Source organism: Bradyrhizobium sp. 186 (assembly GCF_023101685.1).
GTDB lineage: Bacteria > Pseudomonadota > Alphaproteobacteria > Rhizobiales > Xanthobacteraceae > Bradyrhizobium.
In genome coordinates this window covers 7,097,144-7,212,486 of the sequence record NZ_CP082164.1, presented here as the reverse complement: position 1 = coordinate 7,212,486, position 115,343 = coordinate 7,097,144, and the positions used below count along the sequence as shown (strand labels likewise).

96 protein-coding genes (2 of these 96 running past the window's edge) are annotated in these 115,343 nt (G+C 64.2%); 49 read left to right on the top strand and 47 right to left on the bottom strand.

Translation table 11 applies throughout. The features are described from left to right. The 6 genes from IVB18_RS34860 to hpaH form a co-directional block, all read right to left on the bottom strand. On the bottom strand, positions 1-385 hold the 5' end (the start) of the coding sequence (locus tag IVB18_RS34860; protein ID WP_247984830.1) for a thiamine pyrophosphate-dependent enzyme. Its footprint begins 1,241 nt before the window's first position; the window shows 385 of its 1,626 coding nt (coding positions 1-385); it begins with the start codon at positions 383-385; its stop codon lies beyond the left edge, outside the window. Positions 386-410: 25 nt separating this feature from the next. Then, positions 411-1,280: a fumarylacetoacetate hydrolase family protein gene (locus tag IVB18_RS34855; RefSeq protein WP_247984829.1), complete on the bottom strand. Its 870-nt coding sequence runs from the start codon at positions 1,278-1,280 to the stop codon at positions 411-413. Positions 1,281-1,446: 166 nt separating this feature from the next. Beyond that, positions 1,447-2,430: a 3,4-dihydroxyphenylacetate 2,3-dioxygenase gene (hpaD, locus tag IVB18_RS34850; protein ID WP_247984828.1), complete on the bottom strand. Its 984-nt coding sequence runs from the start codon at positions 2,428-2,430 to the stop codon at positions 1,447-1,449. Between the two features lie 118 nt (positions 2,431-2,548). Next, on the bottom strand, positions 2,549-4,087 hold the full coding sequence (gene hpaE, locus IVB18_RS34845) for a 5-carboxymethyl-2-hydroxymuconate semialdehyde dehydrogenase (protein ID WP_247984827.1): 1,539 nt from the start codon (positions 4,085-4,087) through the stop codon (positions 2,549-2,551). Next, positions 4,080-4,478, bottom strand: a complete 399-nt coding sequence (locus tag IVB18_RS34840; RefSeq protein WP_247984826.1) for a 5-carboxymethyl-2-hydroxymuconate Delta-isomerase — start codon at positions 4,476-4,478, stop codon at positions 4,080-4,082. Before IVB18_RS34840 ends, hpaE begins: the two co-directional genes overlap by 8 nt. Positions 4,479-4,535: 57 nt before the next feature. After that, complete coding sequence (hpaH, locus tag IVB18_RS34835; protein WP_247984825.1) at positions 4,536-5,342, bottom strand: 2-oxo-hept-4-ene-1,7-dioate hydratase; 807 nt, start codon at positions 5,340-5,342, stop codon at positions 4,536-4,538. 115 nt (positions 5,343-5,457) lie between these two features. Here hpaH and hpaR point away from each other — a divergent pair, with 115 nt between their 5' ends. From hpaR to IVB18_RS34745, 18 genes are all read left to right on the top strand, one after another. Further along, positions 5,458-5,976 (top strand): homoprotocatechuate degradation operon regulator HpaR, encoded by a 519-nt coding sequence (gene hpaR, locus IVB18_RS34830; protein WP_247984824.1) that lies wholly within the window; start codon positions 5,458-5,460, stop codon positions 5,974-5,976. Between the two features lie 162 nt (positions 5,977-6,138). Continuing rightward, positions 6,139-7,224, top strand: a complete 1,086-nt coding sequence (locus IVB18_RS34825) for a malate/lactate/ureidoglycolate dehydrogenase (protein WP_247984823.1) — start codon at positions 6,139-6,141, stop codon at positions 7,222-7,224. Positions 7,225-7,338: 114 nt separating this feature from the next. Then, positions 7,339-8,115, top strand: a complete 777-nt coding sequence (locus IVB18_RS34820) for an aldolase/citrate lyase family protein (RefSeq protein ID WP_247984822.1) — start codon at positions 7,339-7,341, stop codon at positions 8,113-8,115. Positions 8,116-8,211: 96 nt separating this feature from the next. Beyond that, a complete protein-coding gene (locus tag IVB18_RS34815; RefSeq protein WP_247984821.1) occupies positions 8,212-9,735 on the top strand; it encodes an altronate dehydratase family protein in 1,524 nt (507 codons plus the stop codon). A 104-nt stretch (positions 9,736-9,839) separates the two neighbouring features. Continuing rightward, positions 9,840-13,115, top strand: coding sequence for a transglutaminase family protein (locus tag IVB18_RS34810; protein ID WP_247984820.1), 3,276 nt, complete (start codon positions 9,840-9,842; stop codon positions 13,113-13,115). Positions 13,116-13,142: 27 nt separating this feature from the next. Next, positions 13,143-15,662, top strand: a complete 2,520-nt coding sequence (locus IVB18_RS34805; RefSeq protein ID WP_247984819.1) for a circularly permuted type 2 ATP-grasp protein — start codon at positions 13,143-13,145, stop codon at positions 15,660-15,662. Next, positions 15,659-16,537, top strand: coding sequence for a transglutaminase family protein (locus IVB18_RS34800; RefSeq protein WP_247984818.1), 879 nt, complete (start codon positions 15,659-15,661; stop codon positions 16,535-16,537). Before IVB18_RS34805 ends, IVB18_RS34800 begins: the two co-directional genes overlap by 4 nt. Positions 16,538-16,747: 210 nt before the next feature. Next, positions 16,748-17,575, top strand: coding sequence for an HD domain-containing protein (locus IVB18_RS34795; protein ID WP_247991800.1), 828 nt, complete (start codon positions 16,748-16,750; stop codon positions 17,573-17,575). A 122-nt stretch (positions 17,576-17,697) separates the two neighbouring features. Further along, positions 17,698-18,588 (top strand): alpha/beta hydrolase, encoded by an 891-nt coding sequence (locus IVB18_RS34790; RefSeq protein WP_247984817.1) that lies wholly within the window; start codon positions 17,698-17,700, stop codon positions 18,586-18,588. A gap of 85 nt (positions 18,589-18,673) precedes the next feature. Further along, positions 18,674-20,197, top strand: coding sequence for an FAD-dependent oxidoreductase (locus IVB18_RS34785; protein WP_247984816.1), 1,524 nt, complete (start codon positions 18,674-18,676; stop codon positions 20,195-20,197). A 260-nt stretch (positions 20,198-20,457) separates the two neighbouring features. Further along, positions 20,458-23,049 (top strand): ATP-binding protein, encoded by a 2,592-nt coding sequence (locus IVB18_RS34780; RefSeq protein WP_247984815.1) that lies wholly within the window; start codon positions 20,458-20,460, stop codon positions 23,047-23,049. 3 nt (positions 23,050-23,052) lie between these two features. Continuing rightward, the gene (locus tag IVB18_RS34775; protein WP_247984814.1) at positions 23,053-24,171 is read left to right on the top strand and encodes a response regulator; all 1,119 of its coding nucleotides are present in this window, start codon (positions 23,053-23,055) and stop codon (positions 24,169-24,171) included. Positions 24,172-24,311: 140 nt separating this feature from the next. Continuing rightward, a complete protein-coding gene (locus IVB18_RS34770) occupies positions 24,312-24,887 on the top strand; it encodes an HdeD family acid-resistance protein (protein WP_247984813.1) in 576 nt (191 codons plus the stop codon). A 119-nt stretch (positions 24,888-25,006) separates the two neighbouring features. Then, the gene (locus IVB18_RS34765; RefSeq protein ID WP_247984812.1) at positions 25,007-26,218 is read left to right on the top strand and encodes an ABC transporter substrate-binding protein; all 1,212 of its coding nucleotides are present in this window, start codon (positions 25,007-25,009) and stop codon (positions 26,216-26,218) included. Between the two features lie 28 nt (positions 26,219-26,246). Beyond that, a complete protein-coding gene (locus tag IVB18_RS34760; protein WP_247984811.1) occupies positions 26,247-27,479 on the top strand; it encodes an acyl-CoA dehydrogenase family protein in 1,233 nt (410 codons plus the stop codon). A 257-nt stretch (positions 27,480-27,736) separates the two neighbouring features. After that, a complete protein-coding gene (locus IVB18_RS34755) occupies positions 27,737-28,135 on the top strand; it encodes a hypothetical protein (RefSeq protein WP_247984810.1) in 399 nt (132 codons plus the stop codon). A gap of 14 nt (positions 28,136-28,149) precedes the next feature. Then, a complete protein-coding gene (locus IVB18_RS34750) occupies positions 28,150-29,385 on the top strand; it encodes an IS701 family transposase (protein WP_247984809.1) in 1,236 nt (411 codons plus the stop codon). Between the two features lie 69 nt (positions 29,386-29,454). Further along, positions 29,455-30,630: a hypothetical protein gene (locus tag IVB18_RS34745; RefSeq protein WP_247984808.1), complete on the top strand. Its 1,176-nt coding sequence runs from the start codon at positions 29,455-29,457 to the stop codon at positions 30,628-30,630. 231 nt (positions 30,631-30,861) lie between these two features. Here IVB18_RS34745 and IVB18_RS34740 read toward each other — a convergent pair whose 3' ends face one another. Then, entirely contained in the window at positions 30,862-32,592 is a 1,731-nt protein-coding gene (locus IVB18_RS34740) for a methyl-accepting chemotaxis protein (protein ID WP_247984807.1), read from the bottom strand. A 309-nt stretch (positions 32,593-32,901) separates the two neighbouring features. On the opposite strand from IVB18_RS34740, the gene IVB18_RS34735 reads away from it, so the two are divergent. From IVB18_RS34735 to IVB18_RS34720, 4 genes are all read left to right on the top strand, one after another. After that, positions 32,902-34,284, top strand: a complete 1,383-nt coding sequence (locus tag IVB18_RS34735) for an ethanolamine ammonia-lyase subunit EutB (protein WP_247984806.1) — start codon at positions 32,902-32,904, stop codon at positions 34,282-34,284. A 173-nt stretch (positions 34,285-34,457) separates the two neighbouring features. Next, positions 34,458-36,044 (top strand): B12-binding domain-containing radical SAM protein, encoded by a 1,587-nt coding sequence (locus IVB18_RS34730; RefSeq protein WP_247984805.1) that lies wholly within the window; start codon positions 34,458-34,460, stop codon positions 36,042-36,044. Next, on the top strand, positions 36,041-36,826 hold the full coding sequence (gene eutC, locus IVB18_RS34725) for an ethanolamine ammonia-lyase subunit EutC (protein WP_247984804.1): 786 nt from the start codon (positions 36,041-36,043) through the stop codon (positions 36,824-36,826). The genes IVB18_RS34730 and eutC overlap by 4 nt, the downstream gene beginning before the upstream one ends. 208 nt (positions 36,827-37,034) lie before the next feature. Further along, the gene (locus IVB18_RS34720) at positions 37,035-39,401 is read left to right on the top strand and encodes an MMPL family transporter (RefSeq protein ID WP_247984803.1); all 2,367 of its coding nucleotides are present in this window, start codon (positions 37,035-37,037) and stop codon (positions 39,399-39,401) included. A gap of 100 nt (positions 39,402-39,501) precedes the next feature. Here IVB18_RS34720 and IVB18_RS34715 read toward each other — a convergent pair whose 3' ends face one another. Next, positions 39,502-39,999: a hypothetical protein gene (locus IVB18_RS34715; protein ID WP_247984802.1), complete on the bottom strand. Its 498-nt coding sequence runs from the start codon at positions 39,997-39,999 to the stop codon at positions 39,502-39,504. Between the two features lie 456 nt (positions 40,000-40,455). On the opposite strand from IVB18_RS34715, the gene IVB18_RS34710 reads away from it, so the two are divergent. The 6 genes from IVB18_RS34710 (at position 40,456) to IVB18_RS34685 (ending at position 46,601) form a co-directional block, all read left to right on the top strand. Further along, positions 40,456-40,689 (top strand): hypothetical protein, encoded by a 234-nt coding sequence (locus IVB18_RS34710; protein ID WP_247496571.1) that lies wholly within the window; start codon positions 40,456-40,458, stop codon positions 40,687-40,689. 192 nt (positions 40,690-40,881) lie between these two features. Continuing rightward, a complete protein-coding gene (gene hpnC / locus IVB18_RS34705; RefSeq protein WP_247984801.1) occupies positions 40,882-41,766 on the top strand; it encodes a squalene synthase HpnC in 885 nt (294 codons plus the stop codon). Further along, positions 41,756-42,595 carry a presqualene diphosphate synthase HpnD gene (hpnD, locus tag IVB18_RS34700; protein WP_247984800.1) on the top strand — a complete coding sequence of 280 codons (840 nt, stop codon included), beginning with the start codon at positions 41,756-41,758 and terminating at the stop codon, positions 42,593-42,595. The genes hpnC and hpnD overlap by 11 nt, the downstream gene beginning before the upstream one ends. Beyond that, complete coding sequence (gene hpnE / locus IVB18_RS34695) at positions 42,595-43,851, top strand: hydroxysqualene dehydroxylase HpnE (protein ID WP_247984799.1); 1,257 nt, start codon at positions 42,595-42,597, stop codon at positions 43,849-43,851. Before hpnD ends, hpnE begins: the two co-directional genes overlap by 1 nt. Before the next feature lie 51 nt (positions 43,852-43,902). Next, the gene (gene shc / locus IVB18_RS34690; protein ID WP_247984798.1) at positions 43,903-45,855 is read left to right on the top strand and encodes a squalene--hopene cyclase; all 1,953 of its coding nucleotides are present in this window, start codon (positions 43,903-43,905) and stop codon (positions 45,853-45,855) included. After that, on the top strand, positions 45,852-46,601 hold the full coding sequence (locus tag IVB18_RS34685) for a phosphorylase (protein ID WP_247984797.1): 750 nt from the start codon (positions 45,852-45,854) through the stop codon (positions 46,599-46,601). The genes shc and IVB18_RS34685 overlap by 4 nt, the downstream gene beginning before the upstream one ends. Positions 46,602-46,772: 171 nt before the next feature. Here IVB18_RS34685 and hpnH read toward each other — a convergent pair whose 3' ends face one another. Beyond that, entirely contained in the window at positions 46,773-47,933 is a 1,161-nt protein-coding gene (gene hpnH, locus IVB18_RS34680; protein WP_247984796.1) for an adenosyl-hopene transferase HpnH, read from the bottom strand. Positions 47,934-47,969: 36 nt separating this feature from the next. Further along, entirely contained in the window at positions 47,970-48,896 is a 927-nt protein-coding gene (gene ispH / locus IVB18_RS34675) for a 4-hydroxy-3-methylbut-2-enyl diphosphate reductase (protein WP_247984795.1), read from the bottom strand. Positions 48,897-49,349: 453 nt separating this feature from the next. Here ispH and IVB18_RS34670 point away from each other — a divergent pair, with 453 nt between their 5' ends. After that, entirely contained in the window at positions 49,350-51,938 is a 2,589-nt protein-coding gene (locus tag IVB18_RS34670) for an MMPL family transporter (protein ID WP_247984794.1), read from the top strand. Here IVB18_RS34670 and IVB18_RS34665 read toward each other — a convergent pair. Next, entirely contained in the window at positions 51,906-52,538 is a 633-nt protein-coding gene (locus IVB18_RS34665) for a DUF2147 domain-containing protein (protein WP_247984793.1), read from the bottom strand. The two genes, IVB18_RS34670 and IVB18_RS34665, sit on opposite strands and share 33 nt — an antisense overlap. Positions 52,539-52,679: 141 nt before the next feature. Between IVB18_RS34665 and hpnO the strand changes: the two genes are divergently transcribed. Then, positions 52,680-54,071: an aspartate aminotransferase family protein gene (gene hpnO / locus IVB18_RS34660; protein ID WP_247984792.1), complete on the top strand. Its 1,392-nt coding sequence runs from the start codon at positions 52,680-52,682 to the stop codon at positions 54,069-54,071. A gap of 9 nt (positions 54,072-54,080) precedes the next feature. On the opposite strand, the gene IVB18_RS34655 is transcribed toward hpnO, so the two are convergent. The 7 genes from IVB18_RS34655 to IVB18_RS34625 all read right to left on the bottom strand — a co-directional run bounded on the left by IVB18_RS34655 (position 54,081) and on the right by IVB18_RS34625 (position 59,198). Next, positions 54,081-54,386, bottom strand: a complete 306-nt coding sequence (locus IVB18_RS34655; protein ID WP_247984791.1) for a HigA family addiction module antitoxin — start codon at positions 54,384-54,386, stop codon at positions 54,081-54,083. Positions 54,387-54,397: 11 nt separating this feature from the next. Next, the gene (locus IVB18_RS34650) at positions 54,398-54,679 is read right to left on the bottom strand and encodes a type II toxin-antitoxin system RelE/ParE family toxin (protein ID WP_247984790.1); all 282 of its coding nucleotides are present in this window, start codon (positions 54,677-54,679) and stop codon (positions 54,398-54,400) included. 70 nt (positions 54,680-54,749) lie between these two features. After that, the gene (locus tag IVB18_RS34645) at positions 54,750-55,514 is read right to left on the bottom strand and encodes an anti-sigma factor (protein WP_247984789.1); all 765 of its coding nucleotides are present in this window, start codon (positions 55,512-55,514) and stop codon (positions 54,750-54,752) included. Further along, on the bottom strand, positions 55,511-56,059 hold the full coding sequence (locus IVB18_RS34640) for a sigma-70 family RNA polymerase sigma factor (protein WP_247984788.1): 549 nt from the start codon (positions 56,057-56,059) through the stop codon (positions 55,511-55,513). Before IVB18_RS34640 ends, IVB18_RS34645 begins: the two co-directional genes overlap by 4 nt. A 115-nt stretch (positions 56,060-56,174) precedes the next feature. Further along, on the bottom strand, positions 56,175-56,498 hold the full coding sequence (locus tag IVB18_RS34635; protein WP_247984787.1) for a cupredoxin family copper-binding protein: 324 nt from the start codon (positions 56,496-56,498) through the stop codon (positions 56,175-56,177). 35 nt (positions 56,499-56,533) lie between these two features. Beyond that, positions 56,534-57,472, bottom strand: coding sequence for a metallophosphoesterase (locus tag IVB18_RS34630; RefSeq protein WP_247984786.1), 939 nt, complete (start codon positions 57,470-57,472; stop codon positions 56,534-56,536). Between the two features lie 103 nt (positions 57,473-57,575). Further along, positions 57,576-59,198, bottom strand: a complete 1,623-nt coding sequence (locus IVB18_RS34625; RefSeq protein WP_247984785.1) for a GMC family oxidoreductase N-terminal domain-containing protein — start codon at positions 59,196-59,198, stop codon at positions 57,576-57,578. Positions 59,199-59,373: 175 nt separating this feature from the next. On the opposite strand from IVB18_RS34625, the gene IVB18_RS34620 reads away from it, so the two are divergent. Then, positions 59,374-60,546 (top strand): M20 aminoacylase family protein, encoded by a 1,173-nt coding sequence (locus IVB18_RS34620; protein ID WP_247984784.1) that lies wholly within the window; start codon positions 59,374-59,376, stop codon positions 60,544-60,546. 172 nt (positions 60,547-60,718) lie between these two features. On the opposite strand, the gene IVB18_RS34615 is transcribed toward IVB18_RS34620, so the two are convergent. Further along, positions 60,719-62,347: an inorganic phosphate transporter gene (locus IVB18_RS34615; protein ID WP_247984783.1), complete on the bottom strand. Its 1,629-nt coding sequence runs from the start codon at positions 62,345-62,347 to the stop codon at positions 60,719-60,721. Positions 62,348-62,445: 98 nt separating this feature from the next. Next, positions 62,446-63,846 carry a UdgX family uracil-DNA binding protein gene (locus tag IVB18_RS34610; RefSeq protein ID WP_247984782.1) on the bottom strand — a complete coding sequence of 467 codons (1,401 nt, stop codon included), beginning with the start codon at positions 63,844-63,846 and terminating at the stop codon, positions 62,446-62,448. A gap of 163 nt (positions 63,847-64,009) precedes the next feature. On the opposite strand from IVB18_RS34610, the gene IVB18_RS34605 reads away from it, so the two are divergent. Genes IVB18_RS34605 through IVB18_RS34595 form a run of 3 tightly spaced genes read left to right on the top strand, consistent with a single transcriptional unit; the run spans position 64,010 to position 69,868 of the window. Next, complete coding sequence (locus IVB18_RS34605; RefSeq protein WP_247984781.1) at positions 64,010-64,798, top strand: DNA repair protein; 789 nt, start codon at positions 64,010-64,012, stop codon at positions 64,796-64,798. Further along, complete coding sequence (locus tag IVB18_RS34600; protein ID WP_247984780.1) at positions 64,695-66,347, top strand: DNA polymerase Y family protein; 1,653 nt, start codon at positions 64,695-64,697, stop codon at positions 66,345-66,347. The genes IVB18_RS34605 and IVB18_RS34600 overlap by 104 nt, the downstream gene beginning before the upstream one ends. Beyond that, complete coding sequence (locus IVB18_RS34595) at positions 66,344-69,868, top strand: error-prone DNA polymerase (RefSeq protein ID WP_247984779.1); 3,525 nt, start codon at positions 66,344-66,346, stop codon at positions 69,866-69,868. Before IVB18_RS34600 ends, IVB18_RS34595 begins: the two co-directional genes overlap by 4 nt. Positions 69,869-70,027: 159 nt before the next feature. Here the strand turns inward: IVB18_RS34595 and IVB18_RS34590 are convergent, their stop codons facing one another. Beyond that, complete coding sequence (locus tag IVB18_RS34590; RefSeq protein ID WP_027533918.1) at positions 70,028-70,315, bottom strand: hypothetical protein; 288 nt, start codon at positions 70,313-70,315, stop codon at positions 70,028-70,030. 54 nt (positions 70,316-70,369) lie between these two features. On the opposite strand from IVB18_RS34590, the gene IVB18_RS34585 reads away from it, so the two are divergent. The 3 genes from IVB18_RS34585 to IVB18_RS34575 all read left to right on the top strand — a co-directional run bounded on the left by IVB18_RS34585 (position 70,370) and on the right by IVB18_RS34575 (position 76,317). Further along, positions 70,370-71,782: a CoA transferase gene (locus tag IVB18_RS34585; RefSeq protein ID WP_247984778.1), complete on the top strand. Its 1,413-nt coding sequence runs from the start codon at positions 70,370-70,372 to the stop codon at positions 71,780-71,782. A 145-nt stretch (positions 71,783-71,927) separates the two neighbouring features. After that, a complete protein-coding gene (locus IVB18_RS34580) occupies positions 71,928-73,172 on the top strand; it encodes an efflux RND transporter periplasmic adaptor subunit (RefSeq protein WP_247984777.1) in 1,245 nt (414 codons plus the stop codon). Positions 73,173-73,200: 28 nt separating this feature from the next. After that, positions 73,201-76,317, top strand: a complete 3,117-nt coding sequence (locus IVB18_RS34575; protein ID WP_247984776.1) for a CusA/CzcA family heavy metal efflux RND transporter — start codon at positions 73,201-73,203, stop codon at positions 76,315-76,317. Between the two features lie 10 nt (positions 76,318-76,327). Here IVB18_RS34575 and IVB18_RS34570 read toward each other — a convergent pair whose 3' ends face one another. Next, positions 76,328-76,954, bottom strand: coding sequence for a LysE family transporter (locus tag IVB18_RS34570; protein WP_247984775.1), 627 nt, complete (start codon positions 76,952-76,954; stop codon positions 76,328-76,330). 177 nt (positions 76,955-77,131) lie between these two features. Further along, the gene (locus tag IVB18_RS34565) at positions 77,132-78,094 is read right to left on the bottom strand and encodes an amidohydrolase family protein (RefSeq protein ID WP_247984774.1); all 963 of its coding nucleotides are present in this window, start codon (positions 78,092-78,094) and stop codon (positions 77,132-77,134) included. 207 nt (positions 78,095-78,301) lie between these two features. Between IVB18_RS34565 and IVB18_RS34560 the strand changes: the two genes are divergently transcribed. Next, complete coding sequence (locus IVB18_RS34560) at positions 78,302-79,900, top strand: FAD-binding oxidoreductase (protein WP_247984773.1); 1,599 nt, start codon at positions 78,302-78,304, stop codon at positions 79,898-79,900. 10 nt (positions 79,901-79,910) lie between these two features. Here the strand turns inward: IVB18_RS34560 and IVB18_RS34555 are convergent, their stop codons facing one another. From IVB18_RS34555 to IVB18_RS34525, 7 genes are all read right to left on the bottom strand, one after another. Next, complete coding sequence (locus IVB18_RS34555) at positions 79,911-80,249, bottom strand: hypothetical protein (RefSeq protein ID WP_247984772.1); 339 nt, start codon at positions 80,247-80,249, stop codon at positions 79,911-79,913. Continuing rightward, positions 80,227-81,327: a hypothetical protein gene (locus IVB18_RS34550; RefSeq protein WP_247984771.1), complete on the bottom strand. Its 1,101-nt coding sequence runs from the start codon at positions 81,325-81,327 to the stop codon at positions 80,227-80,229. The genes IVB18_RS34555 and IVB18_RS34550 overlap by 23 nt, the downstream gene beginning before the upstream one ends. Further along, positions 81,320-81,739: a hypothetical protein gene (locus IVB18_RS34545; protein WP_247984770.1), complete on the bottom strand. Its 420-nt coding sequence runs from the start codon at positions 81,737-81,739 to the stop codon at positions 81,320-81,322. The genes IVB18_RS34550 and IVB18_RS34545 overlap by 8 nt, the downstream gene beginning before the upstream one ends. 34 nt (positions 81,740-81,773) lie before the next feature. Further along, a complete protein-coding gene (locus tag IVB18_RS34540; protein WP_247984769.1) occupies positions 81,774-82,742 on the bottom strand; it encodes an alpha/beta hydrolase in 969 nt (322 codons plus the stop codon). 127 nt (positions 82,743-82,869) lie between these two features. Beyond that, positions 82,870-83,220, bottom strand: a complete 351-nt coding sequence (locus IVB18_RS34535) for an addiction module antidote protein (protein WP_247984768.1) — start codon at positions 83,218-83,220, stop codon at positions 82,870-82,872. Then, a complete protein-coding gene (locus IVB18_RS34530; RefSeq protein ID WP_247984767.1) occupies positions 83,220-83,510 on the bottom strand; it encodes a type II toxin-antitoxin system RelE/ParE family toxin in 291 nt (96 codons plus the stop codon). Before IVB18_RS34530 ends, IVB18_RS34535 begins: the two co-directional genes overlap by 1 nt. Positions 83,511-83,613: 103 nt before the next feature. After that, the gene (locus IVB18_RS34525) at positions 83,614-85,011 is read right to left on the bottom strand and encodes a TolC family outer membrane protein (protein ID WP_247984766.1); all 1,398 of its coding nucleotides are present in this window, start codon (positions 85,009-85,011) and stop codon (positions 83,614-83,616) included. 266 nt (positions 85,012-85,277) lie between these two features. Between IVB18_RS34525 and IVB18_RS34520 the strand changes: the two genes are divergently transcribed. Further along, positions 85,278-87,152, top strand: coding sequence for an acetyl-CoA hydrolase/transferase C-terminal domain-containing protein (locus tag IVB18_RS34520; RefSeq protein ID WP_247991799.1), 1,875 nt, complete (start codon positions 85,278-85,280; stop codon positions 87,150-87,152). A gap of 4 nt (positions 87,153-87,156) precedes the next feature. Here the strand turns inward: IVB18_RS34520 and IVB18_RS34515 are convergent, their stop codons facing one another. After that, entirely contained in the window at positions 87,157-87,936 is a 780-nt protein-coding gene (locus tag IVB18_RS34515) for an enoyl-CoA hydratase (RefSeq protein ID WP_247984765.1), read from the bottom strand. A 113-nt stretch (positions 87,937-88,049) separates the two neighbouring features. Further along, positions 88,050-88,706 (bottom strand): hypothetical protein, encoded by a 657-nt coding sequence (locus IVB18_RS34510; protein WP_247984764.1) that lies wholly within the window; start codon positions 88,704-88,706, stop codon positions 88,050-88,052. A gap of 287 nt (positions 88,707-88,993) precedes the next feature. Between IVB18_RS34510 and IVB18_RS34505 the strand changes: the two genes are divergently transcribed. The 5 genes from IVB18_RS34505 (at position 88,994) to paoC (ending at position 94,249) form a co-directional block, all read left to right on the top strand. Further along, positions 88,994-89,539 carry a sigma-70 family RNA polymerase sigma factor gene (locus tag IVB18_RS34505; RefSeq protein WP_247984763.1) on the top strand — a complete coding sequence of 182 codons (546 nt, stop codon included), beginning with the start codon at positions 88,994-88,996 and terminating at the stop codon, positions 89,537-89,539. Positions 89,540-89,541: 2 nt separating this feature from the next. Then, entirely contained in the window at positions 89,542-90,180 is a 639-nt protein-coding gene (locus tag IVB18_RS34500; protein WP_247984762.1) for a DUF1109 domain-containing protein, read from the top strand. Between the two features lie 251 nt (positions 90,181-90,431). Then, complete coding sequence (gene paoA, locus IVB18_RS34495) at positions 90,432-91,094, top strand: aldehyde dehydrogenase iron-sulfur subunit PaoA (RefSeq protein ID WP_247984761.1); 663 nt, start codon at positions 90,432-90,434, stop codon at positions 91,092-91,094. Beyond that, positions 91,091-92,041 carry a xanthine dehydrogenase family protein subunit M gene (locus tag IVB18_RS34490; RefSeq protein ID WP_247984760.1) on the top strand — a complete coding sequence of 317 codons (951 nt, stop codon included), beginning with the start codon at positions 91,091-91,093 and terminating at the stop codon, positions 92,039-92,041. Before paoA ends, IVB18_RS34490 begins: the two co-directional genes overlap by 4 nt. Positions 92,042-92,044: 3 nt before the next feature. Next, on the top strand, positions 92,045-94,249 hold the full coding sequence (gene paoC / locus IVB18_RS34485) for an aldehyde oxidoreductase molybdenum-binding subunit PaoC (RefSeq protein WP_247984759.1): 2,205 nt from the start codon (positions 92,045-92,047) through the stop codon (positions 94,247-94,249). Positions 94,250-94,268: 19 nt separating this feature from the next. Here paoC and IVB18_RS34480 read toward each other — a convergent pair whose 3' ends face one another. Next, positions 94,269-95,372 (bottom strand): DUF2336 domain-containing protein, encoded by a 1,104-nt coding sequence (locus IVB18_RS34480; protein WP_247984758.1) that lies wholly within the window; start codon positions 95,370-95,372, stop codon positions 94,269-94,271. Positions 95,373-95,435: 63 nt separating this feature from the next. Continuing rightward, positions 95,436-96,593 carry a GGDEF domain-containing protein gene (locus IVB18_RS34475; protein ID WP_247984757.1) on the bottom strand — a complete coding sequence of 386 codons (1,158 nt, stop codon included), beginning with the start codon at positions 96,591-96,593 and terminating at the stop codon, positions 95,436-95,438. A 429-nt stretch (positions 96,594-97,022) separates the two neighbouring features. Here IVB18_RS34475 and IVB18_RS34470 point away from each other — a divergent pair, with 429 nt between their 5' ends. From IVB18_RS34470 to IVB18_RS34455, 4 genes are all read left to right on the top strand, one after another. Beyond that, complete coding sequence (locus IVB18_RS34470) at positions 97,023-97,592, top strand: sigma-70 family RNA polymerase sigma factor (RefSeq protein WP_247984756.1); 570 nt, start codon at positions 97,023-97,025, stop codon at positions 97,590-97,592. Further along, entirely contained in the window at positions 97,589-98,284 is a 696-nt protein-coding gene (locus IVB18_RS34465) for a hypothetical protein (RefSeq protein WP_247984755.1), read from the top strand. Before IVB18_RS34470 ends, IVB18_RS34465 begins: the two co-directional genes overlap by 4 nt. A gap of 15 nt (positions 98,285-98,299) precedes the next feature. Beyond that, complete coding sequence (locus IVB18_RS34460) at positions 98,300-100,006, top strand: S8 family serine peptidase (protein WP_247984754.1); 1,707 nt, start codon at positions 98,300-98,302, stop codon at positions 100,004-100,006. A gap of 516 nt (positions 100,007-100,522) precedes the next feature. Continuing rightward, positions 100,523-101,050 carry a TIGR03809 family protein gene (locus tag IVB18_RS34455; RefSeq protein WP_247991798.1) on the top strand — a complete coding sequence of 176 codons (528 nt, stop codon included), beginning with the start codon at positions 100,523-100,525 and terminating at the stop codon, positions 101,048-101,050. 229 nt (positions 101,051-101,279) lie between these two features. On the opposite strand, the gene IVB18_RS34450 is transcribed toward IVB18_RS34455, so the two are convergent. The 3 genes from IVB18_RS34450 to IVB18_RS34440 form a co-directional block, all read right to left on the bottom strand. After that, entirely contained in the window at positions 101,280-102,650 is a 1,371-nt protein-coding gene (locus IVB18_RS34450; protein WP_247984753.1) for a TIGR03808 family TAT-translocated repetitive protein, read from the bottom strand. Positions 102,651-102,785: 135 nt separating this feature from the next. Further along, complete coding sequence (locus tag IVB18_RS34445) at positions 102,786-103,433, bottom strand: pyroglutamyl-peptidase I (RefSeq protein WP_247984752.1); 648 nt, start codon at positions 103,431-103,433, stop codon at positions 102,786-102,788. Between the two features lie 162 nt (positions 103,434-103,595). Next, positions 103,596-104,201, bottom strand: coding sequence for a CGNR zinc finger domain-containing protein (locus tag IVB18_RS34440; RefSeq protein ID WP_247984751.1), 606 nt, complete (start codon positions 104,199-104,201; stop codon positions 103,596-103,598). Positions 104,202-104,290: 89 nt separating this feature from the next. Here IVB18_RS34440 and IVB18_RS34435 point away from each other — a divergent pair, with 89 nt between their 5' ends. Beyond that, complete coding sequence (locus tag IVB18_RS34435) at positions 104,291-105,193, top strand: haloalkane dehalogenase (protein ID WP_247984750.1); 903 nt, start codon at positions 104,291-104,293, stop codon at positions 105,191-105,193. A 47-nt stretch (positions 105,194-105,240) separates the two neighbouring features. Here the strand turns inward: IVB18_RS34435 and meaB are convergent, their stop codons facing one another. The 10 genes from meaB to folP form a co-directional block, all read right to left on the bottom strand. Next, complete coding sequence (gene meaB, locus IVB18_RS34430; RefSeq protein WP_247984749.1) at positions 105,241-106,230, bottom strand: methylmalonyl Co-A mutase-associated GTPase MeaB; 990 nt, start codon at positions 106,228-106,230, stop codon at positions 105,241-105,243. Between the two features lie 92 nt (positions 106,231-106,322). Further along, the gene (locus IVB18_RS34425) at positions 106,323-107,309 is read right to left on the bottom strand and encodes a tripartite tricarboxylate transporter substrate binding protein (RefSeq protein WP_247984748.1); all 987 of its coding nucleotides are present in this window, start codon (positions 107,307-107,309) and stop codon (positions 106,323-106,325) included. 130 nt (positions 107,310-107,439) lie between these two features. After that, positions 107,440-108,198 carry an RsiV family protein gene (locus tag IVB18_RS34420; protein WP_247984747.1) on the bottom strand — a complete coding sequence of 253 codons (759 nt, stop codon included), beginning with the start codon at positions 108,196-108,198 and terminating at the stop codon, positions 107,440-107,442. Between the two features lie 72 nt (positions 108,199-108,270). Further along, complete coding sequence (locus IVB18_RS34415) at positions 108,271-108,600, bottom strand: hypothetical protein (protein ID WP_247984746.1); 330 nt, start codon at positions 108,598-108,600, stop codon at positions 108,271-108,273. Between the two features lie 606 nt (positions 108,601-109,206). Then, the gene (gene scpA / locus IVB18_RS34410; protein ID WP_247984745.1) at positions 109,207-111,363 is read right to left on the bottom strand and encodes a methylmalonyl-CoA mutase; all 2,157 of its coding nucleotides are present in this window, start codon (positions 111,361-111,363) and stop codon (positions 109,207-109,209) included. Positions 111,364-111,399: 36 nt separating this feature from the next. Next, positions 111,400-111,864: a GFA family protein gene (locus IVB18_RS34405; RefSeq protein ID WP_247984744.1), complete on the bottom strand. Its 465-nt coding sequence runs from the start codon at positions 111,862-111,864 to the stop codon at positions 111,400-111,402. Beyond that, the gene (locus IVB18_RS34400) at positions 111,861-113,732 is read right to left on the bottom strand and encodes a methylmalonyl-CoA mutase subunit beta (protein WP_247984743.1); all 1,872 of its coding nucleotides are present in this window, start codon (positions 113,730-113,732) and stop codon (positions 111,861-111,863) included. The genes IVB18_RS34405 and IVB18_RS34400 overlap by 4 nt, the downstream gene beginning before the upstream one ends. An 81-nt stretch (positions 113,733-113,813) precedes the next feature. After that, a complete protein-coding gene (folK, locus tag IVB18_RS34395; protein ID WP_247984742.1) occupies positions 113,814-114,305 on the bottom strand; it encodes a 2-amino-4-hydroxy-6-hydroxymethyldihydropteridine diphosphokinase in 492 nt (163 codons plus the stop codon). A gap of 1 nt (position 114,306) precedes the next feature. Beyond that, positions 114,307-114,675: a dihydroneopterin aldolase gene (gene folB, locus IVB18_RS34390; protein WP_247984741.1), complete on the bottom strand. Its 369-nt coding sequence runs from the start codon at positions 114,673-114,675 to the stop codon at positions 114,307-114,309. Then, positions 114,672-115,343, bottom strand: the 3' portion of a protein-coding gene (gene folP, locus IVB18_RS34385; RefSeq protein WP_247984740.1) for a dihydropteroate synthase. 189 nt of this gene lie beyond the right edge of the window; 672 of the gene's 861 nt are visible here — the last part of the coding sequence; its start codon lies off the right edge, out of view; its stop codon occupies positions 114,672-114,674. The genes folB and folP overlap by 4 nt, the downstream gene beginning before the upstream one ends.

Genomic DNA, 115,343 nt, shown 5'->3' with positions numbered 1-115,343 from the left:
TCACGTAAGTGCGCAGAGTCGCAAGCTGGTCCGGCATCTCGTGCAGATGGCCGCGGCCCTTGCCCAAAAACTGGGTCGGGACCTGGCCGGTGACGCACAGCACCGGCTCGTTGCAGCCGTACGCGGTGAGCAGTGCCGCGCTGGCGTTGAGCACGCCGGGACCGGGCACCACGCTGAACACGCCGGGCCTGCCGCTCGAGCGCGCATAGCCGAACGCCATGTAGCCGCAGGCCTGCTCGTGCCGGGCGCCGATCACCTTGAGCTGCGATTGGTGGAAGGCGTCGAACAGGCCGTAGACCTGCGCGCCGGGCAGGCCGAACACGGTGTCGACGCCATGGGCGACAAGGCCGCTTACGATCGCTTCGCCGCCGGTGAGGGTGGTCATGCTACTATTCCACTTCAATTGCTGTTCAGGCTTCGTCGACGACGCCGTTGCGTAGCATGCCGATGCCCTCGGCTTCGACCTCGACGACATCGCCGGGCTTTAAGTACCGCGGCGGATCGAACCGCGCACCGGCGCCGGTCGGCGTGCCCGTGACGATGATGTCGCCGGGAACGAGCGTCGCGAAGGTCGAGATATAGTTGATGAGGTAGCGGAACGGGAACATCAGCCGGCTGGTGCGGTCGTCCTGCCGCAGTTCGCCGTTGACGTGCGTGGTCAGGCGGATGTCGGCGATCTGCGATTCCTGCGTGTAGGGCACGAGCCACGGACCGAGGCTTCCGCTGGAATCACAATTCTTGCCTTGCGTGACGTTGAACTTGGCGTGGCGCAGCCAATCGCGCACCGAGCCTTCGTTGCAGAGCGTGAGCGCCGCAACGTGATCGAGCGCCGCGCTTTCCGGAATGTGCCGGCCGGCCTTGCCGATCACCAGCACAATTTCGCCTTCATAGTCGAGTTGCGCGGACGCGCGCGGACGTACCAACGGCATCTCATGGCCGACGAAGGAGCGTGGGCTCCGCATGAACATGCTCGGATATTTCGGCGCGTCCTGGCCGTCCTTGTACTCGGCGTTGCGGTCGGGATAGTTGACGCCGATACAGATGATCTTTTCCGGTGCCGGCACCGGCGGCAGCCAGGTGATGTCACTGAGCGCATGATCCGGCGCGCGACCTGCGGCTTCTTCGGCAAGGCTCGTGACCTTTCCGGCCGCGATCACCTCGCGCAGCGTCGGATAGTCCTTTGCGTGGCGCGCGGAGAGATCGACGATGCCGCCGTCAACGACGGCGCCGTAGTGGGTTGCACCTTTGATGGAATAGGTGGCGAGGCGAGGAAGAGTCATTGGCAGCACATTATTCCTTGTCGTCCCGGCGAAGGCCGGGACCCATACCCCCAACTGTCAATTTGAGGCATGTGGGTCGACGATCTCTTCAACAACCAAGGCCGGTGGTTATGGGTCCCAGCCTTCGCCGGGACGACGGGGAGAGAGTTTTTAATCGTCACTGACATCAATCCGCCACCAGCACATCGGCTACGAATCTCGGCTCGCGCACGGTCTGCCCCGCGAACGGCGAGCCCTGCTCGAACCACGAGCGCGGGGCCGGCGCGCCCCACAATGTCTGGCGGCGCGGATCGCGCAACGACCAGCGCAGCGGCTCGTGGTCGTGATCGCCGGTAAAATAGTCACTGGTGTAGAGCTCGAGGCGGTGGCCGTCGGGATCCCTGACATAGAGGAAGAACGCATTCGAGATGCCGTGGCGCCCGGGGCCGCGCTCGATGTTCTTGACGAAGCCTTGCGATGCCATCACGTCGCAGAGATGGATGATGTTCATCGCGGTCGGCGTCCAGTAGGCGAAGTGATGCAGCCGCGGGCCCTTGCCGTTGGTGATGGCGAAGTCGTGGACGTTGCCCTTGCGATGCATCCAGGCCGCGGCGATGCGCCCGTTCGGCCCGTCTTCCTCGGCGTATTCGGTGAGGCGGAAGCCGAGCCGGGCATAGAAATCGACGGTGTCCTGCACTTCCGCGGCAAAGACGTTGAAATGATCGAGCCGTTGCGGGTGACAGCCCTTGTAGAGGTCGAAACGACGCAAGAGATGCGGCCGCCGGTCCATCGTCGCATAGAGCTCGATCTGGAAGCCAAAGGGATCGGTGAATTGCAGCGTGCGGCCCTGGAAGGGTTGATCGACGAAGGCGTATCCAAGGCCGTTCTCGGAGAGAAAGGCGGCGGCCTTGTCGAGATCCTTGTCGTTGCCGACCTTGAAGCCGAGCCGGTTGCAGGCGGGCACGGCCGCCTTGCGCAGCACCAGCGAGTGATGCTGGTGCTCTTCCGAACCACGCAGATACACGACATTGTCGTCGGCATCCTCGACATGCAGGCCGACGATGGACTCATAAAACTCGCGGCTGAGCTTCAGGTCGGTCACGTCGAGCACGGCGTGGCTCGAGCGGATGATGTTGAACGGCGGCTCGAAGACGTGTTGCGGTACGGGCATTGCGGCTCTCTCCAGGCTCGTCATCCCGGGATGTCCCGAAGGGACAGGCCCGGGATCCATAATCCCGATTGGTGGTTATGGATTCCGGGCTCGCGCTCCGCGCGCCCCGGAATGACAATTACACTCCCAGTTTCTGAATCTTGTGCGTGCCTCGCGCCAGCGAGACGTGCTTGGTTTCCATGTAGAAGTCGAACGAATAGTCGCCGCCGTCGCGGCCGATGCCTGAGGCCTTCATGCCGCCGAACGGCGTCGGCAAATGGCGGACGTTTTCCGAATTCAGCCAGATCATGCCGGCTTCGAGCGCGTCGGCAACGCGCAACGCGCGGCCCATGTCGTTGGTCCAGACATAGCCGGTGAGGCCATAGCGGATGTCGTTGGCGATCTCGACTGCATCCGCCTCATCGCGGAAGGGCAGTACTGTGAGGAAGGGGCCGAACACCTCTTCCTGTGCCACCCGCATCTTGCCGTTCGCGCCGGTCACCAGCGTCGGCTCGACGTAATGTCCGCCGCCGGGACCGTCATGGGCCTTGCCGCCGACGGCGATCGTCGCACCATCCTGGCGCGCGACGTCGAAATAGGAGCAGACCTTTGCCAGATGCCGCTCGTGGATCAACGGCCCGATCTCGGTTGCGGGATCGAGGGGATGGCCGACCTTGAGCGCCTTTACGCGCGCGGTCAGCTTCTCCACGAATTTTTCCGCAATGCTCGCCTGGATCAGCAGGCGGCTGGAGGAGGTGCAACGCTCGCCGTTCAGCGAGTAGATCATGAACACCACGGCATCGAGCGCACGGTCCAGGTCGGCGTCGTCGAACACGATCACCGGGTTCTTGCCGCCGAGTTCGAAATGCACGCGCTTCAGGGTGGGGGCGCCCTGCTTCATGATCGCGGATCCCGTCGCGCTCTCGCCGACGAAGCCGATCGCCTTGATCGCGGGGTGTTCGGTCAGCGCCTTGCCGGCCTCTTCGCCGAAGCCGTGCACGGTGTTCAGCACGCCGTCGGGAACGCCGGCTTCCTTGACGAGCTTTGTCAAAATATCGGCTGTGACCGGCGACCACTCGGCCGGCTTATGCACAACGGTGCAGCCTGCCGCGAGAGCAGGGGCGATCTTCCAGGTCGAGAGCATGAACGGCGTATTCCACGGCGTGATGACGCCGACCGGGCCGATCGGCACGCGCGTCGAGACATTCCAATGCTCATCGCTCGGCGTGTTCTGGCCGTCGCGGGCTTCGCCGCATCTGTCGGCGAAGAAGCGGAAGTTTTCGGCAGCGCGGATCGCGGCCTTGGCCATGAAGCGATAGGCTTGGCCGGTGTCGATGCATTCGAGGACCGCGATGTCTTCGGAATTGTCCTCGATGGCATCAGCCACCCGATGCAGCAGCTTCTTCCGCATCGCAGGTCCCATGTCGCGCCAGGACTTGAAGGCGAGGGAGGCCGCAGTCGCCGCGCGGTCAATATCTTCGGCATTGCCGCGGGCGACGCTTGCGAGCGTCGCGCCATCGATCGGCGACTTCGTCTCAAAGGTCTCGCTGGTGATCGAGGGGACGATCTTGCCGTCGATCATGTGGCCGATGCCATCGGCGCGGAGTTGCTTCAGCAGCGGCGCGACGCGGTCGCGATTGGCCTGGAATACATCGGATTTCGGCGCGGGCTTATCCATGGGCGGCCTCCACTTTCAGGGCGTCGTGGATGTTGTTGCGCTTCCAGCTCGTGTCCTTGTCGTTGATTTGCATGTCGAACGACAAAGCGAATTTGCTGGCGGCAAAGACGGGATCGAGGTGACGGGAGAGCGCCTGGAAAACGTGCTCGCCGGCTTTCTGGCGGGTCGGAAGATCGCGGCCCTCGCCGATGCGCAGGACCATGTCGAGAAAGCCGTAATCCTGCCGGGCGTCGGCAATCGCATAATGCTCGCACCGGATGGCGCGGACGCGGATGCCGCCGAGCGGGAAGATGCCGGTCTCGACCGCCGCCTTGCGCACGACCTCGCACATCGCGCCGATGTCGAGGCGGCCATCGAGATTGGCCGAATATTCGATCGTGAAATGCGGCACGGCGGTTTCACTCCCTGTGTATTCTTGCAGTGTATTCTTGCAGTGTATTCTTGTTGGTCAGGCGAAGTGGCCGCTCACCGAGCCATAGGCGCCATAGTCGGCCTGAATTGTGTCGCCCTTGCGGGTCTCGATCGGACGGATGAATGAGCCTGCAAGCACCACCTGGCCCGGCTCCAGCGCAAGACCCAGCGGCGCGATTTTGTTCGCAAGCCAGGCGACCGCGGTCGCGGGATGATTGAGCACGCCCGCGGCAAGCCCGGTTTCCTCGAGCTGGCCGTTCTTGAAGCACAACGCGCCGATCCAGCGCAGGTCGGCTTCGAGCGGGCGGATCGGCCGCCCGCCGAGCACGATCCCGGCATTGGCGGCATTGTCGGCGATGGTGTCGAAGATCTTTCGCGTCGCCTTGGTCCTGGGGTCGACGCGTTCGATCCGCGTATCCAGAATCTCCAGCGCCGGCACTACGAAGTCGGTGGCGTTGAGCACATCGAACATCGTGCAGTTGGGCCCGGTGAGGCGTTTGCTCATGATGAAGGCGAGCTCGGCCTCCACCCGCGTGGCGATAAAGCGCTCGGTCGGGACCAGTCCGCCGTCGGCAAAGAACATGTCGTCGAGCAGCACGCCGGAATCCGGCTCGTCGATGTTGAGCGCGCTCTGCATCGCCTTCGAGGTCAGGCCGATCTTGTGGCCTTTGACGACACGCCCCTCGGCGATCTTGAATTCGACCCACGCCTTCTGAATCGCGTAGGCATCGGCGATGCTGATGTCGGGGAAGTCCTGCGAGAGCTGTCGGATCTGCGTGCGGGTCTTCTCCGCCTGGTGCAGACGGTTCGCGCAAGCTTGGATATCGTCGTTTGAAAGCGCCATTTGTGATCTATAAATCGTGGTGCCGGGAGATACTTAACATGTTAAGTGAATGCGTCAAACACAATTTGGGCTTGCTGCACTGCAAACATTTCGCAGTTTGAAGGGGCGGGGGAATATGGCGAAGAGACCGGCTGATCCAGCGAACGCAAGCGCGCCTGCCGCTCGCCAAGTGCCGATGCGCGATTTCTCGCGCTCGCTGCCGATGTCGCTGTTGCGGGCGCGCGAGGCGGTGATGCGGCAATTTCGTCCCTCGCTGCGCGAGCACGGCTTGACTGAGCAGCAATGGCGCATTTTGCGCGCGCTTGCGGCCATCGAGGCTGTCGAGGTCACGGAACTCGCCCGCACGGCGTTTCTGCTCGGGCCGAGCCTGTCGCGCATCCTGCGCGATCTCGAGGCGCGCAACCTGATCGAGCGCAAGACCGCGAAGGCGGACCAACGCCGCAGCATGGTCTCGATCTCGGAGAAAGGCGTGAAGCTGATGGCCTCCGTCGCGCCGTCCTCGGAAGTGATCTATGCCGAGATCACGCGACGCTATGGCGCAGGCAAGCTCGCCGAGTTGCAGGAGATGCTCGGCGAACTCGAACAAAGTCTCGCCGAACGTGGCGTCGCCGATGAGGCAATAGCCGAGGAGTGAAAGCAGATATGCCCGTGCGCACGGCGAGAGCCATGGACATGGCCGCATTTTTTCGCTCAAAGTGCCGCCCAAGCCGATCCGCTCAAAATCGGCGCCGGGACGGATGACGCCGCGCTGCGCGCGGTCTCCGCCGGGACCAAGGTGGAGGCAAACAGACCCGTCATGGTCACCATTCAGGTTCAGAGGCTGATCGACTTCGTCACCGATGTCTTCACCCATGCCGAGTCGATGCCAGAGGAAGCCAGGCGCATCGCGAGCTATTTGACCACGGCCAATCTCACCGGCCATGACAGTCACGGCGTGATCCGCGTGCCGGTCTACATCCGCTGGAAGAAGACCGGTTTTGTGGTCCCGAACCAGACCGCTGAAATCGTCGTCGACACGCCCTCGCTTGCGGTCGTCGGCGGCAAGTTCGGCTATGGCCAGACCGTGACGCCGCAAGCGGTCAAAATCGGCATAGACAAGTGCAAGAAGGCGGGGCTTGCCGCAGTTGCGCTGCGCAATGCCGGCCATATCGGCCGCGTCGGCGACTGGGCCGAGATGGCGGCCGCGGAAGGGCTGGTCTCGGTGCATTTCGTCAATGCCGCGGGCTCGCTGTTGGTCGCGCCGTTCGGCGGTGTCGAGAAGCGGTTGTCGACCGCGCCCTATTGCGTCGGGATTCCGCGCGAGGGCCAGGATCCGATCGTGCTGGACTTTGCGACCTCGATCGTCGCCGAGGGCAAGGTGCTGGTTGCAAGCCGCGGCGGCAAGAAGCTGCCCAAGGGCGCGCTGGTCGATTCCGACGGCACGCTCAGCGAGGAGCCGAGCGTGCTCTACGGACCCTACACGCCCGATGGGCCGCGCGACCGCACCAAGGGAACGGGCGCGATCCGCGCCTTCGGCGACCACAAGGGATCGGGACTTGCCTTCATCTGCGAGCTGCTTGGCGGCGCGCTGACCGGAACCGGTGCCACGTCGGGCGGTCGGCGCTTTGCCAACGGCATGCTGGCGTTCTATGTCGATCCGAAGGTGGTCGATACCTCTCACGTCTTCGATGCCGAGGTGTCGCGCTATACGGATTTCATCCGCGCCACCAAGCCCGTGTCAGGGATCGATCAGGTGCTGATTCCCGGCGATCCGGAGCGGAAAACGCGGACTGAGCGCACCCAGAACGGCATCCCCTTGCCGGATGGCACCTGGGCGGCGATAGTGAACACCGCCCGTGAGGTCGGCGTCAGCGAAGTCAGCATCCAGAGGGCGACCGCATAGCTCTTGCGTCATTGCGACCATAGCGCAGCGATCCGGTTGGCAGTAATAGCGGGATCGCGCTGTCGCGGCATCGTCGTGGTGACGAAGGTCCAAACAACAAAGAAGGAAGGCAACGTGGCGAACAAGGTCAAAGAAATCTGGAAGTCGGGCAAGGCCGTGGTCAACGCGTGGCTCGCGATTCCCTCCGGCTTCTCGGCCGAGATGGTTGCGCAATGCGGTTTCGACAGCGTCACCGTCGACATGCAGCATGGCGTGCAGGATTACCTGTCGATGGTGCAGTGCTTCCAGGCGATGGACAAGCATCCGATCACGCCGATGGTGCGCGTGCCCTGGAACGAGCCCGGCATCATCGGCAAGGTGCTCGATGGCGGCGCCTATGGCGTGATCTGTCCGATGGTCAACACGCCGCAGGAAGCCAGGAACCTCGTCTCCTATTCCAAATATCCGCCGAAGGGCGTGCGCTCCAACGGTCCGATCCGCGCCGGCATGTACGGCACCGCGGGTTCTTACCAGAAGACGGCGAACGACGACATCGTGCTGCTGCCGATGATGGAGACCAGGACCGCGGTCGAGAACATGGAAGCGATCCTCGACGTCGAAGGTCTCGATGGCGTCTATATCGGTCCGTCCGACCTCGGGTTCTCCTACGGCCTCGAGCCGAAGCTCGACCGCACCGAGCCGGAGATCCTCGCGATCTACGACAAGATCATCAAGGAGTGCGGCAAGCGCGGCCTCAACCCGGGCATTCATTGCAGCGGCGCCGAAGGTGCGGCGCGCGCGATCAACATGGGATTCAAGCTGGTCACGCTGTCGAACGAGGTCGGCCTGATGACGACCTACGCGAAAATGCAGGTCAACCAGACCCGGAAGGATTCCGCCGGTAAAGCTTAAGACGTCGCGAATGGCGAATGGGGAGTGGCGAATAGGGCTGCTCCCTTTTCCATTCGCCACTCACTATTCGCTACTCGCCTCCGAAGGAGAATTCCCATGACCATCAGCCCCGTCATCCGCCTCCATCCCGATGATGGCGTGCTGATCGCGCGCGCGAGCCTGCCGCCCGGAACATTGGTGGCCGACGGCGTGACGACGGTCGATCGCATTCCCTCCGGCCACAAGGTCGCGATCAAGCCGATCGCAATGGGCGAACCGGTCAGGCGCTACGGCCAGATCATCGGCTTCGCCACTGTGCCGATCGCGCCGGGCCAGCACGTGCACACGCAGAACTGCGGCATGGGCGACTTCGCCAAGGACTATGCCTATTGCGCCGACGTCAAGCCGACGCCGAACTTCGACCTGCCGGCGACCTTCGAAGGCATTCGCCGCCCGGACGGCCGCGTTGCCACCCGCAACTATATCGGCATCCTCACTTCGGTGAATTGCAGCGCGCATGTCGCTAGCCTCGTCGCCGACGTCTTCAAGAAGAATCCCTTCACGGGCGACAATCCGCTGGCCGATTTCCCCAACGTCGACGGCGTGGTCGCGCTGACCCACAAGACCGGCTGCGGCATGACGCAGAACGAGCCGCTCGCACTGCTCCGCCGCACGCTCGGCGGCTATGCGCGGCACGTCAATTTCTCCCACGTCATCGTGCTCGGCCTCGGCTGCGAAGTGAATCAGATCGGGGGCCTGATGGAAGAGCAGAAGCTCGCCGGCCGCCTGCGGGCGATGGACATCCAGGAGGTCGGCGGCACCCGCAAGACGGTTGAAGCCGGCATTGCCTTCGTCCGCGAAGCTCTCGCGGATTCCAACAAGGTCAAGCGCGAGTCCGTGCCGGTGAGCGAATTGACCGTGGCGCTGCAATGCGGCGGCTCGGACGGCTATTCCGGCGTGTCCGCCAACCCGGCGCTTGGCGCGGCGAGCGATCTCATCGTGCGTCATGGCGGCACCGTGATCCTGTCGGAGACACCGGAGACCTATGGCGCCGAACATCTGCTCACGCGCCGCGCCGTCAGCCGCGAGGTCGGCGAGAAGCTTGTCGATCTCATGCGCTGGTGGGACGCGTACACCGAGCGCGAAGGCGCCGAGATGAACGCCAATCCGAGTCCCGGCAACAAGGCGGGTGGCCTCACCACCATCCTCGAAAAGTCGCTCGGCGCGATGGCGAAAGCCGGCACCACCAATCTTGTCGACGTGCTGCGCTACGCCGAGCCGGTGACGAAGAAGGGTTTTGTGTTCATGGACACGCCCGGCTACGACCCGGTCGCTGCGACCGGGCAGGTCGCGGGCGGCGCCAATCTGGTCTGCTTCACCACCGGCCGCGGCAGCGTGTTCGGCTGCAAGCCGGCACCCTCGATCAAGCTCGCGACCAACTCGCCCATGTACAAGCGCATGGAAGACGACATGGACGTCAATTGCGGCACCATCCTCGAAGGCGAGGAGACGGTCCAGCAATGCGGCCAGCGCATCTTCGATCTCGTCCTGAAGACCGCCTCCGGTCAGCCGACCAAGAGCGAAAGCTTCGATTTCGGCGGCGCCGAGTTCGCGCCCTGGGTGCTCGGCGCGACGATGTAGCAAACGTGCAGCCCGTGCCGTAGGCACGTGCTGCCCGTTGTTAGTGCTTGATCGCGATCACTAGCGGTGTTCTGCTCAAAAAAGCTGCTGGAGCACCGCAACCCGTGTCGATCTACGTCGCATTACACCACGTCACGCACTACAAATACGACCGTCCGATCGATCTTGGCCCGCAGACCATCCGTCTGCGGCCGGCGCCGCACACGCGCACGCCGATCCTGAGCTATTCGCTCAAGGTCACGCCATCAAATCACTTCGTGAACTGGCAGCAGGATCCGCAAGGCAACTGGCTCGCGCGCTATGTCTTCCCGGAGAAGACCACCGAGCTGAAGATCGAGGTCGATTTCACGGCGCAGATGACCGTGGTCAATCCGTTCGACTTCTTCGTCGAGCCCTATGCCGACAGCTTTCCGTTCGAGTATCCGAAGGACCTGAAGACGGAGCTCGCGCCTTATCTTGAGACCATCAAGCCCGATCGCCTGTTCGCGAAATATCTCGACACAATCCCGCACGAAGCCCCGAACACCGTCAACTTCCTGGTCGATCTCAACAGGGAGTTGCAGCAAAGGATCGGCTACGTCATCCGCATGGAAGCGGGCGTGCAGACGCCCGAGGAGACGCTGTCGTCCTGCGCCGGCTCCTGCCGCGACTCCGCCTGGCTCCTGATCCAGACCTTCCGTCATCTCGGTCTCGCCGCCCGTTTCGTCTCCGGCTATCTCATCCAGGTCCGTCCCGACATCGATCCGATCGAGGGACCGCCGGAGGTCGAGAACGATTTCACCGATCTGCACGCCTGGGCCGAGGTCTATCTGCCGGGTGCAGGCTGGATCGGATTCGACGCGACGTCCGGCATGCTCGCGGGCGAGGGGCATATCCCGGTCGCCGCGACGCCGCATTACCGCTCGGCGGCGCCGATCTCCGGCGGCGCCAGCTTTGCCGAGGTCGAGTTCGACTTCGACATGAGCGTCAGGCGCATCCGCGAGGCGCCGCGCATCACGAAGCCGTTCTCCGACGACGCCTGGACGCGGCTCAACGATCTCGGGGAGCAGGTCGACGGCGATCTCGCCGCGCAGGATGTACGGCTCACCATGGGCGGCGAGCCGACCTTCGTCTCCGTCGATGACCTGGAAGCGGGGGAATGGAACACCGAGGCCGTCGGTCCGACCAAGCGCGCGCTGGCCGACGATCTGATCCGCCGCCTGCGCACGCGTTTTGCGCCCGGCGGCCTGCTGCATTACGGCCAGGGCAAATGGTATCCCGGAGAGAGCCTGCCGCGCTGGGCCTTTGGTCTCTACTGGCGCAAGGACGGCGTGCCGATCTGGAAGAATGCCGACCTCATCGCCAAGATCGAAAATCCGCGCCGCGCCGAGGTGAAGGATGCTGAGACCTTCATGGAGGGCACGGCGGCACGGCTCGGCCTCGATCCCGGCTACATTATGCCGGCCTATGAGGATCCCGCCTACTGGTTGCAGAAGGAGGGGGAGCTTCCCGCCAATGTCGATCCCTCAGACTCCAAGCTGTCCGATCCGGAAGAGCGCGCGCGTATGGCGCGGGTGTTCGACGAGGGGCTCAATACGCCAAAGGGCTTCGTGCTGCCGGTACAGCGCTGGAACGCGGAAGCGCCGCGCTGGCGCACCGAGCGCTGGAACCTGCGTCGCAACCATCTGTTCCTGATGCCCGGCGATTCCCCGCTCGGCCTGCGATTGCCGCTCAATGCGCTCGAATATGTTCCGCCCGAGCGCTATCCCTATATCGTCGAACAGGACCCGATGGAGGCGCGGACCAAGCTGCCGGTGTTCGGCCGCATGCAGCGCCCGCAATCTCCGCCGCCGCAGCCCGCGCCGGAAAGTCCCGAGGCATCGGAGCCGGTCCGCACCGCCATGTCGATCGAAGTCCGCGACGGCGTGCTCTGCGCCTTCATGCCGCCGGTCGAGCGCATCGAGGACTATCTCGAGCTGATCGCAGCGCTTGAGGCCACCGCCGAGGAGATGCAGCTCCAGGTCCATGTCGAAGGCTATCCGCCACCGTTTGACCCGCGCGTCGACGTCATCAAGGTGACGCCTGACCCGGGCGTGATCGAGGTCAACGTCCAGCCGGCAAAGAATTGGCGCGAGGCGGTCGACATCACCGTCGGGCTCTACGAGGATGCCGCCAGGATCCGTCTCGGCGCCAACCGCTTTCTCGTCGATGGCCGCCATACCGGCACCGGCGGCGGCAATCACGTCGTGGTCGGCGGCTCCAGCCCGCAGGATTCGCCGTTCCTGCGCCGGCCCGATCTGTTGAAGAGCCTGGTGCTGTACTGGCAGCGGCATCCGTCGCTGTCCTATTTCTTTTCGGGCCTGTTCATCGGCCCGACCAGCCAGGCGCCCCGCATCGACGAAGCGCGCCACGACAGCATTTATGAGCTCGAGGTCGCGCTGTCGCACGTGCCGCCGCCGGGTTACCAGGCGCCGCTATGGCTGGTCGACCGCCTGTTCCGGCATCTGCTCGTCGACATCACCGGCAACACCCACCGCGCCGAAATCTGCATCGACAAGCTCTATTCGCCCGACAGTCCCACGGGGCGGCTCGGCCTGGTCGAATTCCGCGCGCTCGAAATGCCGCCCGATCCGCGCATGTCGCTGGCGCAGCAGCTCCTGATCCGCGCGCTGATCGCAAAGCTCTGGCGTGAGCCGCAACAGGGCAAGTTCGTACGCTGGGGCACGGCGCTGCATGACCGCTTCATGCTGCCGCATTTCATCTGGGAAGACTTTCTGGACGTGCTCTCCGAGCTGAAGCATTCCGGCTATCCGTTCGAGCCGGAATGGTATCTGGCCCAGCTCGAATTCCGCTTCCCCGCTTTCGGCCGCGTCCATCATGGCGGCGTGACGCTCGAATTGCGCCAGGCGTTGGAGCCCTGGCATGTGCTCGGCGAGGAGGGTTCGGCCGGCGGCACCGTGCGTTATGTCGATAGCTCCGTCGAACGGCTCCAGGTCAAGGCGGAAGGGTTCGTCGAGGGTCGCCATATCGTCACCTGCAACGGCCGCCGCCTGCCGATGACTTCCACCGGCCGCTCGGCGGAAGCCGTGGCCGGCGTCCGCTTCAAGGCTTGGCAGCCGGCCTCCGGCCTGCACCCGACCATTCCGGTCCATGCGCCGCTGACCTTCGACCTGATCGACACCTGGAACGGGCGCTCGCTCGGCGGCTGCGTCTATCACGTCGCCCATCCCGGCGGCCGCAGCTACGACACCAAGCCCGTCAACACCTACGAGGCCGAGGCGCGGCGGCTGGCACGCTTCCAGGACCACGGCCATACGCCGGGCTCGATCCGGCCCCCGCCCGAGGAACGCACAAATGAGTTTCCGCTGACACTCGACTTGCGAACGCCACTCCTGCAATGAGTATGAGGGTGGGGCAGGGAGAGGCGCATGGGCGAGGGCGCAGCAGAGGGGACTAGCGAGGCGGGCAGGGCGCCCGGCCAGCGCCGCGTCGCGCAGTGGATCCGCGACTATAGCCGTCTGCCCGGCATTCCCGACGAGTTCCTCGGTCCGGACGGCGCCCCGCGCGCGGTCTGGACCCGCTTCTTCGATGCCTTCGGCGCGCTCGCGCCCGACGAGATCGAGCGGCGCTTTGCCATGGCCGACCGCCACCTCCGCGAGGCCGGCGTCACCTACCGCGCGCCCGGCGACAGCGCCGACCGGCTCTGGCCGCTCAGCCATCTGCCGCTCCTGATCGACGAGGCCGACTGGCGCCAGCTCACCGCCGGCATCAAGCAGCGCGCCGAGCTGCTCGAGCTCGTGCTGCGCGACATTTATGGCGAAGGCCGCCTTGTCGCCGAGGGTGCGCTTCCGGCCGCCGCGATCGCCGGCAGTGCTGAATATCTCCGCCCGGTCTGCGGCGTGCCTCCGCCCGGCGGGCGCTATCTTTCGATCTACGCCGCCGATGTCGGCCGCGGGCCCGATGGCCGCTGGTGGGTGCTCGGCGACCGCACGCAGGCGCCATCGGGCGCGGGCTATGCGCTGGAGAACCGCCTGGTGCTCTCGCGCGCCTTCGCGGATCTTTACAAGTCGATGAACGTGCCGCGTGTCGCGCCGTTCTTCGAAGCGTTTCGGGACAGCCTTCGCGCCAGCGCCGACCGCGACGAGCCGCGCATCGGCGTGCTCTCGCCCGGCAGCTTCAGCGAGACCTATTTCGAGCACGCGACGCTCGCGCGCTATCTCGGTTTCCTGCTGGTCGAGGGCGACGATCTCGCTGTCAGCGACAACCGCATCCACATCCGTACGGTGGCGGGCTTGAAGCGTCTCGACGTGCTGCTCCGCCGGGTCGATTCCAACTCGCTCGATCCGCTCGAGCTCGATGCGGCCTCGCGGTTAGGTGTGCCCGGGCTGATCGACGCGCTGCGCAAGGACGGCGTTGTCGTCGCCAACATGCCGGGCTCCGGCGTGCTTGAGGCCCGCGCGCTGCTCGGCTTCCTGCCGGCCTTGAGCCGCCGCCTGCTCGGCGAAGAGCTGAAGATGCCGCACATCGCGACCTGGTGGTGCGGCCAGCGTTCGGCGCGCGACGAGGTGCTGTCGCGGCTCGACGAGGTCGCGATCGGAGGCGCCTATCGGCGTGGCGTTCCCGGCTTCGACAGCAACGGCCCGGTGCTTGCGAGCGAGCTCGACGCGAACGGGCGCCAGCGCTTGATCGATTCCATCAACACGCGCGGCATGGACTATGTCGGCCAGGAGGTGGTGCGGCTCTCGACCATGCCGGTTTGGGAGCAAGGGCAGATCACGCCGCGCCCCTTCGTGCTGCGCGTGTTCGCGGCTGCGACAGCCGACGGCTGGACCATCATGCCCGGCGGTTTCTGCCGGATCGCCGAGCAGGCGGATGCACGCGCGGTGTCGATGGGCGACGGCGCGCGCGCGGCCGACGTCTGGGTCGTCTCCGGAAAGCAGGTCTCGACCGCGACGCTGCTGCCCGCGACCGACAAGGTGCGGATCCGCCGCATCGCCGGCGTGCTGCCGAGCCGCGCCGCCGACAATCTGTTCTGGCTCGGCCGCTATCTCGAACGTGCCGAAGCGACGCTGCGGCTGGTGCGCGCCCTGAGCTCGCCGATGCGCGGGCCGAACAAGGGCGGCGCTGCGGCCTCGATGCAATCGGCCGAGCGCATCCAGCGCCTGCTGGTCGCCTGGGGCGCGATCTCGCAGTCTTCGCGCGCGGCGCACGGGCGAATCGCCGCTGAGGCCTTGCAGAATGCGGATCGCATCGGCTCGGCCCTGTCACTGGTGCGCGCGGCGCAGCGGACCGCCACCTCTCTGCGCGAGCGTTTGTCGCCGGATGCGTGGCAGGTGATCACCGAGATGACCGAGCGTCTCGCCTATGGGGTCGAGGACGACGACGGCGTCATCAGCGCGGCCGAACTGACCTTGCAGGAGCTATCGAGTTTTGCGGGTCTTGCGCAGGAGAACATGAATCGCGCCGCCGGCTGGCGCTTTCTCGACATCGGCCGCCGCACCGAGCGCGCCATCAACACCACGCGATTTGCGCGGCAGTTCGCCTATGACGAGGCGGGCGACGAGGACCTCGACGTGCTGCTGACGCTGGTGGATTGCCAGATCACCTACCGCTCGCGCTATCTGCTGGCGCCGATCCTGGCTCCCGTGCGCGACCTCGCGGTGCTCGACGGCTACAACCCGCGCTCGGTCGCGTTCCAGGTGGCGACGCTGAACGAGCACATCGCAGCACTGCCGAGCCTGAAGGAACATGGCCTGATCGAGCGGCCGCAGCGGCTCGCGGTCGCGGTGCAGGCGATGCTCGCCACGGCCGAAGCCGAGAAGCTCGAGGTCAAGACGCTGTTCGCGCTGGAGCAGGATCTGCTCAGTCTCTCCGAGGCGATCGGGCTGCACTATTTCCCGCATGGTCCCAACGCGAGCCGGCCGGAAAAGCTCACGGGGCTGGCGTGATCTACGATATCCGTCACGTCACCACCTACGAGTACGAGAGCGCGGTCAGCTTCGCCCGCTGCACGCTGCGGCTGGAGCCGAAGAACGGCAACGGCCAGGAACTGGTCTCGCACAGTGTCGAGATCCGGCCGCGCCCTGCCGAGCGCAATGTCCGCCGCGATTTCTTCGGCACGCTGACCGAGAGCGTGGTGATCGAGGCCGCGCATCGAACCTTGCGGATCGACTCCCGCTCGCGCGTCTCGGTCTCGCGCGAGCCGCCGGCGCGCGATGCGGTGAGCCCGTCGTGGGAGAACATCCGCGACATTGCCTTCGAGGCGACGAGCCTCGGGCCGTCCTCGCCGGTCGGTTATGTCTTTGCGAGCCCCCTAGTGCCGGTATTGCGTCCCGTCAGCGCCTATGCGGCGGAGTGCTTTGCACCCAGTGCAAGGATCCTCGCCGGCGCCGTCGATCTCATGCATCGCATCCGCACGGAGTTTCGCTATGACCCCAAGGCGACGGTGATATCGACGCCGCTCAACGAGGTCTTCGACAAGCGCCACGGCGTCTGTCAGGATTTTGCCCATGTGATGATCGCGGGCCTTCGCGGGCTCGGTCTGCCCGCGGCCTATGTCAGCGGTTACTTGCGCACCATTCCGGCGCCGGGCCGACCGCGCCTGCAGGGCGCGGACGCCACCCACGCCTGGGTCTCGCTGTGGTGCGGAGCGGAGCTTGGCTGGGTCGATTTCGATCCGACCAACGATTTGCTGGTCGCCAACGATCACATCGTGCTCGCGGTCGGCCGCGATTTCTCCGACGTCTCTCCGGTCGACGGCATCATCATCGGCTCACCGAAGCAGAAGCTCGGCGTCGCCGTCGACGTGGTGCTGGTGGGGTGAGCGTGGTTCACCGTCCAGGCCACGACCCCAGGGTGTTTCTAACTGTGACCGCAACCGTGATGTTGCGAAGCGGGACTGCAACATATTTCCGTATTTTCGTCCCGGGATTTGGTCAGTCCCCCAAGATGGGCTATGCTGGCCTTTGCGTCGAGGACGCGAATGAGACGTCGGGAGTTGGCGTGGGACACCACCGACAACGGGGCTGCATCCATGATGACGTTACCGAGACTGGCGGCCGAATCCCTGGAGAAGTTGCTGGGCTCGTTCATGCGTCGCAGGTTCGACGAATCCTATGCCAGGGTGCTGGAGGCCTCGACGCGCACCGCGATGGAATGCATCGGCAACAGCGACGCGCTTTACCATAACATCGAGCATACGATGCTGGTGACGCTGGCCGCCCATGCGATCCTGCTTGGCCGCAATCTTCACACCCACCTTTCGGGAGAGGACTACAACCATATCCTGATCGCCTGTCTTGCGCACGACATCGGCTATGTGCGCGGACTGTTCGAGGAGGATGACGAAGACGGTTTTGTGATCGACGAGATCGGGACCAAGGTGTCACTGCTGCGTGGTGCATCCGATGCAAGTCTCATGATGTATCACGTTGACCGCTCAAAACTTTTTGTGAGGCGGCGGTTGCCGCCGATCCGCGGCCTCGACAGCGAGCGGGTCGCCCGCGCCATCGAGGGGACGCGCTTCCCGGCCCAGGAAGGGCAGGAGTACGACGACGAAGCTTCGATCCTGCGCGCCGCCGATTTCATCGGACAGCTCGGTGATCCCAACTATCTGCGCAAGGCCAACGCGCTGTACTACGAGTTCGAGGAGGTGGGCATGAACCGCCAGCTCGGCTACGACTCGCCCGCCGACATCGTGAACCGCTATCCGCAATTCTATTGGAACAGCGTCGCACCGCACATCCAGACCGAGATCGGCTATCTCAACAAGACCGAGATCGGCCGGCAGTGGATCGCCAACCTCTATAGCAACGTGTTCCGCGCCGAGCGCGACATCTCGCTGTCCGGGCCGCAGAAGTAGGTCGGGCCGTTGTAGGGCCGTAGCCCGGATGAGCGAAGCGATATCCGGGGCCAGCGGTACCCAATCCCGGATGTCGCTTCGCTCATCCGGGCTACGACGTCGAGTAAATCCGTGAGTACGTCATGCAACAAAAAGAAGTCACGACCGCCGTCCTCGATATCGCCTATCTCGACTATGGCGCGCCCGACGGCTGGCCCTGCATCATGGGCCACGGCTTTCCCTATGACGTCAATGCGTACGCCGAGACCGCGCCGATCATCGCGCAAGCGGGCGCGCGGGTGCTGGTGCCCTGGCTGCGCGGCTACGGGCCGACCCGGTTTCGCTCCGCGCAGACGCCGCGGTCCGGCGAGCAGGCGGCGCTGGGCGCCGATCTGCTCGCTTTCATGGATGCGCTGAAGATTTCGCGCGCTGTCGTCGGCGGCTATGACTGGGGCGGGCGCGCGGCCTGTGTGGTCTCGGCGCTGCATCCCGAGCGCGTGATCGGGCTCGTCTCCGGCAATTCCTACAATATCCAGAACATCGCCCGCGCCATGGAGCCGGCTTCGCCGCCGGAGGAGACGGCGCTCTGGTATCAATATCTCTTTCACAACGAGCGCGGCCGCCGCGCGCTGGAGCGTAACCGGCGTGGCTTTGCGCGCCAGCTCTGGGCGATGTGGTCGCCGAAATGGGCCTTCGACGACGCGACGTTCGAGCGGAGTGCCGTATCCTTCGACAATCCTGATTTCGTCGACGTCGTGATCCATTCCTACCGCCACCGCTACGCGCTGGTTGAGGGCGATCCCGCCTATGCCGGGATCGAAGCGAAGCTCGCAGGCCAGCCACCGATCCGTGTCCCCACGATCGCGATCGATGGCGACAGCGATGGCGTCAATCCCGGCACGGCGCATCATGCGCGCAGGTTCGAGGGCTTTTTCGAGCGGCGCGTGTTCACTGGGGCTGGCCACAATCTGCCGCAGGAACGGCCCGCCGAATGGGCGCAGGCGGTGCTTGATGTGCGCCAGGCGGCGGGGTGACCCGATTTTTTGGCGTCGCGAGGAACCTTTCGCAGGCGGCGCCGTCCAAATCCCGAGTTGAGCGTCAGCCGTGAGGGAGATGACCATGAGCGAGGAGAGCAAGCCTGGTGGACCCGACCTGACCAAGGGCGTCTCGCTCGCCGATCTCAAGGACGGCAAGCTGCTCGGCCATGTCGGTGAGGAGGATGTCCTGCTGGTGCAGGCGGGCAATGAGGTTTTTGCGATCGAGCCCGCTTGCAGCCACTACCACGGGCCACTCGCCGAAGGGCTGGTGGTCGACGACACTATCCGCTGCCCCTGGCATCACGCCTGCTTCTCCTTGCGCACCGGCGAGGCCACGCGGCCGCCGGCGCTGAATGCGTTGGCAGTCTGGGAAGTGACGCGGGATCGGGACAGGATTTTGGTTCAGCGCAAGCGTGAGGCGCCGAAGCCTTCGGCGCCCCACCGCATCGCGCCGATACCCGAAAAATTCGTCATCGTCGGCGGCGGCGCGGCCGGATTCGCGGCGGCCGAGACGCTCCGGCGCGAGGGATTTGCCGGTGCCATCACCATGCTCAGCAATGACGGCGCGATGCCGGTCGACCGGCCGAACCTGTCCAAGGACTATCTCGCCGGCAACGCGCCGGAGGACTGGCTGCCGTTGCGGCCGGAGGACTACTATCCGGACGCGGGCATCGACCTCAGGCTCAACACGAATGTTTCCGCGATTGATCCCAAGGCGCGCAGCGTGACGTTGGGTAATGGTGACAAGCTGCCGTTCGACCGGCTGCTGCTTGCGACCGGCGCCGAGCCGGTCAAATTGCAGATCCCCGGCGCCGACCAGCCCCATGTCCACACCTTGCGATCCGTCGCCGACAGCCGTGCCATCATCAAGGCGGCGGGCAGTGCGAAGCGCGCGCTGGTGATTGGTGCCAGCTTCATCGGCCTCGAAGTCGCGGCCTCCCTGCGAGCACGCAAGCTTGAAGTGCACGTGGTCGCCCCGGATGAGCGGCCGATGCAACGCGTGCTCGGACCCGAGATGGGCGATTTCGTTCGCGCGCTGCATGAAGACAACGGCGTCAACTTCCACCTTAAGGACACCGTGGAGAAGCTCGATGGAATGCGCGCGACGCTGAAGAGCGGAGGCGTCATCGAGGCCGATCTCGTCGTGGTCGGTATCGGCGTGAGGCCTCGCCTTGCGCTCGCCGAGCAGGCAGGGCTTGCGATCGATCGCGGCGTGAGTGTGAATGAACGTCTCGAAACCAGCGCCTCCGGCATTTTCGCGGCCGGCGACATCGCGCGCTGGCCCGATCCGCATTCCGGCCAAAACATCCGCGTCGAGCACTGGGTGCTGGCCGAGCGCCAGGGCCAGACCGCGGCGCGCAACATGCTGGACCGGCGCGAACGCTTCGACGCCGTGCCGTTCTTCTGGAGCCAGCATTACGACGTGCCGATCAACTATGTCGGCCATGCCGAGAGCTTTGATGACATCGCGATCGATGGCAGCATCTCTGGAAGGGATTGCATGCTGAAGTACCGCAAGGGCGGACGCGTGCTCGCGGTCGCCTCAATTTATCGCGATCTCGATAGTCTCAGGGCCGAGCTCGACATGGAGCGGAAGGGTTCGTAAGCCCGGCGGGCAGCCCGGCGGCGCCCCCGGCGAGCCAATTCACCTGCCGGATTGCGCGCAGCCGAGGAGCCGGGATGGCTGGTGCACCTTCCCTCGCGCCTGTCGCACGTATGGATTGCATACGTTGTAAAAAAAGGGGAAAGATCGCTGACGTTCGATTCGGGCCGTCCTTTTCTCAAAAAGACGTTTCCTTTGGTAACGATATGGGCACCGCGGCCAGGACTGCAAATCACAAGCCTGCAAGCCAATCGCTCAGTGTCGTGGGCGTCTTGATCGCCTTCGGTATTGGCAGCGCGTTGTTGCTTGGCGCCGGACGACAGAACTATCCGGAACTCCACACCATTCTCGACACCAGCATGACCCTCATCACGGGCCTGCTGGCATTGCTGCTCTGGGATATGGGCGCCCGTATCGAACAGCCGCTTCCCAAGTGGCTCGCGATCGCCTTCGGCGCCACCTTCATCCTTGAGTTCCTCCATGTCCTCGTGATCGTGGAATGGTCGGGGCCGCTCGCGCTCGTCGCACCCTTGCGGCAATTTCTCCGGCCAGCGACATGGCCGCCGGCGGCGCATATATTGGCGATCGGAATCCTCGCCGCGATCTGGTCGTCGCGGCGCGATCGGGTCGGGACGCCGGCCTTCGCGCTGTTTATGGCGGTTGTCGGCGTGCTGCTGGTTGTGATCTTCCAGCATCTTCCGCCATATCGTCCCCCGGGTCTGCTTGAGATCACCCGTCCGGTGTTGATCCTGGCGCCGCCATTGTGGGCGATCACCAGCGTCCTGTGCTGGCGATTGCGAATGGCGGACCGCATTTTCGGCCCGCTGGCGCTGATGGGCGCTGTTGTTCTGCTCGGCCACGTCGCGATGTTGTACTCGCAGGCTCCGCACGACACCGAGGCGATGGTCGCTCACCTCGGCAAGGTCGCGGGACGCCTCGTCCTGCTGCTCTCGATGATGCAGATGGCTTCATTGGACATGCTGGAGCGGATACGGGCGGAAGCCGAGCTCGCGCGCTTGAACGAGGAGCTGGAAGTGCGTGTCGAGGAGCGGACCGCACAACTTGCAGCGTCCAACGATGCCCTGGAATCCGAGATTCTCGTGCGCAGGCACGCGGAGCAGAAAGCCCAGGCGCAGCTCGCCCGATTGAGCCTGTTACACCAGATCACCCGCGCGATCGGCGAACGGCAGGATCTCAACAGCATTTTCCAGGTGGTGGTCCGCAGTCTCGAAGACCAGTTGCCGGTGGAGTTCGGCTGCCTGTGCTTTCACGATCCGGTCGATCATGTGCTGACGGTGGAATGCGTCGGGGTCAAGAGCGGCGCGCTGGCGATGGAGCTCGCGATGCCGGAGCGTTCGCGGATCGACATCGACGAGAACGGCCTTTCGCGTTGCGTGATGGGTCAACTCGTCTACGAGCCGGACATCGCGCAGTCTTCCTTTCCGTTCCCGGCCCGGCTCGCCCGGGGCGGGCTGCGCGCGATGGTGCTGGCTCCGCTCCAGGTGGAGAGCCGGGTGTTCGGAGTCCTCGTCGCGGGGCGAAGGGAGCGGGACAGCTTCAGCAGCGGCGAATGCGAGTTCCTGCGGCAATTGAGCGAGCATGTCGCGCTCGCCGCCCATCAGGCGCAACTCCATGGCGCCCTGCAACAGGCTTACGAGGATCTGCGGCAGACCCAGCAGGTCGTGATGCAGCAGGAGCGGCTGCGCGCCCTTGGGCAGATGGCGAGCGGCATTGCGCATGACATCAACAATGCGCTCTCGCCGGTGTCGCTTTATACCCAATCGCTTCTGGAAAGGGAGCCGAACCTGAGCGCGCGCACGCGCGATTATCTGGAGACGATTCAGCGGGCGGTCGAAGACGTGGCCCATACCGTGGCGCGCATGCGCGAGTTCTACCGGCAGCGCGAGCCGCAGTTGACGCTGATGCCGGTCCACCTCAACCTGCTCGTGCAGCAGGTCGTCGACCTCACGCGGGCGCGGTGGAGCGACATGCCGCAGCTCCGCGGAACCGTGATCGCGCTGCGTACCGAGCTGGCGGAGCCATTGCCGGCGATCTCCGGCATCGAGAGCGAAATCCGCGAAGCGTTGATCAATCTCATCTTCAATGCCGTCGATGCGGTGCCTGGCGGCGGGACGCTGACGCTGCGCACGAAGCTCGTGACCGGCGCGGAGGGGCACGGCCAGGTGCGGATCGAGGTGGGTGACGACGGCCTGGGCATGGACGAGGAGACCCGCCGGCGCTGCCTCGAACCGTTCTTCACGACGAAAGGGGAGCGCGGAACGGGATTGGGCCTGGCGATGGTCTACGGCGTCGCCCGGCGGCACAACGGCGACATCGACATCGACAGCGCCGTCGGTCGCGGCACCACCGTGTCTTTGAACTTTCCGGTACCGTCGACGGTGCCGGCCGCGCCGTCGCAGGACCGGCTCGAATCCGCCAGGCCGTCCCGGCTGCGCCTGTTGCTGGTCGACGACGATCCGCTCCTGCTCAAATCGTTGTGCAATACGCTGGAGGCGGACGGGCATATCGTCGTTACGGCCAATGACGGCGTTGCGGGCATCGCGGCGTTCCGGGCCGCTTCCGCGCGCGGTGAGACCTTCGCGGCCGTGATCACCGATCTTGGCATGCCGAATGTCGACGGACGCAAGGTGGCGAGCTCGATCAAGACTGACTCGCCCGCCACGCCCGTGATCATGCTGACCGGCTGGGGCAAGCGCCTGATGTCGGAGGATGAAATTCCGCCCCATGTCGACCACCTCCTGAGCAAGCCGCCGAAGCTTCGCGAATTGAGGGAAACGCTGGCGCGATGCTGCGGGCCCGGCCGCGCACAAGGTGCGATAGAGGTGAGCGAGTAGGAAATGCCGACCGCAAATTCAAAGGCCCGCATCCTGGTGGTTGACGATGAGGCGGCGCAGATGAAGGCGCTGTGCGATACGTTGCCGGGTGAGGATTACCAGCCGGTCGGCTTCACCGACGCGCAATCCGCGCTGGCGGAGCTGCGGCGCGCGAAATGCGACCTCCTGCTGGCCGATCTGATGATGCCGGGCATGAACGGCATCGAGCTGCTGCGGGCCGCGCAGGAGATCGATCCGGATCTCGTCGCCATCATCATGACCGGCGACGGAACCATCGCGACAGCGGTCGAGGCCATGAAGGCGGGCGCGCTCGATTACATTCTCAAGCCGTTCAAGCTCAGCATCGTCATTCCTGTGCTGGAGCGCGCGCTTGCGGTACGGCATCTGCGCCTCGAGAACGCGGAGCTGGCGCTGCGGGTCCGCGAGCGGACCCTCGAGCTCGAGGCGGCGAACCGGGAACTCGAGGCATTCTCCTATTCCGTCGCGCACGATCTGCGCGGTCCACTCTCGGTCATCGTCGGCTACGCCGAGACGCTGATCGAGGATCATTCCGCGCAATGGCCTGACAAGCCGCGGGATCTGGTCGGCGCCATCATGGCAGGCGGCGAGCACATGCAGCGCCTGATCGACGGGCTGTTGCGTCTGTCGCAGCTCGGCCGCCAGCCGCTATCGAAGGGGCCGGTCGATGTCGGGGCGCTCGTTCGCGAAGTCGTGGACGAGCTACGCCGGCAACATGGCGGCCGCGAGATAGTCGTCATCCATGTCAGCGACATTCCCGCTTGCATTGGCGATCGGGCCCTGCTGCGGCAGGTGCTGGTCAATCTGCTCGCCAATGCCTTCAAGTTCACCCGCGACCGGGAAAAGCCGCTCATCACGGTGATCGGCTGGACTGAGGCCGGAGAAAAATTCTATTGCGTGCGAGACAACGGAGCCGGCTTCGACATGCAGCAGGCCGACAAGCTGTTCGCCGCGTTTCAGCGATTTCACGACGCCGGCCAGTACGAGGGCACGGGGATTGGCCTTTCGATCGCATCGCGCATCGTGCAACGCCATGGCGGGCGCATTTGGGCCAACGCGGAGGTCGGCAAGGGAGCGGCGTTCTTTTTCAGCATTCCGGACTGAGGTGCGCGCGAACCGCCGTATTCGATCTTGATTTGCGCCAATGTTGGTGCGGGCCAAGGCTGCTCTGCTGGCTGTTGCCCCGGTGCGGCCCGTGCTATTTTGACGTGTGCCTCCGGGCTTCGCATGCAGGAGTAGCCGTCATGACAAGTGCTTCGGATACCTCTCAACATTCAAGCCTGGGATCGGGCATCGCAGCGCTACACGCCAAATGGGGCTGGATCGTCGCTCTCGGCGTGGTCTATCTCGTTGCCGGCTTCGTCGCGCTCGGCAGCATGGTGATGGCGACGGTGGCGAGCGTGATCGTGGTCGGCGCGATGATGATCGTCGCCGGCGTTACGGAAGTCATCGGCGCCTTCCAGATGAAGAGCTGGGGCAAATTCGTGATCTGGGCGTTGCTCGGCGTGCTCTACATCATCGCGGGCTTCCTGACCTTCGAGAATCCGCTGTTTGCTGCAGCGCTATTGACCCTGTTCCTGGGAGCGTCCCTGCTTGCCTCCGGCGCCGTCCGGCTGTTTCTCGCCTTCAGCATGAAGCGCGAGAGCCCGTGGGTCTGGGTGGCGCTCTCAGCCGTCATCACGCTGCTGCTCGGGCTGCTGATCCTGGCGCGCTGGCCGGTGAACAGCGTCTATATCCTTGGCCTGTTCCTCGGCATCGACCTGATCATGGCAGGTGCGGGTTGGGTCAGCCTGGGCTTCAGTCTGCGGCGGCGCCACTAACCAACAGCAACTCGACGCAAGACGGCCTTGTGGAACTCCGCTGATCTGACGCGCTGACAAGAAGCAGCACGCCGCGCATTCGCTTCGCCGCGTCGACGATAAATCACCGGGGAGAAACCATGAAAGCCGCTTTGGTCCTGGCCGCAGCGCTGGCTGCCGCCTGTTTGTCCGCGCCCGTCTCCGCGCAAAAATCCTACGGTCCCGGCGTCAGCGACACCGAGATCAAGATCGGCAACACCATGCCCTATAGCGGGCCGGCTTCGCCGCTCAGCATCACCGGCAGGGTGATCGCGGGCTATTTCGACGAGATCAACGACAAGGGCGGCATCAACGGCCGCAAGCTCAATTTGATTTCGCTCGACGATGCATTCTCGCCGCCCAAGACCATGGAGGCGGTGCGCCGGCTGGTCGAGGGCGACGGTGTCGCCTTCATCTTCGCGACCATGGGCACCGCGCCGAGTTCGGCGATCGCAAAATATCTCAACAGCAACAAGGTGCCGCAGCTCTTCCTGATCAGCTCGGCATCGAAGTGGAACGATCCGGCCAACATGCCCTGGTCGATGGCGTTGCCCTGGGCGCCGAACTACACCAGCGAGGCCGCGATCGACGTCGCCTATGCCCGCGCCAAGAACCCGAACGCGCGCTTTGCGGTGCTCTATCAGAACGACGACGCCGGCAAGGAATATCTCCGCGGCGTCAAGGAGGCGCTTGGAGCCGATGCCGACAAGGCGATTGCGATGGCGTCGAGCTTCGAGGTCACCGATCCCACCGTCGATTCCCAGGTGCTGACACTCGCCAACACCAAGGCCGACGTCTTCATGATCTATTCGGTGACGCCGCGCGCCTGCGCGCAGGCGATCCGAAAAGCCCATGAAGTCGGCTGGCAGGCGACGCGTTTCCTCGCCAGCGGCTGCGCCAACAAAGCGACCGTGATGGTGCCTGCGGGCCTCGATGCCGGCAAGGGCGTGCTGTCGCTCGGTTCGCTCAAGCCTTTCGTCGAGGCACCGAAGGACGATCCGGCAATGACGGCCTATATCGACTTCATGAAGAAGCGTCTGCCCAGCGCCGACGTCAACAACGTCGCGGGCCTCTACGGCTACACCGTCGCCGAGGCGCTGGTGGTTCTGCTGAAGCAGTGCAAGGACAAGCTGACGCGCGAGAACATCATGGCGCAGGCGGCAAACATGAAGGGCGTGCCGCTGTCGCTGCTGATGCCCGGCATCACGCTGAACACCACGCCGCAGGATTTCCGCCCCATCAAGGACGGCTATATCCTCCAGTTCGACGGCAACGATTGGGTCGTGGCGAGCGAGCTGTTGCGCGGCACCTGACGTGCTGGCCGGCGAACCGGAGGATACGATGGATTTTCAACACTCCGCACGTTCGCTGGAGCTCCAGGAGCGCGTCCGCCAGTTCATGCGGACGCATGTCGAGCCGGTCGAGGAGCTTTATTACGAGCAGGTGAAGCCGGAAGCTGCGCGCTACAGAACGCCGGCTGTTTTGCAGGACCTGAAACGCCTGGCGCGCGAGCAGGGGCTCTGGAACCTGTTCCTGTCCGGCGAGCACGGTCCAGATCTTACCAACCCAAGGCTGACGAACCTCGAATATGCCCCCGTGAAGGAGATCATGGGCCGCATCCTCTGGGCGCCCGAGGTGTTCAACTGCTCGGCGCCAGATGTCGGCAACATGGAGGTGCTTAGCCATTACGGAACGCCAGCGCAGCAGGAGCGCTGGCTTAAGCCGCTATTGGAGGGACGCATCCGCTCCGGCTTCTCGATGACGGAGCCGCAGGTTGCCTCCAGCGATGCCACCAACATCCAGTGCGAGATCAGGCGTGACGGCGGCGACTACGTCATCAACGGCCGCAAATGGTTCACGTCGGGCGCGATGAACGAGGATTGCGAGATCCTGATCGTGATGGGCAAGACCGCGCCCGACCATCCCGACAGGCATCGCCAGCAATCCATGATTTTGGTGCCGAAGACTACGCCGGGCGTGCGCATCGTGCGCGACATGCTGACGTACGGCTATGACGACGCGCCGGTCGGCCATCCCGAGATAGTGTATGAGAACGTTCGCGTCCCGGCCGAGAACATCCTGCTCGGCAAGGGCCGCGGCTTCGAGATCGCGCAGGGGCGGCTCGGTCCCGGCCGCATCCACCATTGCATGCGGCTGATCGGCTGCGCCCAGCGCGCGCTGGAATTGATGTGCCAGCGCGCGGTCTCCCGCACAGCCTTCGGCAAGCCGCTCGCCGAGCAGGGCTCGGTGCGCGAGGACATCGCGCACTCCTTCTGCGAGATCGCGCAGGCGCGGCTGTTGACGCTGCAAGCCGCCGACAGGATGGACCGCGAGGGCAACAAGGCCGCGCGCGACCTGATCGCCGCGGCCAAGATCGTGGTGCCCAGCATGGCCGCGCGCGTCATCGACCGCGCCATCCAGATCCACGGTGCCGCCGGCGTCTCGCAGGATACGTTCCTGGCGCGCGCCTATGTCTACGCCCGCTTCATCCGTATCGGCGACGGCCCGGACCAGGTGCATCTGGCGGCGGTGGGCAAGGAGCTGATCAAGCGGGGAGGAATCATGGCGGGGTAGGGCTGTCGCCCTCTTCTGGGGCGTACTCAAAGATGCCCGCTTATGGGTGTGAAGCAGGGTTAGGAGGTGCAGTCCGGCACTCGCGCCTCTGCCCTTGGCCATGAAACAAGATTGCTTCAGAGCATTGTAGGACAATAGTAACTGCTCCCGGTTGAAAGTAGCGCTGATCACGCTATGGCAGGTTCACGTAGGTGAAAGAGAATAGATCGCCTCCGTCCAAGGAGAGCGCCCTGGCCCTGCTAGGAAACAACTTCGGCATGAATCAGCGTTGGATTATCGTGGCCGCGATCCTCCTGACGGCCTTGCTTGTTCAAGTACCTGTCGTTCTTAACCCGGATTTGGGCTGCCTGCTTTCCGAAGGAGAGCAAATTCTGGATGGCCGAAAGCTTGGGGTCGACCTCTTCGAGCTGAATCCGCCGCTATCGGTCTACCTGTACATGCCGGCAGCGCTGCTTGCGCGAATGACCGGCATTGCGCCTGAGATCATCGTGATCATCCTGGTGATGATCGAGATCGTTGGCGCGCTTTTCATGATCGATCGCGTCGCTTCGGCGGCAAAGTTGGGAGCTGGAGAGAGAAGCACTTCAACGTGCTTGCTCGCGTTTTTGTTCGCAATCCTTCCTAGCATTACAGTTGCTTTGTTTGCGGGCTTCTGAATCCATGGGCAACCATGATTCGAATGTCGTGGACGCGGGCCGCGTCGGTTGAGGAGACGCTTGCGTTGTGGGCGGCGTCGCTTCGAGAGGTCAAGCAGCGGATACGTCCGTTGTTCACGCAAGAGCGTGTGGCGACGAATGCAGGCCTGTTCCTGGAAGGTCTGCTCGGAGATGAGCAGCGCAAGACCGGTTGGATGCGCGCGGAGGCGGCTGGCGATCCCGGCCCATGGCGGCAGCAGGCGATCCTGGGTCGCGGGGATTGGGACGCTGATGCCCTGCGCGACATCGTCCGGGACTATGTCATCGAGCACTTGGCGGATGACGATGCGGTGCTGGTGATCGACGAGACCGGCTTTCTCAAGCAGGGTAAGGCCTCGTGCGGAGTGGCACGGCAATACACTGGTTCGGCAGGGAAGATCACGAACTGCCAGATCGGCGTCTTCGCTACCTACGTTTCGCGTCATGGTCATGCGTTCATCGATCGCGCGTTGTATCTTCCGAAGGAATGGACTGACGATCCAGATCGTCTGGAAGCCGCATACGTGCCTGCCGATGTCGGCTTTGCGACCAAACCAAAGCTTGCGACGAGAATGATCGCACGTGCGATAACCGCGTCTGTACCATTCAAGTGGGTTGCCGGTGACACGGTCTACGGTGTTGGCGATATCGAACAGCAGCTACGGCGGGCAGGCAAAGGCTATGTGCTCGGGGTCAGCAGCTCTCATGTCTTCCGATCCTGGGGCAAGCGACAGCCGGTCGCCGGCAAGGCCGAAGACATCGCCCGGACGCGGCGCCCGTCCGACTGGAAGCGCTTGTCGGCGGGAGCCGGAACCAAAGGACCGAGGCTGCATGACTGGTGTTATCTCGAACTGGCCGATCTCGAGGTCGAGCAGTTCAACAGCGCAAATGATGGTTTATGGACGCGCGGTCTGCTGATCCGTCGCCATATCGCCGATGGCGATCTCGCCTTCTTCACCACCTGGTGCCCAGCGGGAACATCAATTGAAACGCTGGTCGCGGTCGAAGGCCATCGATGGGCGATCGAGGACAGCTTTGAAACCGCGAAAAACGAGTTCGGGCTCGATCATAACGAGAGCAGGTCCTGGCATGGCTGGCATCGCCACGTGTCCCTGGTGATGCTCGCCTTCGCCATGATGGCGGCGATCCGCCATCGCGCCAATCCGCCACCGCCCAAAAAAACCAAACGCCGCCCCCCGGCAAAAGCCAAAGCACACCCACGCCGCCGCTAATCCGTTGGTCAATCCAGGAAATCCGCCGCATCGCCATCAGGCTTGCTCGAAAGCGGATCCAACCCGCGCATGTCATCGCATGGTCATTCTGGCGCAGAGCTCACCAGGCTGCCGCTCAGCGCGCGCATCTCAAAGCAAAACGGCAACTGTAATGCTAGCGCCGTATTCGGCCAACGTGAACACATCGCCGTCATTGCACTGACCCCCTTTGTAGCCATCACTGCGATCCGCTGGCGCAGCCTTTCCCCCGGACCGGTTGCGATCCTGGCAGGACTGTGTGCCGGGCTGGCCATGAGCATCAAGCCCTACCTTGCTCTGGTGGCTGGCCTTCCGATCATCCTTGCCGCCATCCGCCATCGTTCCCTCAGGCCCTTGTTCACCCCTGAAGCATGTGCCGCCGCCGCTGTCGTCATCGGCTACGGGGCAATGGTCGTTATCGTCTTTCCCGCTTATCTGTTTACCTATGCCCCGATGGTCACTGCCACCTATCTACCAATGAGGAAGGGTTTAGCTGGTCTGCTTCCTTTGCCGATCGTTGTGATAACTGCTTCTATTGCGTTTCTGCGCCAGGTGGCTCCACAAGGCTTCAAAATGGGAGGCGACGCAAGCCCGTGGCTGGCCGCGGCGATTGGTGGAGCCGCGAGTTTCGTTCTTCAAGGCAGGGGCTGGACATATACGGCATACGCGCTTTGCATGTTTGCGATTGCTGCGCCGTTGCTACACGTTCGCACAAGGACGTTGCCGGTGTCGGTCAGGATCGGCGGCTTTGCTGGCGTTGTGCTCATCGGGTTCTGTTTGTCCTTGTCGGAGCGGGCGTTTCCGCCCCTGGAGCGGCGTATCCAGGCACTTGCAAAGCACCCGCGGCTGCTCACGATTACGGATCACGTTGCTCTGGGGCATCCGCTCGTCCGTCAAATTGATGGGACTTGGGTGGGCAGTTCGTGTGTGCAGCTGCTAGCGGCCGGCGCAATGCTGCTCCAGAACAGCTCGCAGCCAACTCAAGCAGAGCAAGCAAGACTGGACAGCATCATACATTTCGAGCGGCGGCAGTTGTTAGCGGACGTGCGAAACGGTCGCCCAGACGTGATTCTCGTGGATACCTATCTACAGGGTTCGGTCCCGTTCGATTGGTTGGCTTGGGCCAATTCAGATCCCGAACTCCAAACGGAGTTGAGTCGCTATCGTGAAGTTGAGGACGTCGGCCGCGTTCGAATATTTGTCGATCAATCAAGCTTGGAACGATAATCCATTTTCGTTCGCCGCACTCAGGGCGAGAAGGGTGCGGCGCGCCATCGCCATGATGACATCATGCCGGTGTTTTGCCCGACGTGTCAAAATGGTTTCGTAAATTCGCAAGGAGTCGGGCCGGCAGCTAAGTCATTGATAAAGCTGTCTCCGACTACTGTGCATGGGGTTGTTTTCGGGTTTTTTGTTGTAGCGATCCACCGCCGGCCTTCGCGGGCGGTGGACGCGCTGCTATCCCGCCCTGGCAGTGCGGCTGTCCGATCGCAAGTTCAGGAAGAACTTCTCCACCTCACGCGACAGCGTCTCCGCGGTTGCGGTCAGGCTGCTTGCCGCCGTCAGCACCGAGGATGCGGCGGTATCGGTCTCGCCGATGGCGTCGCGGAGCGAGGTGATGTTGGCGACCAGGGTCTCGTTGCCTTGCGCGGCCGATTGCGCGTTGGACGAAATCTCGCGCGTGGCGGCGTCCTGCTGGCCGATCGCGCCGGCGATCGCCGAGGTGACGTCGTTGATCTCGCGCACCGCGCCACCGATCTCGCGGACGGCGTCGACAGCGTTGCGGGTGGAGGCCTGGATCATGGAGACGTTCTCGCCGATCTCGGCGGTCGCCTTGGCGGTCTGGCCCGCCAGCGCTTTCACTTCATGCGCGACGACGGCAAAGCCGCGGCCGGCGTCACCGGCACGCGCGGCCTCGATGGTGGCGTTGAGCGCGAGCAGATTGGTCTGCTCGGCGATCGCCTGGATCAGGTTGAGCACGCCGTCGATGCGTTGGGTCGCGGCGGCAAGGCTCTCGATCTCGGCGATCGATTTCTCGGTGCGCTGGCCGGTCTGCTCGACCGCGCTTGCGCTCTGCCGCACCTGGCGGCCGATCTCCACCACCGAAGCCGACAGCTCCTCGGCGGCGCCTGCCACCGCCGTGACGTTGTGCGAGGCCTGCTCGGTGGCGTTCGCCGCCGTGCCGGCGCGGCTGCTCGCATCAGCGGTGACGCGCGTGATCGTCTGCGCGGTCTCGCGCATGACGGAGGCGTTGTCGGTGAGACCGCGCATGACGGCACCGATCGCCTCGCGAAACTCCTCGACGGATTGTTCGATATGTCGGGCGCGCTGCTCGCGCGCGGCGGAGTCCTGCGAGACCTGCGAGGCGAGGTTGCGGTTTCGCCCCATCGCCTCCTGGAAGACCTGGATGGCACGTGCCAGCGCGCCGATCTCGTCGGCGCGCTCGCTGTGCGGCACAACGACGTCCTCGGTCCCGTCGGCGACTTGCTTAATGGTGGCGGTGATGGCCGAGAGGGGACGCGCAATCGAGCGGGCGATGATGATGATGCCGATCACGACCAGCGCCAGCGCCACGCCGCCGAGGCAGGTCAGCGCCAGCGAAAGGATACGGTTGGTCTCGGTCTGCTGCGCTATCTGTTTGGCACGCTCGGCATAGACCTTGGACAGCGCCTCGAGATCCTTGTTCAACGCGGAGCGCACGGAGCGGTTGGCGTCGTTGTCGCCCCATTCGCGCCCCGCGGCCGGGTTGATCTCGTTGGCGCGGCGCACCAGCTCCCTGCGGAAGTCGACGAACTGCTCGATGCGCTTCTTGAAGGTGGAAAACTGTTCGGAATCGTCGGCCTTGACGATGCCCTCCCAGCGCTTCATGACCTCCAGGATCTGAGCGTTGAACTTGAGCAGGCCCTCGCCGTATTTCTTCACGACGGCGGGATCGGTCGACATGTAGACGCCGCGCGACTCCATCACGACCGCATAGACCAGCGAATTGACGCGTTCGACGTTCAGCGCGGCGGCGTTCGCCGTCTCGATCGCGGCGATCAGGTCGGCGCTGCGACGGCTGTTGTAGTCGGACAGCATCGCGATCGCCGCCGTGAGCAGCGCGAACAGCGCGAAGATCGCATAGAGCCTGGCCGCAAGCGTGAAGCGGCCCGCCAGGCCGGCGGCATTCCCAGATCGGTCAGTTGTCATGGTGTTCAGGGGCCCGAATGGCCTGGAGCGGCCGGTGCGCGCGGTCGTGTAAAATTGATGCAAAACTATGCAGAATGAAGATGGACGCGGCGTTAACGCGCCGGTCCGGGACGGTTGCTCCTGGCCGAGCGAAATACGAACTGTCTCAGGAGTTTGGTGTGATATTATCGGTTTCCGGCAAATCGCCCTGCACGCCATGCCCTAAACATCTGCGTGCGCTATCATCGCTAGGCGCGTATTCCCTGACGTTTGGACCGCCTCCAGATCGATTTGGAGTCGGTCATTGGCCGACGAACCCCGGAGGGGCCTTTGGTCTACCGCCACAGCATCGACGCCACGACCTACACCTTCCCCGACCTGCGCGACCTCCTCGCCAAGGCGACGCCGCCGCGTTCCGGCGATCGGCTGGCCGGGATTGCCGCCGCCAACGCCGAGCAGATGATCGCGGCGCGGATGGCGCTCGCCGACGTCCCGCTCGCGCAGTTCCTCCAGGAGGCCGTCATCCCCTATGAGGCCGACGAGGTGACCCGCCTCGTCATCGACAGCCATGACGCAAGGGCCTTCGCGCCGGTGGCATCCCTCACCGTCGGCGGCTTTCGCGACTGGTTGCTGTCGGACACCGCGACGCCCGAGGTCTTGCGCAAGCTGGCGCCCGGCATCACGCCGGAAATGGCGGCCGCGGCCTCGAAGCTGATGCGCAATCAGGACCTGATCCTGGCCGCCAGGAAATGCCAGGTGACAACCGCCTTCCGCAACACCATCGGGCTGAAAGGGCGGATGAGCACGCGGCTCCAGCCCAACCATCCCTTCGACGACGCTAAAGGCATCACCGCCTCGATCCTCGACGGCCTCCTGCTCGGCGCCGGCGATGCCTGCATCGGCATTAATCCCGCGAGCGACGATCCGGCCGTGATCGCGCAATTGCTGCGGCTGCTCGACGAGATCATTGTGCGGCTGGCGATCCCGACCCAGGGCTGCGTGCTGACCCATGTTACGACGACGCTGGCGCTGATCGGGCAGGGCGTGCCGGTCGACCTGGTCTTCCAGTCGGTCGCAGGCACCGAGGCCGCCAACCGCAGTTTCGGCATCGACATTGCGTTGCTCCGGGAAGCGCAGGAGGCCGGGCTGTCGCTCAAGCGCGGCACGGTCGGGCAGAACGTGATGTATTTCGAGACCGGGCAGGGCTCGGCGCTGTCGGCCAATGCCCATCACGGCGTCGACCAGCAGACCTGCGAGGCGCGCGCCTATGCGGTCGCCCGCGCTTTTGCGCCGCTCCTGGTCAACAGCGTGGTCGGCTTCATCGGCCCGGAATACCTCTACGACGGCAAGGAGATCATCCGGGCCGGGCTGGAGGACCATTTCTGCGGCAAGCTGCTCGGCCTGCCGCTCGGGGTCGACATCTGCTACACCAACCATGCCGAGGCGGACCAGGACGACATGGACAATCTCCTGACGCTGCTGGCTGCCGCCGGCGTCACCTTCATCATGGGGGTGCCCGGCGCCGACGATGTCATGCTGAACTACCAGTCGACCTCGTTTCACGACGCGCTCTATGCCCGCGACGTCTTTGGCCTGCGCAGGGCGCCGGAATTCGACGATTGGCTGGCGCAGTCAGGCATAGCGGGCGCCGATTTCCGCCTAGCCGGCGATGCGGGCCTGCTGCCCGATTTTGCCTCTCGGCTGATCGCGTGAGGCGGAAAAGCCCGCGAAAAACTTTCGCCCGCCGGCGTGAACCGGGGAAACCATTGGCGCGTCTCACGAATTGGTTCAGTGCCACAATATTGAGGAAATTCGGTCCCAGCGTTACGCTAGGTGTCTGGTGGCCTCGTCAGGACCGTTCATAGAATCTGGTTGGGGAAAGTTCGATGCGCGCTGAAAGCAACGGAACGATCCGGCGTATTCTCTGCGTCTTCCCGCGCTACACCTCGTCCTTCGGCACCTTCGAGTACTCCTATCCCTTGACCGATGGCGTCCGCGCCTTCATGCCGCCACAGGGCCTGTTGCTGCTTGCCGCCTATCTGCCGAAGGAATGGCAGGTCAAATTCGTCGACGAGAACCTCCGTCGCACGACCGAGGACGAGTTCGAATGGGCGGAAGCGGTCTTCGTCAGCGGCATGCACATCCAGCGCCAGCAGATGAACGACATCTGCCGCCGCGCCCATGAATTCGATCTGCCGGTTGCGCTCGGCGGGCCCTCGGTCAGCGCCTGTCCGGACTATTATCCGTCCTTCGACTATCTCCATGTCGGTGAGCTCGGCGACGCCACCAACCAGCTGATCGAGATCCTGTCGCGCGACACGTCACGTCTCGAGCAGCAGGTGGTGCTGACCACCAAAGACCGAATTCCGATGACGGAGTTTCCGATCCCGGCCTACGAGCTCGCCGACGTGAAGAAATACTTCCTCGGCAGCATCCAGTATTCCAGCGGCTGCCCCTATCAGTGCGAGTTCTGCGACATCCCCGGCCTCTATGGCCGTAACCCGCGGATCAAGTCGCCCGAGCAGATCATCGCCGAGCTCGACCGCTTGCGCGAATGCGGGATGACCGACACGGTCTATTTCGTCGACGACAATTTCATCGGCAACCGCAAGGCGGCGATGGACCTGTTGCCGCATCTGATCGAGTGGCAGAAGAAGAACAATTATGTGATGCGGCTTGCCTGCGAGGCGACGCTCAATATCGCAAAGCGCCCGGAAATCCTCGAGAAGATGCGCGAGGCGATGTTTGTCACCATCTTCTGCGGCATCGAGACCCCCGATCCCGACGCGCTGCACGCGATGCACAAGGACCACAATATGATGGTCCCGATCCTGGAGGGCGTGCGCACCATCAACGCCTACGGCATGGAAGTCGTCTCGGGCATCATCATGGGGCTCGACACCGACAAGCCGAACACTGCCGACGTGCTCATCAACTTCGTCGAGGAATCCAGGATTCCGCTGCTCACGATCAATCTGTTGCAGGCTCTGCCGAAGACGCCGCTGTGGGACCGGTTGGAGCGCGAGGGGCGGCTCGTCAACGACGAAGGCCGCGATTCCAACGTCAACTTTCTGTTGCCCTATGACGAGGTCGTGGCCTCCTGGAGGCACTGCATGGAGGTCGCCTACGAGCCCGAAAAGGTCTACGCCCGCTATCAGCATCAATGCGACTATACCTATGCCAACCGCCTCCAGGTGCCGGTGGCCCCGGAGATGAAGACCTGGGCCAACGTCAAGCGCGCCCTGATCATGCTGCGAAACATCTTCTGGAAGGTTGGTGTGCTCGGCGACTACAAGAAGGTGTTCTGGAAGTTCGCACTGGGGCGGATCAGGCGCGGCGACCTCGAAGGCCTGATCGGCTCCGCGATGATCGCGCACCATCTGATCAAGTTCGCTCGCGCGGCCTCCAGCGGCCAGCAAAACGCGTCGAACTATTCGCTGCGGCTGCGCCAGGCCGCCGTTCCCGCCGAATGACCGACAAACCCGTTCCGGTTCGTCCGACGCTGGACTTGCGGTCGTTCACGTCCGCGCGCGTCGCGCTCGGGCGCAGCGGCGCGAGCCTGCCGACAAAACCGCTGCTCGATTTCACCCTGGACCACGCCCGCGCCCGCGATGCCGTGCATGCCGCCTTCGATGTGCCGTGGCTGGTCGCCGGGCTCGGCGAACTCGGCCTTGCCGTCAGCGAGGCAAGGAGCCGGGCGACCGATCGCAGGGACTATCTACGGCGGCCGGATCTCGGGCGGCAGCTCGACGCCGGCTCAGCCGAGATCCTGGCGCAGTGCGCCACGACGCCGTGCCCGCTTGCGATCGTGGTCGGCGATGGCCTGTCGGCGGCGGCCGTGAATGCCCACGCGGTCGCGCTGCTGAAGAGCCTGCTGCCTCGGCTCGCGGCCGAGGAGGCTGTCGCGATCGGCCGTGTCGTTGTCGCCTCAGGCGCGCGGGTCGCGCTCGGCGACGAGATCGGCGCGATTCTCGGCGCGCGCATGGTTTTGACGCTGATCGGCGAGCGGCCGGGCCTGTCCGCGCCCGACAGTCTCGGCGCCTATCTGACCTTTGCGCCGAAGCCCGGCCGCAGCGATGCCGAACGCAACTGCGTGTCAAATATCCACCACGCCGGGTTGAGCTATGACGAGGCCGCCTTCAAGATCGCCTGGCTGGTGCGTGAGGGGCTGGCCAGGGAGGTTACCGGCGTGACGCTCAAGGACGAGAGTGCGGACCGCGCGCCGCGTCGAATTGGCACAGCGTCGCCCGGATGACCGGCATCCGGGGTGGAAATCGCCACATCTTGATCGATTTGGCCACGCTTCGCCTGCTTGCGAGTCGGGCTATTCACCTGCTAAACCCCTCGCGGCGATTTTCCGCGCATTTTCAAAGGGCAAGCCTCCCATTTGCATGGCGTTTTCAAGCCGTTCGCGGGGCGCAATAAGCTCACTCACCGAGTCGATTTAGGAACTGGACAAAGGCATGCTCGAAAAGCACAGCGAGAATGAGGTTCATGTTGACAAGGTCGAACAGGGGCCGGTTTCCTCCATTGCCTTCGGGCTCGAGCGCATCGGGCTGATCGCCGTCCGGGCGCCGATCGTCTCCTGCATCGTGCTGCTGGTGCTGATCGTCGGCGCAGTGTTCGGCATCTATCGGATCAAGATCGACGATTCGCTGTCGCAGCTGTTCCGTTCCAATTCCCGCGAATTCCACCAGTACGAAGAGGTGACGAAGAAGTTCCCGGCCGAGGAATTCGACGTCCTCGTCGTGATCGAGGGCAAGAACCTCCTGGCCCGAAACAACCTCGAGAAGCTGCGCGACTTCATCACCGACCTGCAACTGGTCGAGGGCACCCGCGGCCTGGTCTCGCTGTTCTCCGCGCGCCAGGCGCCGGCGCCGGGCAAGCTGCCGGCCGCGCTATTCCCGGGCGAGCTGCCCGAGGGCGAGGCCTATGACAAGTTCATCGAAACCGTCAAAGCCAACGAGATCATCCGCGGCAAGCTGTTGTCGGAGGACGGCACGCTTGCGCTGATCGTGCTCTCGCTCGAGCCCGAGGTGGTCGCCTCCAACAAGCTCACCAAGACCATCGGCGACATCCGCGCGCTGACGAAGGAGGATCTCGGCGACACCGGGCTCAACGTGCAGCTCTCCGGCGTGCCGGTGATGCAGCTCGAGATCCGCAACGCGGTCGAGCGCGACGGCCTCACCTACAATATTCTCGGCATTCTCGCCGGCTGCGTCATCGCTATCATCTTCTTCCGCAAGATCTCCTTCATGGTGGCGGCGGCATTCCCGCCGATGATCGCGATCCTGCTGGCGCTCGGCGCGCTCGGCTGGGCCAATTTCAATCTCAACATGTTCCTGAACGTGATGACGCCGCTCATCATGGTCATCAGCTTCTCGGACTCGATGCAGCTCACCTTCGCCGCGCGCGACCGGCTGATCGCAGGCCAGGACAAGTTCACCGCGTTCAAGAACGCGGTTCTGGTGGTGGGCCCGGCCTGCGTGCTGACGCACGGCACCGCCGGCATTTCCTTCATCGCGCTCCAGTTCTCCGACTCCGACCTGATCCGCAAGTTCGGCGAGGCGGGCCTTGCCGCCACCATCATCGCGCTGGTCGCAGTGCTGTCGCTGGTGCCGGTGTTCGGCGTGCTGCTGGTGCGCAACGAGAAAGTCTTTGCGACCAAGTTCCAGAGCGCGGATGCCGGCGTCCAGGCGCTGCGCAATTTCTGCTACTGGATCGCAGTGCGCATGGTGGGCCGGCCCGGCCTGTTCAGTCTGATCGCGCTGCTGTTCGTCGCCGGCCTGGGCGTGATCTACGCCAATCTGGAGCCGCGCTACCGGCTCGCCGACCAGGTGCCGGACAAGCGCCAGGCGGTCGCCGCCAGCGACCGGCTCGACGCCAAGCTCACCGGCGCCAACCCGGTCAACGTGCTGATCCAGTTCCCCAAGGGTGAATCGCTCTATTCGCCGGAGACGCTACAGACGATCGCGGACGTGCATGCGGTCGTGGAGAAGGCGGCCGGTGTCGGCAACGTCTGGTCAGTCGAAACCCTGCGCCGCTGGCTTGCGGAAAAGGCCGGCAGCGCCGACGTCGCGACGCTGAAGGAATATGTGAGCCTCATCCCCGAGCACCTGGTGCGGCGCTTCATCGATGCCGAGCAGGATGCAGTCGTGGTCGCAGGCCGTGTGCCGGACAAGGATTCCAGCCAACTGCTGCCGATCGTCGACAAGCTCGACACCGAGCTTGATGCGGTGCGCAAGAAGCATCCCGGCTACGAAGTGGCGGTGACGGGTCTCGCCGCCATCGCGGCGCGCAACTCGGCCGGCATGATCGAGAAACTGAACCGCGGGCTCACCGTCGAATTCGCGCTGGTCGCGATCTTCATCGGCTTTGCCTTCCGTTCCTGGGTGGTGATGTTCGCCTGCATCCTGCCGGGCATCTTCCCGGTGGTGATGTCGGGCACCGTGCTGTGGGCGATGGGGGAGGGGCTGCAATTCGCCAGCGTCGTGGCGCTCACCGTCTCATTCGGCCTGGGGCTGAGTGCAACCATTCACTTCCTCAATCGTCTCAGGCTCGAGAGCAAGCCGGGCGTCGGCTCGGCGCTCGCGGTGGAGCGCGCAACCGTGCTGGTCGGCCCGGCGCTGATCCTGACCACGGTGGTGCTGGCCTGCGGCCTCGTCGTCACCGTGTTCTCCGACCTGCCATCGCTGCGGCTGTTCGGCTGGCTCAGCGCCTTCTCGATGGTCATGGCGCTCGTCGCCGACCTCTTCATCCTGCGGCCGACGGCGATGTGGCTGATCAATCTGCACGCCAGGCTACAGGGTGCGGACAAGCGCGCGATCTGAATCGATCGTGACGAGCGACTACGCCTTCAGACAAGAAAAACCCCTGGCTCGCGAGAGCCAGGGGTTTGATTTGATCTGAGGCGTTGGAGCGCGAAGCGCGTCAGGTCTTGGTCATCGTGATGTTGACGCCGCGGATCTCGCCCTTGGAGCTGATCTGCACCGTCTGCTTGGTGCCGTTGGTGCGCAGCGTCAGGTTGGCGGCAAAGCCGTTGGCCTCGACGAACACCTCGATCTGGCCGCCGCCGGCGGTGCCCTGCAAATTACCAAAGATGTTGCGGCTGGCCTCGCTCCAGTTGCCGGAGATGCGGTCGCCCTGGCTCGTCACGTCGCTGGTGAGGTCGAACTTGTAGCTGTCGCTGGCGCAGTGCAGGGCCTGCTTGAGGTTGAGACCGGTGCCGGCCACCTTGTAGTCCGCCTTGCAGCGGATGTGCTCGGTGGAGCCGTCCGACAGCGACACGGTGCCGGTGCCCGACCATGCGCCGTCGAAACCGGCAAACGGTCCGGACGACTGAGCGTGGCTCGCCGAAACCGAGAAGAGCAGCGCAGCCGCAATGCCGGCCGCCTTGATCGCCTGTCCAGATCGCCCAAAAAATTTCATCTTCAGTATCCCGTTTTGGAACGACGTCCACTCGAGATAGGACGTCTCGCCACATCGAAGGTTTAGTGTTCCGAGCCTGTGTCAGGTTCAAAGCCCAACCGGCGCATATGTCGGCATCGCGAAGCGCGTTCGCCATGGCTTGTTCCGAGATTCCCCATGTTTCGCAGTGTTTCTGGCGGGAAAGACGGCAAGGACAGATGCAGGTCTGCAACAGGTACCCGGCAAAACGCGAGGTGCCAGAATTATGACATAGTATCAACCTCTTACATCTGCCAATGAAGACCGAGGGAAGACCTGATTTGGTGGATGCGGCGCCAATTTGGCCGCATTTGCCAGCGCTTGTGCCTTCTCCGATGCCGTGCTTTCCGCGGCAACTCGCCACCAGAACAATCCGTTCCCGTCCGCCCTGGGCTGTCCGGGATCGGTGCGATTCTGCCGTCAGAATGAAGGAATACAATGCGTAAGCTTCTCGTCGCTCTCACCCTGCTGTCGGCATCCCTTTCCACCGCCGCGTTTGCCCAGCAAGGGCGTGGCACGGACTCCGAGCAGAAGGCCTGCACGCGTGATGTGCAGAAGTTCTGCCGTCCGGTCATCGACCAGGGCGATTTCACCATCCTGGCCTGCCTCAAGGAGAACCGGGCCAAGATCTCGCAGGCCTGCGACCAGGTCCTGAAGAACCACAACCAGTAAGCTCGGTCGCTGGCCCACAATAGGCGGACCCCGGGCCGCCTTTTCGGGCTCGATCCGCAGGGCAGCCATCGAGAGACAGGATTGGTTTTGCGGTCGTATTCCCCTATATGGGGGCCGCGGCGGCATCTCTGGCGCGAGCCTGCGCGAGCGAAAAAAGCCCTTCCTGTCCAAACGATTGTTGACCAGCCCTCGATGACCTCAGCGAGCGAATTGCGATCCGGCAAGGGTGACCGCGACGAGAATTTTCCCGTCGCGTCCTGGATCATTCATCCACGTCATCGCGCGCTGATCCTGGCGTATTACAATTTCGTCCGCACCGCCGACGACATCGCCGACCATGCGACGCTGCCGGCCGACGAGAAGCTTGCCTATCTCGACTTGCTCGAAAGCGAACTGCTCGGCAAGGGCGACACCCAGGCCGAAGCCGTGAGCCTGAGGCGCGCGCTGGCCGAACGCGGCATGGCGCCGCGCCATGCGCTGGATGTGCTGATTGCGTTCCGCATGGACGTGACCAAGCTGCGCTACGAGACCTGGGACGAGGTCATCCACTATTGCCGCTATTCGGCGATGCCGGTCGGCCGCTTCATGCTCGACGTCCATGGCGAGAGCACCTCGACCTGGGCCGCGTCGGACGCGCTTTGCGCGGCCCTTCAGATCAACAACCACCTCCAGGATTGCGGCAAGGATTTCCGCGAGCTCAATCGCGTTTATCTGCCGCGCGATGCGCTGGCGGCAAGCGGCGCTTCGGTCGAGCAGCTCGGGCTGACGCAGTCGCCGCCGGCGATGCTGGCCTGCCTGCAGGCGCTTGCCGTGCGCAACGAAGCGCTTCTCAACGAGAGCAAGTCGCTGAGTGCCGAGGTGAGGGATCTCCGTCTCGGCGTCGAAATCTCCGTCATCCAGGCCTATGCCGACCGCATCGTGCGCCTGTTGAAGGTGCGCGATCCCCTGCGCGAGCGGGTGCATCTGAACAAGCTCGAGCTCCTCACCTTCAGCCTCGCCGGCATGATCGGCGAAGTCGGCCGTCGCGCGATCGGGCGCAAGGCCATTAGCAAACCGGGGACTGCTCATGACGCTTGAGGCGACGTCGCCCGGCGCCAGTTATGGCTCGACCGCATCCGGCAGCTCCTTCTATGCCGCGATGCGCATCCTGCCGCGCGACCAGCGCGAGGCGATGTTCCAGATCTACAGCTTCTGCCGCCAGGTCGACGACATCGCCGATTCCGATGGACCGCGCGACGAACGGCTGGCCGCGCTCCAGGTGTGGCGCGACGACATCGACGCGCTCTATGAGGGCCATCCGCCGGACCGCCTGAAGGACTACGTCGCTTCGGTGAAGACGTTCGGGCTGAAACGCGAGGATTTCCTCGCCATCGTCGACGGCATGGAGATGGACGTGCCGCAGGACATCCGCGCGCCGGACATGGCGACGCTCGATCTCTATTGCGATCGGGTGGCGAGCGCCGTGGGGCGGTTGTCTGTGCGGGTGTTCGGCCTGCCGGAAGAGGACGGCATCCTGCTTGCCCATCATCTCGGCCGCGCGCTCCAGCTCACCAACATCCTGCGCGACATCGACGAGGACGCAACGCTCGGGCGGCTCTATCTGCCGCGCGAAGCCCTGCTGCACGCCGGCATCACCTCCAACGATCCAGGCCGCGTGATCGTCGAGCGCGCGCTGTCAAAGGTCTGTCTGCCGCTGGCGCAACGCGCGAAGGCGTATTTCGAGGAGTCCGACGAGATCATGAACCGCAACCGGCGCCGCGCGGTGCGCGCGCCGCGGATCATGTCGAAATATTATCATGCCATTCTGGACCTCCTGATCGCGCGCGGTTTCAATGCGCCGCGCGAGCCGGTGCGTGTGTCGAAAGTCACACGCTTCGCGATCCTGCTCCGTTACGCTTTTCTCTGATGCAAAACACAGCACACATCATCGGCGCCGGCATTTCCGGCCTCTCCGCCGCCGTGCGGCTCGCCAATGCCGGCTTCAAGATCGCCGTGCACGAGGCGACGAACCAGGCCGGCGGCCGCTGCCGCTCCTATTTCGACAGCGCCACCAAACTCACCATCGACAACGGCAATCATTTGCTGCTGTCAGGCAACAGTCATGCGCGCGCCTATGCGCGCTCGATCGGCACCGAGGCGGGCCTCGTCGGCCCGGAGCGCGCGCAGTTTCCCTTTGTCGATCTCACGACGGGGCAGCGCTGGCAGATCGATCTCGGCGATGGCCGGCTGCCGACCTGGGTGCTCGACGAGAGCCGCCGCGTTCCCGACACCGGCCTGATGGACTATCTCAAGCTGGCGCCGCTGATCTGGGCGTCTGAGGAGACGCTGGTCGGCAAGTCCATTCCCTGCGAGGGCGTCCTCTATCAGCGCCTGGTACAGCCGCTGCTGCTCGCAGCGCTCAACGTCGATCCGCCCGAAGGCTCAGCCGGGCTTGCCGGCGCGATCGTGCGCGAGACGCTGCTCGCCGGCGGACAAGCCTGCCGCCCACTGATCGCGCGCGACGGCCTGAGTGCCGTACTGATCGAGCCGGCCGTGAAATTTTTGCAGGAGCGTGGCCACTCCGTTCAGCTCGGTCATGAGCTGCGTTCCTTCGCGGCCAACGACGGCAAGGTCGGCACGCTGAATTTCGGCGGCGAGGATGTGATCCAGCTCAGTGAGGGCGATGTCATCGTGATGGCGGTGCCGCCGCGTGCCGCGTCGAGCCTGCTGCCGGGTCTGAAGACGCCGACCGAATTCCGTGCCATCGTCAACGCACATTTCCGCGTTGAACCGCCGCCGGGTTCGGCTCCAATCCTCGGCGTGATCGGCGGGATCGTGGAATGGCTGTTCGCGTTCCCCAACCGGCTTTCCGTGACCATCAGCAATGGCGACCGCTTGGTCGACATGCCGCGCGAGGAACTTGCGCAGGCGATCTGGAACGACATCTGCAAGGCGGGCGGCGTTTCCGGCGAACTGCCACCCTGGCAGATCGTGCGCGAGCGACGCGCCACCTTTGCCGCGACGCCGGCGCAGAATGCCCTGCGTCCGGGGCCGGGCACCGCGCTGAAAAACCTGTTCCTTGCCGGCGATTGGACTGCTACGGGATTGCCTGCAACCATCGAGGGATCGGTCCGATCCGGTGATCGCGCCGCCGATCTGGTTCTGGCCGCGCAGCGGGCCTGACGGGCATTTGTCCCAATCAATTCAAGGCAACTATCGGAGCAATCGAGCGAGATGGATTCCGTGAACGCGACCAGCCGCGAAGTCCTGGAATCGAGCATTGCGTCGGCTACGCAAGGCGTTCTGGGCTTCCAGCAATCCGACGGTCATTGGGTGTTCGAGCTCGAGGCCGACTGCACGATTCCGGCCGAATACATTCTGCTGCGCCATCACCTCGCCGAGCCGGTCGACGCCGTGCTCGAAGCCAAGATCGCCAATTATCTTCGCCGCGTGCAGGGCGCGCATGGCGGCTGGCCGCTGGTGCATGACGGCGCGTTCGACATGAGCGCCAGCGTGAAGGCCTATTTCGCGCTGAAGATGATCGGCGACTCCGTCGACGCGCCGCACATGGCGCGCGCGCGCGCGGCAATCCATGCCCGCGGCGGCGCAGTCAACAGCAACGTCTTCACGCGCTTCATGCTGGCAATGTTCGGCGTCGTGACCTGGCGCGCGGTGCCGGTGCTGCCGATCGAGATCGTGCTGCTGCCGTTCTGGTCGCCGTTCCATCTCAACAAGATCTCCTATTGGGCGCGTACCACCATGGTGCCCCTGATGGTGCTTGCCGCGCTGAAGCCGCGCGCGAAGAATCCGAAAGACGTCGGCATCGACGAGTTGTTCCTCCAGGACCCGCGCTCGATCGGCATGACCGCGAAGGCGCCGCACCAGAGCATGGCCTGGTTCGTGCTGTTCCGCGCGCTCGACGGCATTTTGCGCGTGGTCGAGCCGATGTTTCCGACCCGTTTGCGCAAGCGTGCGATCGACGCCGCGCTCGCCTTCATCGAGGAGCGGCTCAACGGCGAGGACGGCATGGGCGCGATCTATCCGCCGATGGCCAACATCGTCATGATGTACGATGCGCTCGGCAAGGATGAGAATTATCCGCCGCGGGCGACCACCCGCCGGGGCATCGAGAAGCTGCTGGTGATCCGCGAGGAGGAGGCTTATTGCCAGCCATGCGTCTCGCCGGTCTGGGATACGACGCTGGTAGCTCACGCATTGCTCGAGGCCGGCGACGCGGAAGCCGTCCCGGCCGCCAAGCGCGGCCTCGACTGGCTGATCCCGAAGCAGGAGCTCGACGTGAAGGGTGACTGGGCCGCGAAACGGCCCGACGTGCGCCCGGGCGGCTGGGCCTTCCAGTACAACAATGCCCATTATCCCGATCTCGACGACACCGCGGTGGTGGTGATGTCGATGGACCGCATGCGCCGGGAGCACGGCGCGACCGGCTATGACGCGGCGATTGACCGCGGCCGGGAATGGATCGAGGGCATGCAGAGCGACGACGGCGGCTGGGCTGCCTTCGACGTGAACAATCTCGAATATTACCTGAACAACATCCCGTTCTCCGACCACGGCGCGCTGCTCGACCCGCCGACCGAGGACGTCACCGCGCGCTGTATCTCGATGCTGGCCCAGCTCGGGGCGACCGAGAAGACCAGCAAGCACATGGTCGACGGGATCGCCTATCTCAGGCGGACCCAGCACCCGGAGGGCTCCTGGTACGGTCGCTGGGGCATGAACTTCATCTACGGCACCTGGTCGGTGCTGTGCGCCCTCAACATGGCGGGCGTCGGCCATAACGACCCGATGATGCGCAAGGCGGCCGACTGGCTGGCCTCGATCCAGAACACGGACGGCGGCTGGGGCGAGGACGCTGTCAGCTACCGTCTGGATTACAAGGGATGGGAGGCCGCCCCCTCGACCGCCTCGCAAACGGCATGGGCCTTGCTTGCCTTGATGGCAGCGGGCGAGGTTGATCACCCGGCCATCGCCCGCGGGGTGGAGTACCTGATTGCAACACAGAACGAAAAAGGACTGTGGGACGAGCAGCGCTACACCGCGACGGGCTTCCCCCGTGTATTCTATCTACGGTATCACGGTTACTCAAAGTTCTTTCCGCTGTGGGCGCTGGCGCGGTATTGGAACTTGCGGGACACCAATAGCAGGGTGGTAGGGGTCGGAATGTGACTTTGGGGATGGGGGACTATGTTTCCGTGGGTAATGTCATAGACCCGCGGCCAATACTCATTGTGACTGGTTTGGTTCAGGAGGCCCGCATCGCGGCCGGGCCCGGAATGGCGGTTATCTGCTCGTCCAGCAGCCCGACCCAGTTGCGGGCGCTTCTGACGGTGGTGGATCCCGAAACGATTCGCGGCGTCATCTCCTTCGGCGTAGCCGGCGGTCTCGACCCGACGCTGCGCTCCGGCGATGTCGTGGTGGCGACCGAAGTGCTCGCGGGAGATGCCCGCTGGGGCGCGGGCCTGTCGCTCAGCGACGACCTCATCGACAAGCTGACCTCCGGCCGCCGCCGTGTCGTGCGCGGCAGCCTCGCCGGCGCCGAAGAGGTGGTTACGGGGAGCTCCTGCAAGGCGACGCTGCATTCCGAGACCGGAGCTGTGGCGGTCGACATGGAGAGCCACATCGCGGCCGCCTACGCCGCCGAGGCCGGGCTGCCCTTTGCCGCGGTCCGGGTTATCAGCGATCCCGCTCACCGCGCGCTGCCGGCGCTCGCACGTGCCGCCATCAAGCCGAACGGCCAGATCGATCTGGCGGCCGTCCTGCGCGGCATCGTGCGCAATCCGGCAACGCTGCATGCATTGGTCTCGACCGGCATCGACTTCAACCGCGCACTGCGCTCGCTGCGCGGCTGCCGCGACTTCCTGATCGGCACCGAACTCGCCGACACCGAGGCTTTGGTCCCCGAGACGGTCTGAGCGCTTTCCTCTATCCGATAAAAGAAAAGGCCCGGTCGCCATTAGCGACTGGGCCTTTTGTTTTGATGTCCGTAGCCCGGATGGAGCGAAGCGCAATCCGGGGTCCTGCAACGCGGCAAAACTGTCCCGGATTTCGCTTCGCTCCATCCGGGCTACAGGTCTGCGTCGCGCTTACGCAGCAGTCGAAGCCTTCCGCGCAGCCTTCTCCTGCGCGGCGGCGGCTTCGTCGCGGCGGATATCGGAGAGCTTCTTCTGGACCTGCTCGGAGAAGATGTACTGCGCCGGGCGCTGCTTGGACATGTCGATCTCCGGGGCCATCGGACCCGTGGTCCTGATGCCGCGCAGCGACACCCACATCGCCTTCAGCGGGTGGTTGATGGCTGCGGTCGCGGCCGTCGGCTCGTAGCCGCAATGCGCCATGCAGTCGGCGCACTTTTCGTACTTGCCGGTGCCGTAGGTCTCCCAGTCGGTGGTGTCCATCAGCTCCTTGAAGGTCTTCGCATAGCCTTCGCCGAGCAGATAGCAGGGCTTCTGCCAGCCGAAGATGTTGCGCGCGGGCATGCCCCACGGCGTGCACTCGTATTCCTGGTTGCCGGCGAGGAAGTCCAGGAATAGGCCCGAATGCATGAAATTCCACTTCTTGCCCTTGCCCATCGCAAAGACGTCGCGGAACAGCTTCTTGGTCTTGGTGCGGTTGAGGAAGTGCGCCTGGTCCGGCGCACGCTCATAGGCGTAGCCCGGCGACATCGACACGCCGACGCCGAGCTCGGTGGTGAGGTCGAGGAATTTTGCGATCTCCTCGGCCGGATGACCGTCGAAGATGGTGGCGTTGACGTTGACGGTGAAGCCGCGCGCCTTGGCCGCCTTGATCGCGGATACGGCGCGGTCGAACACGCCCTTCTGCGACACCGCCTTGTCGTGATGCTCCTTCAAGCCGTCGAGATGCACCGAGAAGAACAGGTAGGGCGAGGGCTCGAACAAATCGAGCTTCTTCTCGAGCAGTAGCGCGTTGGTGCAGAGCGAGACGAACTTCTTGCGCTCCACGAGACCGCGCACGATCTCGCCGATCTCCTTGTGGATCAGCGGCTCGCCGCCGGGAATGGCGACCATCGGCGCGCCGCACTCGTCGGCTGCGTCCCAGCACTCCTGCGCCGTCATGCGGCGGTTGAGGATCGCGTCCGGATAATCGATCTTGCCGCAGCCGACGCAGGCGAGGTTGCAGCGAAACAGCGGCTCCAGCATCAACACGAGCGGATAGCGTTTGCGGCCAAGCATTTTCTGCTTGAGCAAATAGCCGCCGATACGCATTTCTTTGAAGAAGGGTATAGCCATTACAAGTTTCTTTCCTGGGCTTGGAATTCGGGTAGGTCAGCTCGCAGCCAGTTCGGCCGGAAGCCGGAATTCGATGTTTTCCTCGCGGCCCGGGAGCACCGAGACCGTAACAGGTCCGATCCGCCGCAGAGCTTCGATCACGTCATCCACCAACACTTCGGGCGCCGAGGCGCCGGCCGTGAGGCCGACGGTCCTGGCACCTTTCAACCACTCCGGATCGAGCTTGCTGCCATCGGCGATCAGATAACTCGCGACCCCGGCCTCAGTGCCGATTTCGCGGAGCCTGTTCGAGTTCGAGCTATTGGCGGCGCCCACCACCAAGATCACGTCGACCAGCTTGCTTAGGTCCCTTACTGCAGATTGGCGGTTCTGTGTCGCATAGCAGATATCCCGGATGTCTGGGCCTTGAATATCTGTAAATCTGGCCTGAATCGCCCCGATGATGTCCCTGGTGTCGTCGACCGACAGCGTGGTCTGGGTGATGTAGGCCACTGGCGTATCTGCAGGCAGCGACAGCGCGTTAACCTCTTCGACGCTCTGGACCAGCAGCACGGGCGCCGGAACCTGGCCCATCGTGCCTTCGACCTCGGGATGGCCGGCATGGCCGATCAGGATCAGCGTGCGGCCCTTGGTGATGTAGCGCTTCCCCTGATTGTGAACTTTCGTGACCAGGGGGCAGGTGGCATTCAGCACGGGAAGGTCGCGGGCGGCGGCCTCCTCCTCGACGCTGCGGGCGACGCCATGGGCACTGAAAACGGTTACTGCCTTCGGCGGAACTTCGGACAGCTCCTCGACGAAGATTGCGCCTTTGTTCTTCAGGCTCTCGACGACGTATTTGTTGTGCACGATCTCATGGCGCACGTAGACCGGCGGGCCGTACTTCTGCAGGGCCCGTTCCACGATTTCGATCGCTCGCACCACGCCCGCGCAAAAGCCGCGCGGTTGCGCCAGATAAACTTCCATTGGACGCCCATTACGTAAGTTGCACCAATCCGCTCAATCGTCCCAGCGGCACCCCGATACTGACCAATGAGTTGCAATATCCGCACCATTGGTTTCGCGCCACCCACCCAGTTGGGGGTTCCGCGTATGGAAAGCACAGCACTTTGTGTCAAAAAATCGGCAGCAAGGAAAGGCGGAATGCTCGCGGAGTCCCACTATTGGGAAGTCGGGCGGTATTATAGTAACCCAGCTGAGCGAGCCAAGGGGGCGGCGTTTGTGCTTACCGCTTCGCCACTTTACCGCCTCAACTCCCCGGCTATACCGGCCATCCCGCATGATTTTGCCGCGCTCTCCCGCCGTTTACTTCGAACTTTGTTCCGGCGAGTGCCACTCAAAACAGCAATAGGTTTCGCCTGGGAACTCCGATAAACAGCGGGCGTTTCCGGCAAGCTGTTAAACGCAGAAAGAAAAGAAGTGCTGCAAAGCGTAGTCGTTGCCATCGTCAGGGCCTGCACCCGGTTTGCCCCCCTCGTCGTCGTTCTCGGGCTCCTGCTGGCAGTGGGAGCGGGCTATTACACGTCTCAGCACTTCGCCATCAACACCGACATCAATTCGCTGATTGCCCAGAATCTGGACTGGCGCCAGCGCGACCAGCAATTCGATCGCGCCTTCGACCGCGATGCGACGATCACGGCTGTCGTCGAGGCGAGAACGCCGGAGATGGCGACCGCGGCGGCGGATGCGCTCTTTGCAAAGCTGAAGGACGACAAGACCAGCTTCCAGTCGGTGCAGCAGCTCGGCTCCGGCGAGTTCTTCGAGAAGAACGGCCTGTTGTTCCTGCCGACCGAGGAGGTCAGCAAGACGACCGGCCAGTTCGAATCCGCGGCACCTCTGATCGAAATCATGGCGGGCGATCCCTCGATCCGCGGCCTGACTGGCGCGCTGGAGACGGGACTTGCCGGCGTCAAGCGCGGCCAGGTCAAGCTCGACAACACCGAGCGGCCCTTCAATCTGATCGCGCAGACGGTCGAGACCGTGCTCAACAAGGGCAATGCCAGCTTCTCCTGGCGTGAGCTCGTCAGCGACGAGCCGCTGTCGGATTCGGACAAGCGCGCCTTCATCGAGTTCAAGCCGATCCTCGACTACAACGCGCTGGAGCCTGGCAAGGGCGCCACCGACGCGATCCGCAAGGCCGCGGCCGAGCTGGATTTCCCGACCAAATACCAGGCGCGTGTGCGGCTGACCGGTCCGGTGCCGATCGCCAATGAAGAATACGCCACCGTCCAGGAGGGAGCCGTCGTCAACGGTATCGGCACCGTCCTCGTCGTGCTGCTCATCCTGTGGCTGGCGCTGCATTCGGCGAAGATCATCTTCGCGGTGTTCATCAATCTCTTTGTCGGCCTTGCGCTGACAACCGCCGCCGGCCTGATGATGGTCGGTTCGCTCAATTTGCTGTCGATCGCCTTCGCCGTGCTATTTGTCGGTCTCGGCGTGGATTTCGGCATCCAGTACAGCGTCCGCTATCGCTCGGAGCGCTACAAGCACAACGATCTCTCCAGCGCGCTGGTGCTGGCCGCGAAACGCTCGGCAGTGCCGCTGTCGCTCGCGGCGATGGCGACCGCGGCCGGCTTCCTCTGCTTCATGCCGACCGACTACAAGGGCATCTCGGAGCTCGGCCAGATCGCCGGCGTCGGCATGCTGGTGGCGTTCCTCTCCTCGATCACCATACTGCCGGCGCTGTTGAAGCTGTTGAATCCGCCCGGCGAGAAGGAGCCGGTCGGCTACGCCTTCCTGGCGCCGCTCGATCACTTCCTGGAGAAGCACCGCGTGCTGGTCGTGGGTGGCACGCTGCTGCTGGCGGTCGCCGGCCTGCCGTTGCTCTACTTCATGAAGTTCGACTTCAACCCGATGAACCTGCGCAACCCGAAGGCCGAATCGATCGCGACCTTCCTCGATTTGCGCAAGGATCCGAACACCGGCGCCAATGCCATCAACGTGATGACGACGTCCGAGGAGCAGGCGAGGCAGGTCGAGGCAAAGCTGGAGAAGGTGCCGGAAGTGCTGCGGGTGATGTCGCTCGACAGCTTCGTACCTGAAGACCAGCAGCCGAAGCTGAAGCTGATCGCGCAGGGCGCCAAAGTGCTGAACCCCGCGCTCAACCCGGATCAGATCGACGCGGCGCCGTCGGACAAGGAGAACGTCGACTCGCTGAAATCTTCGGTCGACAATCTGCGCCGGACCGCGGGCGATGCGAAGGGCCCGGGCGCGGTCGCCTCGCGCCGGCTGGCGGACGCGCTCGATAAGCTCGCCAATGGCGACGAGGCCACGCGCAACAAGGCGCAGGACGTGTTCATCACGCCGATGAAGATCGTGTTCGACCAGCTCAGGAACGCAATGCAGGCCGAGCCGGTCACGCTGAAGTCATTGCCGCCGGATCTCGTCAGCGCCTGGAAGAGCAAGGACGGGATCATCCGCGTCGAGGCGCTGCCGAAGGGCGATCCCAACGACAACGACACGCTGCGCAAATTTGCGGCAGCGGTGCTCGTCGCCGAGCCGACCGCGATCGGCGGGCCGGTCTCGATCCTGAAATCCGGCGACACCGTCGTGAAGGCGTTTATCCACGCCGGCATCTACGCGCTGCTGGTGATCGGCCTGTTGCTGTGGATCACGCTGCGTCGCTTCGTCGACGTGCTCATGACGCTGGTGCCGCTTCTGGTTGCCGGCGCGGTGACGCTCGAGATCTGCGTGTTGATCGGCTTGCCCCTCAACTTCGCAAACATCGTCGCGTTTCCTCTGCTGCTCGGCGTCGGCGTCGCCTTCAAGATCTACTATGTCGTGGCCTGGCGCTCGGGGAGGACAAACCTGCTCCAGACCAGCTTGACGCGCGCGATTTTCTTCAGCGCTCTGACGACGGCGACCGCGTTCGGCAGCCTGTGGCTGTCGAGCCATCCCGGCACCTCCAGCATGGGCAAGCTGCTGGCGCTCTCGCTGGTGACGACGCTCGCCGCCGTGCTGCTGTTCCAGCCGGCCCTAATGGGCAAACCCCGCAATCTCAGGGAGTAGGCAGATGTCGCCGACGGGGTCGGCGGCGCCTTTCTGACCAGGCTTTGCTGCGGCGGCGCTTTTCGGGGCTGCGGGTGGCGTCGCAGCTGCTGCGGCGCCCGCCGGTGCTGCGGCTTTCGGCGCCGTGCCGGTGGTCTTCGGCGCGCCCTTGGCTGCGGTGTTGGCAGGACTCAAAGGGATCGGCGGGCCGACCCGGGTCCAGGTCTCACCGCCGCAGAGAAAGCCGAGGACGCAGCCCTTGATCTCGAGCTGATCGGAGCCCACGGGCGTGATGGTCGAAGAATAGAGCTGGCCGTCCTTGGCGTTGTAGACTTGGCCTTCCCATTGATCGGCGCCGGCCGTCTTCTTCATGTCGATCAGGATCGCCATGCCCAGCGTCGGCCTGTTCTTTTTTGACGCATCCGGATTGTATTCGTCCCGCCCGCCCGGGGTTTTCTCCCAGGCCACCGCGCCCCACATGCTGCCATTGCATTGGGCGACGCGGATGTTGGCAACGCTGTCGGCGACCCGCCAGTCGCCGGTGGGATCGGCCGCGAGGGCCGGGGTCAGACAGGTGAAACCGCCAGCCAGTAATATTCCGGTGTAAAGGGTCAAACGCATGATAGTTCCTCGGCAGTGCAACATGGTCTAAAGCTGTGCTTGCGAAGATGGTCCGAAAAAGGGCAAAAGGCCGCACAGAGCGTTTTCAGTTACTGACCGTTTTCAGTTGACGAAACGGCCCTCAACCGAAGTATGTAGCGGATGCACAGTCCAAATCCAGACATGTCTAAGCTGTTCGCGGACCGCCAGGCCCAGCGCAGCGCCCTGCATAATCGGTATCTGAACGAGCAGTTCGTTCGGGTTCTGAAGACGATCGGCTACGATGTCGGCTTCCAAAAGGGGCAGGGGCAATACCTCTTCGATCGCGACGGTGCGCGCTACCTCGACCTCTTGTCCGGCTTTGGCGTGTTCGCGATCGGGCGCAATCACCCGGTGATGCGCGACGCGCTCAAGAGCGTGCTCGATGCCGACCTGCCCAATCTCGTCCAGTTCGACGTCTCGGTGCTCGCCGGCGTGCTCGCCGAGCGGCTTTTGAAATACGTCCCCTATCTCGATAAGGCATTCTTCGCCAATTCCGGCGCCGAATGCGTCGAGGCGGCGATCAAGTTCGCCCGCGGCGCCACCGGGCGACCCGGGATCGTCTATTGTGCCCATGCCTATCATGGCCTGACCTATGGCGCGCTGTCGCTGACCGGCGATTCGAACTTCCGCGGCGGTTTCGAGCCGCTGCTGCCGGGCTGCACCTCGATTCCGTTCAACGATCTCGCCGCGCTCGAAAAGGCGCTGGCCTCGCGCGAGGTCGCGGCCTTCATCGTCGAGCCGATCCAGGGCAAGGGCGTCAACATGCCCACCGACGAGTTCCTGCCGGGCGCCGCCGCGCTGTGCAAGAAATACGGCACGCTGTTCGTTGCCGACGAGATCCAGACCGGCATGGGCCGCACCGGCCGGTTCCTGGCGGTCGAGCACTGGAACGTCGAGCCCGACATGGTGCTGCTGTCGAAATCGCTGTCCGGCGGCCACGTGCCGGTTGGCGCGGTGCTGACGCGCAAGAGCATCTTCGACAAGATTTTCAACCAGATGGATCGTGCGGTGGTGCACGGCTCGACCTTCTCCAAGAACGATCTCGCAATGGCCGCGGGCATTGCTACGCTCGATGTCATGGAGTCCGAGAAGCTGATCGAGTCCGCCGCCAAGCGGGGCGCCGAGCTTCGCCTGGCGCTGACGCGCATGGTGCCTGGCTACGAGCTGCTGAAGGAAGTGCGCGGCAAGGGCCTGATGATCGGCATCGAGTTCGGTCCGCCGAAATCGCTGCGGCTGAGGGCCTCCTGGAACGTGCTGGAGGCCGCCAACAAGGGCCTGTTCTGCCAGCTCATCACCGTGCCGCTGTTCAAGGATCACAAGATCCTGACCCAGGTCGCCGGCCACGGCAGCCACACCATCAAGCTGCTGCCGCCGCTCACCATCACCGAAGAAGACTGCAACTGGATCGAGCGCGCGTTCGACGACGTCATCGCCGGCAGCCACAAGGTCCCCGGCGCGATCTGGTCGCTCGGCAAGACGCTGGTGGACAATGCGGTGAGAAGATCGGCGTAGGCTGAGCGTTCAGGCTGCTTTCGGCTTGTTCACGGTCTCGATGCGATCGAGAGCCTTGCCTAGATCGCGTTTGGCGATCTGGATGTCGTAATCGTTCTGAAGATTGAGCCAAAGCTGCGCCGTCGTGCCGAGCGCCTTCGCCAGCCGAAGTGCCGTGTCGGCGGTGATCCCGGTCTGCTCGTTCGCGATCCGCTCGATTCGCGTGCGAGGAAGGCCGCAAGTCTTCGCAAGGGCACCAGCCGACATGTCTAGCGGGATTAGAAATTCCTCCCGAAGAACCTCACCAGGATGCATGGGCTTGAGCTTTTTGGCCATCGTCGCGTCTCCTAGTGATAGTCCACAATCTCGACCTCGGCGGGGCCCTGCGCTGTCCAGACGAAGCACACTCGGAACTGATCGTTGATCCTGATCGAGTGCTGTCCCTTGCGATCGCCTGCCAGGGCCTCAAGACGGTTGCCGGGTGGCGCCCTTAGGTCGCCAAGTTCGCCCGCCGCGTGCAGATAGCGCAATTTCCGGCGCGCAACCTTCACCAGATCGGCTGGAAAGCCCTTAGGACTTTCGCCGTCAAAGACCGCCTCAGTCGTCCTGTCCCGGAAGGTCCTGATCACTCAAGCAATGTATCATTGTCTGATACATTGTTCAAGGCCAGGCGTATCAATAAATGATACACCTTGAGGGCTACCCCTCCACATTCCCCTTCATCGCCGCCTCGAACTTGTCGACGAACTCGGCGAGCTCGTCGGCGCCGATGTCGCTGACGGCCCAGAAGTTCAGGCCGCGATTGCCCCAGCGGCGGCAGTTGAAGCCCTGCATGGTCTGCGTCTTCGGCGGCCGATGCTCGATGCTGGCGGTCTGCGCCACGAACAGGTTGATGACGTGCTGCCGCCGCCGGTAGACCACTGCGCCAATGGCGCGGGCGTCGATATAGTCGAGCCTGCCGCCGACCAGCGTAAACCCCTGCGCAGTGAGGTCGATCACGGGCGGGGCGACGTCGAGCTTGCCGTTGAACCACGGCTTCACCGTGTGCTGGTCGGTCGAGATCACGTCGGTGAGGTGACCGGCCTGAAGCGAGCGCAGGTGGGCGGAGACGACCTCCGACAAAATGCGCTGCTGATCATCCTGGCGCAGCACGATGGCGACGACCCCGGAGGCGGCGAGTGCGGAGACGGCCGAGCCCATCGCAAAGCCGCGCAGCACGGAGCGGCGGGTCGGCTGGCGCTGCGGTTGCGGCAGCGATGCCTCGATCCGGGAGCGCAGGCTGGCCGGCGCGGTGTAGCGCAGGTTGGTATCGGCGAGCACGCGCTGCATCTCGCGTTGTGTCGCGAACTCCGCGGCGCAGGCCGGGCAGCTTGCGATATGCGCTTCGATCTCGCGCGCGTGGCCGGCATCGAGCTCGTTGTCGAGCAGCGCGTGAAGCAGCATTTTTGCTTCGTCGCAGGTCATTTCGAATGCTCCTCTTCCGCCATCCAGGCCGTGCGCAGCATGGCGCGGGCGCGCGCGAGGCGGGACATCACGGTGCCGACGGGGGCGCCGACGGCCTCGGCGATTTCGCGATAGGACAGGTTACTGATCTCCCGCAGCACGAATGTCTCCTTGAACGGTTCGGCGAGTGCGTCGATCAGCTTGCGAATGGCGCCGGCATCGCGGCTGCGCAGCACTTCCGTCTCCGGGCTCGCCTCGGTCTCCTGCCATATCGGCGTCTGCTCGGCGGTGCCGGGTTTGTCCTCCATTGCGGCATGCGAATGCGCACGCCGTGCATATTCGGCGTTGCAGACATTGCGCAGGATCGCGAACAGCCACGGCTTCATCGCTGGGCCGCGATAGCTGTCAAAATGCTTCAGCGCGCGCAGATAGCACTCCTGCACCGCATCCTCGGCGTCGGAGGCATCGCGCAGCAGATAGCGCGCGAGCGTGTAGACGTCGTCGAGATGGGGCAGGGCGGCCTCGCGGAAACGCTGCGCCTTCTGGAAATCATCGCTGACGGGCATCGCCTCTCGCTTTGCCTCTTGTTTCGTTTCTTCCCTGGATACGGCTGAAGATGCGCGAGCCCGGCCAGCGTGGGACCGCCGGCCGGGCAAGACAGAGATGCCTTGGTTTGAGACGTTACTCAACCTTGATCATCCCCGTCATGTGCGGGTGCAGCGAACAAAAATATTTGTAGTCGCCCGCATTGGTGAAGGTGAAGGAGAACTTGTCGTCGGTGTCCAGGGTCTTGGACCTGAACTTGCCGGCCGCCACGACGGTGTGGGGGATGTCGTCCCGGTTGGTCCAGGTCACAGTGGCGCCGGCCTTGATCTTGAGCTCGGCCGGCTGGAAGACGAAATTGTCGATATGCACCTCCATGTCGTCGGCGCGGGCGTTTGTGACGGGCAGCAGGATGGCCGCGGCCACGGCGACACCGAAGTCGCGGCGATTGAGTGTCTTCATTGTCAACTTCCGTTCAGCCTCGGATTAGCCCTGGATCAACCCTGGATCGGCGTGTCGATGATCGCGAGCCGCTGCTCGTTCTGCTTGAAGTTGATGCTGGCAACGCCGAGCATGGAGCGCAGTTTTGCGTCCTCGACCTTCATCGGTCCGGGTGAGGAGGCGGCTCCCGGCGCCGGCTGCGGGAAGGCGGTCGAGCGCGCGGTGTGGAAGGTGACGTTGCCCTCGACCTTCTGCATCACCTGATGGATGTGGCCGTTCAGCACGGTGACCGAGCCAAAGCCCTTGACGTATTCAAGCGCGCGGCCGCCGTCCTCGGTGCCCCAGCCCCATTCCGGATAGACGGTCCAAAGCGGGATGTGGGCGAACAGCACGATTGGTGTGGATTTCGATTTGCCGCGGAGATCGTCCTCGAGCCAGGCGAGCTGCTCGGCGCCGAGATTGCCGAGGCCGCCGGCCTTGAGGTCGACGACGTTGACGAGGCCGATGAAGTGCACGCCGCCGGCGTCGAAGGAATACCAGCCCTGGCCCTTGGTGCCGCGGCCGTAGCGGTCGCGATAGAACTTCACCTCCTCGTCGAGGAAGTCATGCTCGCCGGGCACGTAGTGCACGTCGAGCTTGCTCTGCGAGATGATGCGCTCGGCATTGTCGAATTCGGCGGCCTTGGACAGATGGGTGATGTCGCCGGTGTGGATCATGAACGACGGCTTGGCCGGCATCGCGTTGATCTTGTTGACGGCTTCCTCCAGCGTGCCCAGCGCATTGGGATTGGCCGGCTTGTCGAAACCAACATGGCTGTCGCTGATCTGAAGGAAGGTCATGCCGGGCGCGGTCGCGGCCTGCGCGGAATCGATGATGCCGAGCGAGCGCGGCACCCCGCCCGTGATGGTCCAGAGCACCCCGGTACCGGCCCAGGTCATGCATTCCAGCACCTTGCGGCGGCTGACGCCGTCTTCGCCGTGATCGTGTCCGCTCATCGCGCAGCTCCTCTCGCCCGGAATTGGGCTTCGGGGAGGTGATTGGGCGAGGGGCGAGTTTATTCGCGAGAGGATGATGACGTTTTCGTGAGGAAAGGTCTCGCTACGACTTCGCATCCTCCAGAATCATCGTCGCGCCTTTCTCGGCGATCATCGCGGTCGGTGTGTTGGTGTTGCCCGAGGTGATGGTCGGCATGATCGAAGCATCGACAATACGCAGATTGTCTAACCCGTAGAAGCGCAGGCGCTCGTCGACGACCGCCATCGGATCATTCGCCGCGCCCATCTTCGCGGTGCCGACGGGATGGAAGATGGTGGTGCCGATGTCGCCGGCGGCCTTCGCAAGCGAGGCATCGTCATCGCCGACGGAGGGGCCGGGCAAATATTCGCTCGGCCGATATTTGGCGAGCGCCTTCTGCTGCATCAGGCGGCGGGTGGTGCGAATGGCGTCGGCGCCAACCTGGCGGTCGTCGTCGGTCGACAGATAGTTTGGCGCGATGATCGGCTTCTCTTCGATCGCCGCCGAGCGTAGCCGCACGGTGCCACGCGAGGTCGGCTGGAGATTGCATGCGCTCACGGTGATGGCAGGGAAGCGGTGCAGGGGATCGCCAAACTTGTCGAGCGACAGTGGCTGCACGTGGAACTGGATGTTGGCGCGGGCGCGCGTCGCATCGGAGCGCGTGAAGATGCCGAGCTGCGACGGTGCCATGGTCAGCGGACCGCGGCGGCGGAAGGCGTAGTCGAGCCCCATCAGGCCGCGGCGGACCAGATTGTAATAGGTCTCGTTCAGCGTGCGGACGCCCTCGACCTTGTAGATCGCGCGCTGCTGGAGATGGTCCTGGAGATTGCGACCGACGCCGGGCTTGTCCATGACGATGTCGATGCCGAGCGGCGACAGCCAGTTGGCGGGTCCGATGCCGGAACGATGCAGCACCTGGACCGAGCCGATCGAGCCTGCCGAGAGGATCACCTCGCGCTTGGCGCGCGCCTCGACGATCTCGCCGTTCTGGATGAAGCGCACGCCGACGGCGCGGCCCTGCTCGATGATGAGACGATCGACCAGCACGTGCTTCTCGAGCCGCAGATTTTGGCGGTTCAGTGCGGGCTTGAGGAAGCCGCGCGCCGACGACCAGCGCCGGCCGCGCTTCTGGTTGACGTGGAAATAGCTCGTGCCTTCGTTGTCGCCGGTGTTGAAATCCGGAATGCGCTTGATGCCCATCTCCTCGGCGGCGTCGCCGACGGCGTCGAGAACGGTCCATGACAGCCGCGGCGCCTCGATGCGCCAGCCGCCGCCCGCGCCGTGATGCTCGCTCGCGCCGAGAAAGTGGTCTTCCAGCCGCTTGAACAGCGGCAACACGTCGTCATAGCCCCAGCCGGTCATCCCGAGCTGGCGCCAATGGTCGTAATCGGCGGACTGTCCGCGCATCGAAATCATGGCGTTGATCGCCGAAGAGCCGCCGATCACCTTGCCGCGGGGATAGGCGAGCGAGCGGCCGTTGAGACCGGGCTCGGCCTCGGTCTTGAACATCCAGTCCGAGCGCGGATTGCCGATCGCGAAGAGATAGCCGACCGGGATGTGGAACCAGATCCAGTTGTCGTCGCCGCCGGCCTCGAGGATCAGGACGCGGTTCTTGGGATCGGCCGACAACCGGTTGGCGACGATGCAGCCCGCCGTGCCGGCCCCGACCACGATATAGTCAAACTCACCTTCGAGCCGCCTTGGCATTCTGATCCACCCGGATGGTCACTTAACGTTCCGTCCTAATAGGCAGACGCGGCGGACCGGGACAAGCCCGGCTATGCTGGGCGGGCAAGGCTAGACCCCCTGTCCGGGGCAGTTGGGTGGACTGGCGCTTGCATGGTAGACAGTCCTGCATTCCCAACAAAGCTTGAGATCCTCCATGCCCATCGTGAACCGCGTCGCCGACCTTCAACCCGACATCCAGGCCTGGCGGCGGGATATCCACCAGCATCCCGAGCTGCTGTACGATGTTCACCGCACCGCAGCATTTGTCGCGGACCGCTTGCGCGAGTTCGGTTGCGATGAGGTCGTGACGGGCCTCGGCCAGACCGGCGTGGTCGGCGTGATCAAGGGCAACAGACCGGCTGGCGAGGGCCTCAAGACCATTGGCCTGCGCGCCGACATGGACGCGCTGCCTGTCGAGGAGCAGACCAACCTGCCTTACGCCTCCAAGAATCCGGGCAAGATGCACGCCTGCGGCCATGACGGCCACACCGCGATGCTGCTGGGCGCCGCGCGCTACCTCGCAGAGACCCGCAACTTCGCCGGCGATGCGGTGGTGATCTTCCAGCCCGCCGAGGAGGGCGGCGCCGGCGGTGCGGCCATGGTCAAGGACGGCCTGATGGAGCGCTTCGGCATCGAGCAGGTCTATGGCATGCACAACGGTCCCGGCATTCCGATCGGCTCGTTCGCGATCCGGTCGGGCCCGATCATGGCGGCGACCGACGAGGTCGACATCAAGATCGAGGGCCTCGGCGGACACGCCGCGCGTCCGCATAAATGCGTCGATTCCGTGCTGGTCGGCGCGCAGCTGATCACGGCGTTGCAGTCGATCGTCGCGCGCAGCGTCGATCCCTTGGAATCGGCCGTCATCTCGATCTGCGAGTTTCACGCCGGCAATGCCCGCAACGTCATCCCGCAGACGGCAGAACTGAAGGGCACTATCCGCACGCTGTCGCCAGAGGTGCGCAAGCTCGTCGAGAAGCGCGTGCGCGAAGTGGTGGCGGGCGTGGCGCAGATCACGGGTGCAAAGATCGATCTGCACTACAAGCGCAATTATCCTGTCGTGAACAATCACGCGGCGGAGACCGAGGTGGCGCGGCGCATCGCCAAGCAGGTCGCGGGCGACGCCAACGTGCACGAGATGCCGCCGCTGATGGGCGGCGAGGATTTTGCCTACATGCTGGAAGCGCGCCCCGGCGCCTTCATCTTCTGCGGCAACGGCGACAGCGCCGGCCTGCATCACCCCGCCTACAATTTCGACGACGAGGCGATCGTCTTCGGCACGTCTTACTGGGTCAAGCTGGTCGAGGAATCGCTCGCGGCGTCGTAGGCTCGGATCGTCATTTACCTCGCCCCGCTTGCGGGGAAAGGTCGGAATTCAAGCGCAGCTTGAATTCCGGGTGAGGGGGACTCTCCGCGAGTCCGTCTCCCACCGTGATCGCAGCAGTAGCCCCTCACCCCAACCCTCTCCCCGTAAGAACGGGGAGGGAGAGGAGACGTCTTCAGAAGATGCGCGAGAAGATCACGTAGAGCGTGGCCGACAACGCGATCGCGCAGGGCAGCGTCAGCACCCAGGCCATCAGCAGGTTGCGGATGGTCGACCATTGCAGGCCGGAGCCGTTGGCGGCCATGGTACCGGCGACGCCGGACGACAGCACATGCGTGGTCGAGACCGGGAGGCCGAACACATCGGCGGCGCCGATCGTTGCCGCGGCGACGAGCTCGGCCGACGCTCCCTGCGCATAGGTGAGATGGGTCTTGCCGATCTTCTCACCGACCGTGACCACGATGCGCTTCCAGCCGATCATGGTGCCGAGACCGAGCGCGATCGCCACCGCAACCTTCACCCAGGTCGGGATGAACTTGGTGGCGGCATCGAGCGAGCCCTTGTAGGCGTTCAAGGTCGTGACCTCGTCCTTGTTGAGATCGTTTTCCTTGTCCTTCATCAGGAAGCGGATGGCTTCCGAAGTCAGGTACATGTCGTTGCGGGTGTTGCCGACGGCTTCCGCGGGTACCTTGGTCAGTGAGCCGTATTTGGCGACCTGGTCGCCGACGTCCTTCACCAGCGCGGCGAGCGAGGGATAGGTGCCCTCGTTGATGTGGTGCAGCGCGATGTACTGCGTCACCGCCGGACGGGGATCGCCGATGATGCTGTGGCCGGCGCCCTTCGCCGCGATCACCTTGGAGGCGGCGTCCGAGGTCTTCTGGAATTGGACGACTTGCGATTCCGGCAGCGCGCGGTTGAGCGCGTAGGCTGTCGGCACGGTGCCGATCAGGATCAGCATGATCAGACCCATGCCCTTCTGACCGTCGTTCGAGCCGTGCGCAAAGCTGACGCCTGTGCAGGTCGCGATCAGCAGACCACGGATCCAGAGCGGCGGCGCCTTGTTGCCTTCGGGCGCAGCATAGAGTGCCGGGTTGCGCACGATGAACTTGAGGAGCAGCAACAGCACGGCGGCGCAGATGAAGCCGACCAGCGGCGACAGCAGCAGCGCGTAGCCGATCTCGGTCGCCTTGCTCCAGTCCACGCCCGAGGTGCCGTCGCGGCCGCGCATGACGGCGTTGGCGATACCGACGCCGATGATCGAGCCGATCAGCGTGTGCGAGGAGGAGGCAGGCAGGCCGAAGAACCAGGTGCCGAGATTCCACAGGATCGCGGCGATCAGCAGTGCGAACACCATCGCGAAGCCGGCGCTGGAGCCGACCTGGAGGATCAGCTCGACCGGCAGCAGCGATACGATGCCGAAGGCGACCGCGCCGGAGGACGCGAGCACGCCGAGGAAGTTGAAGAAGCCTGACCACATCACGGCGACTTCGGCCGGCAGTGAGTGGGTGTAGATCACGGTGGCTACTGCATTGGCGGTGTCGTGGAAGCCGTTGACGAATTCGAAGCCGAGCGCGATCAGCAGCGCGACGAACAAGAGGAGGTAGGGCAGGAAGGTCGTCACCTTCGTGCCGGTCGCGTTGACGTCGACATAGATGCTGTAGGCGACGAACAGCAGGCCTGCGGCGAGGATGCCGAAGAACAGGATCATCGTCAGCGGGTTGAATCCCTTGTCGAGATTTGGCCGCGAGGCCGGCTGGATCGGCGCGGGATCGGCTACCGCGCGGTCGAATGCAACGTCGGTCATCTCTGGACGCCCCTTAACTTTCTGTAAGGGCTATTGTCCGCGATGGATTTGAAGGCTGGATGACAAGCGGCGCCTGAAAGGCGTTTTGCCGCCAGCATTTAGGCGGCGCGCGCGGATTTCTTCTGCAAGGTGGCGGCGATCTTCAGATCCTCGACAAAGCGCTGATATTCCAACACCTTGGCCTTCGGATCCGGCAGCCGGAGCAGATAGGACGGGTGCACCGTCACCAGCGCCTTGCGGCCGTCGGGAAGATCGATCAGCCGGCCACGGTTTTTGCCGATCGGAGTGATCTTGCCGAACACGCTTTGTGCGGCGGTCGCGCCCATCGCCACGATGAGATCGGGCTGGATTGCCGAAACTTCCCGCTCATACCACTGTCGGCATGCCCGGATCTCGGGCGTCGCCGGCTTCTGGTGCAGGCGGATTTTGCCGCGCGGCACGAATTTGAAGTGTTTCACCGCGTTGGTGACATAGACCTTCTTGCGGTCGACGCCGGCCTCCTCCAGCGCCCGATCGAGCATCTGACCGGCCGGGCCGACGAAGGGATGGCCGGCGAGATCTTCCTTGTCGCCGGGTTGCTCGCCGACCAGCATGATGTTGGCGGACTTCGGGCCTTCGCCGAACACGGTCTGCGTGGCGTCCTTGTAGAGGTGGCAGGCGCGGCAGTGGGCGGCTTCCTCCCGAAGCCTTTCGAGATCGTCGCCGGCTGTGGTCTTGCGTGTCACGGGAGCCTCCGGGCGCGGGGAAATCCGCCCGCCGGTCCAGCGTTCGGCATCAGCGAGCAGGGGTCCAAGTATCGACGCTTCCTGGAGGTTCCTCGGGCGCGTCCTCGGTGCTTCAGGCGTCGGCATCCGGTCCGGCTGGAAATGGCGACGCCAGGTTTCCTCCAGGCGGCCCGGCGCGGGCTTCTCCGTCCGGCTGATCCCCGGCGTGAAAGAGATCGCATGACCGTCCCAATGAGCGCAGATATCAGGCGTGAGGATCGACCAGGGCATGTCGGCAAAGCGGCGGGCGAAAAACGGCGCGGTGAAAGCGACGATGTGGTGCTCCGGCTCGAACCAGGTGGCGTAATGCGCCTTCTGCTCGCGCCCGATCTCGCGGAAACGGACGATGTCGCGCATCCGTTGCGCGTCGCGCTGCACGCTGCCGGCCATTGCGGCAGCCTGCGCCACGTCGGGATCGGCCATCGTTTCCAGAAGATCGTGATCGGCCTTCAACCGCCACAGCAAGCGATAGAGGAGCGCAAAGCGTTCGTCGTCGCGATGCAGGATCGCGATGCGTGCGAGCTCGATGAAATTGGCCGGCACGCTGAATGTGGTTTCGGTCTCGATCGGCGGAAGGCTTGGCGCTTCCGACAGGCCGGGCGGCATCCGGTCCTGCGTTTGGCCTTGCACACCCCACGTCACGTCCGCCGGCGCGACCTGATGCAGCGCGAGCGTGCGCGCAGCTTTGCGCCAGCCGTCGAAGTCGGTCTCGCTGTCGAGGGTGATGAGGTACATGGCACTTGAATCCTATTGATTCCGTTCATGAATCTGTGGAGGCGCCAATTCGATTGACTCTCATGCGCCCGTTAGCTTTATATTAGAACATATCATGAACAAATGAGCCAGCCGTTGGTTATCTTCGAGAGCCACGGCATCCATCCCTGAAGGAGCGGCGAGTATGAGCGGCGCACGCATCAGCGCGCTTGCGACCTTGCGCGGCCAGATCGAGCGCATCGAGACGGCGGAGGTCGTGCACCAGCGCGATCGCGTCGCGCTTGGCCATGGCGAGGTCGACAGCGCGCTGAAGGGCGGGCTTGCGCGCGCGGCGATCCATGAGGTGTTTTGCGAGGGCCGCCAGGGCGCGGCCGCGACGGGTTTTGTCACGGGACTTGCGGGCCGCGTGACGGCACGCAAACCGCTGCTGTGGGTGCGGCAGGATTTTTTGGACATGGAAACAGGCGCGCTGTCGATGCACGGGCTTGCCGAGCTTGGGCTTGATCCGCGCCGTGTGGTGATGGTGCGCGCCGCCGACGTGGAGAGTGCGCTGCGCACTTCGGCCGATGCGCTCGCTTGCGATGCGCTGGGTGCCGTGGTGCTCGAGCTCTGGGGTGAAATCAGACAGTTCGATCTCGTGGCGAGCCGCAAGCTGACGTTGGCCGCGCAGTCTTCAGGCGTAACTGGCCTGCTGCTGCGCATGGCGGCGCAGCCGCTGCCGTCGACCGCGGAGACACGATGGATGCTGCGTGCGGCGCATTCGCCGCCAGGGGCGATGTGGAGTGTCTGGGGCGCGCCGCGCTTCGATGCCGAGCTCATTCGCAATCGTCATGGCCCATGTGGCCGGTGGATCATGGAATGGAAATGTGATGAGTGCCAGTTCAGTGAATCGCCGGCGTATCCTCAGCCTGTGGCTGCCGCGCCTGCCCATCGATCGGATCCAGCGCTTCTTCAGCAACGTCGGGCTGGATAAGGGCAAAGCGTTTTCAAGCGAAGTGGACGCCGGTTCGCGTGAAGAAAACGCGTCAAAACAAAAAGACGAGCCCAGCATCGTCGTCGCCAAGGACAACAATGCGCTGGTGATCCATGCGCTGGATGAGGCTGCCGAGCGTCTTGGCCTGCATATCGGCCAACCCTTGGCCAATGCCCGGGCGATGTGCCCGGACCTGAAAGTTTTCGACGCCGATGTCGCGGCCGATGCAAAAACGCTCAGCGACATCGCCGACTGGTGCGATCGCTTCACCCCGCTGGTCGCGCTCGATCCGCCGCACGGGCTGTTCCTGGATATCACCGGCTGCGCGCATCTGTTCGGCGGGGAAGCCGCGCTGTTGCAGGCGCTGGTCCGCGCGCTTGCCCGGCAGGGCTTTGCCGTCAGCGCGGCGATCGCCGGCACCTCGGTCTGCGCGCGCACGCTGACGCGGCAGGCACATAGCACCATCGTGGCCGATGGCGGGGAGACGGAGGCGATCAGCGCCTTCCCGGTGTCCGCGCTCGGTGCCGGCGAGGCCATCACCACCGGCCTGCGCCGGGCAGGCCTGAAAACCATCGGCGATGTCGCTTCCCGCAGCTCCCACGAAATCACGGCGCGTTTCGGCGCGCGGTTCTCCACGCAGCTCGCGCATGCGCTGGGGCAGGGCGATGCGCCGATCAGGCCGCGAAAACCGCTGCCCGACTACATCGTGGAAAAACGCTTTGCCGAGCCGATCGCGACCGACACCATGATCGCGATGACGCTGTCGCGGCTCGCCGATACGTTGATCGCTTCCATGGAAAAACAGGGCAAGGGCGCGCGACGGTTAGAGGCCGCCTTCTTCCGCACCGACGGCGCGGTGCGCGCGATCATGGTCGAGACCGGGCGACCGGTGACGCGAAGCGCGGTCATCGACCGCCTGTTTCGCGAGCACCTCGATGCGCTCGCCGATCCCCTGGATCCCGGCTTCGGCTTCGACATGGTGCGGCTGTCGGCGAGCCGCACCGAGATCGTGGTGCAGGAGCAGCGCGATCTCGATGCCCATGTCCACGACAATGACGAGCTCGCCGCGCTGATCGACCGCATCGCCGCGCGCATCGGCGGCAAACGCGTTGTCGTGCACCTGCCGCAGGACACCCATATCCCCGAGCGCGCAGTGCTGGCCGTATCAGCGCAGCACCACCTGGCTGTCGCCATGCAGGCCGAATGGCCGACGCGCGTCGAGAGCGAACCGCCGCTGCGGCCCTTGCGCATGTTCGACAGACCGGAGCCGATCAAGGTGCCGTTCGCGTCCGTACCGGACGGAGCCCCGCATCAATTCACCTGGCGTCGCGCGCTGCATGCGGTGGCGCGGGTGGAAGGGCCCGAGCGCGTCGCCATGGAATGGTGGCGGCAGGACGACAGGCAACTGACGCGGGATTATTTTCGCGTCGAGGATGCCGAAGGCCTGCGCTTCTGGATTTTTCGCGACGGTCTCTACGACAGCGAGCTCATCGACGAGGAAGGCAAGCCCGTTCCCGCCAACTGGTATGTTCACGGCCTCTTCGCATGACGACATCAGCCTATGCCGAGATCGGCATCACCACCAATTTTTCCTTCCTGCGCGGAGGCTCGGATCCGCGCGCCTATGTGCACCAGGCCAGCATCCTCGGTATCCCCGCGATCGGCATCGCCGATCACAACACGCTCGCCGGCGTGGTGCGCGCCTACAAGGAACTCGACAATGCCGAGGTGCTGCACAAGCCAAAACTCCTGATCGGCGCGCGCATCGTCTTCATCGACGGCACGCCCGACATCCTGGTCTATCCGCGTGACCGCGCCGCCTACGGCCGGCTCTGCCGGCTTCTCACCATGGGCAAGCGTGGCGACGACATCACGCGGATCGAAAAGGGGGAGTGCCATCTCACCTTCACCGATCTCCTGGCGTTTTCGGAAGGCCAGCTTTTGGTCCTGACGTTGCCGCATCATTTTGATGCCGTGCAAGCGCAGGACATTCTCGCGAGGCTGAAGGCGACTCGCGCCGAAGGCGTGTGGCTCGCGGCGAGCCTGATCTATCGCGGCGACGACCGGCGTCGCCTGGCGCGGCTTGATGATCTCGCGGCGACGGCAAAGGTGCCGTTGCTCGCGACCAACGAGGTGCTCTATCACCATCCCGCACGCCGTCCCCTCCAGGACGTGCTGACCTGCATCCGGGAAAAGACCACGATCGAGGCGGTCGGCAGGAAGCTCGAGGCCAATGCCGAACGGTTCTTGAAGACTCCCAGGGAAATGTCGCGGCTGTTCCGCGATTTTCCCGAGGCGGTCGCGGAGACGATGCGCTTTGCGGACAAAATCGACTTCTCGCTCGACCAGCTCAAATACCAGTATCCGGACGAGCCGGTGCCGCCGGGCAAGACGGCGCAAGGCCATCTGGAGGACCTGACCCGGGCAGGCGTACAAAAATATTTCGGCGGCAACATCGACGACAAGCTTCGCGCTACCCTCAAGAAAGAGCTCGCGCTGATCGCCGAGCTGAAATACGCGCATTATTTCCTCACCGTGCACGACATCGTGCACTACGCGCGCAGCCAGAACATTTTGTGCCAGGGGCGGGGATCGGCGGCGAACTCAGCGGTCTGCTACGTGCTCGGCATCACCTCGGTCGATCCGACCCAGGTCGATCTGTTGTTCGAGCGCTTCATCTCCAAGGAGCGGCTGGAGCCGCCGGATATCGACGTCGATTTCGAGCATTCGCGGCGCGAGGAGGTGATGCAATATGTCTATCGCCGCTACGGCCGTCACCGCGCCGCGATCATCGCCACCGTCATCCACTATCGTCCGCGCAGCGCCATCCGCGACGTCGGCAAGGCGCTGGGCCTGACCGAGGACGTCACCGCCGCACTCGCCGACACCGTCTGGGGAAGCTGGGGCAAGGGCCTCAACGACATGCAGGTCAAGCAGGCCGGCCTCGATCCGCAAAATCCCATGATCAACCTTGCGGTCGAGCTTGCGACCGAGCTGATCGAATTCCCGCGCCATCTCTCGCAGCATGTCGGCGGCTATGTGCTCACGCAGGACCGGCTCGACAGCTATGTGCCGATCGGCAACGCCGCGATGGACGATCGCACCTTCATCGAATGGGACAAGGACGATGTCGACGCGCTCAACATGATGAAGGTCGACGTGCTCGCGCTGGGCATGCTGACCTGCATCCGCAAGTGCTTTGACTTGATCGCGGATCACAAAGGCAAGCGTTACGAGCTTGCGGATATCAAATCGAAGGATGACGACGAAGTTTATCAAATGCTACAGCGGGGAGAATCTCTCGGCGTATTTCAGGTCGAAAGCCGTGCGCAGATGAACATGCTGCCGCGCCTGAAACCGCGGACGTTCTACGATCTCGTGATCGAAGTCGCGATCGTGCGTCCGGGGCCGATCCAGGGCGACATGGTGCATCCATATTTGCGGCGGCGGAACGGCCAGGAGAAAGTGAGCTATCCCTCGCCATCGCCCGAGCATGGTCCCGCAGATGAGCTTTACAAGGTTCTGCACAAGACAAAGGGCGTGCCCCTGTTCCAGGAACAGGCAATGCGCATCGCGATCGAGGCGGCAAAATTCACCTCCGAGGAAGCCAACGGCCTGCGTCGCTCGATGGCAACCTTCCGCAATGTCGGTACCATCGGCAAATACGAGGACAAGCTGATCGGCAACATGGTTGCGCGCGGCTACAATGCCGACTTCGCCAGAAGCTGTTTCGACCAGATCAAGGGCTTTGGCTCCTACGGCTTCCCGGAAAGCCATGCCGCGAGCTTCGCGCAGCTCGTCTACATCTCCTCTTGGCTGAAACATTACCACCCCGACGCGTTTTGCTGCGGTCTGCTGAATTCGCAGCCGATGGGCTTTTACGCCCCGGCGCAAATCGTCAGCGATGCCCGCAAGAACGGCGTCGAGGTGCGTGACATCGACGTGTCCTTTAGCTTCGCGCAGAACACGATGGAAGAGAGTGACGGCAAATACTGCGCCGTCCGCTTGGGCTTCCGCCAGATCGATGGCTTTCACTGGCTGGACCAGGATGAGGAGCGGTTGAAGCAAATTCAGTTGTCATTCCGGGGCGCGCAAAGCGCGAGCCACGACGGGATTGCGCTCCCTCTCCCGCTTGCGGGGGAGGGTTGGGGAGGGGGTGCCTCCGCGATTCACGCTCCCCAAGAGGAGAGAGCCCCCACCCGCATCGCATCTTTCGATGCGATGCGGCCTCCTCCGCAAGCGGGGGAGGTGAAGGAGGACTGGGCCGACCGCATCGTCGCCGCCCGCAATCGCCGGCCCTTCACCTCGCTGGAAGACTTTGCCCGCGACACCGGCCTGCCCAAACGCGCGCTGATCCTGCTCGCGGACGCCGATGCGTTCCGCTCGCTCGGGCTCGATCGCCGCGAGGCGCTGTGGCAGGTGCGGCGGCTGCCCGACGACGTGCCGCTGCCGTTGTTCGAGGCGGCCACCGCGCGCGAGCAGCCGGACGAGCATGCAAAACCGTTGCCGGTGATGCCGCGCGCCGAACAGGTGGTCGCCGACTACCAGACCATCCGGCTTTCACTCAAAGGCCACCCGATGGAATTTTTGCGCGAGATGTTTTCGCGAGAGCGTGTCGTCGCCTGCAAGGACATTAGTCATGAGAACGAGCGGCGCCGCGTCCGCTGCGCCGGCGTGGTGCTGGTGCGGCAGCGGCCGGGCAGCGCCAGCGGCGTCGTGTTCATGACGCTGGAGGACGAAACCGGCATCGCCAATGTCGTGGTGTGGCCCAAGATCATGGAGCAGTACCGGAAAGAGGTGATGGGCGCGCGCCTCATTCTGGTCGAAGGTTATATCCAAAGCAGCCCCGAAAAGGTGACACATCTCATCGCCCAGCGCATGGTCGACCGCTCGCACGATCTGATCGGCCTCGCCAATGATGCGCTGAGCCGCAAGCATCCGGTGCCATCAGGCGCCGCCCTGATCGAGCCGCTCAACGACGACCGCCGCGACCACGCCGATACACCCGCGCAAAAAATCCGCCACCCCCGCAACGTCCGCATCCTGCCGCCGTCGCGGGATTTTCATTGAGGCGATCACAGTCGCATCAACAAATCCGACGTCATACCCCGCGAAGGCGGGGTATCCAGTACGCCGCGGCTTCTCGGCTCAATCACTGCCGTCTCTGGAATACTGGATCATCCGCTTTCGCGGATGATGACATCGTGCAAGATGGCAAGAGGCCCGCCTTCACTCCGGCGCCGCGCCCACCGGCGGGCCGCCGGGCGGGCGGTGCAGGAAGGTCAGCGAGGCATAGGCGCCAACCCATGAGCCTAAGGCCGCGAAAGCGACATAGAAGGCGTTTTCCGTGTAGCTGATCACGGCGTAGGAGGAGAGCAGGTACCACACCGCGCTCCAGTTCGCCGCCGGCACGCGCTTGCGCGCGATCACGGCCGAGGTGAACATGACATAGACCGCGTCGGTGGCCGCCGTTGCGATGAACACGGCGCCCGCGGTGAGGGGATCGATGGCGGCCATTGTATTCCCTTGTGTGCTAATGGAAGGTCGCAAAACTAAGGAAGAGAAGCGGACATGCAAAGCCCCGCCGGCATTCTCAGCGATATCTGGACCTCCGTCGGCGGCGATCCTGCCGCGCGCGGCCGTGTGCGGTTGACGGGCGAGGAGCCGCAGATCCCGTCCTCGTTTCGCGTTGCCGTTGCCGGACAAACGACGATCGCCGCGGCCGGCCTTGCCGCTGCCGAAATCTGGAGGCTGCGCGGCGGCGAGGTGCAGGACGTTAGCGTCGACATGCGCCACGCCGTCGTCGAATGCCGCTCCGAGCGTTACCTGCGCCTCGACGACAAGCCGCCGCCACCGGCCTGGGACGCCATTGCCGGCGTCTACAGGACCGGCGATGGCCGCTTCGTCCGCTGCCACACCAATTTCAGGCATCACCGCGACACCATCTGCAAGGTGCTCGCCTGCGAACCCGAACGTGAGAAGGTGCAGGCAGCGCTGATGCAATGGAAGGGCGAGGATTTTGAAACTGCGGCCTACGGCGCGGGCGGCGTCGTTGCCCTGATGCGCTCTTACGACGAATGGTCCGCGCTGCCGCAGGCACGTGCGTTGGCCGAGCTGCCGCTGATCTCGATCGAGAAGATCGGCGATGCCCCGCCAAAACACTGGCCCAAGGAATTGTCGAGGGGCGATCGCCCGCTCGCCGGCCTTCGCGTGCTCGATCTCTCCCGCGTCATTGCGGGCCCCGTCGCCGGCCGCACGCTCGCGGCGCACGGCGCGGATGTGCTGCTTGTCTCCGGGCCTGAGCTGCCCGCAATTCCCTGGCTCACCATCGACACCGGCCGCGGCAAGCTCACCAGTTTCGTCGAGCTCCAGAGCGAAGCCGGGCGTGCGCAATTGCGCGAGCTCTTGAGAGAGGCCGACATCTTCTCGCAAGGCTATCGACCGCGGGCGCTCGCAGCCCTCGGCTTCTCACCGGAGGATGCAGCCGGGATCAATCCCGGCATCGTCTACGTCACGCTGTCGGCCTATGGCCATGCCGGTCCCTGGGCGGAGCGGCGCGGCTTTGACTCGCTGGTGCAGACCACGACGGGCTTCAACCATGCCGAGGGACAGGCCGCCGGCATCGATGGGCCGAAGGAATTGCCGGCACAGATGCTCGATCATGCCACCGGCTATCTGATGGCGTTCGGCGCGATGATGGCCAAGGCCCGCCAGGCCCGCGAGGGCGGCAGCTGGCACGTGCGCGTGTCGCTGGCACAGACCGGACGCTGGCTGTGGAATCTCGGTCGGCTCGAGCACGGCCTGAACACCCCGGATCTTACGGGCGAGGCCGTACATCGCGCGTTCATCGAGACCATGCCATCTGGCTTCGGCACCTTGAAGGCGGTGAGCCATTCAGCGCTGCTGTCGAGAACGCCGGCACGATGGAGCCGTCCGTCGATGCCGCTCGGCAGCCATCCGCCGCAATGGCCAGCCCGAAGCTGACGTGGAGCTGACGCGTCGCAAAATTTTAACGCAAACCGAAAGCCTGCCCGCGTTTTTTAGGTTGTGTGAAATCTCAATTCGGCACTATTAGCGCGACCGATAAGGCAGACATTTGCCGAGATCGTCGCAGACTTGACCGGGCCCCATGGTAGCTGAAAATACCAAACGATTGCAGGTGCTTACAAAACAACGGGTGATCGCATCCGTAGTTTTACTAGCTCTTGCCGCCGCGGGTGCCTACGGCTTCCTCTATACGGGGACCAAGGAAAAGAGCCACTCGGAGATATCCAGCCAGTCGCGCAGGAATGCGCAGAACTTCACGCCGACGCCGTCCGAATGGGCAACGCTGACGATCGAGCCGGTCAAGGCCAAGACGTTCCGGGCTGAATATGTCACCGAAGGCAAGGTCGCTGTCGACGAGGACCGCTCGACGCCGGTGTTCTCGCCCTATGCCGGACGGGTGACCAAGCTGCTCGCCAAGCCGGGCGAGAGCCTGAAGCAGGGTCAACCGCTGTTCGCAATCGAAGCCGCCGACACCGTGCAGGCTCAAAATGATTTCATCGCGGCGATGACCTCGCAGAACAAGACGAAGTCGGCGGTCGATCTCGCCGACATCCAGTTCAAGCGCGCCAAGGATCTCTATGAGGGCCATGCCATCCCGCTGAAGGATTATCAGCAGGCCGAGGCGACCCAGGTCCAGGCGCAGAACGACATGCGCTCCTCGGCGACGGCGCTGGAAGCCGCGCGCAACAAGCTGCGCATCCTCGGCTTCACCGACGAGACCATCAAGGCGTTCCTCGACAAGGGCAGCATCAATCCCGAGGTCACGATCTACTCGCCGATCGCGGGTACGGTCGTGCAGCGCAAGATCGGCCCGGGCCAGTATGTCAATTCCGGCGCCACCGATCCGGTGTTCGTGATCGGCGACCTCTCCACGGTCTGGCTCACCGCCTTCGTGCGCGAGAGCGACGCCGCCTCCGTGTGCATCGGGCAGGACATCACCGTCAACGTGATGGCGCTGCCGGGCCGCCCGCTGACCGCCAAGATCAACTACGTCGCCACTGCGATCGATCCCAACACCCGCCGCCTTCTGGTCCGCGCCACCATCGACAACAAGGACGGCCTGCTCAAGCCGGAGATGTTCGCCAACGTCACGATCTACTCCGCCGGCGACCGCGCAGCACCGGCGGTGCCGAAGCGGGCCTTGATCTACGAAGCCGACCAGGTCCGCATCTGGGTCGCGCGCGAGGACAAGTCGGTCGAACTGCGCCAGATCAAGATCGGCCTCATCAACGGCAACCTCGTCGAGGTCACCAACAACCTGAAGCCCGGCGAGCAGATCGTCACCAAGGGCAGCCTGTTCATCGACCGCGCGGCGTCCGGCAGCTGATCGACGACCCAAGAAACTGAAGACCTGAATGGATCGTCTCGTCGCCCTTGCCGTCAACCGGCGCTACCTGATGGTCGGCATGTTCGTTGCCGTGCTGATCGGCGGCTTGATTGCGTTCAACCAGCTCAACATCGAGGCCTATCCCGATCCGACCCCGCCGATGGTCGATATCGTGACGCAAGGCCCAGGTCTGTCGGCCGAGGAGATCGAGCGTTACATCACGATCCCGATCGAGACCCAGGTCGCAGGTTTGAAGAACCTCACCACCATCCGCACGATCTCGCTCTACGGCCTCTCCGACGTCAAACTCCAGTTCTCCTTCGCCTATACCTATGACGAGGCGTTGCAGCAGGTTCTGAACCGCCTGGCGCAGCTCGCGCCCTTGCCCGGCAACGTGCAGCCGCAGATCTCGCCGCTCAGCCCGATCGGCGAAATCTTCCGCTACCGGCTGGTCGGTCCGCCGAACTACAGCGTGCTCGACCTCAAGACCATCCAGGACTGGATCCTCCAGCGCCGCTTCCGCGCCGTGCCCGGCGTGATCGACGTCACGGGGTGGGGCGGCAAGAGCAAGACCTATGAGCTGCAGGTCGACTTCAACAAGCTGGTCGCCAACGGTCTGACGCTGCCGCAGTTGCTCCAGGCGGTCAGCAATTCCAACGTCAATGTCGGCGGCAACACCGTCAATATCGGCCAGCAATCGGCCGTGGTGCGCGGCGTGGGGCTGATCCGCTCGATCGACGATCTCGCCAACACCATGATCGCCCAGACCGGCGGCAATCCGGTGCTGGTGAAGGATGTTGCCACCGTCACGATTGGCCAGAAGCCCCGTCTCGGCATCGCCGGTCTCGACGATGCCGACGACATCGTGCAGGGCATCGTGCTGATGCGCCGCGGCGAGCAGAGCACCCCGACCATCAAGCGCGTCGAGCAGCTCGTTCACACCATCAACGATTCCAGTATCCTGCCGCCCGGCGTGCATATCGAGCGCATCTACGACCGCAAGGACCTGATCGACCTCACCACCCACACCGTGCTGCACAACATGGTGGTCGGCATCCTCCTGATCGTGCTGTTGCAGTGGATCTTCCTCGGCGATCTCCGCAGCGCGCTGATCGTCGGCGCCACGATTCCGTTCGCGCTGTTCTTCGCGGTGATCATCCTGGTGTTGCGCGGGGAATCGGCAAACCTGCTCTCGGTCGGCGCGATCGATTTCGGCCTGATCGTCGACGCCACCGTCATCATGGTGGAAGCCATCTTCCGCCGCCTGACGCAGACCACGCCGCTCACCGAATTCGAGCACGTCTCGCCCGAGACGCTGTTCGGCATGAAGAGCCATGCCATCCTCAGCGCCGCGGCCGACGTGTCGCGCTCGATCTTCTTTGCCGCTGCCATCATCATCGCAGCCTTCCTGCCGCTGTTCACGCTCTCCGGCGTCGAAGGCAACATCTTCGGGCCGATGGCGCGTACCTATGCCTACGCGCTCGCCGGCGGGCTCCTTGCGACGTTCACCGTCACCCCGGCGCTGTCCGCGATCATCCTGCCCGCGCATCTCAAGGAAACCGAGACGAGGATCATGCTGATCCTGCACCGGATCTACATGCCGGTGCTGAATTGGGCGGTCGCCAACCGCAGCATCGTGCTCGGTGGCGCGGTCGGTCTCGTGCTGATGACGGTGGCACTCAGCCGCCTGCTCGGCCTCGAATTCCTGCCCAAGCTGGAAGAGGGCAATCTCTGGATCCGTGCGACGCTGCCGCCGACCATCTCGCTCCAGGAAGGCAACACCTACGTCAACGAGATGCGCAAGCTGATCCGTGCCCGGCCCGAAGTAGAATCCGTGGTGTCGCAGCACGGTCGTCCGGATGACGGCACCGATGCGGCGGGCTTCTTCAATGCCGAGTTCTTTGCGCCGCTCAAGCCCGCCAGCGAATGGCCGAACACGCACAGCAAGGAAGAGCTGACTGCGCAACTGCTCAAGCAGCTCGACGACCGCTTCCCCGGCGTCGAATTCAACTTCTCGCAATATCTCCAGGACAACGTCTCCGAAGCCGTCTCGGGCGTGAAGGGTGAGAACTCGATCAAGCTGTTCGGCAGCGATCTCCAGGCGCTCACCGATACCGCCAACAAGATCAAGTCGGTGCTGGCGACGGTGCAGGGCGTTACCGACCTTGCGGTGTTCACCTCGCTCGGGCAGCCGACCATCCAGATCGACATCGACCGCGCCAAGGCCGCGCGCTATGGGCTCGCCCCCGGCGACATCAACGCCACAATCAAGGTCGCGATCGGCGGCGATACCGCGGGCGATATCTATGAGCCCGGAAGCGACCGCCACTTCCCGATCATCGTTCGCCTTGCGCCGGAATTCCGCAGGAGCGCCGAGGCGATCCAGAACTTGCGGATCGGCGCGCCTGGCCCGAACGGTACTGTCACGCAGATTCCGTTGAGCGAGGTCGCCAGCATCAGCCTCGTCTCCGGCGCAGCCTACATCTATCGCGAGCAGCAGGAGCGCTATCTGCCGATCAAGTTCTCGGTGCGCGAGCGCGACCTCGGCAGCGCGATCCGCGAGGCGCAGCAAAAGATCGCCGACCAGGTGCAATTGCCGCCCGGGGCGCACATGGACTGGGTCGGCGAGTTCGGCAACCTTCAGGACGCGATCCGGCGCTTGTCGGTCGTGGTGCCGATTTCGCTCGCGCTGATCGGCGTCCTGCTCTGGCTCAATTTCGGCTCGATGACCGACACGCTGCTTGCCATGAGCGTGATCCCGATGGCGATCTTCGGCGGCGTGCTGGGTCTTCTGATCACCGGCACGGCGTTCAGCGTCTCCGCGGCGATCGGCTTCATCGCGCTGTTCGGGATCGCCGTGATGGACGGCATCATTATCCTGTCGCAATTCAACCAGCTGATCGAAGAAGGCATGGATCGCGTGAGCGCGGTGATACGCACCGGCGAGTTGCAGCTCCGGCCCGTGCTGATGACCTGCGTCGTCGCCGGCATCGGTCTGCTGCCGGCGGCGCTGTCGGAGGGCATCGGCTCGCAGGTGCAGAAGCCGCTCGCGGTGGTCGTCGTCACCGGCATGATGCTGGCGCCGATCGTGATCCTGGTGACGCTGCCGGTCCTGATCTCGTTCTTCTCCCGCCGGGCGCGCTGACGGCCGATTGTCACAACATCCGCTGCGCGATCCGCACCAGCATCATGGTGCCGAGTCCAAGCAGCATCAGGCTCGCGAACCGGCTGCTCAACGACAGCATACGTGGTGTCAGCCGTGACCGCGCCGTCGCCACCACCGTGCTGAGCACCGTCCACCACATCGCCGAGCCGACGAACACGCCCGCGACCAGCGGCGGCGCGGCGGATTGGGTGGAGAACGCTTGCAACGCGGCCAGAAACAGGATGACCGTGATCGGATTGGTGAACCCAAGTGCGATCGCGCTGAGATAGGCGCGCGCCAGGCGCACCCGGTCGATCTCGCTCGTTTCCTGAAACACCGGGGAACTACGATGCGTCCGGATTGCGAACCACAGCAGCGTGAGGGCCGAGACGATGCCGAAGCCCACTGCATTGGCCTCGACCCAAGGCTGTGCAAGTGACCCGAGGCCCAGCACCGCAAAGGTGCTGTAGGCAAGATGCACCGTCGCCGCACCGAAGCCGGTTGCCAGGCCCGTGGCCATGCCTGATGCCAATGTGCGCTGAATGCACAGCATTCCCATGGGCCCGATCGGAGCCGCGACGGTGAAACCAATTCCAATGCCGGAGAAAAGCGCGGCAAGATAATGCGATAGAGGCATGCGACCGCACGAACAAATGAAATCTGTGCGCGTGCGTACCGGCGAAAATGAAACGTCGCCTCATCCAAACGGGTGAAAAGCGAACGGGAGCACAAACACGTTCGTGTGAGTCGATGCGATTGCGCAATGTGGAATCAAAGTTCCACATCGCTCGAGCGTTGCGAGTTTTGCCGCGAATTAGAATCCGTAGAGACGCGCCGGATTGTCGACCAGGATCTTGGTGCGGATCGCCGCATCCGGCGCCCAAACCGGGAGCTGGTTGAGCAGGCGCCCGTCGTCGATCTGGTAGAGCGGCGCGACGTCGGTTGCTTTCCGGCCCGGCACCTGGCTCGAATCCGGATGCGGCCAATCGGTGCCCCAGACGATGCGGTCAGGATTGGCGGCGATCAGCGCCTGCGCGAACGGCACCATGTCCTGATAATCGGGCGCGAGTTTTGATGAACGGTAGGCGCCGGAAATCTTGACATGAGCCTTGCCTGATTTCACCAGCGCGACGAGATCGGAAAAGCCCGGCTGCTCCAGGCCACGCGAGGCTTCGAGACCGCCGAAATGGTCGAACACGACGGGCACCGGCGCCGTCTCGACGAGGTCCCTGATCGCCGTGATCATCGCTAGCGCGGTATAAAGCTGCACGTGCCAGCCGCGCGCCTTCATGCGCTCGACTGCGGCGGTGAAGCGGGGCCGGCCGACATTGGGGTCGTTGACGCCGCCGGTCGCGAGATTGAGGCGGATGCCGCGGAAACCCTCCTGATGCATCGTATCGAGCGCGCTCTCCGTGGTCTTGTCGTCGATCACGGCCACGCCGCGTGCGGCCGTGGCGCGGGCCTTCATGCCGAACAGGGTCGATGAATTGTCGGTGCCGTAGACACTCGGGGTCACGATCACCACGCGCTCGATATGCAGCGCCTTGTGCAGCGCGGCCATCTCCTCCGGTGAAGCCGGCTCCGGCGTATAGACGCGCCCGGCGAAGAACGGAAACTTTTCGGGATCGCCGTGGATATGGGTGTGGCAGTCGCAGGCATGGGCCGGCACGTCGAAATTGACCGGCGTCGCGGGTTGCGCCGGTTTGGCGTGGGCTTTGTCGGTCATGGCTACTCCGGCGGCGAGGGAGGCAAGCAGGACGCTGCGTCGATTGAGCATGGTTTCTCTCCCCGTTTATTATTTTGAACGGAAAGGGATACCACGTTCAACGGGATCCATTCTTTTCGTCGCCGCATGGCTGGTGAGCGTTGCAGGACGTTCGTCACGGTCGGCAGGCAGGAACGGTCCTGCATTTGAACCGGCTCGCCTCCCGTTTGACTAATGATCCGCGCTCCCGGATCATCGCCCTCCCACCGGAATCACTTTATGCACAAATCTTTCGGCAAGTTCAAAGCAGGCGTCTCGGCGTTTGCCGTCCTCGTCGCGCTGTTCGGCGTCTATGGCTTCCGCAAATTGCAGGCGCTGGCGGCCGATCCCACCGGGCCGAAGGATTGCCGGGCTGCCGATGACATCGGCGAGCACGGCAAGATCGATCTGGACAAGGTGAGGGCGATCGCGCCGCTACAGGGTGTGACATGGTCGCAGCTCGGCGGCAGCATCAACGATGCGAGCTGTCTCAACCGCACCGAGATCTACGGAATGGTCGCGGTGCACAGCGTCGACGATATCGCGAAAACGCTAGCGTTCGCGCGCGACAACAAGCTGCCGGTGACGACGGCGGGCGTGCGCCATTCCATGGGCGGACAGGCCTTCCGCAAGGGCGGCATCGTGCTGGACATGCGCAGCTTCAACCGCATCACGCTCAACGAGGCCTCGCGCAGCGTCACCGTGCAGCCGGGCGCGACCTGGCACGATATCCAGATCGCGCTGCATCCGCGCTTTGCGGTGCGCGCCATGCAGTCGACCGACATCTTCAGCGTCGGCGGCTCGATCTCGGTCAATGCCCACGGAATGGATCACCAGGCCGGCGCGCTGGCCCGCTCGATAAAGGCGATGAAGGTGATGCTGGCCGACGGCTCGATCAAGAACGTCTCGCCGACCGGGAATGCGGAGCTGTTCAACCTCGTGGTCGGCGGCTACGGCCTGTTCGGGGTGATCATCGAGGCCGAGCTCGATATCGCCGACAACGCGGTCTATCAGACCGGCCGGCGGATGCTGGACTACAAGGCGTTTCCCGCGCTGTTCTCCGGCGAGATCGAGAACGACAGCAATATCGGCCTGATGTACGGCCATCTGTCGACCGCGCCGAGCAGCTTTTTGCAGGAAATGCTGCTCTACACCTACACCAAGGCCGACGGCGCCGACTTCAAGCGCCAGCCGCTCGGCGAGGTCAGCGGCACGAAACTGCGGCGGCTCACCATCAACCTGTCCAAGCAAGGCTCGTTCTTCCAGGAGCTGAAATGGTTCTCGGAGAAGCACATCGAGCACCGCATGGAGAATTGCACGGTGACGCGGGCGCAGGCGATCGCCTCGGGCGAGGCCTGCCTCGTCAGCCGCAACGATCCCATGCACGATTCCGTACCGTACCTGCGCGACGCATTGCAGGAAGAAACCGATATCCTCCACGAATACTTCATTCCGCGCAAAAACTTCGTCGCCGTCGTCGACGGCATGCGCAAGATCATGCTCGCCAACAACACCAACCTGCTCAACGCCTCGGTCCGGATCGTGCACAAGGAAGACAACTTCCTGACCTATTCGCCCGAGCCGGCATTCTCGCTGGTGCTCTACATCAATCAACCGACGGACGATGAGGGCAACCGCCGCATGAAGAAGACAACGGAAGCGCTGATCGACCTCACGATCGCCAATCAGGGCCGCTTCTTCCTGCCGTACCAGCTGTATTACTCGCGCGACCAGCTCAAAAAGTCCTATCCGCAAATCGAGGAATTCTTCGCGGCCAAGCGCAAATACGATCCGGCCGGGCTGTTCACGAATACGATGTATCAGAAATACGGGTCGTGAGCCGCGCGCGTCAGCTTCGCTTCGGCGCGAGCCCGTTGCAGCCCCCGGCCTGCTCGGCGTCGAGCACGAGCAGGGCACCCGCCGTATAGAGGCGGGTGACGAAATTCGCGGCATTAGAGCGGGCGATCGTAACGTAAGCGCTTGAGGTAAGCACGCGGCCGTCAGCCTTGGCGATCGCCGCGATCGCTTGCGCCTGCGGGCCGATCACTGCTAGCGAGCGGCCCGGCGTCGTTCCGAAGGTGAGGGCAACGACAAGCGCAAGCCAGCCGGCGACAACCAGCGTGACCGCAATCGCGATCCTGCCGAGCGGGCGCAGTCTCCTCCGGCTAGTAGTCGTAGAAGTGCTCAAGGCTCACACCCTTGGCCGTCAACGCGCGCTTGATCTCGACCAGCCGGTCGATCCTAGCCTTGAGGCCCGCGCGGCGGAAGCCCGGCTTGGCATCGAGATCGAGCGAAAAAAGTTCCGTGGTATCCGTAATGTCGAGCTTCGCGTCGTTCGGTGCGATCACCGTGATGAGGATGTCGTGATTGCCGGCGATCTCCGCCAGGTGGTACCCGCTATCCAGCAGCTTGTTCAGGGTCTCCGTCAGTGCCTTGTAGCGCGGCGCCTGCACCAGCTGCCAGCCCGACGACAACGCACGAACCGGTGTGATGCGCGGCTCGGCGGCCAGCACGCTGGGCGGCAGCGTCTCGACCACGAACATGATGTCGCGCGGCTCGTCGTCATTGGCAGCATCGAGCGCCTTCTGAATCGCGCGCGCATAGCCGATCTTGAGGAAATATTCGGTGCCAAGCGCGAAGTCGCGCTCCCAGCTGCGCAACCGGCTTGGCGTCGGCGCCGGGATCGCCTCAAGCCCGTCGAGCTTCTCGCGGAACGGATATTTGAACCAGGGGATGGTGTAGAGGAACGCGGCGTAGTCCTGGAGCACCGCGCGGGCATATTCGTCCTGTGGCGTCAGCCTGTCGCCCCGGATCCATTCGAAGACGCGGCCGACCGTGTTCTCGTAAAATCCCTTGATCGCGTACTCGGTGGAGTAGCTGATGCCGATGACGTAGATCATCATCTTCACGTCGAAGCGAGATTCCGTCGCCGGCGGCATGGCGCGGTTGATGGTGCAGAAGCTGCGCCAGAAGCCGAGGATGTGGCGGAGATACCCGAACTGGCTTTCGCTGGAATGATCCAGGAAGCGGCCTAAGTCCTCGAACGAATAGACGATGTACCACTCCGGGAAGGTGAAATAGGTGTTGTCCAGGCGCCGGCGATAACCGTTCTCCGTGATTGGCGGCAGCTCAACGGCCGCCGTTGCGGATGATTCCGCTTGCGAGGCGGGCTGGCAGGTCCCTTCGATATAGGCGATCGGTGCCAGGATCGCGACAGCGATCAGTGCGATTAGCGCGAGGACGATGCGGCGCAGGCGCTTAAGCATGGGCCGGGCGCGTGAGTGGCGCAAGCAGGTGGCCGATCAGGATGGCGACGCCGCCCAAGCCCAGATGCGGCGCATTGGCGAAGATGCGCGTCGCGAGCGGCAGGTTCAGCACGCCGTTGATGAGGATGCCGAAATCGAGATAGCCACTTCCGGTGAGGAGGCCGAGCACGCCATCGGCGAAATAGAACACGCCGAAGAGCTGAAAGAACAGTTCGGAGGCGCGACGTGAGGTCAGCGCGGCGGTCAGCGCCCACAGCGCGGAGACCAGATGCAGTCCGTCGGCATACCAAGTGCGGCGGAACAGGCCGAAGATCATGTCGTTCTGGTCGATGAAGGCGGGGATGTAACCGGTCAGGATCACGAATCCGAGCAGCGCAGCATAGCCAAGGGCGCAAAATCTGATGATGTCCATGGTCTCTCCGGTGGAGTCTCGAATCTTGCCGAGATTAGAATGTTGCAAGCGTCTTGAGCAGGGCGTCGTTGAAGGTTTTGGGATCCTCGATCTGCGGAATGTGGCCGAGCCCGGGTAGCAGGGTTAAGTGCGCCTGTGGCAGCAAGACGTTCAAATCGCGCGCCTGTTCGAGCGGCGTCACCGTATCCAGCTCGCCCCAGAGGATGGCGACGGGTCGTTTCAGGCGTGCATAGGCGCTGCGGTCCGCGCTTTGGGCGGCGCGATCCGAGCCCGCGAAATAATACAGCCAGTCGGCGATGTCGGACGTGCTGTTCTGCCGGGAGAGGGGGCGCTGGAGGATCTCGACATATTCGGGCAGTGCGCGCTCTTTCTTCGCGATCAGCGACGTCAGCAGCATCTTCGTCGCCAGCGGATTGGTGACGGTGAGCGACACCAGCACTTCGCGCAGCCATTTCGGATGCAGCAGCGCCGGCGCATCCGACGGCGTGGCCGTCAACCCCAGCGCGGCATCGACCAGCACGAGGGCGCGGGCTCGGTCCGGGAAGCGCAGCACAAGCTCGGTTGCAGCTCCTGCGCCGAAGGAATGGCCGACGATGACGGCCGGCGACGCGTTGAGCCGGACCAGCACGTCGTTGACGCGTTCGGCCTGGTCCTGTCGCCTGTAGCTGCCCGGCCGATCCGAGAAGCCGAACGGCGGCAGATCGAGTGCGATGACGTGATAGCCGGCGCCTGCGAGCGCATCGGTGGTCGCCCTCCACAACTCGCTCCAGGTCGCGGTGCCGTGGAACAGCACGACGGGAGTGCCTGTCGCGGGTCCCTTCTCCTGCACGAACACGTCGCCGGAGCGCGTTGCAATCCAGTGCCCCGTCGACGGTGCGAGAGCGTCGCGGCTTGCCGTCTCGCGAACGGCCGCAGCAACCCGAAATGCCGCAATTGCGGCGACGACCAGCAACAAAACCACAAGGCACAACTTGGCTGCGCCGCGAAGAATTTTGGATGTCAAATGGCCCTCGGGCAAAATCGATGATGAGAATCGACTGCTACTCTAGCCAAGGTAGAGCGAGCGGCCATCGTAAAATGCGAGGCCGCGGTTAACGGTTCATGCGCCGAGGTCTGCGGGGGGGGCCTGCTCACGCAACTCGACGCCGCTTTGACGTCCGCCCGCTCGCCGCAGGCTGCGCTGAAAGTGTCAGGCCGAGCGCTCCAACGATACGCATCACCGTACCAAACTCCGGATTTCCGGTCTCTCCGAGCGCCTTGTACAGACTTTCGCGGTTCAAGCCGGCCTTCTTCGCGATCCCGCTCATGCCGCGTGCACGCGCGACGAGACCGAGCGCGTCACGCACGAAATCTGCATCGCCGGTCTCCAGTGCGGCCGCTATATAGGCGGCTTGACGCTCTTCGGTGTTGAGATAGTCGGCGGCATCAAATCGCGTCGTCTTGGATACCGTTTTGGCCGCTGTCTTCGCCACTCTTGGCATCACACTGTCTCCGCCAGCTTCTGGGCTTGCTCGATGTCTTGCTGTTGTGTGCGCTTGTCGCCGCCACACAACAGGATCACGATCCGGGCTCCACGCCGCACATAGTAGATCCGGTAGCCCGGCCCATAATCGACGCGCATTTCTCGGACATTGCGGCCGACGCTCTTGCTGTCGCCGGCATTGCCCATCGCCATGCGGCGAATGCGGACCGTGATGCGTGCGGCTGCGTTGGCGTCCTTCAGGCGGTTCAGCCACTCCGAAAAATGCTCGGTTTGCCTCACCTCGATCATGAGGAGTAACTGTAGTCCATGGGCGACAGAACGTCAATCACACTGCTGATCGCGAGGCGATCAGCAGTCAAGGGAAGCCGGAGCGCTTGAATATCGGGAGCGATCACTGCCCCGACGGCGTGCGCAGGCCGTGCCAGGCGTCGCGGACTTGCTGGTAGTGAACCTCGGGCAAATAGTCCGGCGTGTTCAGGCTCAGCGTCTTGACGTCGAGGTGTCCGATGGCGCTGAGCAGCGTGTAGGACGCGATCACGCGGTCGCGGTTCGCGCCGATCAGGCGGGCCTTGGCCTGGATCAGGTCTGCCTGCGAGTTCAGCACGTCGACCGTCGTACGCTGTCCGCCCGCCGCCTCGCGCTGCACGCCCTGGAGCGCGACGGTCGCCGCCTTCACTTCGGACTCCGAGGCCGAGACAGCAATCCTGGCGCCCTCATTGGTCACCCAGGCGCTGACCGCTGCCGTGCGCGCCCGGTTGCGCACCTGATCGAGCACGAGCCGGCTCTGCGCCGTGATTTCCTTGGCCTGCCGTGTTTGCGCAGCGGCCTGGCCGCCATCATAGATCGGCGCGGTAACGTTGGCGACGATCGAGGCCTGATCTTCGGCGAAGGTGCCGAGCGTCGGGTCGTTGTTGCGGCTGCGGCTGGCGCTGCCCTGAATGCTCGCGCTCGGCAGCAGCGTGCCTTCGGCGACGCGGATGTTGGTGGAGGCGACATCGACGTCGAAGCCCGCGGCCATCACCGCTGGATGCTCGCGGATTGCCATCGTCATCGCGTCCTCGCGGCTCCTCGGCAGATAGCGATCGACGACCTCGGCGGCTCGAAGCTGCGACGGCGCATTGCCGATCACCTGCGCGTAGGTCGCCTGGCTCACCGCCAGCGCGACTTCTGCGGCGTTGAGATCGGCGAGCCCACGGTTGAGCCGTGCCTCGGCCTGTGCGCTGTCGGTCGGCGTGACATCGCCGGCGTTGAGGCGGCGCTGGGTGACGGCGAGCGTCTCGCGCAGGAACGCGACGTTGGAGCGCTGGGCCTCGACCAGCGATTGGTTGGCCAGCACGTTGGTGTAGGCGGTGACCGCGTCAAGCAGCACGCCTTGGCCGACATTGCGCAGCGCCTCGCGGCCCGACTGCACCTGGAGTTCCGCCATCCGTACGCTGTTGGCGGTGCGGAAGCCGTTGAACAGGGTCTGTGTCACGGTGACGCCGATGATCCACGGTTTCAGATTCGCGGTCTGGATGGTGTTGTCGGGCAGCAGATTGCGCACCGATTGCAGGCCGGCGCTCAGGCTCGCCACGATCTGCGGCCGGTAGCCGGCAAGCGCCTGCGGCACGCTCTCGTCGGTGGCGCGCTGCCGCGCACGTTCCGCATTGAGCTGCGGATTGGTCTGGTAGGCCTTGGCCAGCGCCTCGGGCAGGGCTTCCGCCCATGCAGCCGCGGGCAGGGCGCAAGAGAGCGCCAGCGCGGTCCATGTCGCGAACACAGGACCTACGCCCGATCGATGCCGCGTCATCACGCGACCAGCTCTGGCGGCACGCCCAATCATGTAATCCCGCAAAATCCCGGCTGTCCGCCCCCACCGACGGCCGCCCTCTTAACTGTTTAACCAGCGCCGGTCCCGCAGGCAAACTGCCGCGGGGATAACCCCCATGAAATCCGTGCTTGTTGCAGGTGCGTCACACACCAATCCCATCCTGGATGCGCTATAGGGATCCTTAGGGACCCTTGGCGGATTCCAATCCGTCAGGTGCCTGTAATGCGGTCCGGATCCCACGGATGATGGCGAAATTCCTCTCCGACCCCGATGTGCTCGCGGAGGTGATCATTCGCGATGTCGGGACCGATTTGGTGGTTGGTCTGCCACTCGGCCTCGGCAAGGCCAATCACGTGGTCAACGCCCTCTATGCGCGGGCCTGTGCCGATCCTGACATCAAGCTGACACTGCTGTCGGCCCTGACGTTGGAAAAGCCGAGACCGAAGGGGCAGATCGAGCATCGGTTCATCGCGCCTGTGATCGACCGGCTGTTCGGCGGCTATCCCGATCTTGCCTATGCCGACGCGCTGCGCGAGGGCCGGCTGCCGCCCAACATCAATGTCGTCGAATTCTTCTTCCTTGCGGGCCGCTGGCTGCACGTGCCGGCCGCGCAGCAGAACTACGTCTCTGCCAACTACACGCACGCCGCGAGCAATCTGCTGGCGCGCGGGCTCAACGTGGTGACGCAACTGGTGGCCAAGCGCATCGTCGACGGTGTGCCGCGCTACAGCCTGTCCTGCAATACCGACACGACGCTGGATGTGCTGCGTGAGCGCCGCGCCGGACGTGCGTCATTCAAGCTGATCGGGCAGGTGAATTCCGAACTGCCGTTCATGCCGGGCGCGGGCGACCTTCCCGCTGATGAGTTCAGCGCCGTGCTGGAGAGTCCTGCGACCGACTTCCCCCTCTTTGCGCCGCCGTCGGAGCCGATCTCCGACGCTAAATACGCGATCGGGCTGAATGCGGCATCGCTGGTACGCGATGGTGGCACCCTTCAAATCGGTATCGGGCAGGTCGGCGATGCGCTGGCGCAGGGCCTGATCCTGCGCCATCGCGACAGCGGAGCTTTTCATGATCTCGTAACTCGGCTGTCACCTGCGCGACCGGCTGTTGCGCAGGAATCCGACGCCTTCGATACGGGCCTCTATGGCGTCAGCGAAATGCTGACCGAAGCCTTCGTCGGTCTGATCGATGCCGGGATTCTCAAGCGCGCCGTCGACGGCGTGGTGCTGCACGGCGCCTTCTTCCTCGGTCCAAAAGCTTTCTATCGCGCGCTGCGCGAGATGCCGCCGGACCAAATCGCGCGCATCCAGATGATGCCGGTGTCGTTCACCAATGAGCTTTATGGCGAGGAGGAGCAGAAGCGCCGCGCCCGCATCGATGCGCGCTTCATCAACAACACGATGATGGCGACGCTTCTAGGCGCGGCCGTCTCCGACGGCCTCGACGACGGGCAGGTGGTGAGCGGCGTCGGCGGACAGTACAATTTTGTGGCACAGGCTTTTGCGTTGGAGGGCGCGCGGTCGGTCCTGGCGCTCGAGGCGACGCGGCAAGCCGGCCGTGCGCTCAAATCCAACATTCTCTGGCGCTACGGGCACGAGACCATCCCGCGGCATCTGCGCGATGTCTTTGTCACCGAGTACGGCGTCGCCGATCTCAGGGGAAAGTCGGATGCCAACGTGATCGCGGCGATGCTCGCGATCGCCGACTCGCGCTTCCAGGACGAGCTGGCGCGGGTTGCCAAGGATGCCGGCAAATTGCCGCGCGGCTATGAGATACCGGCGGCCCATCGCGAAAACCATCCCGAGCGGATTGCGAATGCGATCAAGCCCGCGCGCGATGCGGGACTGCTGCCGCCGTTTCCGTTCGGCTCCGACTTCACCGATGTGGAACAGCGCCTCATTCCTGCGTTGCAGATCCTGCAAGGCGCGCAGCGCTCGCTGCGGACGCTTGCGAGCCTGCTGTGGCAGGGGCTGATACGAACCCCCGACGAGGCCGACGAGGCATGTCTCGCACGCCTCGGCCTCGATCGCCCCAAGACCTATAGCCCGAAGACTTGGCCGGAGCGCGGCTATCGTGCGCTCGTCAGCGCGGCCCTCGCGCAGAGCCACGCGGCGTAGCCGCTTACCGGTTCTTGTTCACCGGCTTGCGCTTCTCGATGAACGCCGCCATGCCTTCGGAGCGGTCTTCGAGCGCGAAGGTCGAGTGGAATAGGTTGCGCTCGACGCTCATGCCCTCGGCAAGCGTGGTCTCGAAGGCGCGGTTCACCGCTTCCTTGGCCATGGCTACCGCGGGCCGCGACATCGCCGCGATCGTCTCGGCCGCCGCCATCACCTCGTCCATCAGCTTGTCAGCGGGCACGATGCGGCTGACCAGGCCGCTTCGCTCGGCTTCGGCCGCGTCCATCATGCGGCCGGTGAGGCAAAGGTCCATCGCTTTGGACTTGCCGATCGCGCGCGTCAGGCGCTGGGTGCCGCCGATGCCCGGGATGGTGCCGAGCGTGATCTCGGGCTGGCCGAATTTGGCGGTGTCCGCGGCGATGATGAAATCGCACATCATCGCGAGCTCGCAGCCGCCGCCGAGCGCATAGCCCGCGACCGCGGCGATGGTCGGCTTGCGGCAGCGCGCGACACGGTCGCCGCCGATCGCGGCAAAATCCTCGGAGAACATGTCGATGAAGCCCTTCGGCTGCATCTCCTTGATGTCGGCCCCGGCGGCAAAGGCCTTCTCGCTGCCGGTCACCACGATGCAGCCGATGGCGTCATCGGCCTCGAGATCGTCGACGGCGGCCGCGATCTCGCGAAAGACGCCGAAAGAGAGCGCATTGAGCATCTTCGGCCGGTTCAGCTTGACGATGCCGACCGCGCCTTTGCTCTCGACGATGATGTGTTCGAACGTGCTCATGTTTCACCCACGCATCCTGATTGAGCGAGCAATCTGCCCGCTGGCGCGGTGGGCTTCAAGAGGGCCAAACGCCCCGCTGGACGCGCGAGCCGCGCGCCCTGCGGAACTCGCCGTCAGGCCATGAACATGCGCGCGGCGGACGCCAGCGTCAGCAGCGTGCCGACGCCGATGAAGATCTTGCCGATCAGGGAGCTCTGGTCCCAGGCCGAGTTCTGGCTGCTCGCCATCACCGGCGCCGGCCGCGGCTGCGCGTCGGTTGCGGCAATGACCGCCTTCTGCGCCGGCGGGTTGTCCTGTTGCAGGGCGCGGTCGATATCGTTGAGCTGGTCGGGCGCCACCACCTGGTTCTCGGCGCCGGGGGCGGCGGTATTATCGGCCGCTGCCTGTACATTGTCGCTGGCGCGGCTGCTCATCGCGGAAGCTGCCGCCGCGGTCGGCGTGTCGGCGGCGAGCTGCGCATTGGCGTTGGCGACTTCCGGCGGCATCTGGTTCGAGGCCGGCACGTCATTATTGGTCTTTGCCTCGTCGGTCTTTGCCGGGGCGTCCTTCTTATCGGCCTTGTCGTCGGATTTCTGCGCCGTCTTGCTACTGGTGCGGCGATGAGAATCTTGGCGACGCTGTTTGCCGGATTTGACCGATTCTGGCTGATTGCTCGCGCCGTCCGTTTTGGAGCTTGCGGTCGAGCTTGGCGCCGCCTGTGCAGCGCCCCCTAACAGCACGAATACTGCGGCCAGAAGAAGCAATGCCGCACGCCTGCTGGCTTTCAACATGTTGACGATCTCCCCGATTGCGCCATCCCTGGAGCGAACAGAGACCCCGGTGCATGACGACAGCGGGGCAAAAAATGGGAATCTTCGGGCCAGACCGGGCAAAAACGGGGCAAACCAGAGGTGCTCCCAGCCACCGGATGCGAGTCGAACCGATCGGTGTTATGAGCCTCCCGGGCTTTACGGCCGGATCGGATCGTTCGGGTCGCGCCATCATCACGACTTCGTGATCTCCGGAGTGGCGGCGTAACAAATTGAAAGAGCGGCCGAATTGCCGTGTAGGAGCGCGCGTGCGCGGACGTGAGGACGAGTGGACCGGCCTGATGCGGTCGGCCATGTCAGGGGATGATGCGGCGTATCATCGCCTGTTGAAGGCTGTCACACCTGTGCTGCGCGCTGCCGCGAGGCGCGGCCTGGCGCGGGCCGGCCAGCCTCCCGATCAGGCCGAGGATATCGTGCAGGAGATTCTGTTGGCGGTGCATCTGAAGCGGCACACCTGGGACAGCGAAGCGCCCTTCGCGCCCTGGCTGTTTGCGATCGCCCGCAACAAGCTGATCGATGCGCTGCGGCGGCGGGGCAGGCGAATCTTCGTCAACATCGACGATTTCGCCGAGACCCTGCCGGGCGAGGCGCCGCAGGAGACGGCCTCGGCGGGCGAGGTGGCAGGACACCTCAACACGCTGCCTCAGCGCCAGCGCGACGTGTTGCAGTCGATCGCGGTCGATAGCGCCTCGATCAAGGACACGGCGACAAAATTTTCGATGAGTGAAGGCGCGGTGCGGGTCGCGCTGCATCGCGGACTTTCGGCTCTCACCGCCAAACTGCGGGATCACTAGTCATGGATACCGATCAACTCATTCGCACGCTCGCGGCAGACGGTGCTCACCGCGCCCCGCGGGTCGGCGCCGTGCTGACCATGGCGCTGCTGGTCGCCGCACCCTTGTCGATCCTGATCTTCGCGACGTTCCTGGGCGTGCGTCACGACGTGATGACAGCGATGCACAACCCGTTCTTCGACATGAAGTTCGCGGTCACGCTGTCGCTTGCGATCCCCGCGATCATCGTCAGCCTGCATCTGTCGCGGCCCGAAGCCCTTTTGCGCGGCTGGGGTTGGTTGCTGCTGCTCCCCATGGGGCTGCTCGCGGTTGCGATCGGTGGCGAGATGATGATGGCGCCGGCGATGCCGATGACGATGCGGATGGTCGGCAAGAACTCCAGGGTGTGCCTGTTTGCGATCCCGGCGATGTCGCTGCCGCTGCTTGCGGGCGCGCTGTTTGGTCTGCGCCACGGCGCGCCGTCGCGCCCCGCGCTCGCAGGCGCGCTTGCAGGTCTGGTGTCGGCCGGGCTCGCCGCGACGCTCTACGCCTCGCACTGCACCGACGACTCGCCGCTGTTCGTCGCGACCTGGTACACGCTCGCGACCGCGCTGGTGACCGCGATCGGCGCGCTGGTGGGGTCGAAAGTGCTGCGCTACTGAGCCTGCCGCCCGTTGAGGCATGTGCCTATAAAGCGTCTCCGTGCCGGTGCACTCCGCAATTTGGCGCAACGTCCGGATCCGCGACGTCGGTCCTCCACATGCACGCCGATGCAGCTCCATTCATGAATGGCGGACATAGGTTCATGCCATTGTGAAGGGCTAATCCAGCTCACGCCTGGAAACTAACCTCGGTTGGAAGACTTCTAGCCAGAGCGTCGTTGACGCTGCTGTAGCGAGGGATATGCCCAACCATGCGAAAACCCAGCGCGTTCGAAATGTCGCGGCGGAACCTTCTGCTCGGAACCGCGACGTCCGTCGTGATCGGCGCAACGTCCGGGGTCGCCGAGGCCCAGAATTCTGCCGTGGAGCCTCTGACCGCTGCGACCGCGGCGGAAACACCCGCGATGGCGACGGTGTCCTTCAACGTCAACGGCGAGGTCCGCGCTCTGAAGCTGGACACCCGGACGACTCTCCTCGACGCGCTGCGCGAACATCTCCGTCTCACCGGCACCAAGAAGGGCTGCGACCACGGTCAATGCGGTGCCTGCACCGTGATCGTCGGCGGGCAGCGCATCAACTCATGTCTGACGCTCGCGATCATGCATGAGGGCGACAACGTGACGACGATCGAGGGGCTCGGTACGCCGGAGCACATGCATCCAATGCAGACCGCCTTCGTCAAGCACGATGGCTTTCAGTGCGGCTATTGCACGCCGGGACAGATCTGCTCGGCCGTTGCCGTGCTCGAAGAGATCAAGGCCGGAATTCCAAGTCACGTCACCGGCGACCTGAATGCGGCCCCGCAATTGACGAATGCCGAACTGCGCGAGCGCATGAGCGGCAACATCTGCCGTTGCGGCGCTTATTCCAACATCGCTGAGGCGATCACCGAAGTTGCCGGGAGGCCCGCATGAAGTCCTTTACCTATGAAAAGGCGCATTCGCCCGCAGCGGCGGCATCAGCTGCCGTCAGGACCGGCAACGCGAAATTCATTGCCGGCGGCACCAATCTGCTTGACCTGATGAAGCTTGAAATCGAGACGCCGGCTCATCTGATCGACGTCAACGGCCTCGCTTTCGACAAGATCGAACCGACGCCCGAGGGTGGCTTGCGGATCGGCGCACTGGTGCGCAATACGACCTTGGCTGCCGATGAGCGGGTCCGGCGTGATTATAGCCTGCTGTCGCGGGCGCTGCTTGCCGGCGCGTCCGGCCAACTGCGCAACAAGGCGACCACGGCCGGCAATCTGCTGCAAAGGACGCGCTGCCCGTATTTCTATGACACCAACCAGCCGTGCAACAAGCGCACCCCCGGCAGCGGCTGCGCCGCCATCGGCGGCGTGACCCGCCAGCATGCGGTGATCGGCTCCAGCGACGCCTGCATCGCGACGCACCCGAGCGATATGGCGATCGCCATGCGCGCCCTCGACGCGACCGTCCAGACGGTTCGTCCGGACGGCTCCACACGAAATATCCCGATCGCCGATCTCCACCGTCTGCCGGGAGACACGCCGCACATCGAGACGACGCTTGCGGCCGGCGAGTTGATCACGTCCGTGACGCTTCCGAAGCCCATTGGCGGAACGCACATTTACCGGAAGGTCCGTGATCGCGCCTCCTATGCGTTCGCGTTGATTTCGATCGGGGCGATCATCCAGCGCGACGGAACAGGACGGGTGGCCGTCGGAGGAATCGCTCACAAGCCATGGCGGGTCGAGGCGGCGGAAGCCGAGATGCCACGCGGCGCCAAGTCCGTCGCCGCACGTCTGTTCGATGGTGCCAAGCCGACCCGGGACAACGCATTCAAGCTGGCGTTGGTCGAGCGCACGCTCGCCGCCGTGCTCACCGAAGCGAAGGGTTGAGCCATGAAGTTCGATACGCCTGCGACCACGAATCCGATCGACCAGCTCAAGATCATCGGACATGCGACGAGCCGGATCGACGGTCCTCTCAAGACGACGGGGAGGGCAACCTACGCCTATGAGTGGCACGACGTCGCCTCGCGCCCTGCCTACGGCTACATTGTAGGTTCTGCCATCGCCAAGGGCCGGATCGCATCGATCGATCTGTCCCGCGCCAAGGCCTCGCCGGGCGTCGTCTCAATCGTGACCGCAGAAAATGCCGGCAAGCTCGGCAAGGGCACCTACAACACGGCGAAGCTGCTCGGCGGCCCCGACATCGACCATTATCACCAGGCCGTCGCGGTCGTCGTTGCCGAAACCTTTGAACGGGCCCGCGCCGCGGCGCAGCTCGTCAAGGTCGATTACACCGCGGCGAAGGGTTCGTTCGACCTGTTGGCCGGACGCGACAGCGCTGCCAGGCCTGCCGGCCGTGGCGACAGCCAGCCGGACACAAGTGTTGGTGACTTTTCCGGCGCATTCGCGGCCGCGCCGATGCAACTCGATGCGACCTACACCACGCCGGATCAAGCCCATGCGATGATGGAGCCGCACGCATCGATGGCGGCATGGGATGGAGACAAGCTAACGCTCTGGACCTCCAACCAGATGATCGCCTGGACCACCGGCGACGTCGCCAAGACGCTCGGTTTGCCGAAAGAAAACGTTCGCCTCATTTCGCCCTTCATCGGAGGGGGGTTTGGCGGAAAACTGTTTCTCCGTTCAGACGCGATCCTCGCAGCGTTAGGTGCCCGTGCTGCCAACCGCCCGGTCAAGGTCGCAATGCAGCGACCCCTGATGTTCAACAACACGACGCATCGCCCCGCGACGATCCAGCGAATTCGTATCGGCGCGACCCGGGACGGCAATATCACCGCAATCGGACACGAGAGCTGGTCGGGCAATTTGCCGGAAGGCAGGCCGGAGACGGCGGTGCAGCAAACCCGTCTGCTCTATGCCGGCGAGAACCGGATGACGGCGCTGCGCCTGGCCATGCTGGATCTCCCCGAGGGCAACGCCATGCGTGCGCCCGGCGAGGCGCCTGGCATGATGGCGCTGGAGATCGCCATGGACGAACTGGCGGAGCGGTTGAATCTCGATCCCATCGAATTCCGCGCGCGCAACGACACCCAGGTCGATCCCGAACATCCGAACCGTCCTTTCTCGCAGCGTCAGCTTGTCGCGTGCATGAAGCTCGGCGCGGAACGCTTCGGCTGGAGCGCGCGAAATGCCGAGCCCGGCAAGCGGCGAGACGGCCGCTGGCTGGTGGGCATCGGCATGGCCGCCGCGTTCCGCAACAACCTCTTGATGAAGTCGGGGGCGCGCGTCCGTCTCGACAGACGTGGGGTCGTGACCGTCGAAACCGATATGACCGACATCGGAACCGGCAGCTACACGATCATCGCCCAGACCGCAGCGGAGATGATGGGGGTGCCGCTTGAGAGGGTCGTCGTACGTCTCGGCGACTCCAGTTTCCCGGTATCCTCAGGCTCCGGCGGGCAGTTCGGTGCAAACAATTCGACCTCGGGCGTCTATGCCGCCTGCGTCAAGCTGCGTCAGGCGGTGGCGCAAAAGCTCGGCTTCAACTCCGCTGACGTGGCTTTCTCGGATGGACAGGTGTCCTCGGGCAACCGAAGCGTTCCGTTGGGACAGGCGGCGTCGGACAGCGAACTCACGGCGGAGGATTCGATCGAGTACGGCGATCTCGCCAAAACCCATCAGCAATCGACGTTCGGCGCACATTTCGTCGAGCTCGGCGTCGACGCAGCGACGGCGGAGATCCGGGTCCGCCGCATGCTCGCCGTCTGTGCCGCAGGTCGTGTCCTCAACCCGAAGACTGCGCGCAGCCAGGTGATCGGCGCAATGACAATGGGTGTCGGCGCGGCGCTCATGGAAGAGCTGGCGGTGGACAAGCGCACCGGCTTCTTCGTCAATCATGATCTCGCCGGCTACGAAGTTCCGGTTCATGCCGACATTCCGCACCAAGAGACCATCTTCCTGGACGAAACGGACCCGATGTCCTCGCCGATGAAGGCCAAGGGGATCGGTGAGCTCGGGCTGTGCGGAGTCGCCGCGGCGTTGGCCAACGCCATCTACAACGCAACCGGCATACGGGTACGAGATTACCCGATCACGCTCGACAAGCTGCTGCATCGCATGCCCGAAGCCTGACGTTGACGGCAGCCGCTCCTTAGGCCGCCGGCGTCGCGCTCTGCTGCATGCGATGGAAGCGGAGCACCTGCTGCGCGGTCGAGCCGCGCAGCGCCTCGTAGGCATCGCGCAGCGTCAGCATGTCCGTCTGCGAGCCGCCGGATAGTTTTTCGCGCATGGCGATGATGGCGCGAACGCTTGGCCACGACATGCCCGCGACCTTGGCGAGGATCATCACGCCCTCGGTGCAGCTCTCGATCATCATGTTCTCGGCGGTCTCGACCGAGACGCCGGCGAGCGCGGCGAGCCCTGCGTTGGTCTCGTCGAACTTGCCCTGCTCGGCGAAAGTCGTGACCTGGAATTCGTTGAGCCGGCCGTCGTCGTGCAGCGACTTCACCAGCGCCCGCGCCATCTCGGTCTGCCTGGTCATGGCGGCTGCGCGGACCCGCTGGGCGGCTTCCTGGACCACGCTCGACACTTCGTCGGCCAGCCCCGGATTGGCGGCTTCGAGCTTTTTGCGCACACTGAGCGATGCCTTTGCAACAAGCCTCAGGTAGTGATGGCGCGGCAGGTCGGGCCGCAGGCCGATGCAGGTGGCGAGGTCGTCGTCGCGTTCGGCGCGCGTGACGAGATCGGTGAAACTCCCCTCGGAGAGCTGCGCGCCCGGGTTCGTGACAGTCGATTGCACCACGTCTTCGTTGCCGCGCGTCACCAGCACGTCGGTCAGTGCCTCGGAGAGCACCCGCCGCAGCGAGATGGCCTTGAGATGCGCCTGGCCTCTGCTGTGCGCGATCTCGATCAGGGTCGCCTCGTCCAGCCGTTCCGACTTCGACAGCACGGGGCCGGCGACCTCGATGATCTCGTCGAGCGCGAGCGTGCGGATGATCCCGGGAGGCGCGGCTGCGATCGGCGCCAGCCGGTCGGCGAGCAACGCCCTGGCCGACGTCTCGATCTGCCCGATCAGGCACTGGAACACGTCGTCGAACAGCCGCATATGGTCGTCGGAATAGTCCACCGAATTGTAGACGAAGAGATCGGTGACGCGGCGCAGCGTCTCGACCCGGCGCGCAACGGTGCCGTGCGAGAGCGCCGCCTGCAATTCGTCGAGCAGGTTTTCGGATGGCTTGGCGGATTTGGATCTCATAGCCCTGTCCTGGAGCGTTCGGTGCGGCGGCGGCTTCTGCGCGGCCGGAAGAAAATGGATCGGTCAGCTCGTTGCAATGCGGTTGCGCCCTTGCGCCTTGGCGGAATAGAGCGCGCTGTCGGCGCGCGCGAGAAACGTGTCGGCAGTATCGTTGTCGCGCAGCGTCACGACGCCCGCAGAAATCGTCACGCGCATGCCGGGGGAGAATGCGCTCCAGTCGAGATCGGCGACTATGCCGCGCAGCCGATCGAGCATGCGGGCGGCGGCGTCGCCTTGCGTTCCCGGCAGCAGCAGTAAAAATTCCTCGCCGCCGTAGCGGCCAAAACGATCAGCCGGGCGGATGTTGGCGAAAATCGTGATCGCGAAGGTGCGCAGCACCTCGTCGCCGACCGGGTGACCGTGGGCGTCGTTGATGCGCTTGAACCAGTCGAGATCGATCAGCGCGATCGCGCAAGGCGTGGCCGTCTGCCGCGACTGTTCGATCTCGGTGTCGAGGTTCCGCATGATGCAGCGGCGGTTGTAGGAGCCGGTGAGTTCGTCGAGCTCGGCGAGCTCCTCGATGCGCCGGTAGGCATCCTTCAGTTCGATGCTGCGGCGATATAGCACCTTGCGTAGGGTGGCGCCGAACAGGCCGAGAAAGGCGCACTGGCCGATCACCAGCACGAAGCACAGCATCGCGGCGGTTCGCTCGAGCCGGGTCGTGACCGGAAGTCCGACCGGCAGGTCCGAGACCAGGAAGACGAATGCGAGCCCGCAGGTTGCGAGGCCCCAGGTGACCATCGCCTGGCTCGAGGTCATGCGTAGCGTGCCGAACGCAAAGATCAGGAACAGTACGGCGATGAAGGCGATCCCGATGGTCGGCGCCGAGATCAGGAAGACGAACTGCAGCGCCATATGCGCCGAGATCTGGAACACGGTGAGATAGTGATCGCTGTGGCGGTCGCCGACGCCGGCTTCCGACAGCACTGTGAACGCGCCGATGATCAGGAGGCCGCCGAACCAGAACAGCGCGGGAACTGCCATCGCAATCGTGCCGTCATGGGCGTACAGCAGCAGAACCGACGCGCCGAGCGAGTAGCTCACGACCTGGCCGGCATACATCTGGCGGCGTTGCCGCATACGGCGCGCGCGCATCTCCGGCATCGTCGCGTCGGAGGTCAACGCGAGATCCGCGACTTCTGCGGCATTCCGGTCCGGGAGGGACGTCGCGGCCGTGCTCATGGTCTCGCCATTGGTGGATGTCGGTCCAAAAATCTACGTCGCAAGCCTTTAGGTTTGGTATCCTCGGCCGGCGAATCCGGGCTTGCTGCACCGGCAAATGGCCTTGATCCGACACGGAAATTAGCGAGCGATTAGGGATCGTCGGCGATCGGGCCGCAGGGCCTTTCAGGATGCGTTGCACAAGGCTGTGGTATGGACCGAGGCTTGGTAAGCTCGCAGGAACTTGCGGGGTCTTCCGCGGGAAAGTATTTCGGTATTATGTTACCAATATGGATAAGAGCTATTCCGGCATCCTGGATGGCTTCAGGAAAGTGTACCGATGTGGGGTAGATCACACAGGTCCCCGCATGAATGCGGTAGGTTGAAGATTCTTGCGCCTCCCGTCGAACCGTCGGCCGTTTCGGCCCGACCAACCTTGCGAGACGGCCTTTGAGCGTGACACAGGCGGCTTCGGACGAGGTCCTGATCGCCCGGATCGCTCAAGGCGACCGGCTTGCCATGCAGGTGCTGTACGGGCGGCACCATGTCAGGGTGTATCGGTTCGGCCTCAGGCTCGTTCGGGACGAGCAGGCGGCAGAAGATCTCATCAGTGAGGTGTTTCTCGACGTCTGGCGTCAGGCCGGCAAGTTCGAGGGCCGATCCGCCGTTTCCACCTGGCTGCTGGCAATCACCCGATTCAAGGCCCTGTCTGCGCTTCGGCGCAGGAAGGACTTTGCGTTGGACGAAGAAGCCGCCAACGCGATCGAGGATACGTCCGACGATCCGGAAACGGTGGTGCAGAAGAAGGATACCAGTGAAGCGTTGCGGGAGTGTCTGACGGGCCTCTCGCCGGACCATCGGGAAATCGTCGATCTCGTCTACTACCACGAGAAGTCCGTGGAAGAAGTGGCCGAAATCGTCGGGATACCGGAGAACACTGTGAAGACGCGCCTGTTCTATGCGCGCAAGAAACTGGCCGAACTGCTGAAGGCAGCCGGCGTTGAGCGAGGCTGGCCATGATGGCGTTGAGCAAGAAGATACTGGAGCAAGAGCCCAGTGAAATCGAGATGCTGCTGCCGTGGCACGCCGCGGGCACGCTGAACGCGCGCGATGCCCGCCGCGTCGAGGAGGCGCTGGCCCGTGATCCGGAGCTCGCCAGGCAATATGCCGCGATCCGCGGCGAGTACGAAGAGACCATCCATCTGAACGAGAGCCTCGGTGCTCCGTCTGTGCGCGCGATGCAAAAGCTGTTCGCCGCGATCGACGCCGAGCCTGCGCGGGCAACCAGCGCGCTGCCGCTGTCGGCGCGCATCTCGACGTTCTTCGCGAGCCTGTCGCCGCGCGCGCTGGCCTGGTCGGCGAGCCTCGGCGCCATCGCGCTGCTGCTCCAGGCCGGTGTCATCGGCGCCGTGCTGATGAAGAAGCAGACCGCAACCTTCCAGACCGCCTCGCTCTCGACCAGCGCCCCGATCACGCGCGAACTCGGAGCTGCCGGCGCGCCGGCGCGCGCGCTGGTGCGCTTTACGCCCGAGGCGCGGGTGGCCGACATCACCTCGCTGCTCGACAGCTACCAGGCCTCGATCATCGACGGTGCCAAGGGCGGCATGTTCCGCCTCCAGTTTGACAAGGCGATGAGCCAGGACGAGCTCGCCTCGCTGCTCGGCAAGATGCAGCGCGAAAAGTTCGTCAACCTCGCTGTCGCGGCGCCGTAAGGCGCCTCTCGACCGATGACACGCAAGTCCGAGAGTGGAGCAAGAGCCGGGGTCTACGCTTCGTCGGTCGGAGCCGCGCTCCTGCTCGCCGCCTGTCTCGGCGTCGAGGTCGCGCATGCGCAGGCGATCATGCGCACGCCCACGATCAGCGTCCCATCGCGCATGCCGACCATCTCTCCGAGCGTTGCCGCGCGCGTCAGCCCGGGTGTGGCCGCGAGGGTCGTGAGCGTCGACCGCGGGCCGCGCACGATCACGACCGCGCGGATCTCGGGGCGGATGACGCCGACGCCGGTACTGCCCTATGCGCGCTACTCGCCGAACCTCTATCCGGCCTGCACCGCGCCCTACCGTGACGCCGACGGCGAATGCCTGGCGCAGCCTAATGCAGGCGGCGGCGGCTCCGGCAAGTCCGGTAAAAACAGCGCCGGCAATGGCCGCCGCAACAACACGCCGGTTGCCGCCAACCTGCGGACTTTCGCCAACGAATTCGTCGCTGAGATCGACAGCGCGCTGTCGGTGACAGACGCCGACGAGCTGGCGCGGCGGCACGGCCTGACGCGCGTCTCATCCGAGAATTTTCCGCTGATCGGGGCCACGATCGGCCTGTTCCGCATCACCGATGGCCGGCCCTCCGAGACCGTGCGGCGCGAATTGGCCGCCGACGGCAGCGTGCGCTCGCTCCAGCCGAACTTCCGCTATGTGCTCCAGGACCAGAGGTCGCCCGTGCCGATCGAGGGCGATCCTGCGCAATATGTGCTGGCAAGGCTGCGTCTGCCGCAGGCTCACACGCTGGTGCACGGCGCCAATGTCACGGTCGCGGTGATCGATTCCGGGATCGACGGCAGGCACCCTGAACTGGCCAATTCCATCGCCGACAATTTCGACGCGCTCGGCAGCACCGAGGGCCCGCATATCCACGGCACCGGCATTGCCGGCGCCATCGTCGCGCATGCGCGGCTGATGGGCAGCGCGCCGGAGGCGCGCATCATCGCCATCCGCGCCTTCGGCGGCACCACGGGCGGTGCCGAGAGCTCCTCCTACATCATCCTGCGCTCGCTCAACTACGCCGCCGAGCACGGCGCGCAGATCGTCAATATGAGCTTTGCCGGTCCGAAGGATGCCGTGATCGAGCGCGCCATCGCGGCGACCGCCGCGCGCGGCCTGGTGTTGATTGCGGCCGCCGGCAATGCGGGGGCGAAGTCGCCGCCGCTCTATCCCGCCGCCAATCCCAATGTGATCGCGGTCAGCGCCACCGACCAGCAGGACAAGCTGTTCACCGCGTCCAACCGCGGCAACTACATCGCGCTTGCCGCGCCCGGCGTCGACATCTTCCTGCCGGCGCCGGACGGCAAATATCAGATAACGTCGGGCACCTCGTTCGCGGCCGCCTATGTCTCCGGCGTCGCGGCGCTGCTGCTGGAGCGCAACTACGCGCTGAAGCCGGAAGCGCTGCGCATGACGCTTGCGAAGACCGCGCGCGACCTTGGCTCACCCGGCCGTGATGATCTCTTCGGCGATGGTGAAGCCGACGCTTTTGCCGCGGTCATGGCTGTTCCCCTCGATAGCGCGACGCCGATTGCCGCCGCGTCCGGTACAACAAAACGTGAAGATGTCCAGAAGAGTCGCGACGAGCCTGGCATCCGCGCAATAGAGCAACCCTCGCTGTCGAGCGCGGACGATAAATCCACGATTTCTCAGACGGATAGGCCGGCGACGCGATAGCGGCTGAGTCAAAGATGCACGCGCCGAGAAGGTCAAAAAATCGAACGCCGCATTGAACGTTCAGCCTCGCTGCCACGACCAAATTATGTGGGAGCGGTTATCCCTCCCCATCAGTCATATTAGGCGCGAGCGCCCATCCACCCCAAGCGCCCATATGGCTCGACCCGTCCGGTTGTCCCCCCGGACGGGTCTTTTTCTTTTGGGGCATCCAATTCCTTGAAGCGCCGCATGACATCAGCTTCTGGTTGAAGGCTCGCGACTGCGCTCATTGCCACCGCTCGGCCGGCGAGTCGCAGGCGCGCTATGCTTGTGCGAGGCTTGACTCGAAAACCCCTTAAAACTCCGCACGACTACGGAGTTTGACGACGAACGCCGTGTCGTTGCTGGACAAGTCAAAACTTTTCCACAAAATATTCATGTCGCTTCTAAATTGATTCGTGTGTGTTGCGTCCCCGCGTCCGTATTTTTCTCCTGACGGGCTGGTTCATGACACATCGCCAAGAGTCTGTTCGCGCCGTGGCTGGTGGCCGCGACATTGCCGCACGCTGGTGCGCGCTCGCCGAACAGCGGCTGAAACATCTCTCCGAAATGTTCGAGACCGGACGCTGGCGCCGCTATCACAGCGAACTCGCCTTCCTTGAAAACATCCAGGAAGCCAAGCGCGCCGTTCAGACCTGGCGCGCCATCGCAACCGGCGAGGACGTCGCCACGGCCGCCGCGAGCGTGACCTCCGCGTTCGGCTGGTCGCCGGCGACCTTGTCGCGCCCGGCCCCGCGGGAGCAGGCGCAGACCGTGCAGCCCAAGATCTTGCAGCCAAAGGCCGTGCACATCGCGCCCGAGACCGCCGTGCCGGTGGCACTCGACCCCACGCCGGACGTGCTCGCCGAAATCACCGAAGCCCCGATCGCGCCGCTCGCCGCGCTTCTCCAGCAGTTCTCGCCGCCCGCCGCCGAAATCGTCGCTGCCCCCGACCGCGTCGTCGAATTCACCCTGAGCTTCGACGGCATCGAGGCGAAGTATCCGCTGCTGCGGAACGCGTTCTAGGCTTTTGGGGGCTGGGACAGAGCGCGCCCTCTCGCTCCGTCATCCTAGGATGACGGCAGCGTGTTCGTTGTCAACATTAAGCAACGTTTGGGTGTGTCGTTCAACCTCGTGACTTCCTCGAACCGAAGCTTCGCGTCCCGTCATCCTGAGGAATGAGCCAAGCCGCGCAACGCGCCGTTTGGAGAGCCTCGAAGGATGGACGGCCCGTCTGCTGGCGGCGTTGGCTCGCTTACCGCCGCACCGCATTCCCGCCGATCACCACCTGCGCAAAGCGTTGCGCCCCATCTGCCGACAGATCGGCCGTCACAGCGCGCGCATGATCGAGCCCGACCACCGCGCCGCGCGGGGTCTCGGAGATCATGTTGTTGTTGACGAGCGCGGTGCCGGCGCCGGGCACGACGGAGACGCCGACGCCGGCCAGCGCCTTGCGGATCACGTTGCCGGAGATCACGACGTCGCGCAGATATTTGCCCCAGCCGGCGACGATGCCATAGGACGGCGCGTTCTCGATCACGTTGCCGGTCACGGAGGTATCCGCCTCGATGTAGATGCCGACGCCGGCATCGTCATCCGGCGCGGTGCCGATCGGCCGCTTCGGGATCAGGTTGCGGATGATGTTGCCCTGGACCACCGCGATGCGGCCACCCTCGTTGAAATTGCAGACGGAGACGCCGACGGCGGCGCCATCGACCGTGTTGTTCGCGATCACCGCGGCTTCGAACGCGAACTCGGAATAGAGCGCGACCTCGCGCACGTCGCTGACGCTGTTGCCGGTGATCTGGATGTTCGAGGCCGAGTTGCCGCGCACGGCCGAATAATCGCAATTTTTGATGCGATTGCCGCGCACGATCACGTTGCCGGCGCGGAAGGCATTGATGGCATTGCCATACTGGCCCGAGCCGCCGGGGCCGGCCTTGATATCCTCGATACGGTTGTCGGCGACCAGCGTGCCGTCATCGCCGATCGCGGTGCGCAGGATCTCGATGCCGTTGTCGTTGGTGCCGACGATGGTGTTGCGGGATACGCTCAAGCCCCGTGCATCGAACGAGACCGCCGCCGTCGCGGCGATGTTGGTGAAAATATTGCCGGAGATGTCGCCGGACACCTGCTCGAGCCAGATGCCGCTGCCGCCGGAGCCGGTGATCTCGCAATCAATGATCCGTACGTCGCGGCCGCCGAGGACGTGGATCAGCCCGCGTCGCGCCGGCAGCGCAATCCTACCGCCGTCGAAGGTGATGCCGGTCAGGCCGATCGCGTCGGCGCCGTCGCTCTGGATCGCCGAGGCTCCGCCGGTGAAGATGAGTTTCGTCGCACCACGCACGCCGATCAGTTGCGCGCCATTTGGCAGCCGCAGCAATCCGCTGCGGTAGACCCCGGGCGGCAAGGCCAGCGGCATTTGCGCTCGCGCGGCCTCGTCGATGGCGCGCTGGAGCGCGCGGGTCTGGTCCTCGCTGCTGCCGGGCCGTACGCCATATTGGGTCGCATCGCGGCCGAGCAGGGATGTCAGCGGCGCCGCGCGCGCGGTGTCGGCAGGCATGGCGAGCGCGCCCGCGATGCCGGTGACTGAGGCTCCGATAAGATGGCGGCGGTTGAGGTTCATATGACGCGTCCTCCGGCGGACGCGGGGCGCGGGTCCGCGCGGATTAGGTAGCGCAGGGCGGATGTAGGCGTGAGGATTGTTCGCGGTAGGGTTAAATGTTTACCCAAGGAAGGTGCGGTAGGGTGGGTTGGCACCCTACGAAGTGCGCTCCTTCCGCGCCAACGTCACCATCTCCATCAGCATCGCCTCGCCAGCATCCACTAGGTCCTCCAGCGTGATGCGCGGCGCGCCCTTGCGCCGCGACGCGCCACCGCGGGCGAGTAGCGGAATATGGATGAACGCCGCAAGCTCTGGCCCGCCGGCCTTCACGTTCTCGATCGCGCGCCAGCTCAGATAGTTGCAGAGATAAGCGCCGGCATCGCGCGAGGGCCGCGCATCGATGCCGGTGAGGCGCGCGGCGCGCAGCAGCCTTGCCGTGTGCGGACCGAACATCATCGCATCGGCGTTCGCCGCAATCGCGCCCTTGCGCGAGCGGGTGTTGGCGGCATCGGGCCAAAGCATGGTGACGGCGTTGCGTGCGCGGGTCTCGATGCGCAGGTACGAGGTCCGCGCCGCGAGGCCGAACATCAGCATCGCCTCAGGCCTCAGCTTCGCGAGCACTTCCGGCAACTGCCGATCCACAGCAGCATAAGTGACGGGGAAGATGTGGCTCGCAATGTCGACATCGTCGAAGGCCGGGCGGCGCAGCCGCGCCAGCCGCGCGACCAGCGGCTGGGTCGGGTTATAGGGCGCGCCGGGAAACGGGCCGAAGCCGGTGAGGAGAATGCGGAGCTTGTCGGACAACTGATTTGATCCCCTCGCTCATGTCTATCACTGGATCTCGCATCCGGCGAGCCTCCGGCTAGTAGAGCATGATCCGGAAAAGTGCGAAGCGGTTTTCCGAAAAGATCATGCTCAAACAACAATCTAAAGCGCGATGATGATTCATCCTCATCTCATCGCGCTTTAGGTCTCCGATCCGCTCTCGTGCTTGTGCCGCTCGCGATAGGTCCGGGTTTTCTCCCGGTTGCCGCACAGCGTGGATTGGCACCACCGCCTCGTGCCGGGCTTTGAGCGATCGAAAAAGACACGCTGGCATTCGTCCGCGGCGCACATCTTCAAACGGTCGAGCGTGCCTGCCGCCGCCGCGTTGTACAGTTCGGCGACGATTGCGGAGAGGCCGGCTTGCGCGTCGGCCTGCAAGGGGATCAGCCCAAATCCGTCCTTGCCGATGGCGGCAACGCGCAGCGCAAATGGCTCCATCGCCTTGTTGAGGGGCGCGATGACACTCGCCTTGCGGCGGCGCTCCGCAAGATCGGATTTGAGATAGTCCCGGACCGCGCCCCGCAACTGCAAGGCCGCTTCGAAGGTCCTCTGCGTCGGGACTGCACCTCGGTCGATCAGCCCGCGCTGACGCAACCATTCGCCGAGGGCGGCGGGGTCTGCGAGTTCCTCGGCCTGCTGATGCTGCACGCCGTAGTGGGTGAAGTGCCGCAAATCCAGCGTGTTGGCGAAATCGTAGAGATTCGCCAGCGCGTCCGGGACGTTGAACTCGCGCGATGCTTTCGACATGGAACACCATTTAATCACTTTTGGTGGTTGACGCAAGAAACCAGTATAAGTATTTTACTGGTGTCCAACGAGAGAACGGAGTCTCATCCATGTTGCATGTCAACCATCCCCCGATCTCGACCGAGGAAATCTCCTACCGGAAATATATCGAGGTGCTGGATACCCAGATGGCCTACGTCGATGTCGGCGTCGGCGACCCGATCGTATTCCTGCACGGCAATCCGACGCCATCCTATCTCTGGCGCAACATCATTCCCCATCTGTTGCCCTATGGCCGCTGCCTTGCGCCCGACTATGTCGGCATGGGTAATTCAGGCGCGGCGCCGAACGGTTCCTATCGCTTCATCGATCACCAGCGCTATCTCGATGCCTGGTTCGATGCGCTGGGCCTGACCAAGAATGTCATCCTCGTCGTGCACGACTTTGGTTCGGCGCTCGGCTTCGACCGGGCGCATCGCCACCCGGAAAGGGTCAAGGCGATTGTCTACATGGAAGGCATCGTCCGGCCGTTCCGGTCCTGGGACGAGTGGCCCGACGTGACGCGCGCCTTCTTCCAGGCGCAACGGAGCCCGCAAGGCGAAAACCTGATCTTGCAGAAGAACCTGTTCATCGAATATTTGCTGCCGCTGCGCCATATCGCGCCGGAGGCGATGGAGGTCTATCGCCGTTATTTCCGCAACCCGGGACCGAGCCGCCAGCCAATACTGACTTGGACGCGCGAGCTGCCGATCGCGGGCGAGCCCGCGGACGTCGTCGCGATCGTCGAGGCCTATGCGGAATGGCTGTCGAAGAGCCCGATCCCGAAGCTGTTCATCGACGCGGAGCCCGCCGGCTTCCTGATCGGTGCGCAACGCGAGTTCTGCAGAGCCTGGCCCAACCAGCAGACGGTCTTGGTGAAGGGGTCCCATTTCCTCCAGGAAGAGGCGCCGCAAGAGGTGGGCGAAGCGACCGCGCGCTTCGTGTCGAAGGTGCTGGCCGGACAGATCGGTTAGCTCGTCTTCCATAACGAGCCGGCCGGAGGCTTCCGGCCGGCGAAGGCTCAATGCAGGAAGGTCATGATCTCTTCAGCGGCAAGCGCCGGTGCGAGGTGGCCGTCGGCGACTTCCGCCTCGATCTTCTTCACCTTGGCGCGCACCGACGCTTCCGTGCGCAGCCGCGCAAGCATGCGCTGCTCCAGCATCGACCACATCCACTTCACCTGCTGCTCGCGCCGCCGCGCGGCGAAATCGCCGGACGCGTTCATCGCCTTGCGGTGATCGAGGATCTTCTGCCAGAGCTTTGCGATGCCGTTGCCGGTCAGCGCCGAATAGGTCTTGACGGGTGGATGCCAGTGCTCGGATCGCGGCGTCAGGATGTGCAGCGCGCCACGATAGTCCGCGGCGGTGATGTTGGCGCGCTTGAGATTGTCGCCGTCGGCCTTGTTGATCGCGATCATGTCGGCGAGCTCGACCAGGCCCTTCTTGATGCCTTGCAACTCGTCACCCCCGCCCGGCAGCATCAGCGCCAGGAAGAAATCGGTCATGTCGCAGACCGCGGTCTCGGACTGGCCGATGCCGACGGTCTCGACCAGCACCACGTCGAAGCCGGCGGCCTCGCACAACAGCATCGCCTCGCGCGTCTTGGCGGCAACGCCGCCGAGCGTGCCGGAGGATGGGGAGGGCCGGATGAAGGCATCGTCTGAGGCCGAAAGCCGCGCCATCCGCGTCTTGTCGCCGAGGATCGAGCCGCCGCTGCGCGCCGAGGACGGATCGACCGCGAGCACCGCGACCTTATGGCCCTGTTCGATCAGATGGGTGCCGAGCACATCGATCGTGGTTGATTTGCCGACGCCGGGCGAGCCGGTGATGCCGACGCGGACCGCCTTGCCGGTGTCGGGCAGCAGCATCTGCACCAGCTCGCGGGCAGCCGCCTGGTGATCGCCGCGCCGGCTCTCGACCAGCGTGATGGCCCGCGCCAGCGCCGCGCGACTGCCCGTGCGCAGGTCGCGGGCGAGAGATTTGATGTCCAGCGAAGCCTTCTTCTCAACCATGCCCTGCTTTACAACGCCCCGGCGGGGCAGGCGAGGGCCCCTCTGCTCAAAGGATGTTGCCGCAGGTCGGGCGTTCGCGATGAGGCGTCAAATCAGGCCCTCGCAAAACCGGCTGCCTTCATAGCTTGACCCATCTGGGCATCGGCCTTGTCCATGAAGGTGTCGAACTGGCTGGCATCGCGCCACACGGTGCCGAAGCCGCGCTTGGTCATGAAGTCCTTGAACTCAGGGGAGTCGTACACCCTCTTCAAGGCCGCGGTCAGCTTTGTGGCGATGTCCGGGGCCAAGCCCTTCGGCGCGCCGATGCCGCGCCATGAGCTGGTGGAATAGTCGACGCCAAGCGCCTCTATCAGCGTCGGGACGTCGGGGAAGATCGGATTGCGTGCAGGCGCCATGATCGCGAGGCTCCGCGCCTGACCGGCCTCGATTGTGGCCCGCGCCTCCGGCACCGAGCAGGTGGTTAGGTCGAGATTGCCAGCGACGAGATCCTGCATGGCCGGTGCTGCGCCATTCGACGCTGACCACGAGACCTGGTTCGCCGGCAATCCCATCGCCCGCATCCAGCCGACGAGTGCGAGATGCCAGATGCCGCCTTGCCCCGTGCCCGACGCCTTGAACTTTCCCGGCGGCGCTACCTTGATCGCATTCATGAGCTCCTTCACCGTCTTGTATGGCGAGGACGTGGAGACCTGGATGCCTGGCGGGTCTTCGTTCATGAGCGCTAGTGGTGTAAAGTTCCGCGGCGACAGATGCGTCAAGGCCTGCCAATGCAGCATCGAGATTTCCACGGTCAGCATGCCGATCGTGTAGCCATCCGGCGCCGCGGTGGCGATCTCGGCATGGCCAACGACCCCGGACCCGCCGGTGCGGTTGATGATGTTGAATGGCTGGCCGAGCCCCTTTTCTAGCAGCGTCGCGACGATGCGCGCGGTTGCATCCGTTCCGCCACCCGCACCCCAGGGCACGATCAAAGTCACCGGCCGCGCAGGATAGGCTTGCGCGAGCGCAGGCGCGAGGAGAGCGGCAGTGGCCGCAGCCACAGAAGAGGCCGCGAAGGTGCGGCGCGTGATCCCTGACATCAATGTTCCCGGCGGCGCCCTCGGGAATCGGGCTTTTGTCGATGTGATATTTTACGCGGCCTTGCGCTGATGTCGCAAGTAGCAGCACCAGCGCGCTGTGAGCAACGGGGCCCGTTCAGGCTTATGGCGATCACTGCGCCTCGTCCTCGTCGCCCTTCGGCCGCGTGCCGCCGAAGATGCGTGCGCCCTCTAGGGTCAGATAGGGCTTCAACGTTTCCCACGGCACGAATGCGACATATTCGCCTTCTGCGTAAGGACCTACGGCGTAGGGCGGATAGTGGAAGGTGAGGCCGGAACTCTTTCCCGCTTCGGTCGATGGCGCGAGCGTCACCGCGCCGATCTTGAGCAGGCTCGGTGCGAGCTCCTTGAACCACTCGTCCGTCGCGGTCTCGCTCGTACCGCGCTTCTTCTTCTCGATTTTCAGCGAGGCGATCACGGCCTTCACCATCGCCTTCAACGTCGGGCCGTTGTCGGCGGTCTCGGTGAAGAACGGGCGGATCGAGATGCGCTTGTTCTCGGCCTTGTCCCACAGGATCGTGTTCACGTCGGAGTTGGGATGGGCGCCATGGGTGTCCATGTAGTCGTTGCGGAGGAGGCTGACATAGCGGTCGGCGACCACAGAGCGGATGCTGTATTTGCGCTCGAAGTCCCAGCCACCGTCCTTGAAGAACTGAGGATCCTCTTTGCGCGAGGCCGCCGCCTCGGCCGCGTTTTTGTCGAGCCACTTCTTGCCCTCGGTGAGGCAATCAGCCGCCAGCGCCGCATCGGCCTTGATCTTGTCGTCGAGGAATACGCGGGCCTCAATGCTCTTGTTCTTGATGGCGGCGTCGGGCTTGGGGTCGGCGGCGCGGGAACTGTTAATCGTTAAAAGTGCGAAGGCGATGGTCATCGCCAACCCGGTAAAACAACGTTGTTGGGGCACATAATTCATGTTGGATTACCTGGGCCGAAGTCCAGCTCGCTAGCCAGCTTGGTTTCGAATGATCTTTTGAAGCAAGATATCCATGCTCGCCAGCACTGTGTCACGCGGAAGCATCAGACAGACTTCATCCGAGTAGCGATTTATTCTCTCTATAAAGATATCTAGCTGACGGACTGATTCTGGAATTTTCTCAAACTGAACCGCTGATACAGCGAGCACGTACTTCGCAACACATGCCATCGTTATGAAGAGCAGATGCGTGGAATAGGCGCGGAGAACTGGCCCTCTTTGTATCGTCAGGACCTCGTCTTTTGAGTAGGTGAAAAAGTGGGTATGATGATCATATTCAAAGTGGGTGTACTTCGACATGAGACCATACAGGTGCCCTGAGGCGGGCACGAAAGTCTTCAAATGGTTGATGCACTGGATCGGCTTGATGTCTCGAAAGTTTTCGGTCCCGTTGTGTGTCGCCAATTTTGAGCAATACGCAAATTGCTCCAATGCTGGTCTTAGAATATTTGCGACCTCACACAGGTAGCCCAGATCAGCCAAACGCTTTGCAGCATCGAGAGCGCCGAGGTTTCGATAAAAGAAATTGACTGCATGACCCCGGAACGATTGGTCATTCTTCGGAATGTGATCGCGCTCAGTCGATATATACCAACCAAAGCCTTCTCGGCCTGCGCTATAGATTGTGTCGATTGTCTCAGTCAGTCCCAGCCAGCGCGACTGTTTGCTATCATCGGTATGTCGCTTTCTCGCATAAGCGAAGCTAAGATCGACTGATCAGCGACCAGAACTGCCTGTAGATCTCTCCACAATCTAAGTGAATGGGTACCCAATAGACCGATGCTCTCGCCGTGCTTAAGTCCAACTGTGTAATGGGCAATAAAATCGGGCAGCACAGGAAAGAGCGAGTTATAGCGCTCAATATTGTCGTCTGAATGCCAGGGAGTTGTTTCGACTTTTTCCAAGTTACTCCGCCGCCTCGCTATGCCCGAGCCGGGCATTCAGCTTGCGGATCAGCTCCTCGGCCGCGTCGGCGATCACGGTGCCGGGCGGGAAAATCGCCTCGGCACCCGCCGCATAGAGCGCGTCGTAGTCCTGCGGCGGCACCACGCCGCCGATGATGATCATGATGTCGTCGCGGCCCTGCTTCTTCAGCGCCGCCTTCAATTCCGGCACCGCGGAGAGGTGCGCGGCCGCGAGCGAGGAGACGCCGAGGATGTGCACGTCGTTCTCGACCGCCTGCCGCGCGGCTTCGTCGGCGGTGGCAAACAGCGGCCCGATGTCGACGTCGAAGCCGATATCGGCGAAGGCGGACGCAATCACCTTCTGGCCTCGGTCGTGGCCGTCCTGGCCGATCTTGGCGACCAGGATGCGCGGGCGTCGGCCTTCCGCCTCCTCGAAGGCGTCGATCAGCGCCTGAACCTTCTCGACCCGGTTACCCATGGTGGACGCCTCCCGCTTGTAGACGCCGGTGATGGACTTGATCTCGGCGCGGTGCCGGCCGAACACCTTTTCCATCGCGTCCGAAATCTCGCCGACGGTCGCCTTGGCTCGCGCCGCGTCGATCGCAAGCGCGAGCAGATTGCCGTTGCCTTCGCCGGCCGAGCGCGTGAGTGCTGCGAGCGCGGCATCGACGTCCTTCTGGCTGCGCTCGGACTTCAGCCGCGTCAGCTTGTCGATCTGGAGCCGGCGGACGTTGGTGTTGTCGACCTTGAGGATGTCGATCGGGGCTTCGTCCGATGGCTTGTACTTGTTGACGCCGATCACCGCCTGCTTGCCGGCATCGATCCGGGCCTGCGTCTTGGCGGACGCCTCCTCGATGCGCAGCTTCGGCACGCCGGCCTCGATGGCTTTCGCCATGCCGCCGAGCTCCTCGACCTCCTGAATGTGGCTCCAGGCTTTGGCGGCGAGATCGCGCGTCAGCCGCTCGACATAATACGAGCCGCCCCAGGGATCGATGATGCGGGTGGTGCCGCTCTCCTGCTGAAGGAAGAGCTGGGTGTTGCGCGCGATGCGGGCGGAGAAGTCGGTCGGCAGCGCCAGCGCTTCGTCGAGCGCGTTGGTGTGCAGCGATTGCGTGTGGCCCTGGGTGGCCGCCATCGCCTCCACCGTCGTGCGCATCACGTTGTTGAACACGTCCTGCGCGGTCAGCGACCAGCCCGAGGTCTGGCAATGCGTGCGAAGCGACAGCGAGCGCGGGTCCTTTGGATTGAAAGGTTTTAGCAGCTTCGCCCAGAGCAGGCGCGCGGCGCGCATCTTGGCGACTTCCATGAAGAAGTTCATGCCGATCGCCCAGAAGAACGACAGGCGCGGTGCGAAGCGGTCGGCGTCGAGACCTGCGGCAAGGCCGGCGCGAAGATATTCGACGCCGTCGGCCAGCGTATAGGCGAGCTCGAGGTCCTGCGTCGCGCCGGCCTCCTGCATGTGATAGCCGGAGATCGAGATCGAATTGTATTTCGGCATCTTCCGCGAGGTGTACGCAAAGATGTCGGAGATGATCCGCATCGAGGGCGCGGGCGGATAGATGTAGGTGTTGCGCACCATGAACTCTTTCAGAATGTCGTTCTGAATGGTGCCCGAGAGTTTTTCCGGCGGCACGCCCTGTTCGCCCGCGGCCGCGACGAACAGCGCGAGGATCGGCAGCACCGCGCCGTTCATGGTCATGGACACGCTCATCTGGTCGAGCGGAATCCCTGCAAACAACGTACGCATGTCGTAGATGGAATCGATCGCGACGCCGGCCATGCCGACGTCGCCGCCGACGCGCGGATGATCGCTGTCATAGCCGCGATGGGTGGCGAGATCGAAGGCGACCGAGAGGCCTTTCTGTCCCGCCGCGAGGTTGCGGCGGTAGAACGCGTTGGAATCCTCCGCCGTGGAGAAGCCGGCATATTGCCGCACGGTCCAGGGCTGGTTGACATACATGGTCGGGTAGGGGCCGCGCAGGTAAGGCGCGATGCCCGGATAGGTCTCGAGGAAATCGAGCCCGGCGAGATCGGCCTCGCCATAGGCGGGCTTTACCAAAATGCCCTCGGGCGTCAGCCACGGCTCGGCGCTGCCGGAGGGAGCAGTGACGACGGCACGCTCGAAGGCGACATCGGCGAAATTCGGTATGCGGCTCATGGTTCCAACCATATCATAGGTGAGCGTATGAGACGCTCAGTCATGGTCCGGATGCTGATGGCTGACGATGGTCGCCATCTTCTCCGGCCCGTAATTCTGCTGCGTGGTCTGGCTCGGCAAATTGGAGATCCCGACCACCCAGCCGAGGCGGGACTCGGTTCCGTATTGACGGGTCGGCACCAGCCGGTCGGGCAGGTCGAAGGCGCCCGTCATGATCTCGATCCGCTCGCCGTCGATGCGGCCGAAGCTCAGCGGTGTGCCGCAGGCGGCGCAATAGCCGCGATCGGCAATCGAGGAGGAGCGGAAGAACGACGGCTGTCCCTTGGTCCAGGAAAAATCCGTCCGGTTGATGTCCGCGAACGAGGCGAACGGCGCGCCGCTCGCCTTCTGGCACATTCGGCAGTGACAGATCGAAACCTTGTACGGTGCTGCCGTCAGCGCAAAGCGGACCGCGCCGCATTGGCAGCCGCCGGTGAGAACGGGTTTGCCTGCTTCCGTCATGGCTGCTCCATCCGTCGATAGGCGTCCTGCAGCGTCGCAAGCGCATCGCCACCGGCGGAGACGAAGCCGGTGACGCCGGCTGCACGCAGCGCCGCCTCGGCCTCGGCCGGGCGGCCTGCCAGATAGATATGTCGCGCGCCGGCCGCTTGCAGGGCCTGCGCGGCAGCTTCCGCCTGGGCGGCATAGACCTTGTCGCTGGAACAAAGGCAGGCGAGTTCCGCGCCGGAGGTTTTGAAGGCGGCTACGAGCGTGGCCGGATCGGCAAATCCCTCGCTATCGACGGCCAAAATGCCGCCGGCCTCGAAGAAGCTTTTTGCGAAGGTCGCGCGTGCGGTGAAATCGGCGGCTGTGCCGAGATTGGCCAAAAACACTTCTGGCCGCGCGCCGCGCGCCTTCAGCGTTGCGTCGGATTTGTCGCGCAAGGCCTCGAACGGTTCCGCGAGCCGGATCGGCGGCAGCGCATCGAAACTGTATTTTTGCTCACCGTAAGGTGCGAGCTCAATCGGCGTCGCCGTCAGCACCGCCGTCTCGCGCTCATGCAGGTTCGGAAACTCGCTGGCGCCGGTCAGCACCTCGCGGCGCTTTGCGATGTTGGCCTCCCGTGCCTTGCGCGTGGCGGCGACCTTGCTCTGGAACACGCCTTGCTGGAGCGCGGTGAAGGCCCCGCCGCCTTTCTCGCTCTCCTGAAACAGCGCCCAGGCCGCTTCGCAGAGCTGCGCGGTGAGCGTTTCGATGCCGCCCGCGCCGGCCGCGGGATCGCTGACCTTGGCGAGGTTGCTTTCTTCCAGCAGCAGAAGCTGCGTGTTGCGCGCCACGCGCCGCGCGAAGGGGTCGGGCAGCCCGAGCGCCAGCGTGTGCGGCAGCACCGTGATCGCATTGGCGCCGGCGAGTCCCGCCGCGAACGTCGCGATGGTCGCGCGCAGCATGTTCACGTAGGGATCGCGCTGCGTCAGCATGCGCCAGGCGGTATCGGCGGCGATGAACAGCGGCTTGGGTGTCAGACCGCAGGCGGTCTCGACACGCGCCCACAGCAGCCGCAGTGCGCGGAACTTTGCCATGGTCAGAAACTGATCGGCATCCGCGGCAAGCCGCGCATAGACCATGCCCTGTGCCTGCTCCAGCGGAACACCGGCACCTTCAATTGCGCGCAAATACGCGACGCCGCAGGCGAGCACGAAGGCGAGCTCCTGCACCTCAGATCCGCCGGCATCGTGGATCACGCGCCCGTCGGCGGACGCAAACGGCCCCTTGAAGCCGAGCGCGGCGAGGCCCTTGATGCCGCCGGTGACGGCAGAAACGATCTCTTCCCAGGTATAAGGGCTGTGGCCCCACACCGCACCCGCCGCGAGCGGATCGAGCCCGAAGCGGATGTCGCAGGCGGCGGGATCGATGCCGTTGCTCTTCACATATTCCGCGACATGGATCGCGGCCATCCGCGACTGTGGACCGATCTGGAGCTCGATGCCGATGCCGGCATCAAGATGGATGTCCTTCAAAATTCTTGCGACCGCGTCGGCCGTCGGTTCCAGGCCGAAGCCATGGCTGCCATTGCCGCCGGCAAACACCAGCGCGAGACCCGTCGCGCCATTCTCGAGATCGGTCAGCGCCTGCGTATTCGCGGCCGCCGCGTCGGGATGGTCGATCCGCTGCACGATCTGCCACGGCGCAGCCGCAGGCCGTCCCACCACCGGCGCAACGCCTTTGGCGCGCGGATAGAGCGGATCGATCCTCACCCCGTCATAGGTCTTGCCGACCAGCTTCTCGAACGGCGCGCCCTTCAGCACGCCATCGACCAGCTTGCGCCAGTCTTCGACCGTTGCCTTGGGAAAATCGGCCGCCAGCGGCAGATCGTCAGTCACGGAGGTCATGCGGCGAGGGGCTCCCAAAAATCTTGTTGTTCGGCGGCGAAATTGCCACGGCCGGCGCGCCCTGCAAACGGTTGTTTTTGGTTAACCGGTATCCGGAAGCCGCTCAATGCCTTGCGTCGAGACGCTGGCGAGCCCGTCACGAACGCGGGTGCCGCCGATCACGCGGTCGGGCGCGATCTCGGCCAGCGGCACCAGCACGAAGGCGCGCTCGAACAGGCGCGGGTGCGGCAAGGTCAGGTCGGGCTTTTGCAAGCTGACATCGTCATAGGCGATCATGTCGAGATCGAGCGTGCGCGGTCCCCAGCGCCGCTCCTTGTCCCGGGTGCGGCCGAATTTCTGCTCGACCTTCTGCATCACGAACAGCAGCGCGTGCGGATCGAGGTTGGTCTCGATCTCGATGCAGGCGTTGATGAAGGGAGCCTGGTCCTCGTCGCCCCAGGGTGGAGTCGTATAGTCCGACGACCGCGCGATCAGCACGCCCTGCGTCATGCCGCAAATATGCGCGATCGCCTTCCCAAACGTCGCGCGGACATCGCCGACATTGCCGCCGAGTGCGATCAGCGCGCTCGCCATGTCAGGGTTGCCGCGAGCGCGTCAGCATGATGCCGACATCGTCGAAGATCGCGGCGATCGGCGCATGCGGCTTGTGCACGGTGATCTTGACCGCGCGGATGCGCGGGAAGTGCGACAGGATGGCGTCGGCCACCGCGCCGGCCGCGCGCTCCAAAAGCTTGTAGTTGGTGTTCTTGAACGCCGCCGTCGTGGTCGCCACCACTTCGGCGTAAGACACGGTATCGGCGAGCCGGTCGGTGCGCGAAGGCTCCGACAGGTCGGTATAGAGTTCGAGATCAATGACAAAACGCTGGCCGACTTCGGTTTCGTGATCCATCACGCCGTGGCGAGCATGGATCGACAGGCCGGTCACGAAGATCGTATCGGTCATTGCTTGCTCTCGATTGCATGCGCCACCCGCAGGGCCTGCAAGGTTTCAGCGACGTCATGGGTCCGGATGATCCTGGCGCCGCGCTGCGCGGCAATCAGGTGCGCGGCGATCGAGCCGGCGAGCCGTTCGTTCGGCTCCGACGGCGACACCGAGGCGATGAAGCGCTTGCGCGACGCGCCGACCAGGATCGGCAGGCCGAACGTGTCGAATTCACGGAGCCGCGCCAGCGCGGTCATGCTCTGCTCGGCGGTCTTGCCGAAGCCGACGCCGGGATCGAGCACGATTTTGTCGCGCGCGATGCCGGCCTTTGCGGCGATGTCGAGGGAACGCTGAAAGAATGCTTTCATATCCGCGATGATGTCGATGGCGGGATCGACACTGTCGCGGTTGTGCATGACGATGACAGGCACGCCTTTCGCGGCAACCAACGGCGCCATGCCGGCATCGCGTTGCAAGCCCCAGACGTCGTTGGCGATTGCAGCACCCTGGTCGAGCGCGAAAGCCACGACCTCCGCCTTCATGCTGTCGATCGAGACGGGCCCGCCGAGCGCCACCACATCAGCCAGCACCGGCTTCAGCCGGGCGAGCTCGTCGTCCGCCGTGACCGGCCGGGCACCCTTGTAGGGCCGCGTGGACTCGGCGCCGATGTCGATGATGTCGACGCCCGC

Bases quoted from the DNA above. Each gene is read 5' to 3' on its own strand.
- IVB18_RS34855 (WP_247984829.1), bottom strand. From the start codon at position 1,280: ATGACTCTTCCTCGCCTCGCCACCTATTCCATCAAAGGTGCAACCCAC.
- hpaD (WP_247984828.1), bottom strand. From the start codon at position 2,430: ATGCCCGTACCGCAACACGTCTTCGAGCCGCCGTTCAACATCATCCGC.
- hpaE (WP_247984827.1), bottom strand. From the start codon at position 4,087: ATGGATAAGCCCGCGCCGAAATCCGATGTATTCCAGGCCAATCGCGAC.
- hpaH (WP_247984825.1), bottom strand. From the start codon at position 5,342: ATGGCGCTTTCAAACGACGATATCCAAGCTTGCGCGAACCGTCTGCAC.
- hpaR (WP_247984824.1), top strand. From the start codon at position 5,458: ATGGCGAAGAGACCGGCTGATCCAGCGAACGCAAGCGCGCCTGCCGCT.
- IVB18_RS34825 (WP_247984823.1), top strand. From the start codon at position 6,139: ATGGTCACCATTCAGGTTCAGAGGCTGATCGACTTCGTCACCGATGTC.
- IVB18_RS34815 (WP_247984821.1), top strand. From the start codon at position 8,212: ATGACCATCAGCCCCGTCATCCGCCTCCATCCCGATGATGGCGTGCTG.
- IVB18_RS34805 (WP_247984819.1), top strand. From the start codon at position 13,143: ATGGGCGAGGGCGCAGCAGAGGGGACTAGCGAGGCGGGCAGGGCGCCC.
- IVB18_RS34795 (WP_247991800.1), top strand. From the start codon at position 16,748: ATGATGACGTTACCGAGACTGGCGGCCGAATCCCTGGAGAAGTTGCTG.
- IVB18_RS34790 (WP_247984817.1), top strand. From the start codon at position 17,698: ATGCAACAAAAAGAAGTCACGACCGCCGTCCTCGATATCGCCTATCTC.
- IVB18_RS34785 (WP_247984816.1), top strand. From the start codon at position 18,674: ATGAGCGAGGAGAGCAAGCCTGGTGGACCCGACCTGACCAAGGGCGTC.
- IVB18_RS34775 (WP_247984814.1), top strand. From the start codon at position 23,053: ATGCCGACCGCAAATTCAAAGGCCCGCATCCTGGTGGTTGACGATGAG.
- IVB18_RS34770 (WP_247984813.1), top strand. From the start codon at position 24,312: ATGACAAGTGCTTCGGATACCTCTCAACATTCAAGCCTGGGATCGGGC.
- IVB18_RS34765 (WP_247984812.1), top strand. From the start codon at position 25,007: ATGAAAGCCGCTTTGGTCCTGGCCGCAGCGCTGGCTGCCGCCTGTTTG.
- IVB18_RS34760 (WP_247984811.1), top strand. From the start codon at position 26,247: ATGGATTTTCAACACTCCGCACGTTCGCTGGAGCTCCAGGAGCGCGTC.
- IVB18_RS34755 (WP_247984810.1), top strand. From the start codon at position 27,737: ATGAATCAGCGTTGGATTATCGTGGCCGCGATCCTCCTGACGGCCTTG.
- IVB18_RS34750 (WP_247984809.1), top strand. From the start codon at position 28,150: ATGATTCGAATGTCGTGGACGCGGGCCGCGTCGGTTGAGGAGACGCTT.
- IVB18_RS34745 (WP_247984808.1), top strand. From the start codon at position 29,455: ATGTCATCGCATGGTCATTCTGGCGCAGAGCTCACCAGGCTGCCGCTC.
- IVB18_RS34740 (WP_247984807.1), bottom strand. From the start codon at position 32,592: ATGACAACTGACCGATCTGGGAATGCCGCCGGCCTGGCGGGCCGCTTC.
- IVB18_RS34730 (WP_247984805.1), top strand. From the start codon at position 34,458: ATGCGCGCTGAAAGCAACGGAACGATCCGGCGTATTCTCTGCGTCTTC.
- eutC (WP_247984804.1), top strand. From the start codon at position 36,041: ATGACCGACAAACCCGTTCCGGTTCGTCCGACGCTGGACTTGCGGTCG.
- IVB18_RS34720 (WP_247984803.1), top strand. From the start codon at position 37,035: ATGCTCGAAAAGCACAGCGAGAATGAGGTTCATGTTGACAAGGTCGAA.
- IVB18_RS34715 (WP_247984802.1), bottom strand. From the start codon at position 39,999: ATGAAATTTTTTGGGCGATCTGGACAGGCGATCAAGGCGGCCGGCATT.
- IVB18_RS34710 (WP_247496571.1), top strand. From the start codon at position 40,456: ATGCGTAAGCTTCTCGTCGCTCTCACCCTGCTGTCGGCATCCCTTTCC.
- hpnC (WP_247984801.1), top strand. From the start codon at position 40,882: ATGACCTCAGCGAGCGAATTGCGATCCGGCAAGGGTGACCGCGACGAG.
- hpnD (WP_247984800.1), top strand. From the start codon at position 41,756: ATGACGCTTGAGGCGACGTCGCCCGGCGCCAGTTATGGCTCGACCGCA.
- hpnE (WP_247984799.1), top strand. From the start codon at position 42,595: ATGCAAAACACAGCACACATCATCGGCGCCGGCATTTCCGGCCTCTCC.
- shc (WP_247984798.1), top strand. From the start codon at position 43,903: ATGGATTCCGTGAACGCGACCAGCCGCGAAGTCCTGGAATCGAGCATT.
- hpnH (WP_247984796.1), bottom strand. From the start codon at position 47,933: ATGGCTATACCCTTCTTCAAAGAAATGCGTATCGGCGGCTATTTGCTC.
- ispH (WP_247984795.1), bottom strand. From the start codon at position 48,896: ATGGAAGTTTATCTGGCGCAACCGCGCGGCTTTTGCGCGGGCGTGGTG.
- IVB18_RS34665 (WP_247984793.1), bottom strand. From the start codon at position 52,538: ATGCGTTTGACCCTTTACACCGGAATATTACTGGCTGGCGGTTTCACC.
- hpnO (WP_247984792.1), top strand. From the start codon at position 52,680: ATGCACAGTCCAAATCCAGACATGTCTAAGCTGTTCGCGGACCGCCAG.
- IVB18_RS34655 (WP_247984791.1), bottom strand. From the start codon at position 54,386: ATGGCCAAAAAGCTCAAGCCCATGCATCCTGGTGAGGTTCTTCGGGAG.
- IVB18_RS34645 (WP_247984789.1), bottom strand. From the start codon at position 55,514: ATGACCTGCGACGAAGCAAAAATGCTGCTTCACGCGCTGCTCGACAAC.
- IVB18_RS34640 (WP_247984788.1), bottom strand. From the start codon at position 56,059: ATGCCCGTCAGCGATGATTTCCAGAAGGCGCAGCGTTTCCGCGAGGCC.
- IVB18_RS34635 (WP_247984787.1), bottom strand. From the start codon at position 56,498: ATGAAGACACTCAATCGCCGCGACTTCGGTGTCGCCGTGGCCGCGGCC.
- IVB18_RS34630 (WP_247984786.1), bottom strand. From the start codon at position 57,472: ATGAGCGGACACGATCACGGCGAAGACGGCGTCAGCCGCCGCAAGGTG.
- IVB18_RS34625 (WP_247984785.1), bottom strand. From the start codon at position 59,198: ATGCCAAGGCGGCTCGAAGGTGAGTTTGACTATATCGTGGTCGGGGCC.
- IVB18_RS34620 (WP_247984784.1), top strand. From the start codon at position 59,374: ATGCCCATCGTGAACCGCGTCGCCGACCTTCAACCCGACATCCAGGCC.
- IVB18_RS34615 (WP_247984783.1), bottom strand. From the start codon at position 62,347: ATGACCGACGTTGCATTCGACCGCGCGGTAGCCGATCCCGCGCCGATC.
- IVB18_RS34610 (WP_247984782.1), bottom strand. From the start codon at position 63,846: ATGTACCTCATCACCCTCGACAGCGAGACCGACTTCGACGGCTGGCGC.
- IVB18_RS34605 (WP_247984781.1), top strand. From the start codon at position 64,010: ATGAGCGGCGCACGCATCAGCGCGCTTGCGACCTTGCGCGGCCAGATC.
- IVB18_RS34600 (WP_247984780.1), top strand. From the start codon at position 64,695: ATGAGTGCCAGTTCAGTGAATCGCCGGCGTATCCTCAGCCTGTGGCTG.
- IVB18_RS34595 (WP_247984779.1), top strand. From the start codon at position 66,344: ATGACGACATCAGCCTATGCCGAGATCGGCATCACCACCAATTTTTCC.
- IVB18_RS34590 (WP_027533918.1), bottom strand. From the start codon at position 70,315: ATGGCCGCCATCGATCCCCTCACCGCGGGCGCCGTGTTCATCGCAACG.
- IVB18_RS34585 (WP_247984778.1), top strand. From the start codon at position 70,370: ATGCAAAGCCCCGCCGGCATTCTCAGCGATATCTGGACCTCCGTCGGC.
- IVB18_RS34580 (WP_247984777.1), top strand. From the start codon at position 71,928: ATGGTAGCTGAAAATACCAAACGATTGCAGGTGCTTACAAAACAACGG.
- IVB18_RS34575 (WP_247984776.1), top strand. From the start codon at position 73,201: ATGGATCGTCTCGTCGCCCTTGCCGTCAACCGGCGCTACCTGATGGTC.
- IVB18_RS34570 (WP_247984775.1), bottom strand. From the start codon at position 76,954: ATGCCTCTATCGCATTATCTTGCCGCGCTTTTCTCCGGCATTGGAATT.
- IVB18_RS34565 (WP_247984774.1), bottom strand. From the start codon at position 78,094: ATGCTCAATCGACGCAGCGTCCTGCTTGCCTCCCTCGCCGCCGGAGTA.
- IVB18_RS34560 (WP_247984773.1), top strand. From the start codon at position 78,302: ATGCACAAATCTTTCGGCAAGTTCAAAGCAGGCGTCTCGGCGTTTGCC.
- IVB18_RS34550 (WP_247984771.1), bottom strand. From the start codon at position 81,327: ATGCTTAAGCGCCTGCGCCGCATCGTCCTCGCGCTAATCGCACTGATC.
- IVB18_RS34545 (WP_247984770.1), bottom strand. From the start codon at position 81,739: ATGGACATCATCAGATTTTGCGCCCTTGGCTATGCTGCGCTGCTCGGA.
- IVB18_RS34535 (WP_247984768.1), bottom strand. From the start codon at position 83,220: ATGCCAAGAGTGGCGAAGACAGCGGCCAAAACGGTATCCAAGACGACG.
- IVB18_RS34530 (WP_247984767.1), bottom strand. From the start codon at position 83,510: ATGATCGAGGTGAGGCAAACCGAGCATTTTTCGGAGTGGCTGAACCGC.
- IVB18_RS34525 (WP_247984766.1), bottom strand. From the start codon at position 85,011: ATGACGCGGCATCGATCGGGCGTAGGTCCTGTGTTCGCGACATGGACC.
- IVB18_RS34520 (WP_247991799.1), top strand. From the start codon at position 85,278: ATGGCGAAATTCCTCTCCGACCCCGATGTGCTCGCGGAGGTGATCATT.
- IVB18_RS34515 (WP_247984765.1), bottom strand. From the start codon at position 87,936: ATGAGCACGTTCGAACACATCATCGTCGAGAGCAAAGGCGCGGTCGGC.
- IVB18_RS34510 (WP_247984764.1), bottom strand. From the start codon at position 88,706: ATGTTGAAAGCCAGCAGGCGTGCGGCATTGCTTCTTCTGGCCGCAGTA.
- IVB18_RS34500 (WP_247984762.1), top strand. From the start codon at position 89,542: ATGGATACCGATCAACTCATTCGCACGCTCGCGGCAGACGGTGCTCAC.
- paoA (WP_247984761.1), top strand. From the start codon at position 90,432: ATGCGAAAACCCAGCGCGTTCGAAATGTCGCGGCGGAACCTTCTGCTC.
- IVB18_RS34490 (WP_247984760.1), top strand. From the start codon at position 91,091: ATGAAGTCCTTTACCTATGAAAAGGCGCATTCGCCCGCAGCGGCGGCA.
- paoC (WP_247984759.1), top strand. From the start codon at position 92,045: ATGAAGTTCGATACGCCTGCGACCACGAATCCGATCGACCAGCTCAAG.
- IVB18_RS34480 (WP_247984758.1), bottom strand. From the start codon at position 95,372: ATGAGATCCAAATCCGCCAAGCCATCCGAAAACCTGCTCGACGAATTG.
- IVB18_RS34475 (WP_247984757.1), bottom strand. From the start codon at position 96,593: ATGAGCACGGCCGCGACGTCCCTCCCGGACCGGAATGCCGCAGAAGTC.
- IVB18_RS34465 (WP_247984755.1), top strand. From the start codon at position 97,589: ATGATGGCGTTGAGCAAGAAGATACTGGAGCAAGAGCCCAGTGAAATC.
- IVB18_RS34460 (WP_247984754.1), top strand. From the start codon at position 98,300: ATGACACGCAAGTCCGAGAGTGGAGCAAGAGCCGGGGTCTACGCTTCG.
- IVB18_RS34450 (WP_247984753.1), bottom strand. From the start codon at position 102,650: ATGAACCTCAACCGCCGCCATCTTATCGGAGCCTCAGTCACCGGCATC.
- IVB18_RS34440 (WP_247984751.1), bottom strand. From the start codon at position 104,201: ATGTCGAAAGCATCGCGCGAGTTCAACGTCCCGGACGCGCTGGCGAAT.
- IVB18_RS34435 (WP_247984750.1), top strand. From the start codon at position 104,291: ATGTTGCATGTCAACCATCCCCCGATCTCGACCGAGGAAATCTCCTAC.
- meaB (WP_247984749.1), bottom strand. From the start codon at position 106,230: ATGGTTGAGAAGAAGGCTTCGCTGGACATCAAATCTCTCGCCCGCGAC.
- IVB18_RS34425 (WP_247984748.1), bottom strand. From the start codon at position 107,309: ATGTCAGGGATCACGCGCCGCACCTTCGCGGCCTCTTCTGTGGCTGCG.
- IVB18_RS34420 (WP_247984747.1), bottom strand. From the start codon at position 108,198: ATGACCATCGCCTTCGCACTTTTAACGATTAACAGTTCCCGCGCCGCC.
- IVB18_RS34415 (WP_247984746.1), bottom strand. From the start codon at position 108,600: ATGTCGAAGTACACCCACTTTGAATATGATCATCATACCCACTTTTTC.
- scpA (WP_247984745.1), bottom strand. From the start codon at position 111,363: ATGAGCCGCATACCGAATTTCGCCGATGTCGCCTTCGAGCGTGCCGTC.
- IVB18_RS34405 (WP_247984744.1), bottom strand. From the start codon at position 111,864: ATGACGGAAGCAGGCAAACCCGTTCTCACCGGCGGCTGCCAATGCGGC.
- IVB18_RS34400 (WP_247984743.1), bottom strand. From the start codon at position 113,732: ATGACCTCCGTGACTGACGATCTGCCGCTGGCGGCCGATTTTCCCAAG.
- folK (WP_247984742.1), bottom strand. From the start codon at position 114,305: ATGGCGAGCGCGCTGATCGCACTCGGCGGCAATGTCGGCGATGTCCGC.
- folB (WP_247984741.1), bottom strand. From the start codon at position 114,675: ATGACCGATACGATCTTCGTGACCGGCCTGTCGATCCATGCTCGCCAC.